This is a genomic window from Streptomyces sp. NPDC045846 (assembly GCF_056431605.1).
Window position 1 is genome coordinate 1 of record NZ_JBWKKJ010000017.1, and the last position, 112,296, is coordinate 112,296.

A 112,296-nucleotide genomic window follows, 5' to 3' on the forward strand; every position below is an offset into this window, starting at 1 on the left:
GCTAAGCCTTTCAGCGCCGATGGTACTGCAGGGGGGACCCTGTGGGAGAGTAGGACGCCGCCGAACAAATTGTGGGGAAAGCCCCGCACCAGACCTGGATGGGTCACGGTGCGGGGCTTTTCTGCGTTTAAGGTCGAGTCATGCGCTACGACCTCATCATCTTCGACAACGACGGCGTGCTCGTCGACAGCGAGCCCATCTCGAACACCATCCTGTCCGGGTATCTCACCGAACTCGGCCACCCCACCTCGTACGAGGAATCGCTGCGCGACTACATGGGGGCCGCCGTTCACCGCGTACACGATCTGATTCAGGAGCGGACCGGGCGGACGCTGCCGGTGGACTTCGACGAGACGCTGCACGCCCGGGTGTTCGCCGCGTTCGAGCAGGAATTGCAGCCCGTCGCCGGAGTCACCGACGTACTCGGCAAGCTGGTCGCGGACGGGGTGCCGTACTGCGTGGCGTCGTCCGGGACGCACGAGCGGATCAGGGTCGGGCACCGCAGGACCGGGCTCGACGAGTGGTTCGAGGAGGAGTGGGTGTTCTCCGCGGAGGACGTCGGGCGGGGCAAGCCGGCGCCGGACCTGTTCCTGCTCGCGGCCGAGCGGATGGGGTTCGCGCCCGAGCGGTGTGCCGTGATCGAGGACAGTCGGCTCGGGGTGGCCGCCGCGCGGGCCGCGGGGATGGACGTGTACGGGTTCACGGCCATGACGCCCGCGGAGCGGCTGGAGGGCGCCAACGGGTACTTCGACGACATGGGGCAGCTGCTCGGATTGCTCGGGTGATCTCTCTACCCAGGAGTAAGTAACGGCCCTAGGCTCTGCGGCCATGACTGACGCACGCCTGAGACACGGCAGGGCGTCCCTGGCGGTGAGTTTCTTCGCGCAGGGCATGGCCTTCGCCCTCCTGGTGACCCGCATACCCGCGATCCAGGACCGGTACGGCATATCCGACGGCCTGCTGCCCGTCTTCCTCGCGGCCGTGCCGATCCTCGCGGGGGCCGGCAGCGTCTGCACCGAGCAGCTGATCAAGCGGGTCCGGCCGAGCGTGGTGCTGCGGTTCGCCCAGCCGGCCGTGCTCCTGGCGCTGCTCGGGGCCGGGGCGGGCGAGCGGATGTGGCAGGCCGGGCTGGCGCTCGGCGCGTTCGGGCTCGCGGTGGGCGCGCTGGACGCCTCGATGAACATGCTCGGCGTCAGCCTCCAGCGGACGTACGGGCGCAGCATCATGCTCGGCTTCCACGCCTCGTACAGCCTCGGGGGGATCGGGGGTGCCTCGCTCGCCTGGGTGGGGGCGCACTGGCACCTGTCGCTGCTCGTGTCGTACCTGCCGGTGGTGGCCGTGCTGCTGCCGCTGTGTCTGGTGGCGAGCCGGTGGTACGTGGACGGGGACTCGGCCGCGGAGGCGGTGGCGGGTGAGGGCGCGGGGGCCAAGCCCCTGGTGTTCCGGCTGCTGTTGCCGCTGTGCCTGGTGATGAGCTTCGCGTACATCGGGGACTCGACCGTCTCCAACTGGAGCGCCAAGTACCTCCAGGACACGCTGGGCAGTTCCGAGCAGCTGTCGACGGTCCCGTACAACGTCTACATGGTCACCACGCTGCTCGGGCGGGCCGCCGGGGACTTCGGGGTGCGGCGGTTCGGGGCGGTGGCCGTGGTGCGGTTCGGGACGGTGCTCGCGGCGGCCGGGTTCGCCGTGGTGGCGGCCGCGCCCGGGCCCTGGGTGGGGATGGCCGGATTCACGCTGCTCGGGTTCGGGCTGTGCGTGATCGTGCCGCAGACCTTCGCGGCGGCCGGGCGGCTGTTTCCTGGCGCCAGCGACGCGGCGGTCGCGCGGCTCAACATCTTCAACTACGTCGGCTTCCTCGTCGGCTCGCCGCTGGTGGGGGCGATCGGCGACGCGTGGAGCTACCGCGGGGCGATGCTCGTGCCGATGGTCCTGGTGCTGCTGACGCTGGTGTACGCCCGCTCGTTCGGCGCGGAGGCCGCCCGATACGGTGGCGGGCATGAGCGGCCGCGCACTGTTGATGTGGGATGAAGCTGTCACGCGCTACGACTTCGGGTCGAGCCATCCGATGGACCCGGTGCGGCTCGCGCTGACCATGGGTCTGGTGCGGGCGTACGGGCTGGACAAGCAGGTGGACGTGGTGGCCGCGGCGCCCGCCGGGGACTCCACGCTGCGGCTCGTGCACCGCGAGGACTACGTGGACGCGGTGCGGGCGGCCTCGCTGAACCCGGCCGCAGCCGATGCCTCGTACGGGCTGGGCACGATGGACGATCCCGCGTTCCCCGGGATGCACGAGGCCTCCGCGCTGATCGCCGGGCAGTCGGTCGCCGCGGCCGAGGCGGTGTGGGCGGGGGAGGCCGCGCACGCGGTCAACTTCGCGGGCGGGCTGCACCACGCGATGCCGGGCGGGGCGTCCGGGTTCTGCGTCTACAACGATGCCGCCCTCGCGATCGCGCGGCTGCTTGAGCTGGGGGTCGAGCGGGTCGCGTACGTGGATGTGGACGTGCACCACGGGGACGGGGTGCAGGCGGCGTTCTGGGAGGACCCGCGGGTCCTGACGATCTCGCTGCACGAGCATCCCCGGCTGCTGTTCCCCGGCACCGGGTGGCCCGAGGAGACCGGGGCGGACGGGCCCGGCGAGGGCTCCGCGGTCAATCTCGCGCTGCCCGCGGGGACGGGGGACGAGGGGTGGCTGCGGGCGTTCCACGCCGTGGTGCCGGAGCTGATCGCCGATTTCCGGCCGCAGGTGCTCGTCACTCAGCACGGGGCCGACACGCACTTCGAGGATCCGCTGGCCCATCTGGCCGTGTCGCTCGACGCGCAGCGGGCCGTGCAGGCGGCCTGTCACTCGCTGGCGCACGAGTACGTCGAGGGGGCGAAGTGGGTCGCGCTCGGGGGCGGGGGGTATGCGGTGGTCGATGTCGTGCCGCGGTCCTGGACGCATCTGGTGGGGATCGCGGGGCATGCGCCGCTCGATCCCGAGTCGGTGATTCCGGCGTCCTGGCGGGACGAAGTGTATGCGCGTACGCGGCAGTTGGGGCCGGGGCGGATGACGGACGGGCGGACCGTTTCGTGGCGGTCGTGGGACGCGGGGTACGACCCTGCGGATCGGCTCGACCAGGCGGTGCTGGCTACTCGGCGGGCGGCGTTTCCGCTGCGGGGGTTGTTGGCGTAGGGGGAGTTTCCCCACCCCGCCCCTTCCCGAGACCCTCCGGGGGAACCGGCCTCCCCGGGGGCTCCGCCCCCTGCACCCCCGTTCGCGCCTGAACGGCGCTCGTCCTCAAACGCCGGACGGGCTGGGATGCCCACACGGGCACCCCGACAAGTGCAGCCCTGCCAGGGACGCGCGAGTCGCGAGCAGGCTGAAGACGCCGGTGCGGGCCGGAAGCGTGCCGCCAGGGGCGCGGGGAACTGCGCGAGAAACCACGCACGGTCGGCAGTCGAATCCCGGCCGGGTGGGCTGAGGTTGCCGTGCTTGCCGCCGTACATCCCGCCGAGGGCGCGCGAGTTGGGAGCGGGTTGAAGGTGCCGGTGCGGGCCGGAAGCGTGCCGCTAGGGGCGCGGGGAACTGCGCGATCAACCACGCACGGTCCGCAGTCGAACCCCCGCCGGTGGGCTGAAGTTGCCGTGCTGGGCGACCTGCACCCTGCCAGGGGCGCACTGCGCGCGGGCCGCAGCCCAACCCGCCGGGTGGGCCAGGGGCGCGAGAAACCGCGCACGGTCCGCGGCCGAACCCCCGCCGGGCAGGGCGCAGACCGCAGGGAAGGGGGGGGCGGCGTTACGCCAAGTGTGGGGATGGTGGGGGTTATTGGCGCGGGGCGGGGGCGTCTGCGGGAGCATCGTCGGGTGTTGAGCATCGGGGCGCTGCGGGCGCATCTTCTGGCGGCCAGGCTGGCCGGGCCGGTGGCCACCTCGCGGGAGGAGAGCCTGCGCAGCTATCGGCTGTTCGCGGCGCGGGACCCGCGCGTGACGCTGGGGCTCGATCCCGAATGGGGCTGGGGCGAGCGGGACTTGCTGCGGCTGATGGCGGACAAGTGCGGGGTGAGCGACGACCCCGGGCACGTCAGCGGGCCCGATGTCATCGACCCGGAACGGACGTTGGCGGGGCTCGACGCCTTCGCGGCGCGGCTCGGCGAGGTGGCGTCGAGGCGGGGCGCGGTGCTGCTCGGGACCGGTCATCCGCACCGTCTGCTCGGCTTCTACGCCGCCCTGGCGGACGCTTTGTCGGCGGCGGGATGCCCTGTTCTCACCCCCGCGCAGGGTAGCTCTGTCGACATAACGACCCGGTTCGGGGTACGTACGTACAACCTTGACTACGTACGGGGAGTCGCGTTGGTGCGGGAACCCGGCGCGCGGGGAGCCGGGAGCGAAACCGGCGCGCACTCCCATTCGCCGCTCCCGGTTCGGGTCGCTCTGGGGGCCTCGGCGGGGGGTTCCGGCCGGGTTCCCGATCTGGTGATCGGAGATCACGGATGGGTCTGCGGGGCAGGTCAGCTGGGTATCGAGGCGGTCGGTCTCGCCGATACGGACGACCCCGCGCTGTTCGTCGGCGAGGCCGAGGGGCGGGTGGCCGTGGCCGTTCCGCTTGATGACGCTGTGCGGTCTGATTACTACCGGCCGCTTACTCGCTATGTACTCAATCGAGCGTGTCTGTCACGGTAGGCGGCCGATGGCAGCTCCTCTTCCCCACTCGCACCACCCGCCCCTAGTCTGGGGAGTGAGCGCACAGCGACGTTGAGTCACCGGAGGGGAAGCCGGTGCGCGTTGGGTGCGGAAGGTACAGGTGGGTCATGGCTGCTGGGAGTGACAGGCCTCTCAACGAGGTCAAGTTCCTGACCGTGGCGGAAGTCGCCTCGGTGATGCGAGTGTCAAAGATGACCGTGTACCGCTTGGTGCACAGCGGTCATCTGCCGGCGATCCGGGTGGGCAGGTCCTTCCGGGTTCCGGAGCAAGCAGTTCACGAGTATCTCCGCGAGTCCTTTGTGGGGGTGGAGACGGCCTGAGGGAGCTCCCCGCTCCCCTCGGATTACGTCCCTCACTCGGCGGCAGGTAGGCTAGGCCGACGTAGGTCGTGTGGGCCCAGACGCCCCGCACCGAGTGAGAAGAAGTGAGCGAGGGTAGTCGTGGGCTCTGTTATCAAGAAGCGGCGCAAGCGGATGGCCAAGAAGAAGCACCGCAAGCTGCTCAAGCGCACGCGCGTTCAGCGTCGCAACAAGAAGTAAGCGAGCGCTGTTCGTGAGATCGCAGCCCTCCCACCGCATCGTCGGTGGGAGGGCTGTGGCGTACACGGACGCAGTTTCTCGGCCATGCGGGCGCACGTGGTCATCGCCGCGCAACATCCAGCCGCTACGGTGGCGCATAGGGCGTAGGGGCGTACCGAAGGCCGAAGGAAGGCGCTGATCTTGGGGAAGGTCGTGCTCGTCACCGGAGTGGCCCGGCAGCTGGGTGGCCGTCTCGTGCGGCGGATCCAGCGGGATCCCGAGGTCGACCAGGTGATCGGGGTCGATGTGGTCCGGCCGGGGCACCGTCTGGGTGGTGCCGTGTTCGTACAGGCGGACATCCGCCAGCCGGCGATCGCGAAGGTGCTCGCCGAGCACGCGGTGGACACCGTCGTGCACATGGATGTGACCGGCACGCCGCTGAGCTCCGGCGGTGGGCGCACCACGGTCAAGGAAACCAACGTCATCGGCACGATGCAGTTGCTCGGCGCCTGCCAGAAGTCGCCGACGGTGAAGCGGCTCGTCGTGAAGTCGAGTACGAGCGTGTACGGGTCCGCGCCGCGCGATCCGGCGGTGTTCACCGAGACGACCCCGCCGAAGTCGCTGCCCAGCGGTGGCTTCGCGAAGGACGCCGTCGAGGTCGAGGGGTATGTGCGCGGCTTCGCCCGGCGGCGGCCCGATGTCGCGGTGTGCGTGCTGCGCTTCGCGAACATCCTGGGGCCGAGCGCCGACTCGCCGCTCGCCGAGTACTTCTCGCTGCCGGTGCTGCCGACGGTGTTCGGCTACGACCCGCGGCTCCAGTTCGTCCACGAGGACGACGTGATCGACGTGCTGCGGATCGCGTCGGGCGAGCCCCGGCGCGGGACACTCAACAGCGGGACCTTCAACGTCGCGGGGGAGGGCGTGCTGCTCCTGTCGCAGTGTTCGCGGCGGCTGGGCAGGCCCACGGTGCCGTTCCTGCTGCCCGCCGTCCGCTGGGTCGGCAGCGCGCTCAGGACGGTCGGGGTGACCGACTTCTCGCCGGAGCAGATTCGTTTGCTCACGCACGGCCGGGTGGTCAGCACGGCCCAGATGCGCGAGACGCTGGGCTACGAGCCCCAGTACACGACCGCCGAGGCCTTCACGGACTTCGCCCGCAGCAGGGGGCCGGGGCTGCTGCCGCCCGACACGCTGGCCAGGGCCGTGGACCGGGTGGCGGGTCTGCCGTTCGCACCCTTCCCGGGCGGGGTACCCGCCACGGTCACCACCCCTTCGAACGCGGAATGAGGAGCGCACCAACGATGGCGGACGCCAAGGTCATCCCGTTCGACGACGACCGCTCGCGCCAGAGCGCGCAGCGCACCGGCCGCAGGCGCCCCGTCCCGGGCCGCCGCAAGGCCGAGCCGGGGCCGGGGCCGCTCGCCCCCCTTGCCCCCCAGGTCAGCCCCCTGCCCCGGGCGCAGGAGCCCGTGGAGCAGCCCTCCGAGGCCCGTACGCCGGTCCCGGCCGACGCGCGGGAGCAGCGCGGCGGCTGGGACCGGCGCATCGCGGGCGGCCTGTCGTTCCTGCGGCGGCGGATCACCGGCGAGTACGACGTCGACGAGTTCGGCTACGACAAGGAGCTGACCGACCAGGTCCTGATGTCGATCCTGCGGCCGTTCTACGAGAAGTACTTCCGGGTCGAGGTGAAGGGCGTCGAGAACATCCCGGCCGAGGGCGGGGCGCTGGTCGTCGCCAACCACTCCGGGACGCTGCCGCTGGACGGGCTGATGATGCAGGTGGCCGTCCACGACCACCACCCGGCCGGGCGCCATCTGCGGCTGCTCGCGGCCGACCTGGTGTTCATGCTGCCGGTCGTCAACGAGCTCGCCCGCAAGGCCGGGCACACCCTGGCCTGCTCGGAGGACGCCCAGGCGCTCCTGGAGCGCGGTGAGGTCGTGGGGGTGATGCCCGAGGGGTTCAAGGGCATCGGCAAGCCGTTCGGCGAGCGGTACAAGTTGCAGCGCTTCGGACGGGGCGGTTTCGTGTCGACCGCGCTGAAGGCCGGCACGCCCATCGTGCCGTGCTCGATCGTGGGCGCCGAGGAGATCTACCCGATGATCGGGAACGCCAAGACGCTGGCCCGGCTGCTCGGGTTCCCGTACTTCCCGATCACGCCGACGTTCCCCTGGCTGGGGCCCGCGGGCCTGGTGCCGCTGCCGACGAAGTGGACGATCCAGTTCGGCGAGCCGATCCCGACCGACGGCTATCCGCCGGAGGCGGCCGAGGACCCGATGCTGATGTTCAACCTGACGGACCAGGTGCGGGAGCAGATCCAGCACACGCTGTACAAGCTGCTCGTGCAGCGGCGGTCCGTGTTCTTCTGAGTTCTTCTGAAGTCTCCGGGTTTGTCCGCCGCGCGTTCTTCCGGGTTCCTGTGAGGTTCCCGTGCACGACGACTGGAGGGGCCGGGAAATCCCGGCCCCTCCAGTGCGTTGGTAGGCGAACCCCTACTCCGCCTTGTCGGCGTCGATGCCCAGGCCCGGCAGGAGGCCCGGCAGGAGCGGGGGCAGGGTGACGTTCGGGACCGGGGGCTTGTTCGGGGACTTGCCGGTGGGGGCGGGGGCGGTGCCGCCCTTGCCCGGCTCGAACAGGCCGCCGGTGTTGCCGCCGAGCAGGCCCTCGCCGGACGGGGAGCCCGAGGGCTGCGGCTTTCCGCCGGTGCTCGGGGCGGTGTGGCCCGAGGACGTGGACGAGGACGGTGTGGAGGGGTGGGTGGCGCCCGAGGAGCCGCCGGGGTGCGAGGGGCTCTGCCTGCTGTGCGTGGTGGACGACGCCTTCGGCAGCAGTGACTGCAGCGGCTCGACCTCTTGGTCTATGGCGGCGAAGACCGAGCTCACCTTGTCGCCGACGTCGGTCAGCTGGGCGGGGAGCTTGCCGCGGAGCTTGCTCCAGCTCGCGCGGTGCGCCTGGGCGAAGGAGTTCAGGGCGGCGATGGGGCCGAGCGAGCCGTCCCTGGCGTAGGCCTGGTGCAGCAGACGGTGGCCTTCGGAGGCGTCGTGCTCCATGCCGTTGAGGGCGCGCCGGACCTCGCCGAGCTGTTCGTGGTCGAGGTCGCCCGCGCGGCCCCGCTCCATGAGGCGTCTCGCCTCGGAGAGCCGGGTCGAGGCCTGGTCGAGGTAGAGCTCGCCCCGGCTCGCGTCGTCGTCGGCCATGCCGAGCTTGAGGTCCTCCATGCCGCGTTTCAGCCCGTACAGGGAATCACCGGGAAGGGCGTCGGAACTGGCAGCGGCCACGCCGCTGAACGCGCCCGCGGCCACACCGATGCTGAGTCCGCCCGCCGCAATGCCCTTGGACCAGCGGGAGCGGGGTCGCAATTTCCGGAGCGAGGTCGCCCGGTGGGCGCCGCGGCCGGTCCGCTGCTCGGGCACCTGAGGGTCGACGGCACCGCCGCCGGCGAACATCCGCTCCATCTCGGCCATGAGCAGCGCCCGCTGCTCGACCTTGACCTGCGGATCCATCTCCGGCTTCGGCAGTTCGCCGAGCCCACCCGCCAGAGTCAACAGCCCGCCGGTTTCGGCCGGTTCGGCCGGGCCGGTCTCGGGTGTCTCCTGGTCGGCCGCCGAGGCTTCTTCCAGGGCCTGGGCGAAGGCGTTCGCCCGCCGGTGCGCCGATACGTTCGCGATCACTGGCGGCACCTCCTCTCGTCATCACGGTCGACTCCCCAAGGGGCCTGGAAGGTTGCACGCCTTGAGCACATCCACACGATCGAGTGAGCGGCCGTGGACATGGCGTGACCACAGGGAGCCTTCATCCCGCACAACGACGGACTCGGCACTTGGGTTACGGACGAAGGATGATCGGACCACAGCGTCATCGGGGGCTCACGGATGGTGAGTTGGACCCGCTCTCGGCGGGTCGGCGGGGGCCGTCCGGAGGGGCCGGGCGGTCAGCGGGCGTCGTCCGGGAGGAGCCGGGCGAGGGTGCGTACGGCGCGGTACTGGAGGGTCTTGATCGCGCCCTCGTTCTTGCCCATGACACGGGCGGTCTCGGCGACCGAGAGGCCCTGGAGGAAGCGCAGGGTGACGCACTCCTGCTGCTGCGGGTTGAGCTTGCGCACGGCTTCGAGCAGGGCGGCGTTGGAGAGCGACTCCAGGACGGAGTCCTCGGGGGAGCGCTCGACCTCGTTGGCGTCGAGCATTTCGCCGGTGGTCACTTCGAGCCGGAATCGGCTCGACTTGAAGTGGTCGGCGACCAGGTTGCGCGCGATCGTGACCAGCCAGGCGCCGAAGTCGCGGCCCTGCCAGGTGAAGGTGGAGATCCGGCGCAGGGCGCGCAGGAACGTCTCGCTGGTGAGGTCCTCGGCCGTCGCCTTGCCGCCGACGCGGTAGTAGATGTAGCGGTAGACGGTGTCGCTGTACTGGTCGTAGAGCCGGCCGAAGGCGTCGGCCTCGCCGGCCTGGGCGCGCTCGACGAGGTCCATCATGCGGGCGCTGTCGCTGTCGGCGGTGGGCCGGCGGGCGGTGGGCGTCGCGGACGTGCCCGTGCTGCGGCCGCCGCTCCGTCTACCGACTGCGGCACCGCCGTCGGCCAGGGCATAGCAGGGCCCGACAGGTGTTGCGGTGGCGAAGGCAGGGGCGCCGGCGTACGCGGTGGGGACGAAGACGCGCAGGCGGTCGACGACCGCCCCGCGCAGCGTAGCCAGGCCCGAGGCGTCAACCCCGACGTGTGGGTACACGGGACTCCCAGAGGCAGAGCTTCCATCACGTGCAGTGCGGAACCGTTCACCCATCGTGGCGATGTACGGGTTCCGGATTGCGTCTGAGGAGAATAACGCTTCGTGCAGGGAGCGCTACACCCAGTTGCTCAAATCGTCGATTCCGTCGCTTCTGTTACGTCTCCGGAGCGGTTCAAGTCGCACAACGTGAGCAAAACTTGATCGATTTGCTTCCGGATCTGTCCGCGCCGGGGATCTGTTGTGCCCGGGTGTGGGCAACGGGGCTGGCGGGCCAAGGGGGATGGGGCGAAACCCCCACAATCGAATATTCCGGCGGCCGGCGACCGGTGCTGACGGCCCGTGGCTGCGGAGGGTGGCGTCCGGGGTCGCCGAGCGCGCGGTCGGCCACCTGGCCGACCGCGGCTGAGGAAGGGGAGCGGTTACCGGCGGCGACGGTGCAGCGCGACCGCGGCGGCCGTGCCGCCCGCCAGCGCGCCGACGCCGGCCGCGGCCGGGATGCCGACCTTCGCGGCCTTGCGCCCCGTGCGGTAGTCGCGCAGCCGCCATTCGCGCTCGCGGGCGTGCTTGCGGAGCTTGGCGTCGGGGTTGATCGCGTAGGGGTGGCCGACGAGCGAGAGCATCGGGATGTCGTTGTGCGAATCGCTGTACGCGGCGCAGCGGGTCAGGTCGAGCCCCTCGGCCGCGGCCAGCGCCCGGACGGCCTCGGCCTTGGCGGGCCCGTGCAGGGGCTCGCCCACCAGGCGTCCCGTGTAGACGCCGTCCACGGACTCGGCGACCGTGCCGAGCGCGCCGGTCAGGCCGAGGCGGCGGGCGATGATCGTGGCGGTCTCGACCGGTGCGGCCGTCACCAGCCAGACCTTCTGGCCCGCGTCGAGGTGGGCCTGGGCGAGCGCGCGGGTGCCGGGCCAGATGCGGTCGGCCATGTACTCGTCGTAGATCTCCTCGCCGATGGACATCAGCTCGGAGACGCGGTGGCCCTTGACGATGGACAGCGCGCTGTCGCGGGCGTCCTGCATGTGCTCGGGGTCCTCGACCCCGGCGAGCCGGAACCAGGCCTGCTGCCAGGCGAACCGCGCGAGCTCGCGGCGCTGGAAGAACTTCCGCTTGTACAGGCCCCGGCCGAAGTGGAAGAGGGCGGCGCCCTGCATCACGGTGTTGTCGAGGTCGAAGAAGGCGGCGGCGAGATCGTCCCCGACGACGGGGAACTCGGGCTCCGACGGAGTCTCGTCGGTCATGGCCTGCGCCAGTTCCGCCAGCGCTGCCAGTTCCTGCGAGGACTTGCGGGCTGCCTCGGCTGCGGCCTCGCCGGCCAGCACGCTGCGTGCTGTCGCCGAGCGCCTACGAGGGGTGAGCCATCCCAGTGCGGCCATGTCGTGAGCATAGCCAGTCTGTTCGGAACTTCCCGACTCGCCGGGATGCGATGGCGTGAACTCTCCGAGACCGCCGCGTTAAACGGACGATCCGGGCGTATGGGTCCGCCCGGTGCGCCGGGGGTTGGAGAATGGAAGGCATGAGTCCCTTGCTGCGACGTACGAGGAAGCCGGGCGGGAACCCTGCCGACCGGGTGGTCACGCTGATCGGGAAGCCCGGTTGTCATCTGTGCGACGACGCCCAGGAGGTGATCGAGGCCGTGTGTGCCGAGACGGGTGCGTCCTGGGAGAAGAAGGACATCACCCAGGACGAGGCCCTGTACAAGGAGTACTGGGAGCAGATTCCGGTCGTGCTCGTCGACGGCGAGCAGCACACCTTCTGGCGCGTGGACCCCGTACGCCTCAGAGGCGCGCTGGTCGGCTGATCCCGGGCACGTCCGAGCCGTGGGCGGTTGAACAGCCGAATGAGGGCGATCGCGATAGTTGCGGTTACCATCATGGTCGTTTTGCTGTGGTCGGGGGTATCGCTGTGAGGAGTGTGTGCGGCTTTGCCCCCTTCGGGTCCTGAACGGACTGAACCCGTTCGTGGTTCCGCGATCCGCTCCTCGGGTCGCGTGAGCCCGGTCACTTTGCTCGGACAAAGCGGACACCATCTTTGTGCACGCGTTCACAAAGACATAGCCTGCATCCGACGGGGCGGCCCTGGGACATGTGGCCGCCTGCAGCCCCGCTCATCCCGCAGGAGCACCGTGGCAACTGGCCGAACTCACCGACCGGCGACCCGAAGCCGAGGAATCCCCGAGGCCACCGTCGCCAGGCTTCCGCTGTATCTGCGTGCGCTCACCGGACTCTCGGAGCGCTCCGTGCCGACGGTCTCCTCGGAGGAACTCGCGGCCGCCGCGGGGGTCAACTCCGCGAAGCTGCGCAAGGACTTCTCGTACCTGGGCTCGTACGGCACCCGCGGTGTGGGGTACGACGTCGAGTATCTCGTCTACCAGATCTCCCGGGAACTGGGCCTGACCCAGGACTGGCCGGTTGTCATCGTCGGTATCGGCAACCTCGGCGCCGCGCTCGCCAACTACGGCGGCTTCGCCTCCCGCGGCTTCCGGGTCGCGGCCCTGATAGACGCCGACCCCGCGATGGCCGGGAAGCCGGTGGCCGGGATGCCGGTGCAGCACACCGACGACCTGGAGAAGATCATCAGCGAGAACGGGGTCTCGATCGGGGTCATCGCGACCCCGGCGGGCGCCGCTCAGCAGGTCTGCGACCGCCTCGTCGCGGCCGGGGTGACCTCCATTCTCAACTTCGCGCCGACGGTCCTTTCGGTGCCCGACGGCGTCGACGTGCGCAAGGTCGACCTCTCCATCGAGCTCCAGATCCTCGCCTTCCACGAGCAGCGCAAGGCCGGCGAGGAAGCAGCCGTCGCCGAGGCCGCCGCGGCCGTCGTGCCGCCGGTGCGGGGCGCCGTGACCAATGGCCGGAAGGGACCGGACGGGGACATGCCCGCCGTGATGCCGGCATGAGTCTCCTGGTCGTCGGCCTGAGCCACCGCAGTGCCCCCGTCAGCGTCCTGGAGCGGGCCTCCCTCTCCGCGGACGCGCAGGTCAAGCTGCTCCACGACACCCTCGCCGCCGAGCCCGCCGCCGAGGCCGCGGTGCTCGCCACCTGCAACCGCATCGAGCTGTACGCGGACGTGGACAAGTTCCACGCGGGTGTCGCCGAGCTCTCCACGCTGCTCGCCCAGCACAGCGGCGTCGGCCTCGAGGAGCTCACCCCCTATCTGTACGTGCACTACGAGGACCGGGCCGTCCACCACCTCTTCTCGGTGGCCTGCGGGCTCGACTCGATGGTGGTGGGCGAGGGCCAGATCCTCGGGCAGATCAAGGACACCCTCGCGCTCGGGCAGGAACTGCACACCGCCGGGCGGCTGCTGAACGACCTGTTCCAGCAGGCGCTGCGGGTCGGCAAGCGCGCCCACAGCGAGACCGGCATCGACCGGGCCGGGCAGTCGCTCGTCACCTTCGGGCTGGAACAGCTCGCCGCCGGGGTCGAGGTCGAGAGCTGGGCCAAGGGCAAGCGGGCGCTGGTCATCGGCGCGGGCTCCATGTCCTCGCTCGCGGCCGCGACGCTGGCGCGGACCGGCGTCGACGAGATCGTGGTGGCCAACCGCACGCACGCCCGCGCCGAGCGGCTCGTCGAGATCCTCGGTGAGACCGGCACGGCCGCGCGCGCCGTCGCGATGGCCGATGTCGCACGGGAACTGACACGAGTCGACATCGCGGTGTCCTGCACCGGCGCGACGGGCCTGGTGCTGACCGGCGAGGCCGTGGCCGCCGCGGTCGGCGAGGAGCTGAAGGCGGCCGAGCCCGCCGCGTCGTCCTCCGCCGCGTCCGCCGCGGGCTGTCCCGTCGACTTCTCCGGTACGGCGGCCGCGGGTGCCGCGGTGGCGGGGTTCGGGGTGGTGGACGAGGCGCTCAGGGCCGACGGCGCGGCCGCCGCGACCCCGGGTGCCGACGCCGACTCCCTTGAGCTGCACGGCAGTTGGGCCGAGAACACCCAGCGGCGCATCTCCCGTGCCCGCCGCGACATTCCCGTACCGGCCGGGCCCGTGAAGCTGGCGCTGCTCGACCTCGCCATGCCGCGGGACATCGACGCCGCCGTGCACCGCGTCCCCGGGGTGCGGCTCGTCGACATCGAGTCGCTCGCCGAGGCGTCCGCCGACGCGCCCATGGCCGCCGATGTGGACCAGGTGCGCTCGATCGTCTCCGACGAGGTGGCCGCGTTCGGCGCCGCCCAGCGGGCCGCACACATCACGCCCACCGTGGTCGCGCTGCGCGCCATGGCCGCCGAGGTCGTGGCCGGCGAGATCGCCCGCCTGGAGGGCCGGCTTCCGGGGCTGGACGACAAGCAGCGCTCCGAGGTCACCCAGACCGTGCGCCGCGTCGTCGACAAGCTTCTGCACGCGCCGACCGTGCGGATCAAGCAGCTCGCCGCCGAACCCGGCGGCGCCGGGTACGCCGACGCGCTGCGGACTCTCTTCGACCTCGACCCGGAGACGGTGGCCGCCGTCTCCCGGGCCGATCTGAACGACGCCGATGTCAAGAACCGAGGGCGGTCATGACCGAGAAAGCACTGAGACTCGGGACCAGGCGCAGCAAGCTCGCCATGGCCCAGTCCGGCCATGTGGCCGACGCCGTACGGCAGTTGACCGGGCGCCCCGTCGAACTGGTGGAGATCACCACGTACGGCGACACCTCCCGCGAGCACCTCGCCCAGATCGGCGGCACCGGTGTGTTCGTCGTCGCGCTGCGCGACGCGCTGCTGCGCGGCGAGGTCGACTTCGCGGTGCACTCCCTCAAGGACCTGCCCACCGCCCAGCACCCCGACCTGGTGCTCGCCGCGGTGCCGGTGCGCGAGGACCCGCGCGACGTGCTGGTCGCGCGCGACGGGCTGACCTTCGCCGAACTCCCGGACGGCGCCCGGGTGGGCACCGGTTCGCCGCGGCGGATGGCGCAGCTCAACGCGTACGCCCGCAGCCACGGCCGCACCATCGAGACCGTGCCGATCCGCGGCAACATCGACACGCGGGTCGGATACGTCGCGAAGGGCGAGCTCGACGCGGTGGTCCTGGCCGCCGCCGGGCTCAACCGCATCGGACGCAGCGACGTCGTGACCGACTTCCTGTCGGTCGACACCGTTTTGCCCGCCCCCGGCCAGGGGGCCCTGGCGATCGAGTGCACGGCGGCCGACGCCGACCTCGCCGCCGCGCTCGCCGAGCTCGACGACCCGTTCACCCGGGCCGCCGTGACCGCCGAGCGGTCCCTGCTCGCCGCCCTGGAGGCCGGCTGCAGCGCACCTGTGGGTGCGCTGGCCGACCTGCTGGCCGACGGGCAGGTTGTTCATGAGATGCGCCTGCGCGGAGTTGTCGGTACCACCGACGGTTCCTCGCTGGTGCAGCTGTCCACCACCGGTCCCGTACCCACGTCGCACGACGAAGCGATGGCCCTCGGACGCGAACTCGCGGACGAGATGCTCGCCAAGGGTGCGGCCGGTCTTATGGGGGAGCGAGCACTTTGAGCCCCACCACCCACCCCACCGCAGCCGGAAACGTCACCTTCCTCGGTGCCGGACCGGGTGACCCCGGACTGCTGACGCTGCGCGCCGTGGAGGCGCTGGCGTCGGCGGACGTCCTGATCGCCGAGCCCGCAGTGCTCGACGTTGTTCGCGCGCACGCGCGGGCAGGTGTGGACACACCTCAGCTGACGGTCATTGACGAGGCGTCAACAACCGCCGGGATCCCTGTGTTGCGGGATGCCGCCAATCTTGTCATGGAGGCCGCGCGCTCCGGCAGGCGGGTCGTCCGTGCCGTCTCCGGCGACCCGGGCCTCGACGGCGACGCCACCGGCGAGATGCTGGCCTGCGCCTCCGAGGGCATCCCCTTCGAGGTGGTGCCGGGCGTGGCCGCCGCGGTCGGCGTGCCCGCTTACGCCGGTGTCCCGCTGAGCGGGTCCAGCGGCGCGGACGTCCGCTTCGTCGACGCCCGCACCGCCTCCGACCGGTGCTGGGCGGAGGTCGGCGCGAGCGACGGGACGGTGGTCGTCTCCACCACCCTGGAGACGGTGGCGGCCGCGGCCGGCGAGCTCGTCACCGCGGGCCGCAAGCCCGACACCCCGATGTCCGTGACGATCGCGGGCACCACCACGCGCCAGCGGACCTGGTCCGCGACGCTCGGCTCGGTCGCCCAGGTGCTCAAGCAGGCGAAGGTGCTGCCCTCGCCGGACGGGCACCAGGCCGTCATAGCCGTGGTCGGCGAGCGCAGTGCCCCTGCTCAGCGCGACCAGCTCTCGTGGTTCGAGTCCAAGCCGCTGTTCGGCTGGCGCGTGCTCGTACCGCGCACCAAGGAGCAGGCCGCCTCGCTCTCCGACCAGCTCAGGTCGTACGGAGCCGTGCCGCACGAGGTGCCGACGATCGCCGTCGAACCGCCGCGCACGCCCCAGCAGATGGAGCGCGCGGTCAAGGGCCTGGTGACGGGCCGCTACGAGTGGATCGCGTTCACCTCGGTCAACGCGGTGAAGGCGGTGCGCGAGAAGTTCGAGGAGTACGGGCTCGACGCGCGGGCCTTCGCCGGTATCAAGGTCGCCGCGGTCGGCGAGCAGACGGCCGCCTCGCTGGTCGAGTTCGGCGTCAAGCCGGACCTGGTGCCCAGCGGCGAGCAGTCCGCCGCCGGTCTCCTGGAGGACTGGCCGCCCTACGACCCGGTCTTCGACCCGATCGACCGCGTCTTCCTGCCGCGTGCCGACATCGCCACCGAGACGCTGGTGGCGGGCCTGATCGAGCTCGGCTGGGAGGTCGACGACGTCACGGCCTACCGGACCGTGCGGGCCTCGCCGCCGCCGGCCGACACCCGCGAGGCGATCAAGGGCGGCGGCTTCGACGCGGTCCTGTTCACCTCCTCCTCCACGGTGCGGAACCTGGTCGGCATCGCGGGCAAGCCGCACAACGTGACCGTGATCGCGTGTATCGGCCCCGCCACGGCCAAGACGGCGGAGGAGCACGGGCTGCGGGTGGACGTCATGGCTCCGGAGCCGTCCGTCCACAAGCTCGCGCAGGCGCTGGCGGACTTCGGGGCGGCTCGTCGTGACGCGGCGGTGTCCGCGGGCGAGCACGTGACCCGGCCGAGCGAGCGCCGCCCCGGCGCGCGGCGCCGCCGCACGACGTAACCCGGGGTGCCCCCGGGGGCCCTGGGCTCCGCCCAGACCCCGGGGGGTCGCCCGTCCTTCGGCCCACGGGCCGTGCCCGCTTCTCGCGCAGTTCCCCGCGCCCCTGAACCCGCTTTCGGCCTGCGGGCCGTGCTCGCTTCTCGCGCAGTTCCCCGCGCCCCTGAACCCGCTTTCGGTCTGCGGGCCGTGCTCGCTTCTCGCGCAGTTCCCCGCGCCCCTAACAGCACTGGTGCTGGCCCGCATGGGCATCTTTAGCCCGTCATGGGGGTCCCCCCTGGCCCTTAAGGCCTTGGGGGAGATTGAGGACGAGCGCCGTTCAGGCGCGAACGGGGGGGCTGGGGGCGGAGCCCCCCAGGGTGCTTCAACCCCAGGGGTGGGGGAGAGTCCCCGCAAAGCGGGCGTAGCGTGTACCGCATGACTGTGTACGGATCCTTCCCCGGGGCCCGGCCCCGTCGGCTGCGCACCACCCCCGCCATGCGCCGCATGGTCGCGGAGACCCAGCTGCACCCCGCCGACCTCGTCCTCCCCGCCTTCGTCAGGGAAGGGATCGCCGAGCCCGTCCCGATCCAGGCCATGCCCGGCGTCGTGCAGCACAGCCTCGACACCCTGCGCAAGGCCGCCGTCGAGGCCGTCGGCGCGGGGGTCGCCGGGATCATGCTGTTCGGCGTGCCGGAGGACGAGAAGAAGGACGCCGCGGGGACGGCCGGGACCGACCCCGACGGGATCCTCCAGGTCGCCATCCGCGCCGTGAAGGAAGAGGTCGGCGACGACCTCGTCATCATGTCCGACCTCTGCCTCGACGAGTACACCGATCACGGGCACTGTGGCGTGCTCGACGAGCACGGGCGCGTCGACAACGACGCCACCCTTGAGCGCTACGCAGAGATGGCCCAGGTCCAGGCCGACGCGGGCGTCCACGTCGTGGGGCCCTCCGGGATGATGGACGGCCAAGTGGGCGTCATCCGGGACGCGTTGGACCAGACGGGCCACGAGGACGTCTCGATCCTGGCCTACACCGCCAAGTACTCCTCCGCCTTCTACGGCCCCTTCCGCGAGGCCGTCGGCTCCTCCCTGCGCGGCGACCGCAAGACCTACCAGCAGGACCCCGCCAACACCCGTGAATCCCTGCGGGAGTTGGCGCTGGACCTCGAAGAGGGCGCGGACATGGTGATGGTCAAGCCCGCCGGTCCCTACCTCGACATCCTGGCCAAGGTCGCCGAGTCGGTGGACGTGCCGGTCGCCGCGTACCAGATCAGCGGCGAGTACGCGATGATCGAGGCCGCCGCCGAGAAGGGCTGGATCGACCGCGACCGGGCCATCCTGGAAACCCTGACCGGCATCAAGCGAGCCGGGGCCCACATGATCCTGACGTACTGGGCGACCGAGGTGGCCAAGGGGCTGTAGGGCTCAGATCCCTGGGTGATGGCGGCGACGTACCCCATGCGTCGCCGCCCTCCAGGGCGCCCGCCCCTTCAGTCCCACCCGAACGTCCAACTCCCGCTGCCCACCAGCGACTCCGCGTAGTCCCGCAGCGTGGTCCCTATCGTGTCCGGGCAGAACGCGAAGTGTTCCGCCGCCAGCACCAATGCCTCTTCCGGGTCGGTCGGCGGGGCTGCCACCGAGACCGTGAGCCGGTTGAAGGACAGGCCCACCACCCTGATCCCGAACCTGTCCTCCCACGAGCGCAGTACCGCGCACAGCCTCGCCGTGTCGTTCTCGTGGTTCAGCGGGCCGCGCCAGCCCATCGCCGCCGGTATGTCCGCGCTGCGGCGGGCCGGGACCAGTGCCGCGCGGGCGCCCTTCAGGTGGCCCTCGCCCATCGCCGCCCTCGCGACCTCGGCCGCCCTGCCGTCGGGGTCCCGCTGGAGCGCGGGGGCCTCCGCCAGGCCCGGCCACTCGTCGGGGTCATGGCCCAGCACCTCGGCGTACGTCTCCCAGAACCCCGCCAGCACGTCCTCGGCGTCGTGGTCGCCCGCGTACGACATCTCCTCCGGGGCCAGCTCCCACTCGGCCAACTCCTTCGTGCCGCCCAGCAGTACGGGATGCAGGCCCAACGCCCTGCGAGCCGGGGCGAGGCGCGCCAAGTCCTCCGGGGCGGCCGGTTCGTCCGCGTACCAGAGCAGCGGCTCGGCCTCCGGGCCGATCACCCTGCCCGGCGGCAGCGCGAGGCCCAGCGCCGTACCGGTCGGATCGTTCGTCAACTGCGGGAGTGGATTCGGAAGCATCGCCATACCCCGAATGTAGGTCCCGCCACTGACAACGCCCTCAGAGCGAGCCCACGAACCCCTGCCACGCGCTCGGGTTCAGCGTGAGGGTGGGTCCCTCCGGGTCCTTCGAGTCCCGGATGTGGATCGCCGAGGGGTGGGTTGCGACCTCCACGCACGCGCCGCCCTCGTCACTGCTGTAGCTCGACTTCTGCCAGGCGCAGGCCATTTCGAGGCACTGGCCGCCATCGCTCCCGCTGTAGCTGGACTTGAACCACTTCGGTGCGCCGATGCTCATTACTCTCCTAGCAAACGGTCCAACAGGCCTTTGGATTCCTCGGTGTTGAGGGCCTGTGTCCGCAGCATCGCATACCTCTGCGCCAAGATGCTCACCTCGTCGGGGTCGGAAATGAGCTGGCTTCCGCGCTGTGTCTCGGTGTATCCGAGATGCTGGTGGTCCTGGGTCTCCAGCACGGTGAACGGGCCGTCCAGGGCGGCATGTTGTTTCACGCCGATCGGCATGATCTGGAGGGACAGACCTGGGAGGTCTGCGCACTGGCGGAGGTGGCGCAGAACTTCCCGGCGTACTTGTTCGCCGCCGAGCTGGTCCATCAGGACGCTCTGCGCGATGACGAAGCTGATCGTCGGCGGAACCTGTCGATGCAGTATCTCCTGCCGCTCCAACCGCGCCGCGACCTGCGCGTTGATCTCGTCCTCGCTGATCGCGGGCACCTTGCTGCGGAACACCGCACGTGCGTAGTTCTCCGTCTGGAGCAGGCCGGGCAGCACCTGGTTCTCGAACCAGGAGAGCGCGATGGCCTCGCGCTCCAGGTCCATGTACTCCTCCGCCCACACCGGGATCAGGTCGATCTCCGGCATGTTGGCGACCACCGCCTCCAACGCTCCCTTGGTGTCGAGGAGGGCGTCCAGGGCGCGGGCCAGGTCTGGTTTCAGGGGGCGGCGGCCCTGCTCGATCGAGGCGATCATCTCCTCGTGCAGCAGCACGAGGCGGCCGAGTTCGCGTTGGGTCAGGCCCGCGGCCACTCGGAAGGTCGCCACGAGGGCGCCGACCATCCTCATCGCCGACGTGTTCTTCCGGGGTCGCTTGCTGGGGCACATGCCTGCCAACTCCCCATACCTGCCCGTACGTTACGCATCGCGGGCCCGTACAGAATTTGTGTACGGGTCGGGCCACTGCGGCCCCAGACCCACCGTCCGAAACCCTCTCCCCATGACCACGGCCCTCACCCAGAACGAATTCCGCGAGCGTTTCTACCCGAGGCGGCGCCAATCCGTGCCCGCGGCAAGGGAGTTCGCAGAAGTGGCCCTCTCCGACTGGGGGTTCGCGCACCGGCGCGACGACGTGCTGCTCTGTGTCAGCGAGCTCGCCACCAACGCGTTGGTGCACGGGGTGCCGCCCGGGCGGGGGTTCCTGCTGCGGGTGGAGTTGTGCGAGGGGGCCGTGCTGCGGGTCGAGGTGCAGGACAGCGGGGGCGGGGTGCCCCGGGTCGCGGACGTGGCGGACGACGGCGGGCGGGGGCTGCTGCTCGTGGGTGCGATGGCCGACCGGTGGGGGGTGGGGGAACGCGACCCGGGGAAGGTGGTCTGGTGCGAGTTCGTCTGCCCGGACGGCGGCTCGTACCCCGAATCCGATCGCGGCCCGTACCCCGACCCGGATCGCTGGGGCCCCCGCCCGCACGCGGGACCGGATCGTGGAATGGCCTGATCATGGTGGTGGGGCGCTGCGTAGGGTGCCGGGTGGTTGAACATCCGAGCAACTGACAGGAGCCGCACCATGACCGCCCCTTCACCGGCCGCCGCAGCGGTGCCCTCGCTCGCCGCACGGGCCGCGTCCGTGGGAGCCTCCCCGGTACGGGAGATCCTCGCGCTGACCGCGCGGCCCGAGGTGATCTCGTTCGCGGGCGGTCTTCCCGCGCCCGAGCTGTTCGACGCCGAGGGCATGGCCGATGCGTTCCGGGCGGTTTTGGCGGAGCAGGCGCGGACGGCTCTGCAGTACTCCACGACCGAGGGGAGCCCGGCGCTGCGGGCGGCAACCGCCGTGCGGCTCGCCCAGCGGGGGCTCGCCACGGAGGCCGACGACCTGCTGATAACCACCGGTTCGCAGCAGGGCCTCACCCTGCTGGCCGCCGCGCTCCTCGAACCCGGTGACGTGGTCCTCGTCGAAGGCCCCTGCTATCTGGCCGCGTTGCAGGTCTTCGGCTTCGCCGGGGCCCGGATCGTGGCCGTGCCGTGCGACGAGGACGGGCCCGACCCGGTCGCCTTCGACGAACTCGTGGCCCGTGAGCGGCCCAAGCTCTTCTACTGCGTGCCGACCTTCCAGAACCCCACCGGCCGCACCATGAGCGCCGAGCGGCGCCGCGCGGTCGCCGACGTGGCGGTGCGGCGCGGGCTGTGGATCGTGGAGGACGACCCGTACGGCGAGCTGCGCTACGAGGGCGCCCACGTGCCCTGGCTCTCCTCGTACGAGGACGCCGCCGACCGCACCGTGCTGCTCGGCAGCTACTCGAAGATCATGGCGCCCGGTCTGCGCATCGGCTGGATGCGGGCGCCCCGGGCGCTGCTGCGGGCCTGCGTGATCGCCAAGCAGGCCTCCGATCTGCACACCGCGACCGTCAACCAGCTCGTCGCCGCCCGCTATCTGGTCGACCGCGACCTGGACGCGCACGTCGCCAAGGTCCGGGCCGCCTACGGCGAGCGCCGGGACGCCATGCTCGCGGGGCTCCCCGAGGCGCTGCCCGACGGCTCCACCTGGAACCGTCCCGAGGGCGGCATGTTCCTGTGGGTCCGGCTGCCGGAGGGGAGTGACGCAACTGCCCTGCTGCCGAAGGTGGTCGAGCACGACGTCGCCTACGTTCCCGGCGCGCCCTTCTTCGCCGGTGCGCCCGACCCGGCCGCGCTGCGGCTCTGCTTCGTGACCTCGGCCCCGGACGAGATCAGGGAGGGGCTCGGCCGCCTCGGTCGGGCGCTCAGGGGCTGAACTGCCCGCTCGGCAAGCCCAGTTAGAGTCAGCCCTTCGGTTTCGCGCGGACGTGCATGCGCTCGCCCTGGCGGCCGAAGAGGCTGAGCACCTCCACGGGGCGGCCGTCCGCGCTGCTGAACCAGTGGGGCACCTTCGTGTCCCACTCGGCGACCTCGCCGGGGCCGAGCACCAGGTCGTGCTCTGCGAGGACCAGCCGCAGCCTGCCGTCCAGGACGTACAGCCACTCGTAGCCCTCGTGCGAGCGGAGGTCCGGTTCGGTGCCCCGGTCGGGGATGAGGAGTTTGTACGCCTGGAGGGGGCCCGGCGCCCGGGTCAGCGGGATGAAGGTGCCGCCGTTCGGCGACGGGCGGGGGCTCAACCGGACGCGGGGGTCGCCCACTTCGGGCGCCCCGACCAGATCGTCCAGGGGCACTCCGTACGCGCTCGTGAGCGGGAGCAGGAGCTCCAGGCTCGGGCGGCGCTGTCCTGATTCGAGGCGGGACAGGGTGCTCTTCGAGATCCCCGTCGTCTCGGCGAGCGCGGCCAGGGTGAGGCCGCGCCGGGCGCGCAGCCGTTTGAGGCGCGGGCCGACTTCGTCCAGGACCGCCTGGTGGGGCGATGGTCCGGCCGGAGGTGGACTGTCCATGGGGGCATTCCATCCCGCCGTCCCGGAAGGGGCAACCGTGGTCGCCGTGCGGGACGCGGGGGCTACCAGGAGTCGATCGCGGCCAGGTCGGACTGCCAGTACGTGACCATGGCCTGGCTGTCCACGACGGCCACGCTCTGGGGGAGCGAGGCGCGGGCCGCGGGGCCGGTCGACTCCAGGCCGGCCCTGCCCTGGAAGTACACCGTGACCTTGCTGGTCTTGTACGACTCGCTGCCGTCGTCCTCGCCGAGCGTGCGGACCATCGCGTACGCCGAGGCGCCCGGGGTCAGCGAGACCACCGCCTGCGGGATGGTCTCCTTGTTGACCGGGATCGGGGCCTGCTGGGAGCTGGAGAAGGAGACGACGGGGGCGTTGTAGGCGTTGCACATCGTCTTGCCGGTGTTGGTGACGGTCAGCAGGATGTGGTTGACCGGGCGCTTCACCGGGGTCGCGGTCAGCTTCACGTCGGCGCCGGTGCAGGGCGCGTCGCTGATGCCGCCGCCCCCGCCCCCGGAGGGCTTCTTCGTGGACTTGCCGCCGGGCTTGGCGGAGCCGCCGGTGTGCTTGCCGGAGCCCGCGTCCGACCCCGAGCCCTTGCCGGTGCCCGCCGCGTCGCCCGCCGCCGGGGCCGGGTTGGCGGTCGAGGGGGCGGCCGAGGCGGTCGGCTGACCCCCCGCCACTGCGTCGTCCGAGCCGCCTCCGCAGGCGGTCAGGGCGAGGGCGGCGACGAGGGTGGTGGTCGCGGCGGCGGCGATGCGGAAGGTGGTGCGCATGGTGATCGGTGCTCCCCGTGTGAGTGCGCCTGCCCGACGGTGGACCGTCAGCGGCGGTAGTGGTGGATCAGCGTGATGAGAGTGGCGATGGACGCGGCCAGGACGACGACGGCCATCGAGTCCGCGAGGTTGAACCGGATGCGGAATCGCATGGACTGCTCCCGGAACGAGCTGTTCGGTTGCTTGTTGCAGCTACCTTGCGGGCCGGTCCGGCGGCCTTGCAACGAGCAGGGGACAATGGGGGAAGCTGGAACGCTGGAACACCCTTTGACCTGGGGAAACGACCTGTCCCTGGAATGCGTTCCTGGGATGGATGGGGAGGGAACCGGGGCATGGCGACGACCGAGTCCGAGCAGTTCGCGGCGCTGCTGAGGGAGTTGAAGGACCGCTCGGGGCGCAGCTACGGAGTGCTCGCGGGCCGGCTCCACATGAGCACGTCCACGCTGCACCGGTACTGCAACGGCGACGCGGTCCCGAACGAGTACGCGCCCGTCGAGCGGCTCGCCCGGCTGTGCGGGGCGACTCCCGAGGAGTCCGTCGAGCTGCACCGGCGCTGGATCCTGGCGGACGAGGCGCGACGGCGCGCGCGGGGCACGCACCCGGCACCGGCGGCCCCCGAGACGCCCGCCGAGCCCGAGTCGACGCCCGACCCCGCCCCTCCCGTCACCCGGGGCGATCCGGGCGAGCCGATCGCGGCCCCCGCACCGGCGGCCACGGACGCGCCCGAGCCCGCTAAGGGGCCGGCCGAACAGGCGCCCGCCGAACTGCCCGACGTCGGCCCCACCGTCCCGCACACCCCGGCGCGCACGGGCGGGCTGAGCAGCCGGAAGGTGCGGCTCGCGCTGATCGGGGCCGCCGTCGTCGCCCTCGCCGTCCCGGCGGTCGCCGTCGCGAGCCTGTCCGGCGACGACGACAAGAGCTCCACGGTCGCGGACGCCAAGGAGAGCACTCCCGCGCCCGCGACCCCCTCCGGGCACGCCCCGAGCGGCTCGCCCAGCGCCGCCCCGAGCCCGTCCGCCGCGTCGCCGAGCCCGTCGGGCTCCTCCGGCCGCTCGAAGCCCTCGCCGAAGGCGGGAGCCTCCACCGGCGCCCCCGTGAGCGTGGGCATCAGCTCGTACGACTGGGAAGAGCCGTGCGGCAAGTTCTATCTGCTCGACCAGAAGCCCGGATCGGTGCCGCCGCCCCCGACGAACCTCCAGGACCGGCGCTCCTGGGCGCGGGCGCTCAACGGGGTCGACGGCGAGGCGCTGAAACTGGAGCTGACCGTCACCGGCAAGAGCCCGGAACCGGTGGTGATCACCGGGGTCAACGTGCGGGTGGTGGGACGTCAGGCGCCGCTCAACTGGACGGCGTACTCGATGGGTTCGGGCTGCGGCAGCGGAATCGTCCCGCAGAGCTTCGACATCAACCTGGACTCGGCGCAGCCGGTCAGCAAGCCGGTCGCCGGGCAGCAGGCCGACGCGGCGATCCCGGCGCGCGACTTCCCCTTCAAGGTGTCCGCGAAGGACCCCGAGGTCTTCGACCTGAACGTGCACACCCAGGCGCACGACGTCACCTGGTACCTGGAGGTCTCCTGGACCAGCGGCGACCGCTCGGACAAGATCGTCGTGAACGACAACGGCAAGCCGTTCCGCACCAGCGCGGTCAAGGGCCGGCCCGCGTACGAGTACCGCCTGGACACCAACGTGTGGGACCACCTGGACGCGGGCTGAACCAGCCGGTCCCACACGGGGGTTGGCGCGGGAGCTAGAGGCGCTCGGGCGTCCGGATGCCGAGCAGCGCCATGCCCTGGTGGAGCGTCCGGGCGGTCAGGTCGCAGAGGAACAGCCGGTTCTCGACCTGGGCCTCGGTGTCGGCCTTGATCACCGGGCACTGGTCGTAGAACGTCGTGTACAGCGACGCCAGCTGGTAGAGGTACGCGGCCAGCTTGTGCGGGGCGTACTCGGCGGAGGCCTCGTAGACGAGGTCGCCGAACGCGTCCAGGTGCAGGCCCAACGCCCGCTCCGCCGGGGCGAGTTCGAGCTCGGGGTGGGCGGCCGGGGTCGCGTCGTCCGCCTTGCGCAGGATCGACTTGATCCGGGCGTAGGCGTACTGGAGGTAGACGGACGTGTCGCCGTTCAGCGACACCATCTGGTCCAGGTCGAACTTGTAGTCCCGGTTCGCCGACGTCGACAGGTCCGCGTACTTCACGGCGCCGATGCCGACGTACCGCCCGTTCTCGACGATCTCCTCCTCGGTCAGGCCCACCTTCTCGGCCTTCTCGCGGACGACGGCGGTGGCCCGCTCGGCGGCCTCGTCGAGGAGGTCCTCCAGCTTGACCGTCTCGCCCTCACGGGTCTTGAACGGCTTGCCGTCGGCGCCGAGCACCGTGCCGTAGCCCATGTTGTGCGCGGTGACGTCGTCGCCGAGCCAGCCCGCCCGGCGGGCCGTCTCGAAGACCATCTTGAAGTGCAGCGACTGGCGGACGTCCACGACGTAGATCAGCGAGGTCGCGTTCAGGTCGGTGACCCGGTTCCGGATCGCCGAGAGGTCGGAGGCCGCGTAGCCGAAGCCGCCGTCGGCCTTCTGCACGATGAGCGGGACCGGCTGGTCGTCCTTGCCCCGGATCTCGTCGAAGAAGACCACGAGCGCGCCCTCGGAGCGCACGGCGACGCCGGACTCCTCCAGGAGCCGCGCCGTCTCCGGCATCAGGTCGTTGTACGCCGACTCGCCGACGATCTCCTCGTCCCGGACCTCCATGTCCAGCTTCTCGAAGACCGAGTAGAAGTAGACCTTCGACTCGTCCACGAACTGCTGCCACAGCTCAAGCGTCTCCTGGTCGCCCGACTGGAGGGCGACGACTCGCTTGCGGGCCCGCTCCTTGAACTCCTCGTCGGCGTCGAAGACCGCGCGGGAGGCCTTGTAGACCCGGTTCAGGTTGCTCATGGCCTGCTCGCCGTCGACGTCGTCGGCCGGGGCCAGCTCGCCGGGGTTCTCGATCAGGTACTGGATGAGCATGCCGAACTGGGTGCCCCAGTCGCCGATGTGGTGGCGGCCGATGGTCTTCTCGCCGGTGAAGTCGAGCATGCCGCGCAGCGCGTCGCCGATGACGGCCGAGCGCAGGTGGCCGACGTGCATCTCCTTGGCCACGTTGGGCTGGGCGTAGTCGATGACCGTGACGCCCGGGTTCTCCTTCAGCGGCACGCCGAGCCGGTCGTCGGCCGCGCGGGCCGCGAGCGTCTCGATGATCGCGCGGTCGGCGAGCGTGATGTTCAGGAAGCCGGGTCCGGAGACCTCGATCTCCTTGATCGCGTCACCCTTGACCTCGTCCACGACCTTCGTGGCGAGCTCGCGCGGGTTGCCCTTGAGCTTCTTCGCGAGCGCCAGGATGCCGTTGGCCTGGAAGTCGGCCCGGTCGCTTCGTCGCAGCAGCGGGTCGGTGGAGCCGGCCTCCGGCAGGGCAGCCGAGAGGGCGTCCGCCAGGCGCTGCTGGACAGTGGAAGCGAGGGAATGGACCGAGGCCATGAGGTGCCGTTCCTGTCGGGAGTGAGGACGATTGCCCCCCGATTCTCCCACGCGCCCCCCTTCCCTTTCTCCCGAGATACGGGCAACCCCCGGGGAGCTCGTTCCGTCTGGGAGAATGGGCGTGCCAGCCTCTCCCAGGCATACGAGAAAGAAGGACGTGCCGACCGTGGCTCAGAGCAGCACCGAGACCGACTGGGTCTCCCGTTTCGCGGACGATGTCATCGCCGAGTCGGAGCGACGTGCGCCTGGCAAACCGGTCGTCGTCGCGTCCGGTCTTTCGCCCTCCGGCCCCATCCACCTGGGCAACCTGCGCGAGGTCATGACCCCGCACCTGGTCGCGGACGAGATCCGCCGCCGCGGGTACGAGGTCCGCCATCTGATCTCCTGGGACGACTACGACCGCTACCGCAAGGTGCCGCAGGGCATCCCGGGGGTGGACGAGTCGTGGAACGAGCACATCGGCCGCCCGCTGACCTCGGTCCCGGCGCCGGTCGGCTCGGCGTACCCGAACTGGGCCGAGCACTTCAAGGCCGCCATGACCGCGGCCCTCGCGGAGCTGGGTGTCGAGTACGACGGCATCAGCCAGACCGAGCAGTACACGAGCGGTGTCTACCGCGACCAGGTGCTGCACGCGATGAAGCACCGCGGCGACATCGACGCGATCCTGGAGCAGTACCGGACCAAGAAGGCGCCGGGCAAGAAGTCGCAGAAGCCTCTCGACGAGGCCGAGCTGGAGGCCGCCGAGGGCTCCGGCGCGGCGGCCGAGGACGACGGCACCGGCTCGACGGGCTACTTCCCGTACAAGCCGTACTGCGGCGGCTGCGGCAAGGACCTCACGGTCGTGACGGCCTACGACGACGACACCACGGAGCTGACCTACACCTGCTCCGCGTGCGCGTTCTCGGAGACCGTGCGGCTCAGCGAGTTCAACCGCGGCAAGCTGGTCTGGAAGGTCGACTGGCCGATGCGCTGGGCGTACGAGGGCGTGATCTTCGAGCCCTCGGGCGTGGACCACTCCTCGCCCGGTTCGTCGTTCCAGGTCGGCGGCCAGATCGTGTCGATCTTCGACGGCGACCAGCCGATCGGCCCGATGTACGCCTTCGTCGGCATCAGCGGCATGGCCAAGATGTCCTCGTCGAAGGGCGGGGTCCCGACCCCGGCCGACGCGCTGGAGATCATGGAGCCGCAGCTGCTCCGCTGGCTGTACGCGCGCCGCCGCCCCAACCAGTCGTTCAAGATCGCCTTCGACCAGGAGATCCAGCGGCTGTACGACGAGTGGGACAAGCTGGAGGCGAAGGTCGCCGACGGCTCAGTGCTGCCCGCCGACGCGGCCGCCCACGCCCGGGCCGCCCGCACGGCCGCCGGTGAGCTGCCGCGCACCGCGCGCCCGCTGCCCTACCGCACCCTGGCCTCGGTCGTGGACATCACCGCCGGCCACGAGGACCAGACGCTGCGCATCCTCAGCGAGCTGGACCCGGACAACCCGGTGTCCTCGCTCGACGAGGTGCGCCCGCGCCTGGACCGCGCCGAGAACTGGATCTCCACCCAGGTCCCGGCCGACCAGCGCACCCTGGTCCGCGAGGAGCCGGACGCCGAGCTGCTCGGCTCGCTCGACGACGAGGGGCGCGAGTCGCTGCGCCTGCTGGTCGAGGGCCTCGACTCGCACTGGTCGCTCGACGGGCTCACCACGCTCGTCTACGGCGTGCCGAAGGTGATGGCGGGCCTGGAGCCGGACGCCAAGCCGACGCCCGAGCTGAAGGTCGCCCAGCGGTCCTTCTTCGCGCTGCTCTACAAGCTCCTGGTGAGCCGGGAGACGGGGCCGCGGCTGCCCACGCTGCTGCTCGCCGTGGGCGCCGACCGGGTGCGCAAGCTGCTCGCCGTCTGACCCGACCGCCAGTCGAAGGGCCGCCACCGATTCCGGGTGGCGGCCCTTCGCCGTGCCGCGGCCCGGGCGGGCGGCCAAGGAGGCCCGGTGGAACGGGTCATGACGTACCGTCAGGCGATGTGGTCCTCGGTGAGCTCGGCCTCGAAGCGCTGCTTGAACTCCGGGTACAGCTTGCGCAGCACGGCCGAGCTGCCGGGGTAGCTCACGCCGTGGACGTCCGTGAGGTTTATGTCGAGCGCCTCGACGGTCGGGTAGTCGCTGTGCTGGTTCACGTACCGGCGGAAGGCGTCGTAGGCGACGCCCGCGAACTCGGCGAACTCGGCGTCCGTCGGCACGGGTTCCGCGTACGCCTCCTGCTCCTGCTCGGTCCGCGGTCCGGCCGCGCGCGGGTCCGGGACGCCGAGCCGGCGTTCGCGGCCGGGGCCCGCCGGGACCATCACGGGCTCCTGGTCGGGTCCGTGTGCGGGCTGGGGCTGCTCGGGCGTGAACGCCGGGTCGTACGTGCCCTCGTACACCTCGGGCGAGACGTGCTGGGCGGCGAACCAGGGGCTCTCGTGCGTGGTGGGCTGCTCCGGCTCGGCGTAGGCCTGCTCCTGCGGGGCGGCGGGGGCCGGGGCCTGGAGCGGGGGCTCCTCGGGCGCGGAGTGGGCGTGCGCCGGGGGCAGTTCCGGCTGCGGCTCGACGCGGACGGACGCGGGCGGGGGCGGCAGGAGGACCGGGTCCATGCCGGCGGCGGCGAGGCCGGCGGGGGCGGTCTCGGCGAGCGGCACGCCGAACTTGGCCAGGCGCAGGGGCATGAGGGATTCGACGGGTGCTTTGCGGCGCCAGGCGCGGCCGTAGACGGCCTGGAGGCGGGCGCGGTAGACGAGGCGGTCCTGTTCGAGCTTGATGACCTGTTCGTAGGAGCGCAGTTCCCACAGCTTCATGCGGCGCCAGAGGCGGAAGGTGGGGACGGGGGAGAGCAGCCAGCGGGTGAGGCGGACGCCTTCCATGTGTTTGTCGGCGGTGATGTCGGCGATGCGGCCGACGGCGTGGCGGGCCGCTTCGACGGAGACGACGAACAGGACCGGGATGACGGCGTGCATGCCGACGCCGAGCGGGTCGGGCCAGGCGGCGGCGCCGTTGAAGGCGATCGTGGCGGCCGTGAGCAGCCAGGCGGTCTGGCGCAGGAGCGGGAAGGGGATGCGCATCCAGGTCAGCAGCAGGTCGAGGGCGAGCAGCACACAGATGCCCGCGTCCACGCCGATCGGGAAGACGTAGGAGAAGTTCCCGAAGCCCTTGTGCAGCGCGAGTTCGCGGACCGCGGCGTACGAACCCGCGAAACCGATCCCGGCGATCACCACGGCACCCGCGACCACCACCCCGATCAGGATGCGGTGGGTCCGAGTCAGCTGAGTCGCGGCCACCCGCGTCCCCTCCCCTTGTCAAGCAACTGGCGGGCACAGCCTGGCACATGCGTACGGAGTCCGGCCCACAGGGGAGGGCCGGACTCCGTACGGTGGTGTGAGCGCTACTTGTTGTTCGCGGTGGCCACCGCCGCGACCGCCTCCTTGGCGGTGACGGTGGCGCCGTCCTGGACCTCGTTGGTCTGCGGGGCGTCGGCGCCCTGGTAGCCGGTGCCGTTGTAGTCGACGGTGACCACGGCGTTGGCGGTGCGCACCACCACGACGCCGTACTTGAAGTCCGCGTCGGTCTTCTTCAGGTCGAACGTGATCGCGGTCGCCTGGTCGCCGACGCCGGAGAGCGGCGTGGCCTTCACGTTCTTCGCGTCGGCGGTCGCCTTGGCCGCCGAGACCGCCCGGTCGTACTGCTTCTGGGCCAGCGCGTCGCCGGTGCCGAGGCCCTGCGCGGAGTCGTAGCGCTTGAAGTCGACGTCGAGCCAGCGGTAGAGCGAGCCCTGCACGCCCTTGTCGTCGAGGCCGTTCCAGGTGCAGCTCGCCTGGGCCTGCGGGTCGGAGGTCTTGCCGACCTCGCCCGCCTTCGTCTTCGCCTTGGGGACGTACTTGTCGATCGACGCCGGGGTGACCGACTGGCACGCCTCGGGAAGCTTCTTGAACTTCGCCGGGGCGAGGGAGGGCGACGCGGAGGCCTGCGAGCCGCTGGACGCCGTCGCGCTCGCCGTGTCCTTCTTCTTGTCGCCGCCCGAGTCGGAGGAACAGCCCGCTGCGACGAGCATCACAGGGACGGCGGCACAGGCGAGGACACGGGCGAGCCGGATGCGCGGGGCCGGGGCGTGGGCCTTTTCGGGGGTGGCCGGGGCTGATCGGTGCATGATTCCTTCGCTCTTCGTTCTTCGCGCTGGCGCGCTATTCGCTGAACTGCTCGACGAGCTTGCCGGCCAGGGCCTGGGCCTGCTCCTGCAGCTCCTTGCTGTCGGGGACCGCGGCGGATGCCACGGCCTGGGCGGTGTACTCGATGGTCACGATCACATTGGACGTACGGAAGACCACAGTGACGGTACGTTGTCCGGTCGCCGATCCGCCGTCGGTGCCGGACGGGGACGATACGTCGTTGAGGAACGCGGCGTCGCCGAGCCCGCTGAGCCGGCGCGGCTGGAGGCCGTCCGCGCCGCCGCTGCCCGAGGGGCTGGGCGAGGCCGGGGCGGAGGGGGTGCCGGAGGCGGGCGAGGCCGGGGCACCCGGGGTCGTGGAGGCGGACGGCGCGGGGGCGGACGGCGCGGGGGCGGAGCTCTTGGGGGCGGGCAGGTTCGCCGCCGTCTCCTTCTTCCCGTACAGCTCCTTGGTCTGGTCGTCGTCGCTCACGGTCGGGTCGTAGGAGACGACCCGCTCGAAGTCGACCGTGAGCCTGCGCACGCCGTCGGGCGTCTCGTCCTTCCAGCGGCAGCCGACCCGGCGGTCGGTGTCGTAGGTGAGGTCGGCGGTGCCCGCGTACTCCTTGGTGGCGTCGGCCTCCGCGAGGGCGGCCGCGCCGGGCAGCATGTCCTTGAGCGCGCCCTTGTTCACGGCCCGGCAGGGCTCGGGGAGGGTGCGGTACTTGCCGGGCTGCGCGACCGCCGACTTGGGCACGCCCGCCTTGGAGTCGGCGGTGGCGCCGTCGCCGCCGGAGCCCGAAGAGCACCCGGAGGCGAGCGCCACCAGGAGTGCGAGACCAGGCACGTACGCCTTTCGCTGCACGGTTTCCAGGCTCCTTTCAGCGGGACGACGAAGGGAAAAGCAGTTGCCGCCCGTGGGCGGCGGCCGGACACAATGTGTATCGCACGCGCACCTGTGAACGCCGGTCCACTTTCCTGGTTGTGGGCCTTGGCACCAGTTTTTGCCATTCGTGCGGTTCTGGGCGTTGTTTGCCGTTTTCTGCTCTCGGGGGATCAAGGAATTATGTCGTACACGGAGATGCCGGGCGCACGGGTGCCCATCAGGATGTGGACCGACCCGGCGTCCATCGACGCGGGCGCGCTCCAGCAGCTGCGCAACGTGGCCACGCTGCCGTGGATCAAGGGCCTCGCCGTGATGCCGGACGTCCACTACGGCAAGGGCGCCACGGTGGGCTCGGTCATCGCGATGGCGGGCGCGGTGTGCCCGGCCGCGGTGGGTGTCGACATCGGCTGCGGCATGTCCGCGGTGAAGACCTCCCTGACCGCCAACGACCTCCCTGGCGACCTCTCCCGGCTCCGCTCGAAGATCGAGCAGGCCATTCCGGTGGGCCGCGGGATGCACGGCGACCCGGTGGACCCGGGCCGGCTGCACGGGTTCCCGACCTCGGGGTGGGACGGGTTCTGGGAGCGGTTCGGCGGCATCGCGGAGGCGGTCAGGTTCCGCGAGGAGCGGGCCGCGAAGCAGATGGGGACGCTCGGGTCCGGCAACCACTTCATCGAGTTCTGTCTCGACGAGTCGGGTGCGGTCTGGCTGATGCTGCACTCCGGGTCCCGCAACATCGGCAAGGAGCTCGCCGACTTCCACATCGGCGAGGCCCAGAAGCTGCCCCACAACCAGGGCCTGGTGGACCGCGACCTCGCCGTCTTCGTCGCGGACACCCCCCAGATGGCGGCGTACCGCAACGACCTGTTCTGGGCGCAGGAGTACGCGAAGTACAACCGCGCGATCATGATGGCGCTCTTCCAGGACGTGGTCCGCAAGGAGTTCAAGAAGGCCAAGGTGACCTTCGAACCGGTCATTTCCTGTCACCACAACTATGTGGCGGAGGAGCGGTACGAGGGCGTGGACCTGCTCGTCACCCGCAAGGGGGCGATCCGCGCGGGCTCCGGCGACTTCGGGATCATCCCGGGCTCGATGGGGACGGGCTCCTACATCGTGAAGGGGCTCGGCAACGCGGCGTCCTTCAACTCCGCCTCGCACGGCGCGGGCCGCAAGATGAGCCGGAGCGCGGCCAAGCGGGCGTTCTCGACGCGGGACCTGGCCGAGCAGACGCGGGGCGTGGAGTGCCGCAAGGACGCCGGTGTCGTGGACGAGATCCCGGGCGCCTACAAGCCGATCGAGAAGGTGATGGACCAGCAGCGCGACCTGGTGGAGGTCGTGGCGAAGCTGAAGCAGGTGGTGTGCGTCAAGGGCTGAGCGACCGGCTCCGACCTGCTGGGACAGCGGTTCTGCCCTGCTCGGGTGGGGAGTTGGCTCCGGTCCGCCGGGTGAGTGGGGCCCTGGCCCGCTGAGAGCCGGGGGAGCGCGGCCGGGCCGGGGGCGTGAGCCCCCGGCCGCCGCCTCTTCCCGGCCCGCATGCCGGGAAAGCGCCGGAAGGGGCGCGCGGCTGTGCCTTCGGCGAGCCGAAGGCCTGCCGGGCACTGCCCGTATCACGAGGACGTACCGGGGAGGGGTCCGGTTTTGTCCGGGCGGCAGTGGCAGAAGCCGCCCGGTGTCCGCGGGACGCCCGGCAGGGCATCGTCTGCCCATGCCCTGCACTGCCGGTTCTGGCGTACGCGGACAACGTCCTCGTGACAGCGGACGTCAGGCGATCCGGCCTCGACCCTCCCGGGGCGTGCCATTGATCGTCCTCATTCAGCATGCAGGAAGCGGCGTTGGTTTTCCGCTGAAGATTTATCCGCTGAAAAGCGGGGTGGGAAAAGATCCGGCCCGGTGGGCGGGATATCTGTGGCACCCAGTGGCTGAGGGCCGCTGGTGCCGTGGTGGTGCGGTGACGCGTCAGGCCGTGGCCTGGCCGTGGTGCGGCGGGCGGTCGTCGATGAGGCGCTCGTCGGACAGGGCCCACTGATAGGTGAGTTCCTGAAGCGTGGACGCTCCGAACAACTGGCGCAAGGTATGTACCTCCTTGGAAAGGCTGCGCAGCCCGATGCCGAGGCGCTGAGCGGTGAGCCGTTGCTCGATGCCGCGCGCCATGTCGCGCAGGATCTCGCGCTGGAGCAGCGTCGTGCGCGTCCCCGGCCGCCCTTCCGAGCGGGGCGCGCCGCTGTGCGGATCGCCGTTCCAGGGGTCGGCGCGACGCCAGCACTCCTCGAAGACCTCGGCGATGAACGCCACCACGGCCCGGTCCCTCACGTGCCAGGAGGCGTGGCCGGGCGCGGAGTTGACGATGTGGTCCGAGATGAACGCCTGCCGCCGGTCGATCACGACACAGCGCTGGAACTGGGTGACCTGCGTACGGAACTGGGCCCCCCGGCCCGTCATCGCGGTCACGTAGGCGCGGGTCTCCGCGTCCTCGCGGCCGGTGTCGAGGTAGAGGCTGCGGATGTGGACCCCGCGGGCGAGCGCCGCGCAGTCCCGCTCCTCGACGGCCTCCCGCTGGGCGGGGGTGCGCGGGCCGCTGGGCTGTGCGGTGAGCAGTTCTGCGCGGGCCTGGCCGACGGCCTGCTCGATCCGGGCGTGGACGAGCTCGGGCTCGCCGAGGAACTCCGAGCCCCGGCCCGAGCGCCACTTGGCGCGCTCGAAGTGCAGGCTCAGCTCGTCGGTGACCAGCGGGATGCGGGCCGCGAGCGCGGCCTTGGCGGCCATCTGCCGCAGCTCGTCGTCCAGCCGGCGGCGACCGGCCTCCAAGGGGTCGAGCGCGATGGGCAGGTGCGGCAGATGCGGATCGGTGGTGACCAGGCCCCACTCGGCGAGCTCCGCGAGCGCGGGGGCGTCCCGCTCCGGATCGACGTGCTCATGGCGGGTGACTCGGGCGTAGACCTCGACGGCGGCGGGTGACAACGCTCCGGCCCCGGCCGCCCGGCTGTCCGGTTCGCCCATGTCTGCCCCCGTTGCGCCGCTGCGTGTGTGCGCCCTGCGTACGTGCGCACCCCGCTACCGCTTGATCCATGCATACCCCATCGGTCAGCGTACCTGTGGGGTCTCTCCTGGCGGGTGCCTCGGCGGCCACCCCGAAGGGGGCGGGCGCCAGAGCTGTGCCCGGAGGGGGCCGACCGTACCCGACCCGTCCACGAAAGGGCACACCTCGCCAATCACCTCCCGGCCCGCGCTCCGGCCGTGATGGCCGTGGCCGTCCTCGTCCCGCCCGCGGTGACCGCGGTGCTCCCTGCCCCGGGCGACATCGTCCCCGTCCGGGGCCGTCGTGCTGTCGGCGGGCCGTGCCCCCGTCGGTCCGCACCGGCTGGACGGTGCTCCTCGGCCACCCCGGGCACCCGGGGAATCGATCCGCTCCGACAATGGGACGTACGACGCCGACAATGGACCGTACGCCGACCGCGGGACGTGCACCGGCTCGCCCCGGTGCACACCGAGCACCCGGCCCGGAGCCGATGGCGGAGTCGGGACCGAAAGCCGGGAGCGGCTGTTCCAACCGCGCGGCCAGCGGCGAAGTCGTTGGCCGCCCGTTACCGGGGGAGAACCACAGATGGACAAGCCCGCTCTGCGCTCCCTGCTGCGCGAGCGCCGCGCACTGATCAAGCCCGAGAGCCACGGGCTGAGCAGACCCACCCGGCAGGGACGGCGGGCGCCCGGCCTGTCGCAGGCCCAGATCGACCAGATCCTGCACCGCGCCCCCGACACCTACGGCCGGCTGGAGTCCGGCCGCTACCCCAACCCGCCCGCGGACCTGCTGCAGGACGTGGCGCGCCTGCTCGGCATGAACGAGCAGGAGTGGATAGCCCTGTGGCGGTACTGCCTGGGCCAGGATCCGCCCTTCCCCCTGCACTCGCAGTCCGGGGAGGAGATCCCCGGCGTGTGGCAGGAAGCGGTCGACGGCATCGGACACATGGCGTACGTCAATGACCGGTCGTGGAACCTGCTCGCCCACAACGAGCGCTGGTGCGAGATGTTCCCCGGCGGCCGGGTGCCCCAGAACACCATGCGCTGGATGGCGCTCGACCCCGCCGCGCGGGAGACCCTGACCGACTGGGAGCACTCCTGGGCGCCGCTCGTGCTGCCCCAGCTGCGGGCCGCGCTGGCCGCCGACCCCACCGACCAGACGCTGGCCCAGATCGAGAAGGAGGTCTTGGCCGACCCGCTCGCCGCCGAGATCTACAACCGGGCCAGCGCCTATCTGCACCTCGACGGTGACGAACGCCCCCTGAACCACGCGGCTCACGGCCCCGGCTGGGTGACGATGTGCGCCGCCCAGCCGATGGCCGCGCCGGGCGCCCGCATGATCATCCTGGTCTTCCACGCGGGCGAGAAGCGCCGCCACACGAGGACGCCGATGCTTCGCGCGAAGGTGCAGTAGGGGCTGGAGCGGTGGGGGCGCTTTTGGCTGGGCTCGGGTCGGGACGGCCGTGGTGGCTGGGGGCGGGGTGAGCCGGGCGGCTCCTCCTGTCGCCCGCAGTGGGTGACCGGTCCCGCCGGGTCGGTGTGGCTGATGTGACCCGGGGTGCGGGGCGAGGGGCCCGAGGTGCGGGGCCAGTGTGGGCCCCCCGGATGCCGGGCCCGGGTGGGCCGTTGTGGGATCCGGGGGCGAGACCGGGCTCGGGGTGCGGGGCCGGTCTCGCCCCGGGGCGCTGCGTCGGGCCGGGGTTGCGGGGCCCGGCCCTGTGATCGGCTACGGCTCCCGGTGGATCTTGGTGTTGGAGGCCTGGGCGCGGGGTCGGACCACGAGCAGGTCGATGTTGACGTGGCTGGGCCGGGTGACCGCCCAGGTGATGGTGTCGGCGACGTCGTCGGCGGTGAGCGGCTCGGCCACTCCCGCGTACACCTTGGCGGCCTTCTCGGTGTCGCCGCGGAAGCGCGTGGTGGCGAACTCGTCCGTCTTCACCATGCCGGGCGCGATCTCGATGACCCGCACCGGCCGCCCCACGATCTCCAGTCGGAGCGTCTCGGCGAGCACCCGGGCGCCGTTCTTCGCGGCCACGTAACCGCCGCCCCCCTCGTAGGTGGCGTGGCCCGCCGTGGAGGACAGGATGACGATCGTGCCGTCGCCCGAGGCTTCGAGCGCGGGCAGCAGGGCCTGGGTGAGGTTGAGCGTGCCGATGACGTTCGTCTCGTACATCTGCCGCCAGTCGGCCGGGTCGCCGGTGGCGACGGGGTCCGCGCCCAGCGCGCCGCCCGCGTTGTTGACGAGCACCCCGATGGTGCGGAACGCGGTCGCGAACTCGTCCACGGCGGCGCGGTCCGTCACGTCCAGCGCGTACGCCGTCGCCTGGTGGCCCGCCTCGTTGATCTCGGCGGCCAGCGCCTCGATCCGGTCCTTGCGGCGGGCCGTGAGCACCACGCGGTAGCCGGCGGCGGCCAGTTGGCGGGCGGTGGCGGCACCGATCCCGCTGCTCGCTCCGGTGACGACGGCGATCGGGGTCCCGGCGGCAGTCATGTCGTGCTCCTCGCGCGTGTGGTGACCGGCGCTGCGGTCGTGGCTGGGGTGGTCGGGCGGGGCGGGTTGTACGGAACGCCGCGACCGATGGGGCCGGGCGGTGAGGCTCGGCGGTGGGGAGTGGGGTGCGGTCGGCGGCTGGACGGTGGTGATCGAAGGGTGATCGAAACCGATACGCGGCCAGGATAGGCGGGCCGGGGCTCGCCCGGGCGGGGCGGGGCGATCGTCAACGGCCCCGCGGGGCGTACATGATCACGGCCATCCCGGCCAGGCAGATCAGGGCACCGGTGACGTCCCAGCGGTCGGGGCGGTAACCGTCCGCGACCATGCCCCAGGCGATCGACCCCGCCACGAAGACACCGCCGTACGCCGCGAGGATCCTGCCGAACTCCGCGTCCGGCTGGAGCGTCGCCACGAAGCCGTAGATGCCCAGCGCCACGACCCCCGCGCCGATCCACACCCAGCCCCGGTGCTCCCGCACGCCCTGCCAGACGAGCCAGGCCCCGCCGATCTCGAACAGGGCGGCCAGGATGAACAGGAGAACTGAACGAGCGACGAGCATGGGATCAGGGTGGCATGGGGCTGGCCGGTGTTCGGGACCACGTTCGGGGTGGCGTTCCTGTGAAATATGGGGTGAAAGGTACCTTTCGCTCATGGTGGTTCGTGTGATGAGCAGTTCGAGCAGAGCTCGCTGGTCGAGCGCGTTCGGCAGGGCCCGCGAGGCGGCCAAGTTCGGCAGGACCGGCGGGGGCCTCGGGTCGGGCGGATTCCGTGGAATGGTCAGGTCGGGTGGATTCGGAAGGGTCGGCAGGGCCCGCGAGGCGGGCACGTTCGGCGGGACCGGCAGGGGCCTCGGTTCGGGCGGATTCGGCGCCATGGTCAGGCGGGGTGGATTCGGCGGGACCGGTGGAACGGGCGGCGGAGCTGGTGCGACCGTTGGGGCGTCTCGTAGGTCGGGCGGATCCGATGGGAGCGGCAGCCCCGGTGTGACCAGGGCTGTCGGTGGCCGGGCGGCTCGGCGCCCGCCCGCAGTGCGCGGGACGTTGGCGACGGTCGCCGTCGCCGTACTGGTGGCGGCGACACTGATCGCCACCGGCACGTCGAGCGGGGCAACCGATGCCGGACGCGGAGGCGGACCCGGCGCCGCGGCCGGTCCCGTGCTGCCGGCCGTGACCGCTCCCGATCCGGCCGCGGCAGACGGGGCCCGGGGCGAGGCGGACGTCTCGTATCACGGTCATGTCTCCCTCTGGAACGGCCGCGTCGGTGTCTGGCTCGCCACGGCGAACCACGGCCCTTCGCCGGTCTCCGGCGCCACCGTGCGACTCCGGTTCTCCCTTGCCTTCGATCCCGGTGCCACCCTGCCCCCGAGCTGTCTGCGCACCGGCCCCTCGACGGTGCAGTGCGGCACCGGCCCGATGCGGGCCGCGGGCAACGGCGTCCAACTCGCCCTCGACCTCGCGACCCTGGGCACCCCCACCGAGGTGGGCCTCGACATCGACACCGTCTGGAACGGTGGCATGGCCGACCACAACCCGGCGAACAACACCCACCACGTCCTGGCTCCGTCCACCGGCGACCCGTACACCTTCTGACGGCGGCGCCCCCGGGTCTCTCGGGGTGCGCCAGCCCGGCGGCCCCGCCAACTCCGTTGCCAGGCAAGGTTGGTAGAGCGCGGGGTCGGGCGCCTCGGGTCTGAGCCGCGCTGCCGCGTACCGATGCCAGGGCTTCGGGTGCCAGGGCTTCGGGTCGGGTGGCCAGGGCCTCAACTCCATTGCCGGGTACGGATACCAGGGGTTGGGAGCAGGCACCTCGGGCCTCCGCTCCGTTGCCGCGTCCGGATGCCAGGGGTTCGGATCGTGCGTTTCGGGCCGGAGCCGCGGTGCCGGGTTCGGAGAGCAGGATCTGGGGCCGCGTGGCCGGGGCCTCGGCCACGCTGTCGGGCGACCGCCCGCGCCTACGCCCGACCCGTCCAGCGAGTGAGAGCCGCGTGCAGCCCCGGCGCGTCCGGGCGGTCGCTCGCCCAGGCCACGTATCCGTCGGGGCGGACAAGCAGCGTGCTGCCGCGCCCGCTCCTCCAGTGGGCGCATATCGCTCCCTCCGGCGTCGGCACCCTGCCGTCCCGGGGTGTCACGAGGACGAACTCGCCGCGCCGCAGCACCTCGTAGAGCCGCCCTTCCGCGAGCTCCACATCGGGGGCGCGCTTTCCGGTGAGCGGGTGCGATCCGCGTTCCGCCGCGTACGAGATGCCGAGGCCGCTGATCATTCCCATCGCCTTGTCGGAGGCCGGCCTCACGGCGTTGAGGAACCGGGTGAGCAGGGAACGGGTCGCCCGCTGGAGGGGGTTGTGGGCCATGGCGAGCCGCACGATCGAGCCGCTGCTGCGCAGCACCATCGCCCCGACGGGGTGGCGCTCCGCCTGGTAGCTGTCGAGGAGCGCCTCGGCGTCGGCGGTGCGGCCGCGCAGTGCCGCGACCAGCTTCCAGGAGAGGTTCGCCGCGTCCTGGAGGCCGGTGTTCATGCCCTGGCCGCCCGCGGGGGAGTGGACGTGCGCGGCATCCCCGGCGAGGAAGACGCGGCCGACCCGATAGGCCGGCGCCTGGCGTTCGTCGCTGTGGAAGCGGGAGATCCAACGGGCGTCGTGCATCCCGTAGTCGGAGCCGAGGGCTTCGCGGGCGATCGTGCGGACCTCGTCGAGGTCGACGGGGGCGGTGTCCGGCACCTGGCGCTTCCGGTTCCACCCCATGATCCGGTAGTAGCCGTCGCCGAACGGTGCGACGACGGCGAACGAGTCGCCCGAGCCGTTGAGGGTGAGCATGTTCTCCGGCTCCTCGGCGAGCCGCACATCCGCCAGCACGATCGAGCGGATCACCGACACCCCGGGGAAGGGCAGCCCGAGAGCCTCGCGGACCCCGCTGTGCACCCCGTCGGCGCCGACCAGATAGCGGGCCCGCAGGGTGACGGGCCGCTCGGAGTCGCTGTCGCGCAGCTCGGCGGTCACCCCGGTGTCGTCCTGCTGGAGGCCCAACAGCTCGGCCCCGTAACGGAATTCGACACCGGCCGACAGCGCGCGCCGTTCCAGCAGCTGCTCCACCTCGTACTGCGGAGTTATCAGCAGGTAGGGGAAGCGCGAGCGCAGCCGGGTCGGGTCGAGGGCCAGGCGGCCGAACAACCGCAGGCGTTCGATGGTCCTGCCCCGCTTGATCAGCTCGTCCGCCAGGCCGCGGGCGTCGAGCATCTCCAGCGTGCGCGCGTGGACGCCGAAGGCGCGCGTCATGTTGCTGATCCCGTGGGCCCGGCGCTCGACCACGGTGACGCTCAGCCCCGCCGCGGCCAGGTCGCCCGCGAGGAGCAGTCCGGTCGGGCCGGAGCCGACCACGAGCACGTCACCGGCGGATGGGGTCTCGGGCCGGATCGAGGCAGAGGCGGCGCCGGTGGAACGCGCGGGTGCGGACGAACTCGCCGCGCCCGATGGGCTGATGGGGCCGGTGGAGCGGGCGGAGCCGGACGAGTCGGTGGTGTCGCGCATGGCTTCCTCCTCAGTGCCAACAGTTGTTGGTCAACGCTTGTTGGCAAATGTAGAACCGGCATGGCTGGCGTGTCAACACTTGTTGGCCTACATTTGTTGGCATGACGACCCAAGCCCCTTCCGGAGGCCCTCGCCGCACCTCCGGCGCCACCAAGACCGCCATCCTGGAGGCCGCCCGCGAGCGCTTCGCGACCGACGGCTACGAGCGCGCGACCATCCGGTCCATCGCCCGGGACGCGGGGATCGACCCGTCGATGGTGATGCGCTACTACGGGAACAAGGAGGGCCTGTTCGCCGCCGCCTCCGAGATCGACCTGCGCGTGCCGGAGCTGGGCGGCCTGCCCGGCAAGCACATCGGGGCGGCGCTCGTCGCGCACTTCCTCGACCGCTGGGAGGCCGACGACGTGCTCACCGCCCTGCTACGGGTCGGCGTCACCAACGCGGCCGGCGCCGAGCGGGTGCAGACGATATTCGCCGAGCAGCTGATCCCGGTAGCCACCGGGGTCTGCCCCGATCCCGACGACGCCCCGCGCCGCGCCGTCCTGGTCGCCTCGCAGATACTCGGCATGGCGATGGCCCGCTATGTGCTGCGCATCCCGCCCGCCGTGGCGATGTCGCGTGAGGAAGTGGTCGGCTGGCTGGCCCCCACCGTGCAGCGCTATCTGACGGCCGAGCAGCCGTAGGCCCCAGTGCTCAAAAGCCCTTCCTCGCCGGCACGTGGCATTCCCCTGCGCCGTACACTTTCTGCATGGCACAGAAGAAGAGTTCCCAGGCGCGGACCGAGCCCGACCGGGACGGGCTCCTGCGCGACCTGGGCGCGGTCTCGCGTCGCTACATGGCCTCGTACGCGCTCTTCAACCAGGCGCTCGCCGACCATCTGGGGCTGCACCCGACGGACCTCCAGTGCCTCAACCTGCTGGGTCTCGAACCCGGGCCCGTCACCACGGGGCGGATCGCCGGGCTCACCGGGCTCACCACGGGATCCGCGACCCGGCTCGTCGACCGCCTCGAAAAGGCCGGGTATGTGACGCGCCGCCGGGACACCGAGGACCGCAGAAAGGTGCTCGTCGAGGTGGTGCCCGAGCGGATGGCGGAGCTCGGCAAGGTCTGGGGCAGGCTCAACGGAGCCTGGTGGGAGATGTTCGACGCGTACGGAGACGATGAGATCGCCTTCATCGCCGCCCATATGCGCCGGACGGTCGACCTCAGCGCGAGCCAGGTCGAACGCCTCAGGAACGGCCGGCTCTGACGGGCCCCGCCGCGCGGCCCCGCCTCCCTTATCCGGCCTGGTCCGCCGGGCAGGACCCGGCGGTGCCGAACTCGCGGACGGCGTCGTCGACGATCGCCTCAAGGCTCGCGTGGTGGGCCCCTCGCCAGTAGACGCGCTCGCAGGAACCGCACTCGGCGAAGACGTCGTACGTGCTGCGCGTGCCGTGTTCCAGGCGCGCGCCCACCGATTCCTTGTCGGCCTCTCGAAGCGGGGCGTTGCACGCGGTGCAGCGTGTCCAAGGCGCCAGGACCGGAGTGAACCTGCTGAGTACGTCCCGGAGTTGTTCGTCGGTGCGGTGGCTGTAGACGAAGGCCCCGGCCCAGAGCTCGCGCCGGTGCAGCAGCCCCCGGTCCCGGGAGAGCATGACGCGCTGCTCCCGGGCGGAGAGCGCGGCGAGTGCGGGGTCGCCGATGTCCTCGCTCTCGTACGCCGCGTCGACACCGAGCAGCCTCAACCGGCGGGCCAGTGTGCCGAGGTGGACGTCGAGGAGGAAACGCAGGGGGGCGCCCGGCACCTGCTGCGGGCGCTCGACGGCACGCACCTCGATGACTTCGCCCGCCGCCGGAATGTGGGAGACCGGGACCTCGCGGCCGTCGGCGAGCAGCCGACCGGCCTCGGTGAGCGGAACGCCCAGGGATTCGACGACGTGGCCGAGGGTGGACACGCCGTCGGTCACTACGGCGCTGCGCCCCTGACGGCGCTTCGTCGGGACGAAAAGGTGCAGCTCGGGGGCGAAGTCGATCTGGATCTCCGGTCCATTCACGCCGCCAGGATCGCATTCCCGCAGGGGTGCGGGCCAGGCATTTCAGGGCGCGCCCCGGTGTCTGCGCCGGGGCACCGGGGGCGCACCCTGGTGCGCGGACCCGCTAGGGGCGGAAGGCGTCCGCGTTTTCGCGGGCCCAGTCCTCGAAGGTGCGGGCCGGGTGACCGGTCAGCTCTTCGACGACCGTCGTGACGGAGTCGGGCCGACCGTCGCTCGAGGCGAAGTAGCTGAGCAGCGCGTCGGCGATGGCCGGGGGCATGAACTCGGCCGTCGACTCCTTCCAGGCCTGACCGCTCACGGCGTTCACGGTCAGGGGCCGGCCGGTCACCCCGGCGAGTATCGCGACCTGCTCGGCGGCGCTGAGGGAGGCGGGCCCGGTGAGGTGGTAGGCCCGGCCCCGCAGTTCGGGCCGGGTGAGCACGGCGAGCGCGGCTTCCGCGATGTCCGCCTCGTGGATCGGGCTGGACTGGGTCTCGGGGTAGGGAAGGTCCACGGTGCCGCTCGACTTGATCGTCCAGGCCCAGCCCAGGGCGTTGCCCGCGAAACCGCCGGGCTGGAGGAAGGTCGACTGGATGCCGGAGCTCTCCAGGCCCCGTTCGACCGCGCGGTGCATGGCCGCGATGGCGTTGGTGTCGGCGTCGGGCGCGAGGACCGAGCTGGAGGACAGCAGCACGATGTGCTGGACCCCGGCGGCCTTCGCCTCGGAGAGGAACGCCTCGATGTGCTTCGGGTTGGCGTACAGGAAGACCGACTCGACACCGGCCAGCGCGGCCGGGAAGGTCGCCGGGTCGTCGAGGTCGCAGACGACGCGCTCCACCCCGTCCGGAAGGCTCAGCTTGTCCGGGCTCGCGGATGCCGCTCGCACGGCGACGCCGCGCTTGTGGAGCAGCGGAATGAGGGTGGCCGCGACTTTGCCGCGGCTGCCGGTAATCAGAACCGTCATGGTCTAAAAGCCCTTCGGATCAGGGAAGTTGAAGTGCTGACGCGGTGCTGGCCCGTAAGGAACGAGCGTACGTCGCGGGCGGCCTCCGGGGCGGTGGGGTCTCCCGGCGGGCCCGGGTGCCAGGGCCGCGCTGCCGTGGTGGAGCGGCCTGCGGGTGAAGTGATGCGCGAGGTCGTGGGGTGACGTGCGGGGGCTTCCCGGCCGCTTTCCCGTTGCCGGGCCGGTGGCTTTCAGGCCCTGGCGCAGGCCGGGAAGCCACGCCACTGTTCTGCGCTGTGCAGAATCTGCGTCACACAGATAAATATCCTGGAAGGGAGCGCCTGCGTCAAGCGCATTTCTTCGGCGGCGGGGGAGCCGAGGGGAGACGGAAGGGAGCCTGGGAAAGCGGGCCGGAGGGGCGGATGGCGCGCGGGGGCGGGCCGGGCGGTGCGGCCGGGGGTGCGGCCTCTACCCTTCCCGCATGAAGATCATTGACCTTGAGCCGGGTGACCCGCGCCTGACGGACGACCTGCTGCCGGTGCTCAGAGAACTCCGACCGCACCTCACCGAAGAGCTCTTCGCCGAGATCTACGGGGAGGGGCACGCCCAGGGGCTGCGCTTCACCGCCGTCTACGGGGACGACGGGGCCTGCGTCGGCGCCGCCGGGTGGCGGATCATCGTCAACACGGTCGCGGTCCGCAAGCTGTACGTCGACGATCTGGTCACCGCCGCCACCGCCCGCTCGACCGGTGTGGGCCACGCCCTCCTCGCACACCTTGAGGGTCACGCGAGGGCGGCGGGCTGCACCTCCCTCAACCTCGACTCCGGCACGCACCGCACCGACGCCCACCGCTTCTACTTCCGCGAGCGCATGGCGGTGACCGCCTTCAACTTCAACAAGGAGCTGGACTGAGCCGTGGGGCGGGCGGTGACCTGAAGCAGGGCACCCCCCCGCCCCGGCGCGGCAGGTCGAGGCGAGGCCTTCCGTCCATCAAAGACAGTGGCCGCCAACAGGCCCAAATCCCGGCCGAGTTGCCATCAACCGGCCTCCCCCAGGTCGATCCACCAGTCGTTGGACCGGATCAAGGTGCCCGGCGGGTACTCGAACTCGACCTCGCCGGCGCACTCGAACCCGGCCTTGCGGCAGGTGGTGTTGGAGGCGGTGTGATCGACGGACGGGTAGGCGTGCAGGCGGCGCGGGCCGCCCGCGGAACGGGCCGCCTCCACGACCGCCAGGAGTGCCGCGGCGGCCAGACCGCGGCCCTGGTACTCGGGAAGGATGCCGTAGCCCGTCTCGTACACCGCCTCGCCCCGCCATATGCGTGGCCAGTACCCGACCGATCCCACGGCTTCACCCGTGCCATCGAGGACGACTTTGAACATGCGCCCCTCGGAGGCGGGGCGGGCGCTCAAGGCCGTGTACTTGTCGTGCCGGGCCAGGACCTTCTCCTCGGGCTCCGGGCCGCCGAGGTGGTCGGTCATCTCGGGGGCGTTCTTCCTCCGCAGCAGACCGAGGTCCGCGTCGGACCAGGCCTCCAGCCGGATGCGCCGGGGAACTTCACGAGTCGTGTCGCTCATGTCCCCCACGGTAGGGGCCGGGTCTGACAACGGCCTCGGATCAGGGGGGGGGAGGCCGCCGGGCGCAGGGCCGAGGGCGGTGCGCCCAGCGTCGCCGTGAAGTCCCGTACGAGATGGGCCTGGTCGGCGTAGCCCAGTTCGGCGGCCAGCCCGGCCCAGTCGACGGCGTCGTCGGACTCGGCGTGTTCGAGGGCCTCGTGAATGCGGTAGCGCAGCACGACCCACTTCGGGCCGACGCCCACGCAGGCGGCGAAGAGACGCTGCAGGGACCGCGCGGACAGGCCCGCCTCGCGGGCGAGTGCGTCCACGCGGCGGACCGTGCGGTCGTGGCGGATGCGGTCCACCAGCTCCATCGCGAGCTCCGCCTGCGGGTCGGGCCGCGGATCGAGGCCGAGCAGGAAGGCGTCGAGAGCGGCCACGCGGTCCTCGTCCCGGTCCGGGGAGAGGACCCCGGTGGGGTCGGCCGCGGGGAAGACCGGATCCGCGGGAATCACCCGGCCCGTCCACTCGGAGACGGGGAATCCCGGTGCGAAGGGCCGGAAGCCGCCGGGGCGGAACTGGATTCCGCACACCCGCCCGCGTCCCGACAGTTTCCGGGTGTCCAGGGCGAGCCCGACCCCCGAGAGCTCCAGGAAGTCGGGACGGCCGTCGTCGTACCGCTGGAAGACCAGGTTGACGGAGGGGTGCGGCACCACGTGCGAGGCGTACGGCTGGGGGAGGTCCCAGTCGATCAGCCAGTAGTGCTCCAGATAGGGGCGCAGCGCGGGAGCCGGTTCGTGGCGGCGGAACCGCACGTGCGCGAAGAGGTCGGATGCGTCGACGATGCCACGCGTGTCGCGTCGCGGACCGGGACTCTGCGCTGACATGGCCCGATCCTATGGAGCGGTTGCCCGTGAGGAAGCGGCCACCTCTTAAAGAGGGTGCGGCCCTGTTCGGTACTGGGCACCTCTTTAAGAGGTCGTCGCCCGGGCGCCGCGGTCTCTCAGGGGGCGGCTGTTCTCCGGGTCCTTCGGGTGAGCCAGTACAGGGCTCCCGCGTACAGGGCGAGCACGAGGGCGAGCAGCGGGTAGTACGCGGGCGGCAGCGCGGCCATGCCGATGAGCGGACCGATCGGTGACAGGGGCAGCAGCAGGCCGGTCAGCGCGAGGATGCCGGCGGTGACCGGGACCTTGCCGCCGCGTCCCGTGCGCAGCAGGACCATCACCAGGGCCTGGGTCAGCAGGTTCTCGGTGAACCAGCCCGCGTGGAAGGCGGGTTCGGCGCGGGTGTGGCTGACCGCCCAGACGAGCACGGCGAAGGTCGCGAGGTCGGCGGCGGCGTTGAGGACGCCGAAGCCGGTGACGGTGGCGAGGACTTCGCGCGGCCGCAGCTTGAGCGGGCGCCGCAGCGCTCCGGCCTGCGGGCGGTCGTAGGCGAAGGCCAGCTGCGCGGCGTCGAAGCACAGGTTCTGGACCAGGACCTGGGACGGCAGCATGGGCAGGAACGGCAGCAGCAGACCGGCGGTCAGCATGGCGATGACGTTGCCGAGGTTTGAGGAGAGTGTGATCCGCAAATAGCCCGCGATGGTCGCGCCGCAGCCGCGGCCCGCCACGATGGCGTGGTCGAGGGAGGTCAGGTCCTTGGCGGCGAGTACGACGTCGGCCGTCTCGCGGGCCACGTCCACGGCCTCGGGCGGGCAGATGCCGACGTCGGAGGCGCGCAGCGCGGGCAGGTCGTTGACGCCGTCGCCGAGGAACCCGGTGACGTGCCCGCGTTCCCGCAGGACCCGCACGACCCGGGCCTTCTGCTCGGGGGAGCAGCGGGCGAAGACGGTGCTGCGGTCGGCGAGTTCGCCCAGCTCGGCGTCGCCGAGGCTGTCGAAGGAGGCGGCGGTGACGACCTCGCCGGGTTCCAGGCCGAGTTCGCGGCAGGCGCGGGCGGCCGTGCCGGGGTGGTCGCCGGTCAGGACCTTGACGGCGATGCCCCGGTGGAGGAGCGCCGAGAGGGCGTCGGCCGCGGTCTCCGCCGTGGCGTCCCGCAGCCCGACCAGGCCCTGGAGGGTCAGCCCGCGCTCGTCCTTGGTGGTGTACGGGCGGGTGGCGGCGGGCCGCTCCGCGAGCGCCACCGCGAGGACGCGGAGCCCGTCCGCGGCGAGGCGGTCGGCGAGCGCGGCGACCCGCTCGCGTTCGTCGCCGCTGAGCGCGCACCGCTCCAGGACGTCCTCGACGCCGCCCTTGACCACCAGGGTGTGGCGGCCGAACCGGTGCGGCGTTCTGACCACGGCGGTGGACAGGCGGCGTATCGGATCGAAGGGCAGGACGGTGACCGCGTCGTACTCAAGGGCGTCCAGGCCCTCGGGGAAACGTTCCTCGGCGGCGTCGAGGAGGGCCTCGTCGAGTGCGTCGGCGCTGGGCAGTTCGGCGAGCTGCACGGTCCACAGGCTGTTGACGGCGGCCCAGTGCAGTACGGAGTCGTCGGGCGTGCCGGACGCGTCGAGCGCGCAGTCCAGGACCGGCCGGTCCTGGGTCAGGGTGCCCGTCTTGTCGAGGCAGACGACGTCGACGGCGCCCAGGTCGTGCAGCGCGGGCAGCCGCTTGACGATCACCTGGTGCGTGCGGGCCAGCGCGGACGCGCCGCGCGCGAGGGTGGTCGTCACGATGACCGGCAGCATTTCGGGCGTGAGCCCGACCGCCACCGCCACCGCGAACGGCAGCGTCTCCAGGCCGCGCCCGCGCAGTGCGGCGTTGGCCATCAGGACCAGCGGCGGCGTGAGCAGCATGAAGCGGATCAGGATCCAGGAGATTCCGTACACCGACCGGTCGAAAGCGGTCGTGCGCCGGTCGTTCCCGGGCAGTTTGTCGGCCCTCGCGAACCGGGTGTCGCCGCCGGTCGCGATCACCACACCGGTGCCGCCGCCGGAGGCCACACTGCTGCCCTGGAAGCAGACCTCGGGCCGGTCGAAGTCCTGCGCGTCGCACGCGGGAGGCTGCGCCTCTGCCGACGACAGCTGCCCCGACGGCTCGTCCACCGGGTACTTGGGAACCGGCGCGGATTCCCCGGTCAGCGCGGCCTGATGCATCGTCAGGCCGGTGGCCCGCAGCAGACGCAGATCCGCCGGTACGAGGTCGCCGGGCGCGAGGCGCACCACGTCGCCCGGGACCACCTGGTCCACGGGCACCTCGCGGGGGACCGCCGCCGCCTCTTCGTCCGATCTGCGCAGCACGGTCGCGGTGCTCGCCACCAGCTCCCGCAGGCCCGCCGCCGAGCGGTCGGCGCGGTGCTCCCCGGCCGCCCGCAGCGCACAACTCACCACCACGAGCACCGCGATGACCGCGGCCGTGGCCCAGGCCGCCACCGCCGCCGAGACCAGGGCCAGGCTGGCGAGCACGGCCGTGAACGGGTCGCGCAGACTGCGCAGGAAAATGATCGGGAGGGAGGGAACTCGGCGCGCGGGGAGGACGTTTTCCCCATACCGCAGGAGTCGTTTCTCGGCCTCGGACTCCACCAGCCCCCGGGGGCCCGAGCCGAGGGAACGCAGCAGCTGCAGAGGAGTGCTCCTTGACAACTGCAGAGAAGAGATCCGCTCAGGCGCCCAGGTCACGGACGAGTCCCGACGGTCCCGGCAGCTTCACGCCCTCGCCCAGCCGGGCGACCAGCCAGCGCACCATCTGAGCCACATCGGGGTCGTCGACGAGATAGACGACCCGGCGTCCCTCCCGCCGGGACCGCACGAGCCCGGCGAGCTTCAGCTTCGCCAGATGCTGACTGACGGCCGGCAGCGCACCGCCGACCCTCTCGGCCAGACCCGACACATCGGACTCGCCGTGGCTCAGCGTCCACATGATGTGAAGCCGCGCGGGCGAGGCAAGGAGTCCGAAGACCCCCGCTGCCTCGCCGAGCACCTCGGCCGACGGGTCGGTGCCGCTCGTCGTGGTCACCGTCGTCTCCCGTCTCCTGGATGTGGTGGCTGTTCCTGTCGCCCCCTGGGCAGCCAGTCTAGAGGCGTCGGCTCACAGGGACACGAGGGTCACCTCGGTTGCCTTCACGCTCGACCACACGGCCGCGCCCTCCGCCAGCCCCAGCTCGGCGGCCGCCTCCGGGGTGATCTCCGCGATCAGGTCGGGCGACTCGGCGGACCCGATGAGCACCCGCAGCCTGCTCCCGCTCGCGGTGATCTCCCGTACCGTGCCGGGCCAGACGTTGCGGGGGCTGCCGTCGGGACGCTTGCGGTGCACGGACACCGACTCCGGCGCGATGATCGCCAACGCCCGGCTGCCCTCGCGCAGTTGCTCGGCCGCGACGATCCGCCCGCCGCCGGTCAGCGTGAGCCCGTCGCCTTTCGCCTCACCGGCCCAGGCGTTGCGGCCCAGCATCCGGGCCACCCAGGGGGAGCGGGGATTGCGGGTGACCTCGGAGGGCGGCGCGTCCTGGAGCGCACGCCCGGCATCGAGTACGAGCACCCGGTCCGCCAGGGAGACGGCCTCGACCGGGTCGTGGGTCACCATCAGGCAGACACCGGCGAAGCCCGCCAGGTGGGTGCGCAGGGTGTGGCGCACGTGGGCCCGGGTGGTCTGGTCGAGGGCCGCGAGCGGCTCGTCCAGGAGCAGCAGCCGGGGGCGCGCGGCGAGCGCCCGCGCCAGGGCCACGCGCTGGGCCTGGCCCCCGGAGAGCTGGGCGGGTTTGCGGTGGGCGAGGTGCCCGACACCGAGCCGGTCCAGCCAGTTCTGGGCGGCGGCGCGCGCCTCTCGCCGTGAGGCGCCCTGGGCGCGCAGCCCGTACGCCGTGTTGGCGAGCGCGGTCAGATGCGGGAACAGCGCGCCGTCCTGCGGCACCCAGGCGACCCCGCGCCTGTGCGGCGGCAGAGCGGTGACGTCGAGCGCGCCGAGACGCAGATCGGCGTGCGCGCGGGGGGTGAGGCCGAGCAGGGCCCGCAGGAGGGTGGTCTTGCCGGCGCCGTTCTCGCCGACGACCGCGATGGTGGTCCCGGGGTCCGCCTCCAGGGTCAGCTGATTGAAACCGGTCACCTCGGCGTGCAGCGCCCAACTCGCTCCACCAGCGGCTGAGTTGAGGATGTCCGCGGACTGGGGTGCGTTCGGCTGGGCGGAGTCCTCCGGGCCGTGGGGAGAGGCGGTCGTCCCCAAGGCGGGGCCTGCGAAGCCGGAGCCGGCCGGGCTTGTGCGTGCCGGGTCGGCGTCCGGCGGCGGGGTGTCCGCGAGTGCTGGGGCGGCGGCTGAGCCGCCGCGTACCGAGGCGGAGCCGGTCCAGCGGCCGCGCAGGGCCACGAGCACCGCCATGGCGATGGCGAGCAGCAGCAGGGAGACGGAGGTCGCGGCCTCGGGGGAGTCCTGGAGCAGGAGGTAGACCTGGAGCGGCAGGGTCTGGGTGGTGCCGGGGAGGTTGCCGGCGAAGGTGATCGTCGCGCCGAACTCGCCGAGCGCCCGGGCCCAGGTGAGCGCGGCGCCAGCGGCGAGGCCCGGCGCGACCATGGGCAGGGTCACCGTGAGGAAGACCCGCACGGGCGAGGCGCCGAGTGAGGCGGCGGTCTCCTCGTAGCGGGGCCGCAGCCCGCCGAGCGCGCCCTCCAGGCTGATGACGAGGAACGGCATCGCGACGAAGGTGGCGGCGACCACGGCGCCGGAGGTGTGGAAGGGGAGGGTGATGCCGAAGGTGCCTTCGAGCCAGGGGCCGAGCAGGCCGCGCCGTCCGAAGCCGAGCAGCAGGGCGACACCGCCGACCGTGGGCGGCAGCACCATGGGCAGCAGGACGAGCGAGCGCACCAGGGCCTTGCCCGGGAAGTCGACCCGGGCCAGCAGCCAGGCCAGGGGCACGCCGAGGAGAAGGGAGAGGCCGAGTGCCCAGAACGAGACGACCAGCGAGAGCCGCAGGGCCTCCGTGACATCGGGGCCGGTCAGGTGCGTGCCGAGATCGCTCCAGGGGGTGCGGGCCAGGATGCCGAGGAGTGGCATCAGCAGGAACGCGATGGCGAGCAGCGCAGGCAGCGCCAGTGCGACGGGCGGGCGCGGGCGGGAGCGGCTGCGAGTCATGGGAGGTCCCGGTGTCCTGATGGCGCGGGGCCTGCCCGCCCGGCTGAACGGGCAGACCCTGCACGGTGGTTGAGCGCGGGTGGGCCGGGCAGGCCGCGCGGTTACGGCTGCTGGAAGCCGGCGCCCTGGAGGATCTTCTGCGCCTCGGGAGAGGACAGCCACTTCACGAACGCGGCGGCGGCGTCCGCGTTCTTCGAGGTCTTGAGGGTGGCGGCCGGGTACTTGGCGACGGCGTTCTGGGCGTCCGGGATGTCGACCGTGTCGACCTTGCCCTTCGCCGAGGCGGCGTCGGTCTTGTAGACGATGCCGGCGTCGGCCTCGCCCAGCTCCACCTTGCTGAGCACGGCGCGCACGTTCGGCTCCTGGGAGACCGGCTTGACCGTGATCTTCTGGGCGTCCAGGACCTGCTTGCTGTAGCGGCCGACCGGCACCTCGGGCGCCGCGAGGACGACCTTCAGGTTGGTGTCGGACAGGTTCTTGAGGCCTTCGACCTTCTTCGGGTTGCCCTTGCCGGTCGCGATGACCAGACGGTTCCTGGCGATGATCGACGGGTCGTTCACGTCGGCCTTGAGGCCGTCCATGGTCTTGGTGTCGGCGGTCACCAGGGCGTCGGCGGGCGCACCCTGCTTCACCTGGGCGGCGAGCTCCTGCGATCCCGCGAAGGAGAACTTCACGTGGGTGCCCGGGTGCTCCTTCTCGTAGGCGGCGCCCGCCGCCTTGAAGACGTCGGTGAGCGAGGAGGCGGCGAGGACCGTCAGCTGCGCCGCCTTCGGCGCGCTGCCGGAACTGCCGGACGGCGAGGCGGTCTTGTCGCTCCCGCTGCTCTTGTCGCTGCCGCAGGCGGCGGCCAGCGGGATGAGCAGGGCGGCGGAGACGACGGCCGCGGCGGCGCGGCGGCGCTTGGTGCTGAGAGCCATGACAGACATGGGTGGTGCTCCTTCGGATGTTTGTCGAGCCGCGCCGGGAGGAGAGGGCTTCCCCTTGTCGGACATCCGGGCCGGATGTCCTGGGAGGAGCGGGGGAGGGGCGACGCCGCGGGGACGTTCGTGAGTGGCCTGACGCCGACCTAGGTGCGGTCGATGTGCACGCTGGTGGACTTCACCCGCGCGGTGGCCTGCATGCCCACCTCAAGGCCCAGCTCCTCGACGGCCTCCCGGGTCAGGAGGGAGACCAGCCGGTGCGGACCGGCTTGGATCTCGACCTGGGCCGCGACATCACCGAGCTTGACGGCGGTGACGATGCCGGGAAAGGCGTTGCGGGCGGAGGTGTAGGGCACCTCTTCCTCGCCGTTGGAGGACTGGCCGACCTCGATGGAGAAGGCAGCCAGATCCCGCCCGTCGATGAGTCGGCGGCCGCCTTCGTCACGGTGGGTCGTGACGCGGCCGCCGTCGGCCCAGCGGCGCACGGTGTCGGGGCTGACGCCGAGCAGACGCGCTGCTTGGCCGATGGTGTAGGACTGCATGTGCGACAAGATAGGCGGCTTCGCGCCGCATACACAAAGGATCCGTCCGAACCTACACGGCGTTTGCGAGGCCGAATGGATGAAGGTCCAAGCTGATCGTCGTACCCGGTCGGGCCTTGTGTCCCGGCGTCTTCGGCGCACGTCCGAGCCCCGCGGGACCATGGGCCCGCTCTCCCGGGAGCGGCGCGGCCGGGCGGTGCCGTGACGGTCGCCTTCTGGTCAGGCGGTCAGGGCCAGACCAGGCAGTACGGCTGGTGCCCCGCCTCGTGCAGCCGGTGCGAGAAGTCCTGCCACTCGTGCAGGAGTTGATAGACGTTGAAGGCGTCACGCGGGCCGCCGCGGTCCGGGACCGTGGACCAGATGAAGGCGGCGGCGCCGACCGATTCCTCCCCGACGCCGCGCAGCGGGTCGACGACCGTCATGGGGAGCTTGACCACCGCGTAGTCGGGGTGGAGGACGACCAGTTCCAGGGGCGGGACCTTGTGCAGCGGTATGCCCTGGATGCCGGTGAGGACCATCGCGGCCACCGTCTCCGGCTTGATCTTGGTGAACATGCCGCCCATGCCCAGCTCGTCACCGCCGAGCTCCTCGGGACGCATGGTCACGGGCACCCGGGCCGCGGTCGCGCCGTCCGGAGCGCCGAAGTACTTGTAGGTCACCCCCACCCGGCCACTTCCGTTCCCCGCCCCTGCGACGTCCCCGACCCGGTCGATCCGGTCCTGGGCGTCGCGTCGCCGGTGCCGTCCCCGACGGTGGGCGCGCTCGGGACCCCGGTCATCGGTCCCTTCGCCCAGTCCGCCACCGCGATGCATATCCTTCACCCGACTGCTTGTAGCCCGACTGCTTTGTAGATGGCGCGGCCCCCACCGCGCAACCCGATCATCCGCCGATGCAACTCGATCATCTGCGGATCATCGTGTCATTGACCTCCCCCGCGCGGGTGCGGTGAAACACCAGTCCGCAAGAACGTCCGGCCCTCTGCCACCATGGCGTGTGTGAGCTATCCGTACGAATACGACGCCCCAGTTTCGCAGAACCTCTTTGACCGCGCGTCCGCCGTGACGCCCGGCGGCGTGAACTCCCCCGTCCGTGCCTTCCGGGCCGTGGGCGGTACGCCCCGGTTCATGGTGTCCGGTACGGGTCCCTACCTGACCGACGCCGACGGCCGCGAGTACGTCGACCTGGTGTGCTCGTGGGGCCCGATGATCCTCGGGCACGCGCACCCGGAAGTCACCGCCGCCGTGCAGGAGGCCGTCGCGCGCGGCACCTCCTTCGGTACGCCCGGCGAGGGCGAGGTCGCGCTCGCCGAGGAGATCGTGGCCCGGGTCGGGCCGGTCGAGCAGGTCCGCCTGGTGTCCTCGGGCACCGAGGCGACCATGTCCGCGATCCGCCTGGCCCGTGGCTTCACCGGCCGCGCCAAGGTGATCAAGTTCGCCGGCTGCTACCACGGCCATGTGGACGCGCTGCTGGCCGCCGCCGGTTCCGGGGTCGCCACGTTCGGCCTCCCCGACACCCCCGGGGTGACCGGCGCCCAGGCCGGCGACACGATCGTGCTGCCGTACAACGACCTGGACGCGGTGCACGCGGCGTTCCACGCCCACCCGGGCGAGATCGCCTGTGTGATCACCGAGGCCTCGCCCGGCAACATGGGCGTCGTCCCGCCGGCGGACGGCTTCAACGCGGGCCTGAAGGCCGCCTGCGCGAAGAACGGCGCGCTGTACATCTCCGACGAGGTGATGACCGGCTTCCGTACGTCGAAGTCGGGCTGGTTCGGCGTCGACGGCGTGGTGCCGGACCTCATGACGTTCGGCAAGGTCATGGGCGGCGGCTTCCCGGCCGCGGCGTTCGGCGGCCGGGCCGACGTGATGGGCCACCTCGCCCCGGCGGGCCCCGTCTACCAGGCGGGCACCCTCTCGGGGAACCCGGTCGCGACCGCCGCGGGGCTCGCCCAGCTGCGGCTCCTCGACGACGCGGCGTACGACAAGGTCGACGCGGTCTCCCGGGAGATCCAGGCGCTCGTCACCGGCGCGCTCAGCAAGGAGGGCGTCGCGCACCGGTTGCAGACGGCGAGCAACATGTTCTCCGTCTTCTTCACGGCCGACGAGGTCCGCGACTACGACGACGCGAAGAAGCAGGAGGCGTTCCGCTTCAACGGGTTCTTCCACTCGATGCTGTCGCAGGGCGTCTACCTGCCACCGTCGGCCTTCGAGTCCTGGTTCGTTTCGACCGCCCACGACGAGCGCGCGATCGAGCGCGTCGCGGCCGCGCTGCCCGCCGCCGCCCGTGCCGCAGCGGAGGCCACCGCATGAGCGAGAACGCCAACGCCGGGAGCGAGCTGACCGTCGTGCACCTGATGCGCCACGGCGAAGTGCACAACCCGGACGGGGTGCTCTACGGGCGGCGCTCCGGCTACCACCTCTCCGAGCTCGGCCGGCAGATGGCCGACCGGGTCGCCGAGCACCTCTCGGGCCGTGACATCACCCATGTCGTGGCCTCCCCCCTGGAGCGCGCCCAGGAGACGGCGACGCCGATCGCCAAGGTGCTCGGCCTGGACCTGGCCACCGACCCTCGGCTGATCGAGGCGGCCAACGTCTTCGAGGGCAAGACCTTCGGGGTCGGCGACGGCGCCCTGCGCAAGCCCGCCAACTGGAAGCACCTGACGAACCCGTTCCGCCCGTCCTGGGGCGAGCCGTACGTGGAGCAGGTCGTGCGGATGATGGGCGCGCTGGACGCGGCGCGCGACGCGGCCCGGGGCCACGAGGCGGTGTGCGTCAGCCACCAGCTGCCGATCTGGATCGTGCGCAGCTTCGTCGAGAAGCGTCGGCTGTGGCACGACCCGCGCAAGCGGCAGTGCACCCTGGCCTCGCTGACCAGCTTCACCTATCAGGGCGACCGGATCGTGTCCGTGGGCTACAGCGAGCCCGCCCGCGATCTCGTACCGGCGCACCTGCTGGCCGGGGCCAAGCCGGTCAAGGGCAAGTCGAAGGCCTTCGGCGCCTGACGCACCCGGCCGGCCGGACCTCCGGCCGGCCGACCCGCGCCGCCCAGTCGCGTGGGCACCCCCCCACCCCTTCGGCCCGCACTCCCCACCTCGTACGGTTTAAGAAGATTTGTGCGAGCCGTGGGGAACCATCACTGTTTCGCCCGGCATCTCACAGATTGCCCAACTGCGGTGACGCGCTTGGGTTCGAGGACGACGAGACGACGGTGCGACGCGATGGGAACGGACGGGCTTATGCGGGAGATCGGCCGGAACTTCAGCCGAAGGGGCATGCTGGGACTGGGTCTGGGGGCCGCCGCCGCGGCCGGGCTTGCCGGTTGCGGCAGTTCGAGCGGTGGCGGAGCGGGCGGCGGGACCGGCGGCGACGCGGCCGGCAAGAAGGCCGACGCGAAACTGATAGGCGACGGTTCCACTTCGGACACCGGCAAGCAGCCGCACCAGCCCGACAAGCCCGTCCCGCTCGAGCCCGGCCAGACCCCGCCCCAGTTCGTCGTCTTCTCCTGGGACGGCGCCGGCGAGGTCGGCAACGGCCTCTTCCCGCGCTTCCTCCAGCTCGCCAAGGACCACGGCGCGGGCATGACCTTCTTCCTCTCCGGGCTCTACCTGCTGCCCGAGGCGAAGAAGCGGCTCTACCAGCCGCCGAACAACCCCGTCGGCGCCTCCGACATCGGCTACCTCTCCGATCCCCACCTCAAGGAGACGCTGAAGTACGTCCGCCAGGCCTGGACCGACGGCCACGAGATAGGCACCCACTTCAACGGCCACTTCTGCTCCGGGCGCGGCACGGTCGAGCGCTGGACCCCGGCCCAGTGGCAGAGCGAGATAGACCAGGCGATCGACTTCGTCACCAAGTGGAAGACCAACACGGGCTGGACGGACGAGGACCCGCTGCCCTTCGACTACCGCCACGAGCTCGCCGGCGGCCGCACCCCCTGTCTGCTCGGCCAGGACAACCTGCTGCCCACCGCGCAGAAGATGGGCTGGCGCTACGACGCCTCGTCGCCCGGCGGCACCCAGGTGTGGCCCGTCAAGCGACACGGCCTGTGGGACCTGCCGCTCCAGCAAATACCCTTCCCCGGGCATTCGTTCCAGGTCCTCTCGATGGACTACAACATCCTCGCCAACCAGTCGCAGAATTCGACCAAGGCGCCCCCGGCCAACTACCCGGGCTGGCGCAAGCAGGCGACCGAGGCCTATCTCGCCGGATTCAAGCGCGCCTACGAAACAAATCGCGCGCCGTTCTACATCGGCAACCACTTCGAGGAGTGGAACGGTGGCATCTACATGGACGCGGTCGAGGAAGCGTTCAAGGGCATCGCGGCGCAGCGCGACGAGAAGAAGGATGTGAGGCTCGTCTCCTTCAAGCAGTACGTCGACTGGCTCGACGTACAGGACCCGAAGGTGCTCGCCAAGCTCCGTACGCTGGGCGTGGGACAGGCCCCCACCGGTGGCTGGAACGCGTTCATGAAGTCTGTTTAGGCGTTCCTGACAAGGGGCTTTACGGGCAGCCAGGGGGGCGCGCAAGATCCCCGAAACCGCCATGCGAAACTTTTCACATGTCCGTGAGTCCTGCCTTCCGACGCCGTCGCACCCTGACGCTGGCCGCGGCTGCCGCGGCCGCCGGTGCGCTGACCCTGACGGCCTGCGGTTCCGGTGGTACGTCCGGTGGTTCCGGTGACACCAAGTTCGTCACCGGTACCGGCGGGATCGCCACCGTGGCCAAGGGCGACCGCCAGAACGCCCCGGAGCTGTCCGGCGAAACCGTCGACGGCAAGCAGCTCGACGTCGCCTCTCTCAAGGGCAAGATCGTCGTCCTGAATGTGTGGGGCTCCTGGTGCGCGCCCTGCCGGGCCGAGGCGCCGTATCTGGCCAAGGTCTCCAAGGACACGAAGGCCAAGGGCGTCGAGTTCGTCGGGATCAATACCCGGGACACCGACAAGGGCCCGGCCCAGCAGTTCGAGAAGGAATTCGGGGTCGACTACCCGAGCCTGTACGACCCGATCGGCAAGCTCATTCTGCGTTTCCCGAAGGGCAGCCTGAATCCGCAGGCCATTCCGTCGACGATCGTTCTCGACCGGAACGGAAAGATCGCCGCACGCGCCCTGATGGCACTCGACGACACGAAGCTGCACCAGATGATCGACCCGCTGATCGCGGAGAAGTGATCGCGTGATGGCACTGGCCGCCGTCGGCGGAATGAACGAGACGGTCTTCAGCGGCGCCCTTCTGGTGGCCCTGCCGGTCGCCGTACTCGGCGGCCTCGTCTCGTTCTTCTCGCCCTGTGTGCTGCCGCTGGTCCCCGGCTATCTCTCGTACGTCACCGGAGTCACCGGCACCGACCTGGCCGAGGCCCGGCGCGGCCGCATGGTGGCGGGCGCCAGCCTGTTCGTGCTCGGCTTCACCGCCGTCTTCGTCTCCGGCGGCGCCCTGTTCGGCTACTTCGGCAGGAACCTCCAGGAGTACGGGGACACGCTCTCCAAGGTCCTCGGGGTGCTGATGATCCTGATGGGCGTCTTCTTCATGGGTCTCATGCCCTGGATGACGCAGCGCGAATTCCGCTTCCACCGGCGCCCGGTGACCGGTCTCGCGGGGGCGCCGCTGCTCGGCGCGCTCTTCGGCATCGGCTGGACGCCGTGCCTGGGCCCGACGCTCACCTCGGTGAACGCGCTGGCCATGGACCAGGCGAGCGCGGGCCGCGGGGCCATACTGACGGTCGCGTACTGTCTCGGCCTCGGCCTGCCGTTCGTGCTCGCGGCGGTCGCCTTCCGCAAGGCGCTCGGCGCCTTCGGCTGGGTCAAGAAGCACTACGTATGGGTGATGCGGATCGGCGGCGGCATGATGATCGTGACCGGTGTGCTGCTGCTGACCGGGGCTTGGGCGGAGCTCGTCCAGCAGGTACAGGGCTGGTCCCAAGGCTTTCAGGTGGGTGTCTGACGCATGAGCAAGACCGAATCGACTCCGGAGCCCGACCTCGGCGAGGCCGGGGCGCAGCTCTCGACCGCCCCGACCGAGGAGCGGTCCAACGGCCCGGTCGGCATCGGGGTCCTCGGCTGGATCCGCTGGTTCTGGCGGCAGCTGACCTCGATGCGGGTCGCCCTGATCCTGCTCTTCCTGCTCTCGCTCGGCGCGATCCCCGGCTCGCTGATCCCGCAGACCAGCGTCGACGAGATGAAGGTCGCCGACTTCCAGAAGCGGCACGACACGCTCACGCCGATCTACGAGAAGCTCGGCCTCTTCCACGTCTACAGCTCGGTGTGGTTCTCCGCGATCTACATCCTGCTGTTCGTCTCGCTCATCGGCTGCATCGTGCCACGCACCTGGCAGTTCGTCGGCCAGCTGCGCGGACAGCCGCCGGCCGCGCCCGGCCGCCTGACCCGGCTGCCCGCGTACACGACGTGGCGCACCGAGGCCGAGCCCGAGCAGGTCCGCGAGGCCGCGCTCGCGATGCTCAAAAAGCGCCGCTTCCGCGCCCGCCTCAGCAGCGACGCCGTCGCCGCCGAGAAGGGCTACCTGCGCGAGGCCGGCAACCTGATCTTCCACGTCTCGCTGATCGTGATCCTGGTGGCGTTCGCCGCCGGCCAGCTCTTCAAGTCGGAGGGCGGCAAGCTCGTCGTCCAGGGCGACGGCTTCTCCAACACGCTCACGCAGTACGACGACTTCAAGTCGGGCTCGCTGTTCAACACCGAGGACCTGGCGCCGTTCAGCTTCACCCTGGACCGCTTCGACGCGTCGTACGAGCGCAGCGGGCCCGAGTTGGGCACGGCCCGCGAGTTCAAGGCGCACCTCACCTACTCCGAGGGTGCCAACGGCAAGGCGCAGCAGAAGACCGTCGAGGTCAACAAGCCGCTCGTCGTCGACGGCTCCAAGGTCTACCTGCTCTCCCACGGCTACGCGCCGTCGGTCACCGTGAAGGACGGCCGGGGCAACGTCGTCTTCCACGGCTCGGTGCCGCTGCTGCCGATGGACAACAACCTCACGTCCAGCGGCGCCATCAAGGTGCTCGACGGCTACCGCGACGCCAAGGGCAACAAGGACCAGCTCGGTTTCGCCGCCTTCTTCGTGCCGACCTTCGGCGGCAAGGGAACCGGCGCGACCCAGATGTTCTCGAAGTTCCCCGCGGCCGACTTCCCGGTCCTCAACGTCGGCGCGTACCACGGTGACCTCGGTCTCAACTCGGGGCTGCCGAAGAACGTGTACCAGCTGGACACGAGCAGCCGTTCCATCAAGCCCTTCAAGGACGCCCAGGGCAACATCCTGAAGAAACTGCTGCTGCCGGGCGAGAGCCTTGAACTGCCGGACGGCGCCGGGTCGATCACCTTCGACAAGGGGCCCATCCCGCAGTGGGCGAGCTTCCAGATCTCCCACCAGCCGGCCAACGGTCTCGCCCTGACCGGCGCGATCGGGGCCATCGCGGGCCTCGCCGGTTCGCTGTTCATCCAGCGGCGCCGGGTCTGGGTCCGCGCCGTCAAGGGCGACGACGGGGTGACCGTCGTCGAGATGGCCGGGCTCGGCCGCAGCGAGTCCACGAAGCTTCCCGAGGAGCTGGCCGATCTCGCGGTCACGCTCATCCCGCAGGCGCCGACCGCGCCGGATCCCGAACCCGAACCCTCAGTTGTTCCTGCCGAAGGGGCTGAGAAGTGAATCTCGCCGCCACCACCAATGAGAGCCTGGCGCACACCAGCAACTACCTGATCTACTCGTCGATGGCCGTGTATCTGCTGGCCTTCTTCGCCAACATGGCCGAGTGGCTCTTCGGCAGCCGCAGCAAGGTCGCCCGCACGGCGGCCGCGCTGACCGGCGCCGGGCAGAACGCCAAGGACGCGGGCACCGTCAAGGTCGAGGTCGCCACCAAGAACGGCGGCACCGCCGTCCTGGAGCGCCCGAAGGTCGTGACGCGGTCCGCCAGCGGTTCGCGCGATGTCCCGGACGGCCCCGGCGCCTCCGGCGGGGACGAGAAGGGCGACCTCTACGGCCGCATCGCCATCTCTCTGACGGTCCTCGCCTTCCTCATCGAGTTCGCCGGTGTGCTGGCCCGCGCGCTGTCCGTGCAGCGGGCGCCGTGGGGCAACATGTACGAGTTCAACCTGACGTTCTCCACGGTCGCGGTCGGCGTGTACCTCGGCCTGCTCGCCCTGAAGAAGAACGTCCGCTGGCTCGGCCTTCCGCTGGTCACCACGGTCCTGCTCGACCTCGGCCTCGCGGTCACCGTGCTCTACACCGCCAGCGACCAGCTGGTCCCGGCCCTGCACTCGTACTGGCTGTGGATCCACGTCTCCACCGCGATCTTCTGCGGCGCCGTCTTCTACGTGGGCGCGGTCGCCACGATCCTCTACCTCTTCCGCGACCGGTACGAGGCCAAGCTCGCCGAGGGCGGCAAGCCGGGCAGCTTCGCGACCTCCGTCATGGAGCGGCTGCCCGCGGCCGCCTCGCTCGACAAGTTCGCCTACCGCGTGAACGCGGCCGTCTTCCCGCTGTGGACGTTCACGATCATCGCGGGCGCGATCTGGGCGGGTGACGCCTGGGGCCGCTACTGGGGCTGGGACCCCAAGGAGACCTGGTCGTTCATCACTTGGGTCGCGTACGCCTGCTACCTGCACGCCCGGGCCACCGCCGGCTGGAAGGGCCGCAAGGCCGCGACGCTCGCGCTGATCGCGTTCGGGTGCTGGCTGTTCAACTACTACGGCGTGAACATCTTCGTGAACGGAAAGCACAGTTACGCGGGGGTTTGAGTCGGTACCCAGTACTGGGGTGGAGGCCCTCTGGGGCTCCGCCCCAGACCCCGTTCGCGCCTGAACGGCGCTCGTCCTCACATTCCCCCAAGGCCTTAAGGGCCAGGGGGGACCCCCATGACGGGCAGGGTTACTCCTCGCCCCGTTCGCGCCGCTTGAGTTCTTCCTCGCGGCGGCGCAGGTCCGCCTCCCAGTCCTTGAGGAGCGCCTCGTCCTTCTTGTTCTCCTCCTTGAGGGAGGCCAGGAAGGCCGGGTTGTCATCGGGGGCCGTCCAGCGTCCGGCGGGGTTCCCGCCCCGGACCTTGCCCGCGGCCAGCCAGGCGACCGGTCCGATCAGGACCTCGCCGAAGAGCAGGATGATGATGATCCACACCACTTTGGGGAGGCCTTTGACCTCTTCCTCCGGGGTGTTGATGCAGTCGATGAACGCGTAGATCCACAGCGCCAGGACCAGCAGGAACGGCAGATACCTGAGCATGGTTGGAGGGTCCCCCCGGGAACGGTTGCGGGCCGTGCCTCGGCCCCGGTGACCGGCCCAGGGTAGCGGGTGCCCGATACTTGACCCCATGGCTTACGACGATCTCCGATCGCTGCTCAGGGCGCTGGAGCGCGAGGGCGACCTCAAGCGCATCAAGGCCGAGGTCGACCCGTATCTCGAAGTCGGCGAGATCGTCGACCGGGTCAACAAGGCCGGGGGCCCGGCCCTCCTCTTCGAGAACGTCAAGGGCGCTTCGATGCCCCTGGCCATGAACGTGTACGGCACCGACCGCCGCCTGCTGAAGGCGCTGGGGCTCACGTCGTACGAGGAGATCAGCGACAAGATCGGCGGGCTGCTGAAGCCGGAGCTTCCGCAGGGCTTCGTCGGCATCCGCGAGGCCTTCGGCAAGCTCGGCTCGATGGTGCACGTGCCGCCGAAGAAGGTGAAGCAGGAGGCCGCCCCCGTCCAGGAGGTCGTCCTCAAGGGCGACGACGTCGACCTGGACCAGCTGCCCGCGCTCTTCACCTGGCCCGAGGACGGCGGCTCGTTCTTCAACCTGGGGCTCACCCACACCAAGCACCCCGAGACGGGCGTGCGCAACCTCGGGCTCTACCGGCTCCAGCGCCACGACAAGCGCACCATCGGCATGCACTGGCAGATCCACAAGGACAGCCGCAACCACTACGCGGTCGCCGCCAAGCGCGGGGAGCGGCTGCCGGTGGCCATCGCCTTCGGCTGCCCGCCGGCCGTCACGTACGCCTCGACCGCGCCGCTGCCCGGGGACATCGACGAGTACCTCTTCGCCGGGTTCATCCAGGGCAAGCGGATCGAGATGGTCGACTGCAAGACGGTGCCGTTGCAGGTCCCGGCCAACGCCGAGGTCGTCATCGAGGGCTGGCTGGAGCCGGGCGAGATGCTGCCCGAGGGTCCGTTCGGCGACCACACCGGGTTCTACACCCCGCAGGAGCCGTTCCCCGCGCTGACCATCGACTGCGTGACGATGCGCAGGCGCCCGCTGCTCCAGTCGATCGTGGTCGGCCGTCCGCCCACCGAGGACGGGCCGCTGGGCCGGGCCACCGAGCGGTTCTTCCTGCCGCTCCTCAAGATCATCGTGCCGGACATCGTGGACTACCACCTGCCGGAGTCGGGCGGCTTCCACAACTGCGCGATCGTCTCGATCGACAAGAAGTACCCCAAGCACGCCCAGAAGGTCATGCACGCGATCTGGGGCGCGCACATGATGTCGCTGACCAAGCTGATCGTGATCGTGGACGCCGACTGCGACGTCCACAACCTGCACGAGGTGTCCTGGCGGGCCTTCGGGAACACCGACTACGCCCGCGACCTGACCGTCGTCGAAGGCCCGGTCGATCACCTCGACCACGCCTCGTACCAGCAGTTCTGGGGCGGAAAGGCGGGCATCGACGCGACCGCGAAGTGGCCCGAGGAGGGGTACACGCGCGATGGCGGGTGGCCCGCCATGGTCGAGTCGGACGCGGCGACGGCCGAGCGCGTGACAAGGCGTTGGAAGGAATACGGACTGTGAGGTGCTGGCAGATGACGGACAACGGCAGCGCGGAGCGCGGGTTCGCCCGCCGCCGCGGAGATGAACCAGGACTCTCGTGAGCGCCTCAGCAGCAGCGGTCCCGCAGCCGGGCCGCACCAAGGCGTTCCTGCGCCTGGTCATGATCGAGCACTCGGTCTTCGCCCTGCCCTTCGCCTACATCGCCGCGCTGACCGCGATGTTCCAGCTCGACCGGAACATCCACTGGGGGCGGCTGCTCCTGGTCACCGTCGCCATGGTGGGGCTGCGTACGTTCGCGATGGCCTGCAACCGGATCATCGACCGCGAGATCGACGCCCGTAACCCGCGCACCGCGGGCCGCGAGCTGGTCACCGGCGCGGTGTCGGTGCGCTCCGCCTGGACGGGCGCGCTCATCGCCCTCGTCGTCTTCCTCGGCGCGGCCGCCGCGCTCAACCCGCTGTGCCTGGCGCTCGCGCCGGTCGCGGTGATCCCGATGGTGGTCTATCCGTACGGGAAGCGGTTCACCAACTTCCCGCAGGCCATCCTCGGCATCGCGCAGGCGATGGGCCCGGTCGGCGCCTGGATCGCGATCACCGGTTCCTGGTCGTGGGACGCGGTGATCCTGGGTCTCGCCATCGGCATCTGGATCGGCGGCTTCGACCTGATCTACGCCTGCCAGGACGTCGAGGCCGACCGCGGCCACGGTGTGAAGTCGGTGCCGGCGCGCTTCGGCATCCCGGCCGCGATCTACGGTGCGCGCGGCTGCCACACGGTGACGATGGCCCTGCTCGTCTGGTACGCCCTCGCCACCGGCGCCGGGTTCTTCTTCTGGCTGGGACTGCTCGTCGTGCTCGGGGCCTTCCTCTACGAGCACACCCTGGTCAAGCCGCATGACCTCTCGCGCCTGAACCGGGCGTTCTTCCAGGTCAACGGCTTCATCGGGATCGCCCTCTTCGTCTGCGCGCTCATCGACCTGCTGGTGCGGGGCCTGACGCTCTGACCACCTGACCCGGGCCCGGGCGCGGGCCGCCGGATAGGCTCGGACACGTGGAGCACGTGAACGTACACAGTCAGCAGCGCAAGCCGTGGGTGGTCGGGATCTCGGGTGCGTCCGGGACGCCGTACGCGGCGGCGGTGCTGCGCGCGCTGCTGGCCGCCGGGGAGAGCGTGGACCTGGTGGTCTCGCGGGCCTCGCGCCTGACGCTGCTCGACGAGACGGGCATCGCGTTCCGCGACGCGCACTGGCAGGACGATCTGCGGGCCTGGCTGGCGCGGGGCGCCGACGGCAAGCCGGACACCTTCGGCGCGCTGGACGTCTCGGACGTACGGCACTGGGCGGCCGGGGATCTGGCGGCGGGGCCCTCGTCGGGCTCGTATCCGGTGAAGGGGATGCTGATCGTGCCGGCGTCGACGGCCTGTGTGGCCGGGGTCGCGCTCGGGCTTTCGAAGGACCTGTTGCAGCGGGCCGCGAGCGTGACGCTCAAGGAGCGGCGGAGGCTGGTGGTGGCGGTGCGCGAGACGCCGCTGAACGGGCAGACGCTCAAGCACCTGGTGACACTGGACGAGGCGGGCGCGGTGGTGCTGCCCGCCTCTCCGGCGTTCTACGCGGGGGCGACGCACATCCAGGATCTGGTGGACTTCGTCGCGGGGCGCGTACTGGATGCGGCTGGGGTGCCGCACGGCCTGTACCGCCGTTGGGAGGGAGAGCTGGGGTCGGGATCCGCTCGGGGCGAGCGGGGCCGGGACCTGGGAGGTGGCTCTCGCGAGAACTAGCGCTTCTTGGCGGCGCGCTTGGGGGCGCGGGGCTTCGTCGCGGACGGCTGGTGGGCACGGGACCGGTTGGCCAGGTCCTGAAGCTCGCGCATCCGGGCGTAGGCCATCTCGATCGTGTACACGGTGACAACTCCTGAAAGATCGTCTTTGATCTGCTGGAAATTTATGCAAGCAGCTGAATGATTCGCAGGGTGTTGGCCCTGCATGCCTTAGATTCTACACTTAAAATCGCGGTATCGCTGAACAATGGAAGGCTTCAGGCATATGGACGCCGTCGATAGGCAGCTCATCCAGGCACTGCGGGAGAACGGCAGGGCCTCGTACGCGGAACTGGGCCGACTCGTCGGGCTCTCCGGCCCCAGCGTCACCGACCGCATCAACCGGCTGGAGGCCGCCGGTGTCATCACCGGATACCGCGCCACCGTGGACGCGGCCTCGCTCGGCCTCGGCGTCACCGCGCTGATCGGCATCTCCCTCTCGGACGCCGCCGACCACGAGGACGTGGCCCGGCGCCTGCGCGACCTCGCCGAGATCGAGGACTGCTGGTTCATCGCCGGCGACGACTCGTACATGCTCAAGATCCGGGCCGGGGACGTCGACGGCCTGGAGAAGACGATCCGCAGGCTCGGCTCGACCAAGGGCGTCTCGCGCACCCGTACCACGATCGTGCTCTCCACCAAGTGGGAGAACCGGGTCGGGGAACTTCCCGAGTAGGACGGGGCGTACCTTTGGTGGAGCCTGAAAGACACACGTATGGGAGGCGGCCTTGATGGACGCGGGACTCAAGCGCGAGCTGGAGCAGAAGGTCCGGGCCGGCGAGCGGCTCAGCCGCGAGGACGGCATCGCGCTCTACGCGTCGGACGATCTGGCCTGGCTCGGCGGGCTCGCCCACGAGGTGCGCACCCGCAAGAACGGTGACGTCGTCCACTTCAACGTGAACCGCCACCTCAACATGACCAACGTGTGCACGGCCTCGTGCGCGTACTGCTCGTTCCAGCGCAAGCCGGGCGAGAAGGACGCGTACACGATGCGCATCGAGGAGGCCGTCCGCCTCGCCAAGGCGATGGAGAACGACAACCTCACCGAGCTGCACATCGTCAACGGGCTCCACCCGACGCTCCCTTGGCGCTACTACCCGCGTTCGCTCAAGGCCCTCAAGGAGGCGCTGCCGAACGTCGGCCTGAAGGCGTTCACGGCGACCGAGATCCACCACTTCGAGACGATCTCCGGGCTGAGCGCGAGCGAGATCCTGGACGAGCTCATCGACGCGGGGCTCGAATCGCTGACCGGCGGCGGCGCCGAGATCTTCGACTGGGAGGTCCGCCAGCACATCGTGGACCACCGCACGCACTGGGAAGACTGGTCGCGCATCCACCGCCTCGCCCACGAGAAGGGCCTCAAGACGCCCGCGACCATGCTGTACGGGCACATCGAGGAGCCGCGTCACCGCGTCGACCACGTGCTGCGGCTGCGCGAGCTCCAGGACGAGACCGGCGGCTTCCAGGTCTTCATCCCGCTGCGCTACCAGCACGACTTCGTGGACATGCAGGACGGCAAGGTCCGCAACAAGCTCCAGGCGCGCACCACGATGGCGACGGGCGCCGAGTCGCTGAAGACCTTCGCGGTCTCCCGCCTCCTGTTCGACAACGTGCCGCACGTGAAGTGCTTCTGGGTCATGCACGGCCTCCAGACCACGCAGCTCGCGCTCCAGCACGGCGCCGACGACATGGACGGCTCGGTCGTCGAGTACAAGATCACGCACGACGCCGACAACTACGGCACGCCGAACAAGCTCACCCGCGACGACCTGCTCGACCTCATCCGCGAGGCCGGCTTCCGCCCCGTGGAGCGCAACACGCGGTACGAGATCATCCGCGAGTACCCCGGTCCGGACGCGGAGCTGCGCGAGGCGCCGCAGCCGATGCGCTTCTGAACGAGAGCTCCATGACACTGACCTTCCAGCTCGACCCGGCGGTCACCCCGGCCCTGCGGGACGACATCCTCGGCCTGTGGACCGAGGTGTCCAACGCGGGCGGGGCCGTCGGGTTCGTGCCGCCGGTCTCCGTCGAGGACGTACGGCCCGAACTGGTCAAGCACCTCGCGGCCATGGCCGACGGGCGGATGCGGCTGGTCGTCGGCTTCGACGAGGACGGGCGCGCCGCCGCCACGGCGTTCATCGCGTACAACACGCACCGCCTGATGGCGCACTGGGTGTGGCTGTACACCGTCATGGTGCACCCCGCGCACCAGGGCAAGGGGTACGGCCGCGACCTGATGCGGGCCACGGCCGACGCGGTGCGCGGCCTCGGCGGCATCGACGCGATCCGGCTCACCTGCCGGGGCGGCACCGGCGCCGACCGGTTCTACGACTCGTGCGGCTACAAGGAGGTCGGACGGGTGCCCGGCGCGATCCGGGTGGCCGACGGTGACGACCGCGACGACATCATCATGCTGCTCCCCCTGAACTGATCCAATTGTGGGCGTGCTTCACTAGTCGGGCAGGGGCCACCGTAGAGAGAAGGTCAGTCGTGAACGCCGCCAAGCCGAGCGCCACCATCTGGTACACCATGCTGCGCGTGGGGATCTTCATCGGCAGCCTGGTCTTCGTCGGCCTGCTGGTCCAGTTCGGCGTGCTGCCCAAGGGGCTCGGCCACTCCAACTTCATCTGGGTGATCCTGCTCGCCCTGGTCATCTCCGCGCCGCTCAGCTTCGTGCTGCTGCGCAAGCAGCGCGACGCGATGTCCGCGCAGCTCGTCACCAAGGTGGAGAGCGCGAAGGCGAAGCTGGAGGCGAGCCGGTCCCAGGAGGACGGCCTCGCCCAGTAGGCGTCCGCGCAGGACACCTCACCCCTCTAGTACGGCCCGGTCCCGGAGCTCACCGCTCCGGGACCGGGCCGCCGCTGTTTCCGGCCGGGCGAGAGGGGCTTGTGGTCATCCCGGGGTAAAAGAACTGCTTTGAGGTTCTCAAAGTTCAAGTGTTAACGTGTTCGACATGACGACAGCAGCAGTGCACCAGCACCCCACCGGCGGAGCCGTTCCGCTCGTGGCGCGTCTGCACGTCGATCTCTGCCGCTGCATGTCCGCGGTCTGTTGCCGCGACGTCTGACCCCGGCATCATGCGGCGGCGTCTTCCGCGTTACGTGACCGGTCCACGCTGACCAGTCCCCTGTGAACGGGCGCCGCGCTCATCCCCGAACGTCGATCAGTCCCCGTCTCCGCTCACCCGGGAGTATGTCCGTGTCCTCCGCGACCGCCCAGGAGAAGCCCAAGCGCGGCTTCTCCATATCCTCGAAGTTCCCCTTCTGGGCCCAGATCATCGCCGGTCTCGTCCTCGGCGGCCTGCTCGGCTGGCTCGCCCGCAGCCAGGACGTCGGCTGGCTCAAGGACACCCTGGAGCAGATCGGCAGCACCTTCGTCCAGCTCCTGAAGCTGGCCGTGGCGCCGCTCGTCTTCTTCGCGATCCTGGTGTCGATCACCAACCTCCGCAAGGTCAACAACGCCGCCCGGCTCGCCTCGCGCACCCTGCTCTGGTTCATGATCACGTCGCTGATCGCGGTGGCCATCGGCCTCGCCATCGGGCTGCTCACCAACCCCGGCTCGGGCACGGGGCTGACCCCGAAGGACGGCAAGCTCCCCAAGCACACGGGCTCCTGGCTGGACTTCCTGACCGGCATCATCCCGACGGACGTGGTGACGCCGTTCACCGAACTCAACGTCCTGCAGATCGTGTTCATGGCCGCAGTCGCGGGCATCGCGCTGCTCCAGCTCGGCGAGAAGGCGAAGCCGATCCTGACGCTCAGCGAGGCCGTCCTCGAACTCCTCCAGAAGGCCCTGTGGTGGGTCATCCGCCTGGCCCCGCTCGGCACGCTCGGCCTCATCGGCTTCGCCATCGCCGACTACGGCTGGGACCTCATCGGCAAGTACGCCACCTTCACCGCGGACGTCTACATCGGCTGCGCGCTGGTGATGTTCGGGGTCTACCCGCTGCTGCTCGCCACCGTCGCCAAGGTCAACCCGCTCCAGTTCTTCAAGGGTGCCTGGCCCGCGATCCAGCTCGCCTTCGTCTCCCGCTCCTCGGTGGGCACGATGCCGCTCACCCAGAAGGTCACCGAGCGGCTCGGTGTGCCCAAGGAGTACGCGTCCTTCGCCGTGCCGTTCGGCTCCACCACCAAGATGGACGGCTGCGCGGCGATCTACCCGGCGCTCGCGGCGATCTTCATCGCCCAGATCTTCGACGTGCACCTCGGTGTCGGCGACTACGTCCTGATCGCGTTCGTCTCGGTCATCGGCTCGGCGGCGACGGCGGGTCTGACGGGCGCCACGGTCATGCTGACCCTGACCCTCTCCACGCTGGGCCTGCCCCTGGAGGGCGTCGGCCTGCTCATGGCGATCGACCCGGTCCTGGACATGATGCGCACGGCCACGAACGTGGCGGGGCAGGCGCTGGTGCCGGTCATCGTGTCGGCGCGGGAGAAGATCCTGGACCTGGACGCGTTCAACCGGGCGTCCGGGTCGCCCGCAGAGGAGCCCTCCGACTCCCCGGTGCCGGTCGCGGCGTAGCCCCTCCGGGGGTGCGGCCGTCTGTGACCCGGGGTTGTGCGACCCTGCCGCCGGGGGTGCGGCCGCTTGTGAACCGGGGTTGTGCGACCCTGCCGCCTGGGGTGCGGCTGCTTGTGACCCGGTGTCGGTGGGCCGGGCCCGCTGGGGTGCGGCTGCTTGTGACCCGGTGTCGGTGGGCCGGGCCCGCTGGGGTGCGGCTGCTTGTGACCCGGGGTCGGGGCGGGCCTCCTGGGGCTGCGCCCCAGACCCCGGGGGTTTGCCCACCCGCCCGCCCGTTGCGCAGGGTTGGATGGCTTGAGCCCTGGGGGTGCGCCCCAGACCCCGGGGGTTTGCCCACCCGCCCGCCCGTTGCGCAGGGTTGGATGGCTTGAGCTCTGGGGCTGCGCCCCAGACCCCGGGGGTTTGCCCACCCGCCCGCCCGTTGCGCAGGGTTGGATCGCTTGAGCTCTGGGGCTGCGCCCCAGACCCCGGGGGTTTGCCCACCCGCCCGCCCGTTGCGCAGAGTTGGATGGCCTGAGCTCTGGGGCTGCGCCCCAGACCCCCGGCGGGGACTTCGTCCCCTGCACCCCTGGGGGTTTGTCCGCCCGCCCGCCCGTGCAGGGGGGGGCTGCCCTGGGGCTGCGCCCCAGACCCCCGGCGGGGACTTCGTCCCCTGCACCCCTGGGGCTGCGCGCCCCGGGGCCCGGCGGGGACTTCGTCCCCTGCGCCCCCGGGGGGCATGGGGCGCGGGCCCTGGGGGTTTGCTTGGCTGTCGGAACGCGGGGCTCGCTTCAACCCGCTCAGGGGCGCGGGGAACTGCGCGATCAGCCACGTACGGTCCGCGGGTGGACGAGGCGGCGGGACGCCCAGCCCTCCCCGCCCTCCAAGTCCTCCACGCCCTCCCGGCCCCGCCCAGCCACCGTCTCCCACCGGAGGTTTTCGGGAAGGGGCGGGGTGGGGGAGATCACCAGGGTCTCCGCTCCCCGCCGTACCCCCCGCACCAGCCCCCGGCTGCACGCCCACACCGCCGCCCTCGCCCGGACCGGCGACCGCCCCACGCGCTGGGCCAGGACCGCGCCCAGGACCAGGCGCCGGGCCCCGCCCACATCGGCGTACGCCGCCCACAGGACGTTCCCGCCCGCCGGCGTACTCGTCCCCGTCTTCAGGCCGACCACCCCGTACCGCCCCAGCAGCCGGTTCGTGGTGTGGGCCTCGCCGTGGCCCCCGGGGAGCCGGACGGAGGGGGTCGAGACGATCGTCCGGAACACCTCGTTCCGCATCACCGCCCCCGCCAGCGTGAGCAGGTCGCGCGCCGTGCTGACATTCCCCGTGTCCATGCCGCAGGAGCCGGTGAACCGGGAGCGGGTCAGGCCCAGTTCGGCCGCGGCCTCGTTCATCCGGCGTACGAAGGCCGCCTCGGAACCGGCGGTCCGGCGCGCGAGCAGCCGGGCGATGTTGTTGCCCGACGGGATCAGCATGAATTCCAGCAGGTGTCGCAGCGGGTACTCCTGCCCCTCCTCGACGGGTACGACCGACTCGATCGTCGAGGCGGACTCCTCGGCGGCGGCGCGGTCGACACGGATCACGGGACCCGCATCCCGGGGTCCCAGCGGAAACGCCCGCAGCACCACGTACGCCGTCATCACCTTGGTGATGCTCGCGATCGGCACCGGCGTCTGCTCGCCGACCGTGCCCAGGCTGCCCACCCCGACGACCTCCACGCTCGCCTGCCCCTCCCGGGGCCAGGGCAGCGCGCTCCTCGACCCGAGGCGGTGCACCCCGGCGAGAGTGGCATCGCCGAACCGGCAGGCCGTGAGCCAGGCGCGCGCGGGGAGTTCGGCAGCCCCGCGCAGGAGCGCGCTCACCGGAGCCCCGACTTCGTCCCCAGGCTCCGGCCGAGCACGCCGACGCTCACCATCGTCGCGCCGAGGCACAGCCCGACCGCGCCGAGCGTGCCGGCGGGCTGCCACGATTCGCCCGCCGCCGAGTCCGTCAGGAAGGCGCCGGTGATCAGCGCGAGGGACCCGATGAGCAGTGCCGCTCCGACGGCTCCCGTCGTCATCGTCCAGAGCGTGGTGAACCTGCGGGGCCGGGCCGCGGCCGTGGCGTCGGAGGGGATGTGTGCGGGGGTCTTCATGGCCTGCTCCTGTTGCTTCGGGAGTGACTGCTGTGGCGGCTCCGTCTCGGGGGCGGAGGGTCACTTCGAAGCCTGCACGGGCGACGTATCAGGGCCCGGACGGTTGTGTATCGGCCTCCGCGCCGCTGTGTACCAACAGCCACCACCCCCGCTGCCCGGCAGCGGCCCTGCCCGCGCCGCACACCCTCGCCGCGGGCCGCGCGGCGTCGACCTCGCCACGTACAAAGGGCCCGCGATGGACGACGTCATTTCAGCAGTACGCGGCGCGGCGCGCGGCTCGCTCGGTGGCTGGCGGTGCAGCAGTTGGACGCGTGGGGCATCCCGTACGGGAGCCCGCGTTCCGACGCCGCCGCGCTGGTCGTCGCCGAGTTCGCCGCCAACGCCGTGACCCACGGTCACGTGGCCGGGCGGGACTTCGAGGTGCGGCTCGCGCTCGGGGAGCTGCTGCGGATCGAGGTCGGTGACGCGCGGGGCGAGCGGGAGCCAGCCGCGGCGCCGGTGGCGGAGGACGCCGAGTGCGGGCGCGGGCTGCTGCTCGTGGCGGCCGTCGCCGTGGCGTGGGGCGTGACGGCGCGGCCCGGCGTCGGAAAGGTCGTCTGGGCGGAGCTCCACCCCAGGGACTGACGGGGGTCCGTGTAAAGGGAAAGTCAAGGCCGACGTAGCATGCGAGGGACTAATGATGAGTTTCTGGGTAACCGGGGGAATGGCATGAAGTTCACGCGCATATCAACAATCGTCGCATCCGCAGCCATCGCGCCGGCCGTTCTGCTGGCCTCTCCGGCGTACGCCGCCGAGGCCAAGGCGCCTGCCGTTTCGGCGCCCGACGCGGGTACGAAGACGGCCAAGCAGCAGGAGGACGACGACCGGGTCGAGCTCCTTCGCCTGATGGCGGCCAAGGATGCGGGACCGGAGTTCAAGGAGCGTGCGAGCAAGGCGCTCGACCAGGGTGCGGCCGCCGTGCGGAAGTTCCTTGAGGTCGGCCAGTACGAGGCCCGTTTCCAGGACGACCGGGTGCGCGTCGCCCAGATCATCAGCGTGGGCGGGCGTGCGGTGCGGGAGGCCGGGGCCAAGGCGCTGAACGAGGACACCCGAGAGTCCATCAAGGAGTTCCTGGAGGTCGGCCAGTTCAAGGCGCGCAACCTCGACAACCGCGTGCTCGTCAGCCAGATCATCAACGCCGGTGGGCCGGGTGTGAAGGAGGCCGGGACCAAGGCGCTCCGGGGCACCCCCGAGGACGTCCAGGCGTTCATCGACAAGGGGCAGTACGAGGCCCGCATCGTCGACAACCGGGTCCTGGCCTCGCAGATCATGAGTGTCGGCGAACCCGCGGTGAAGGCGGCGGGCAAGAAGGCGCTCCTCGGCACCCCCGAGGACGTCCAGGCCTTCCTCGACAAGGGGCAGTACGAGGCCCGCAAGAAGGACGAGGCCGACGCCGCTGCCGCGAAGGAGAAGGAGAAGGACAAGGGGAAGAAGGACGGCGGGAAGAAGGACGAGGGCACGTCCAAGCCTGACGGTTCCAAGGGGGCGGGGCAGGGCACCGGCACCGGGGTCGCCGCCGACAAGGGCGGCAAGTCCGTGACCGCCGCTGCCGAGAACGACCCGGCACCCGCCCTTGGTGGCACCTCCCTCGCCTCCACCGGCGCCGGTTCCGCGCTGCCGTGGGCCGCGGGCGGCACCGCCGTTGCGCTCGCCGGAGGCGCGGGCATCCTGGTGGCCACGCGCCGCCGCCGTTCCGCGGAGTAGGTCTTCTGCCGGGCGCGCGGGGGCTTCGACTGCGGACCGTCGGGGGCCGTTCACGCAGTTCCCCGCGCCCCTACCGCCGCTTACGGCCGCGGGGCCCGGGTGGCTGGTCGCGCAGTTCCCCGCGCCCCCAACCCGGCTTTCGACTGCGGGCCGTGCCTGGTTGCTCGCGCCGTTCCCCGCGCCCCCCATACCCGGGTTCGTCCGTCCGCCGTGCGTGGTTGTTCGCGCTGTTCCCCGCGCCCCCGAACCCGGGTTTGTCCGTCCGCCGTGCGTGGTTGTTCGCGCAGTTCCCCGCGCCCCCGAACCCGGGTTTGTCCGCCCGCCGTGCCTGGTTGCTCGCGCAGTTCCTCGCGCCCCTGCGAGGCAACCAGTACCCCTTGACCGGGCGGCTCTTAGGAGGCGGCCGATTCAGAGGTTGCCGACGCCGCCCCCTGAGGGGCCTTCCGCCGGCCCAGGCGCTCCGCCGCGGTGCGGCCGCGGGCTTCCAGGGGGATCACGCCCGTCGCCGCGGCGAGGCCGAACGGGGGCATGTCCGCGTAGATCGACTCGTACGAGCCCTGGGGCGAGATGTACGTCTCGTGCCACAGCCCCACGTGCCCGCGCAGCTTGCCCTTGCGCTCCTTGCGGTTGAGGATCGCCCACGCCCGGTGGTGGAACATCTCCGGCGAGTGCGCGTAGGCGTACAGCTTCTCCTTGGACTCCCAGTACTGGACCACGTAGTACGTGCGGGGTGAAGCGGTGAGCAGGACGTGGCCGAGCAGGCCGCGGCTCTTGTCCCTGCCCAGCTCGCCGAGCATGCGGAACATGGCGAGGCCCACCGGGACCCACTGGTGCACCGCCCAGAAGTGGTTGACGCGCATTCCGATCAGCAGCACCACCACGTCGCCCTCGGCGGCGGCCGTCGTGCGGGTCGGGCTCTGCTTGGCGAACATCGTGCCTCCAGCGTTCCTCGGTGGACGGCTTCCCCGGCGGGCAACTCCCGTGTTGGATAGCGGAGTTACCCCAGGGCTACATCTTGGATAATGGCGTTATCCGAGGAAGGGCGCAAGGGATGCGGCTTGCAGAGTTGAGCGAGCGGAGCGGGGTCTCCACCGCGATGATCAAGTACTACCTGCGGCAGGGGATGCTCGCGCCGGGGCGCAAAGTGGGGGCCACCACGGCCGAGTACGACGAGAGCCATCTGCGCCGGCTCCGCCTCGTGCGGGCCCTGATCGAGGTCGGGCGGCTTCCCGTGGCCACCGCCAAGGAGGTCATCGGGTTCGTCGACGACGACTCCCTCGACCGCACCATGCGGCTGGGCGCCGCCCTGTGGGCCCTGCCCCACGGGCCCGACCCGGACGACGGTGACGAGAGCGTGGCCGCCGCCCGGGCCGAGGTGGACCGGCTGCTGGAGATGCTGGGCTGGTCCACCGCGCAGGACATCGGTGAACTCTCCCCGGACCACCGGGCGTTGATCGTCGCCGTGGCCACGCTCATCCGGCTCGGCTACCCCTGGAACGCCGAGCTGATGGCCCCGTACGCCGAGCTCATGCACCGGGCGGCCGTCCGCGACCTGGACTTCGTGGAGACCCACCCCTCCGAGGAGGAGAAGGTGGAGACGGCCGTCGCCGCGACCCTTCTGTTCGAGCCGGTCCTGCGCGCCCTCCACCGCATCGCCCAGCAGGAGGAGTCGGCCCGCCGGTACGGGTTGTAGCCCGCCCCCCTCGTGATGGGGGAGCGGGCTCAACTCATGTGCCGGGCCTAGCAGTTGGGCTGGCTGGGCCTGCCTGCGAAGCGGTCCGCCAGCCAGTTCGCGGCCGGGACGCCGCCCACCGTGACCCCGCCGATGTGGCCGAGCAGCGGGAGCGCGTGCCACTCCACGTCCGCGCCCCGGGCGCACCAGTCCGAGCGCAGCTGTTGGCCCACCGCGTACGGGATCAGCTCGTCCACCGTGCCGTGGTAGAGGTAGACCGGCGCGTCCGGGCGGTGTGTGCCGAGCTTCGACTCGGCCAGCCTGGCCTGCCAGTCGGGCTGTTCGAGCGGGTTCTTTACGGTCATGTCGGTGATGTGCTTGAACGAGCCCACCGTGGTGTCGACGGCCACGCAGTTGTTCCTGAAGTAGTCGACCAGCGCCTTGCCCGCCGGGTTCAGGTACGAGTCCAGCTTCAGCTCCGGGAAGGCCGCGTTCTGGCCGGCCGCCGCCATGAAGATCAGGCCGGAGCCGAGCCCGCCGTCGTTGGAGGCCGCGACCTTCATGAGGTCGGCCGGGACGCCGCCGGTCGCGGTGCCCTTCACCTTCAGTTCGGGGGCGTAGGAGTCGTGCAGCTCGGCCGCCCAGCTGCTGGCCTGGCCGCCCTGCGAGTAACCCATGATCCCCACGGGCGAGTTGGCGTCGACGCCCGGGATGCCGAGGCGCTCGGCCGCGCGGGCCGCGTCCAGGACGGCGGTGCCCTCGGCGCGGCCGACCGTGTAGGTGTGGTCGCCGGGTGTGCCCAGGCCCTCGTAGTCGGTGACCGCGACCGCCCAGCCCTTCTGCACGACCTGGTTGATCAGGGTGGCCTCGACGGCCGTGCCGTACGGGAAGTTGGCACTCGGCGCGCACGAGTCGGCGAGCCCGACCGTGCCGACCGCATACGTCACGACGGGGCGCGGGCCGGTGCGGCCGTCGTTGGGCACGATGACCGTCCCGGAGACGACGTTGGGTCCGCCCTTGGCGGTGGTGGAGCGGTAGGTGACGTGCCAGGCCTTGGTGTTCGTCCACTGGCCGGGCAGCGGGTGGAACTCGGTGGGGGACTGGGTGACGATGTCACCCGGCGAGGCGGTCGCCGTGTCGTCGGCGAACGCGGTGGGGGTGGCTGCCGACAGGAGCAGTGCGGCGGTGAGGGCACCGGCCACTCTGGTACGGACGTGCATGCGGCTCTCCCAACGGTCCTATGGGGCGCGGGCAGTTGAGGAGAAGGTAGTGACTGACCGGTAGGTACGGAGCTGACCGATCCGCTCAGCTTCACTGACCCCGTCGACGGACGGGTCCCTACCGCTCACCGGCCCCTGCCGGCTCTCAGTGGTCCAGGCGGTACGCGCCGGGCGTCGTCCCCGTCCAGCGGCGGAACGCGCGGTGGAAGCTCGTGTCCTCCGAGAAGCCGAGGCGTGCCGCGATCTCGGCGATCGGTTCGCGGCCCTCGGCCAGGCCCGCGATCGCAGCGTCGCGCCGTACCGCGTCCTTGAGCCGCTGGAACGAGGTGCCCTCCTGGGCGAGGCGGCGGCGCAGGGTCGCGGGGGACATGGCGAGGCGGGCGGCCGTCTCGTCGAGGGTGGGCAGCCGGGGCGAGGCGCGCAGGGCGCCCGCCAGCGCCCGGCCCACCTGCTCGCCCACCGTCGTCCCGTACGCGCGTCGGCTGAGGAGCTCGAAGGGGGAGCGGCGCAGCATCTGCCCGAGGGCGGCCTCGTCGCGCACGAGCGGCGCGGTCAGCCAGTGGGCGTCGAACACCGCCTCGGTACGGGAGTCCCCGAACCGGACCGGGCAGCCGAACAGCGACGCGTACTCGTCCTTGTGCGGGGGCGGCGGATAGCCGAAGGACGCGCGGGTGAGCGGGATGCGGCGGCCCACCAGCCAGCTGCACAGGCGGTGCCAGATGATCACGAGGCACTCGGTCAGGAAGCGGTCCTCGTCCTGGCCCGCCAGATCGCCGCGCACGGTGAACACCGCGGTGGGGCCGGTGACGTCGAGAGCGAGGTCGGGGCCGTGCGGGAACAGGCCGTAGAAGGTGGTGCCGCGCCGCATCGCGCCGCCGAGGTCGCGGCAGCCGAGCGCGGCGTGGCACATCATCGCGAAGGTGCCGGGGCGGCTGGGGGCGGCGCCCAGCCCCAGGAACTCGTCTCCGGTCGCCCGGTACAGGGCGCGGAAGAGCTGGGCGAACTGGGCCGGGGTGACCCGCGCGCGGTCGTCCCCGAGCAGTAGCGGGGGGATGCCGGACGCCTGGAGCAGCGGCACGGTGTCGATGCCGTGCCGCTCGGCGCCGCGCAGCACGGCCCGCACGTGGTGCACGGTGATCGTCGGCTTCGCCATGGTCAACGACGGTAGCGGGGTTGAGCGTTGAGGTCAGCCGGGGTGACGTTTCCCGTCATCCCGCCTGGCCCGACGTCGTACCTACCGTCGGGTCATGACCCCCCAGAGCCCGCACCAGCGCCCCCGTCCCGAGACGCTCGCCGTGTTCGCCGAATGGGCCGCCGGACGCCACCCGGACCAGCCGGCCCTCAGGTTCCGCGATGCGGGCGGGGGCTGGGTCTCGGTCACCTACGCCGAACTGCGCGAGACCGTGCGCCGCACCGCGCGCGGCCTGCTCTCGCTCGGCATCGAGACGGGCGACCGGGTGGCGATCCTCGCGGAGACCCGGCCCGAGTGGACGTACGCGCACCTCGCCTGCCTGACGGTGGGCGCGGTGGTGGTGCCGGTGTATCCGACGGCGGGTGACGAGGAGGCCACCTGGGTCCTCGCCGACTCCGCCGCGAAGGCGGTCGTCTGCGAGGGGCCCGGGGAGGCGGCCCGGGTGGAGGGGCTGCGCGGGAAGCTGCCCGCGCTCGCTCACGTACTCCTGATGACCGGAGCGCCCCAGGGGAGCGCGGTGCCGCTCGCTGCTCTGGCGGCCGAGGCCGTGCCGCCCGCGGACCTGGCGGCCCGGTCCGCGTCCGTGCGGCCGCAGGACGACGCCGAGCTCGTCTACACCTCCGGGACCACCGGCCTGCCCAAGGGGTGCCGCCTCACGCACGGGAACATGGGCGCCGTCCAGGACGCGACGCTGCACCTCATCGAGGGCGGGCCCGGCGACCGCACGTACCTCTACCTGCCGCTCGCGCACCTGCTCGCCCAGCTGATCCAGTTCTCCACCCTCCTGTACGGCGGCGAGCTCTGCTATTTCGGCGGCCGGATCGAGGACGTGGTCGGCGAGCTCGCCGAGGCGCAGCCGACCCATCTGCCGTCCGTGCCCAGGCTGTTCGAGAAGGTCTACTCGGTGGTGCGCTCGCTCGCCGAGGCGAAGGAGGGCGGCGGGGAGCGGTTCGACGCGGCGGTCGCGGTCGGCGTGCTCGCGGCGGACGGGGCGCTTCCGCCCGAACGGCGGGCCGAGTACGAGGCCGCGGACGAGTCGCTCTTCAGCCTGGTCAGAGCGGCCTTCGGCGGCCGCCTCCGCTGGGCCCTGACCGGCGGAGCCCCGATCGACACGGCGGTCCTGGACTTCCTGCGGGCCTGCGGGATCCAGGTCTTCGAGGGGTACGGGATGACCGAGTCGGCGGGCGTGATCTCGCTCAACCACCCCGGGGCGGTGCGGTACGGCACGGTGGGGCTGCCGGTCTCGGGGTGCGAGGTGAGGATCGCGCCCGACGGGGAGGTGCTGGCCCGGGGGCCGATGGTCTTCCCCGGCTACCACGCGAACGAACGGGGTACCGCGGACGCCTTGGACGCGGACGGCTGGCTGCACACGGGGGATCTCGGGGCACTGGACGCGGACGGCTACCTGACGATCACCGGCCGCAAGAAGGACCTGATCATCACCTCCGCCGGGAAGAACCTGACCCCCTCGCACGTGGAGCTGGCCATCGAGCGGTCCCGGATCGTCTCGCACGCGGTGCTGGCGGGCGACCGGCGGCCGTACCCGGTCGCGCTGATCACGGTGGACGCGGGGGAGGCGGCGGGGCTGAGCGAGGCGGAGGTCCACGCGCTGGTCCAGGAGGCGGTCACGGCGGCCAACGCGCAGGTTTCCCGTCCGGCGAGGGTCCGGGGGTTCGCGGTTCTCCCGCGGGAGCTCTCGGTGGAGCGCGGCGAGCTGACCCCGACCCTCAAGGTGCGGCGGGGGGTGGTGCTGGAGCGGTACGCGGCGGAGGTGGATCGCCTGTACGCCTGAGCCCCACCGGGCGGACGGCTCTGGGCGGTGCCCAGCCCCCGAGGGTGGAGTGTTCGGCTGCGGACCGCTGCTTGCTGCCGCAGTTCCCCGCGCCCCTGTAGGGCGCCCGGGGCAAAAGGCAGGAGCCCCGGTCCGTGAGGACGGGGCTCCTTGGGTACTGCTAAGTCAGCGATCGCCAACCCGGGCAAGTTAGGCCGGGGTGACGTTCTCCGCCTGCGGGCCCTTCGGGCCCTGGGTGACGTCGAAGTTCACGACCTGGTTCTCCTCCAGGGAGCGGAAACCAGACGCGTTGATCGCGGAGTAGTGGACGAAGACATCCGGGCCGCCGCCGTCCTGGGCGATGAAGCCGAAGCCCTTTTCAGCGTTGAACCACTTCACGGTTCCGGTAGCCATAAGCCCTCCTTGGGCCAAAGGGTTGCCCTGCTCCAGAACCTGCAAACAAGTCTGAAAACTACAAAAGCCTGCGGGTTACATGCTCCGCAGGCTCTGTACTGCAAGGGAAACCAAACTGCAACTTGCGCTGAGCGTAGCACGCAGCTCAGGTGCTGCGGTAGAGGGAAAGATCACTCCCCCCGGACGTTTGACCGGCGGCTGAGCAGGTGATCAAGAGGCCCCTCGGGGTGCTCCGAGAGGCGCCCCTGGACGCACCCCGCGAGGCTCCGCGCAGACACCCCTGGACGCCCCCGGCAGGGCCCGGCGCCGTCCACGGAGCGGGACGGGTCTAGCCTCGCCATGTGGACAATTCAACCAGCCCCCAGCACCAAGGCGGCCGGCCGCGCGTCGGTCACATCCAGTTCCTCAACTGCCTGCCCCTGTACTGGGGCCTGGCCCGGACGGGAACGCTGCTCGACCTGGAGCTGACCAAGGACAGCCCGGAGAAGCTCAGCGAGCAGCTGGTGGACGGCGACCTGGACATCGCACCGATCACCCTCGTGGAGTTCCTGCGCAACGCCGACGACCTGGTCGCCTTCCCCGACATCGCGGTGGGCTGCGACGGACCCGTCATGTCCTGCGTGATCGTCTCCCAGCGTCCCCTGGAGGACCTGGACCGGGCCCGGGTCGCGCTCGGCTCCACCTCGCGGACCTCCGTACGCCTGGCGCAGCTGCTGCTCGCCGAGCGGTACCGGGTGACCCCGGACTACTACACGTGCCCGCCCGACCTCGGCCTGATGATGCGCGAGGCGGACGCCGCCGTGCTGATCGGGGACGCCGCGCTGCGGGCCTCGCTGCACGACGCCCCGCGGCTCGGGCTCCAGGTCCACGACCTGGGCGCGATGTGGAAGGAGTGGACGGGGCTCCCGTTCGTCTTCGCCGTGTGGGCCGCCCGCAAGGACTACCTGGCCCGCGAGCCCGAGGTCGTCCAGCAGGTGCACGAGGCGTTCCTCGCCTCGCGGGACCTGTCCCTTGAGGAGGTCGGCAAGGTCGCCGAGCAGGCCGCCCGCTGGGAGGTCTTCGACGCCGACCTCCTGGAGCGCTACTTCACGACGCTGGACTTCCGCTTCGGGGCCCAACAGCTCGAAGGGGTGCGGGAGTTCGCCCGGCGGACCGGGCCGACCACCGGCTTCCCCGCGGACGTGAACGTGGAGCTGCTCGCCCCGTAGGGCCCGCGGTTCAGGAGGAGGGGACCGGGGCGAGCATCTGCTTGCTGATCCACTCCATGGTCCCCTCGCCCATGCCCTTCACATAGGTGTGGGCGTTGTGGGTGCCGCCCTCGATCAGCTGGAGACGGGTCTTGACCGGGCCCTTGCCGTACGTGTCGATGAACTTCCGCACGCTCGGCACGACGGTGCCCTCCTTGGTGCCCACCTGGAAGGCGAGGGCGACCTCGGGTCCCTTCTGGTCGATGAGGTCCTGGGCCAGCTTCTCCGGGTTGTTCGCCTGCTTCTCGGCCTCGTGGCCGGCCCACAGCGGGGAGTCCGGCACGATGTCCGGCCCCGAGGCGATCGCGGCCTTGAACAGGTCGGGCCGCTTGAGCACCGACTTCAGGCCGACGAAGCCGCCGGACGAGGAGCCCATGAAGGCCCAGCCGTCGCGGGACTTGAACGTACGGAAGTTGGCCCTCACCAGGTCCGGCACGTCCTCGGTCATCCAGGTGCCCATCTTCGGCTGGCCGGGGATGTCACTGCCGTCGTAGTAGTGCTTGGCGTCCGGGTTGAGGACCGGCATGGCGACGATGAACGGCAGGCTCTTGCCGGTCTTCGACCACTCGCTGATGCTGCTCTGGAGTTTGAGGTCGGTGCCCATCCAGTAGTTCTTGGGGTAACCGTTTCCTCCCGGCAGCGCGATGAGCACCGGGAAGCCGCTGTCCTTGTACTTCTCGTCGAAGTACTGCTTCGGCGCCCACACCCACACCTTGCCGGTGAACCCGGACTTGGCGCCCTTGAGCGTGGTCACGCCGATCTTGGTGCCGTCACCGAGGCTGCTCTGCGTGGTGAACTCGGCCTTCGGGCCGGTGGGCAGCAGCGTCTGCGCCGCCGCGCCGTTCTTCGCGGAGGCGTCGTCGTCCTTCTTCCCGCCCTGCGGCGAGGCGTTGGCCGGCGGGCTGCTCGGACCCGAGTCGAAGCTCACCGGCTTGCCCTCGTCGGAACAGCCGCCGACCAGCACGACCGCGCCGATGACGGCGGCTGCTATCAGAGCGGCGGGGCGGCGACGGTTCATTTCGGGGCTCCGTGATCGTGGGGTCCGGCGGCGGGCTCGGGCGGATCCCGCGGGGCGCCTCGGGCGGTGATTCGGGTGATTACGCACGAACCACGCCAGTCAAGAGGGCGGAACCCGCCATTCGGTTCGCTCGTACAGGCATCGGATCGGTCTCGGTCGAGGTGATCCCGGGCACGTACGGCTCTACGCTGCTCTCGGACCGGCTTGACCAGGTGGGCGTTGGGGGAGCACCGCGATGCAGTCGTTGCAGCCGTTGGAAGCGGGCGAACCACGGACCATCGGTGCCTACCGGCTGCTGGGCCGGCTCGGGGCTGGCGGTATGGGCCGGGTCTACCTGGGCCGCAGTGCGGGCGGCCGCACGGTCGCCGTCAAGGTGGTGCACCCGCACTTCGCCCTCGACGAACAGTTCCGGGCGCGCTTCCGGCACGAGGTCGAGGCGGCCCGGCGGGTGGGCGGCGACTGGACCGCTCCGGTGCTCGACGCGGACCCGGAGGCGCCGGTTCCGTGGGTGGCCACCGGCTATGTCGCGGGACCCTCGCTGACCCAGGCCGTCGCCGACCGCGGCCCGCTTCCCGACCACTCGGTACGCGTCCTCGGCGCGGGCCTCGCGGAGGCGCTGGCCGCCGTGCACGCGCTGGGCCTGGTCCACCGCGACGTGAAGCCGTCGAACGTGCTGCTCACCCTCGACGGCCCCCGCCTCATCGACTTCGGCATCGCCCGCGCCACCGACGGAACCGCCTCGCTCACCGCGACCGGCGTCTCCATCGGGTCGCCCGGCTACATGTCGCCCGAGCAGATCCTCGGCCGGGGCGTCACCGGCGCCGCCGACGTGTTCTCGCTCGGCGCGGTCCTCGCCTACGCGGCGACCGGCGAGCCGCCCTTCCCCGGCGACTCGTCGGCCGCCCTCCTCTACAAGGTGGTCCACGAGTCGCCCGAGCTGGGCACGGCCCTCACCGGCGCCCTGCGCGAGGTGGTCGCGGACTGCCTCGCCAAGGACCCGGCGGACCGTCCGGCCCCCGCCTCCCTCGCGGCCCGGCTCGCCCCGGCCGGGGCGGCGGCGCTGGTGCGCGGCGGCTGGCTGCCCGGCCCGCTCGTGGAGGAGGTCAGCCGGTCTGCGGTGCGCCTGCTCGACCTGGAGCCCGAGCAGGCGGTGAGCGGCTCGGGCCCGATCCCGTTCAGCAGCCCGGCGATCGGCGGCAGCCGGGCGGACGGCGCGAGCCCCGCCGCGGGTGCGTTCGGCCCGCCGGACGCCTCGTACGGCAGGGACCTCCCCGGCCCCCGCACACCCCCGCCGCCCACCGCCCCGCCGCACCCCGCCGACCGGGGCCCGCACGTCGCCCTCTCCGTCTCGACCGCCGCCGAACCGGGCGAACGCGGCCGCAGCCGCAGGGTCAGCTGCACGGTGGCCCTCGCCGTGGCGGGCGCGCTCGCCGCCGTCACGGTGGGTGCGGCCTTCCTCTTCGACCTGCTGCCGGGCGGCGGCGCGAGCCACAGCGGCGCCAAGCCGCCCGCCGCCAGCTCGTCGACCGGCTCGGCCCACTCGCCCGAGCCGGGGGCGGGCGAGCCGACCGGGGACGGGACGCCGTCACCGTCGCCCTCCGGGTCCCAACTGGCCGCTCTTCCCCAGGAGTTCATCGGCACCTGGCAGGGGCCGACCACGGAACGGAGCACCGGGCAGCCGCACGGCACGCTCACCGCCGCCTTCACGGCGGGCAGCACGGGCAGTGACGTGGTCCGTACGACCTCGACGATCGACCTGCTCGGCACGAAGGTGGAGTGCCACGGCCTGGGCAAGCTGCTCTCGGCCACCGCGAGCGAGGTGCGCATCGAGGAGCGCACCGACCCGGCGAACCCCGGCACCGCGGGCCTGTGCACCTCCGGCACCGCCGAACTGGTCTTCACCCTCGGCGCCGAGGGCAAGGTCACGTACCAGTCCGAGGAGGCGGCCGCCGGAAAGCCGTCCGGCATCCTGACGAAGCAGTGAACGGGCTCCTCGTCGCCGGTGCCGCGCTCTGGGGCGCGGCCGCCGGCGCCCAGCTGCCCCGTCCGGCGCACCGCCTCAGTGTCGAGCCGGACCAGCCGTGGCGCTCCGCCGACCCCGAGGGGCGGCCCTTCACCGGGCCCGCCCGGGGCTGGCTCGGCGCCGCTCGCGGACACGGCCCCTCCACTTCCGCGGCCGCCCTCCTGACCGCGCTGGTCTGTGCGGCGCTCGCCGCCACCACCGGCGCCCGCCCGGAGCTCGGGGTGTGGCTGCTGCTCGCGCCGGTGGCCGTGCTGCTCGGGCTCGTCGACCGGCGCGTGCACCGGCTGCCCGACGTGCTCACGCTGCCGCTCGCCGTAGCGGCCCCGGTGCTGCTCGGCCTCGCCGCGCTCCTGCCCGGGCACGCGGGTTCCTGGACCGGCGCGCTGGTCGGTGAACTCGCCCTGGGCGGCGGCTACTTGGTCCTTGTCCTCATCAACCCGGCGGGCATGGGCCTCGGCGACGCCAAGCTCGCCCTCGGACTCGGCGCCGCTCTCGGCTGGTACGGCCCGCCGGTCCTCCTCGCGGGCGCCCTGCTCGGGCTCGGGCTCGGCGCGCTCTACGGGCTCGGGCTGCTCGTGCTGCGCGGGACGGGCCGCGCCACCGCCATCCCGTTCGGGCCCTTCCTGCTGGCCGGAGCGTTCGGCGGGCTGCTCGTCGGCGGGCTCGGCGGGTGAGGCGCCCGGCGGCCCCCGCTCAGCGGGGCAGGGCCGCTGGCGTACGCTGGATCGGTCCGCCCACCCGTCTCCCACCACCACCCCGAACGCAGCGCTCCGCGCCGCACCCCAGACATCCAACCCCTCCGAAAGGGACACCCCCGGTGACTGAGAAGGCCGATCTTCAGTCCGTTCTCGACCGTGCCGCCGAGGGCGGGCGGATCACCCCGGAGGAAGCGCTGGACCTCTACCGGTCCGCGCCGCTGCACGCGCTCGGCGCCGCCGCCGACGCGGTGCGCCGCCGCCGGTACGCCGGTACCGAGCACATCGCGACGTACATCATCGAGCGGAACATCAACTACACGAACGTCTGTGTGACGGCGTGCAAGTTCTGCGCGTTCTACGCCGCGCCCAAGGACACCGCCAAGGGCTGGACCCGCGACCTCGACGACATCCTGCGCCGCTGCGCGGAGACCGTCGAGCTGGGCGGCACCCAGATCATGTTCCAGGGCGGCCACCACCCCGACTTCGGCGTCGAGTACTACGAAGAGCACTTCGCCGCGATCAAGAAGGCCTACCCGCAGCTGGTCATCCACTCCCTCGGCGCGTCCGAGGTCGAGCACATGGCCCGCATCTCCAAGGTGAGCGTGGAAGAGGCGATCAGCCGCATCCACGCCGCCGGACTCGACTCCTTCGCGGGCGCCGGTGCCGAGCTGCTGCCCGAGCGGCCGCGCAAGGCGATCGCCCCGCTCAAGGAGTCCGGCGAGCGCTGGCTGGAGATCATGGAGACCGCGCACGGCCTGGGCGTCGAGTCCACCTCCACCATGCTCATGGGCACGGGCGAGACCAACGCCGAGCGCATCGAGCACCTGCGCATGATCCGCGACGTGCAGGACCGCACGGGCGGCTTCCGCGCGTTCATCCCGTACACGTACCAGCCGGAGAACAACCACCTCAAGGGCCGCACCCAGGCGACGCTCTTCGAGTACCTGCGCATGATCGCCATCGCGCGGCTGTTCTTCGACAACATCGCCCACATCCAGGGCTCCTGGCTCACCACCGGCAAGGAGGTCGGCCAGCTGTCGCTGCACTACGGCGCCGACGACCTCGGCTCGGTCATGCTGGAGGAGAACGTCGTCTCGTCGGCCGGTGCCAAGCACCGCTCCAACCTCATCGAGATGATCGACATGATCCGCAAGGCGGACCGGGTGCCCGCCCAGCGCGCCACCACCTACGAGCACCTCGTCGTGCACGACGACCCGGCGAACGACCCGGTCGACACGCGCGTCCAGTCGCACATCTCCTCGACCGCGATCGAGGGCGGCACCGCCCACCCGGAGCTGAAGCTCCTCGCCTCCAACTGAGGCGTGTTCCCGACGTGCTGACGATCCACGCAGCCGAGCTGGTGCTGCCCGGGGACTCCACCGAGATCCCGGGCGGCGCGGTTCTGGTCGACGGCGACCGGATCGCGGCGATCGGCCCGTACGACGACGTCGTGGCCGCGCACCCCGCCGCCCGCGTCCGCCGCTGGCCCGGGCTGCTCACGCCCGGCCTGGTCAACCGGCACGGCACGGCCCTGCTCGAAGGCACCTACTTCCCGGACGACCCCTTCGAGGCCGACGAGCTCGGCACCGAACCGCTCACCGGCACCGCGCTCGCGGACCTCGCGCCGAGCGAGTCCCGCCGGGGCAACAGTGCGCGGCGCTGCACCCAGAAGCTGCTGGCCCGCGGCGTGGTCGCGGTGGCGGCCCGGCTCACCACCCCCGCGGTGCGAACCGCCGTGCACCGCGCGGGGCTTGAGGTGCTGCCGGGCGGCGCGGACGAGGGTCCGGCCGTGCTCGACCCGCTGGCCGGCGCCGCGCCCGCCGACGCCTTCCGGGCCCCGCTCACGGTGGGCGCCCCGGCCCGGTTCGCGGTGTTCGCGGTGCCGGACGAGGCCGCCCTGCTCGCCCAGGGGGCCGGGACCTGTGTCGCCACCGTCATCGGCGGACGGCTGCTGCACCGCCGCCGCTAGCCCCTCAGCTCCCCGACAGCGCCTTCGCGAACGCGCCCGGAGCCTGATCGACACCGCTGCAACTGGCCTGCGCCACAGCCGGGTTGACGCCGTCGGCGCACTTCTGGTCGCGGTAGGTCACCCACAGGGACACCCGGCCGACGCCCTTGTCCTGGGCGAACCTCCGTACCTTCGCCGCGTCGTCGAGCGTGAACGTCTCGCCCTTGACGTCGTTGACGCCGATCATCGACGTGACCCCGAGCCCCTGCCAGGCCGCCTGGTCGGACAGGCCCAGGGCCCGCTGGACCTGGCCGTGCGCGGCGGTCGCGGCCCGCACCGCGTAGTCGCCCATGTTCCCGCCGAACGACGTGCCGTAGTTCATCGTCATCACGTTGACGGTGGAGACCTTCACCCCGTGGTCCTTGGCCGACTTCAGCAGGGCCACGCCCTCGGGCGTGAGCCCGGTCGGCATCACCGCGAGCGTGAACGTCACCTTGAGGCCCCGCTGCTTCTGGAGCAGGGCTATCGCCTCGGCCCGCCGGGTGAGCGCAGCGGGGTCGGCCAGCGCCGCGCCCTCGATGTCGAAGTCGGCCTCGGCGGCCCCGGCCGCGTCCAGCGCCGAGCCGTAGGCGGCGGCCAGCTCGGCCGGGGTCCCGCAGGTCAGCGCCAGCTCCTTGCCTGCCTGCCCGCCGAAGGACACCCGCACCGCGGCACCCGACTTGCGCAGCGCGGCCGCCCGGTCCTTGACGTCCTGGTCCACGATGGCGGTGTCGTCGTCCCACACCGCCCGGCAGGTGTTGCCGTGGGCGATGGCGAACGCCAGGTTGTAGACGGCCGGGAAGCCCACCGCGTCGGTCGGCGTGGCCGTGGTGGCGCTGACGTAGGGGGAGTACGTGCTGTTCAGGGCCGCGGGAGGGGCGGGCTTGGCCGGGACGTCCGGGACCGCGGCCGGGGTCGCGGAGCACCCCGCGCACATCAGCGCGGCCACGGCGCCGACCCCGGCCGCCGGCACCCTCAGGAAACTCCGCATGTCGTGCGCACCCGCTCTCGTGACTCCGCGCCCCCGTGGCACGGAAGGGAGAATGTACGTGCCCCGGCTGTGCGGGCGAGGGCCGGGCACCCGGGCGCGGGCCGCGTACTGCTTGAATGGAAGCGTGACCCGCGCATCCCTGGACAAGCAGCCGCACGAAGTCGCCTCGATGTTCGACGACGTCGCGGCACACTACGACCTCACCAACGACGTGCTCTCTCTCGGCCAGGCCCGGCTGTGGCGCAAGGAGGTCGCGAAGGCGGTCGACGCGCGGCCCGCGCAGAAGGTGCTCGACCTCGCGGCGGGCACGGCCACCTCCTCGCGGCCCTTCGCCGCGGCGGGCGCGTACACCGTGCCCTGCGACTTCTCGCTCGGGATGCTGCGCGTCGGCAAGGAGCGCCAGCCCCACATGCCGTTCACGGCGGGCGACGCGACGAAGCTGCCGTTCCGCGACGACACCTTCGACGCGGTGACCATCTCCTTCGGGCTGCGCAACGTCCAGGACACGGACGCCGCGCTGCGCGAGATGTACCGGGTCACCAAGCCGGGCGGCCGGGTCGTGATCTGCGAGTTCTCGCAGCCCACGTGGAAGCCGTTCCGGACGGTCTACACCGAGTACCTGATGCGGGCGCTGCCCCCGGTGGCCACGGCCGTCTCCTCCAACCCGGAGGCGTACGTCTACCTCGCCGAGTCGATCCGTGCCTGGCCGGACCAGAGCGCCCTCGCGCGCAGGCTCCAGGAGGCCGGCTGGGCCAAGGTGGCCTGGCGCAACCTCACCGGCGGAGTCGTGGCGCTGCACCGCGGTTTCAAGGCCTGAGCGGAGCGGTGGGGGGGCGCGCCCCCCGCACCCCCGCGCTCAACCCGCCAGTTCCAGGCGGAAACAGAGCGCGTCCACCCCGAGCTTTCGGGACGGATACGTTCTGGACAGCGTCATCCCGAGCCGTTCCGCGACCGCCACCGAGCGGGCGTTGTCCGGATGGATCATCGCCACCACGTGGGGGATCCCCGCGGCGCGCACCCGGTCCAGGGTCGCCCGCGCCGCCGCCGTCGCGTATCCGCGTCCCCAGCGCTCGCGGCCCAGGCGCCAGCCGATCTCGATCTCGCCGACCGGGCCCCAGTCGCCGAGGGGCCACGGCTGGGCACCGGTGAAGCCGATCACCTCGCCGTCCTCGTCCAGCATCGTCCACAGGCAGAAGCCGTGTTCGGCGTCGTGCTTGCGCTGGCGGGCGGTCAGTTCCTCGTAGACGGAGACCTCCGCGGAGGCGCCGCCGTGGAACTCCATCACGTCGGGGTCGTCGAAAACCCGGTGCCAGGCGTACGCGTCCTCCTCGGTGGGCACGCGCAGCCGTACGGCGGGCAGGGACTTCTCCGGCACGGGGGACACAGAGCTCATGGCGTGGGCAACCCTTCGCGATGTCGATCAACAGCCACCCATAGACTGCACATGTCCTGTGCTTCTCGGCACGCAAATTCGAGTCTTCGGGAGATCCCGCTGTGACCGAGCCGCTCTCCGAACACACCGCGGACGTGATCGTCGTCGGCGCCGGCCCGGCCGGTTCGACGACCGCGTACTACCTGGCCAAGGCCGGACTCGACGTGCTGCTCCTGGAGAAGACCGCCTTCCCGCGCGAGAAGGTGTGCGGCGACGGGCTGACCCCGCGCGCCACCAAGCAGCTGGTCTCGATGGGGATCGACATCTCCGAAGAGGCGGGCTGGCTGCGGAACAAGGGCCTGCGGATCATCGGCGGCGGCGTCCGGCTCCAGCTCGACTGGCCCGACCTCGCCTCGTACCCGGACTACGGACTCGTGCGCAAGCGCGACGACTTCGACGAGCAACTGGCCCGGCAGGCGCAGAAGGCCGGGGCGCGGCTGTACGAGCGCTGCAACGTGGGCGCCCCGATCATCGACGAGCGCAACGGCCGCATCACCGGCGTCAACGCCAAGCTCGGCGAGGAGAAGACCCCGGTCACCTTCCACGCCCCGCTCGTGGTCGCCGCCGACGGCAACTCGACGCGGCTCTCGCTCGCCATGGGACTGCACCGCCGCGAGGACCGCCCGATGGGCGTCGCCGTGCGGACGTACTTCACCTCGCCCCGCCACGACGACGACTACCTGGAGTCCTGGCTGGAGTTGTGGGACCGGCGCGGCCCGCAGGACCGGCTGCTCCCGGGCTACGGCTGGATCTTCGGCATGGGCGACGGCACGTCCAACGTCGGCCTGGGCATCCTCAACTCCTCCTCCGCGTTCCGGGAGCTGGACTGGCGCGAGATCCTCAAGGCGTGGTGCGCGTCCATGCCCGAGGACTGGGGCTACACCCCCGAGAACATGACGGGCCCGATCCGCGGCGCCGCCCTGCCCATGGCCTTCAACCGCCAGCCGCACTACACCAAGGGCCTGCTGCTCGTGGGTGACGCGGGCGGTCTGGTCAACCCGTTCAACGGCGAAGGCATCGCCTACGCGATGGAGTCGGGGCAGATCGCGGCGGACGTCATCGTGCAGGCGCACGCCCGCGCGACGCCCTCGCAGCGCGAACTGGCGCTGCACGCCTACCCGAAGATCCTCAAGGACACCTACGGCGGCTACTACACGCTGGGCCGCGCCTTCGTGAAGCTCATCGGCAACCCGAAGGTCATGAAGATCGCCACCCAGCGCGGGCTCACCCACCCGATGCTGATGAAGTTCACGCTGAAGATGCTGGCCAACCTCACCGACCCGACGGGCGGCGACGCGATGGACCGCATCATCAACGGGCTCTCCAAGGTGGCCCCCAAGGCCTGAACCGGGGCCGCCGCTAGCTGCGGCGCTCCACCGTGTCCGTCCAGCGGACGGGGACCTCTCCGGCGAACCGGGACAGACCGGTGCGCAGTTCATCGGCGGGGAGGTCCCCGCCCTGGCGGCGCGCTATGTACTCGTGCCGCTTGCCGCTGTGCAGCGTCACCCACACCGCGCGGTGGTGCTCGTAGCCGCCCGCGGTGCTCTCGTCCCCGTGCTCCCAGATGGCCACGGTGCCGACCTCGATCTCCCGCACCTCGGACCAGGGTGCGTCGAAGCGCATGGCGAGATGTATCCCGGTCGCGTCCGCGCGGATGACCGGTCGCACCGCGCCGTAGACGCACGCGAGGACGAGGAACGTGCCGGCGCCCAGGACGAACAGGGCGAAACCCCATCCGAAGGCGAGCTTGGACCAGTCGACCGGGCCGTGCCAGGGGCGGATGCCGGTGAGCATCCACAGGCCAAACACCACGAACACGATCCCGATGGCGGCGAACATGCCGAGCCCGTCGGCGTAGACCTCGTACGGCTGCGGTTCCGAGTCCCGCACCTGCTCGTCCATGTGCCCACCCCCTGATAGGTGAACTCTGCCCGCCAACGGGCAGAGTTCAACACATTCCGGGCATGCCGAAGGGCCGTGGCTCCCGAGCGGGGGAGCAACGGCCCTTGCAGGCGGTGCGGATGCGGCTCAGAAGGCCGCTGGGCGCCTCAGAGAATGCGGACGGCGCCGGTGGGCTGGTCCCAGTCCATGCTGCGCTCGACGACGCCGGTGGAGGAGTTCTGCGCGCCGACGAACTTGCCGCCGCCCACGTAGATCGCCACGTGGTACGCGGAGCCGGAGCTGCCCCAGTACAGGACGTCGCCCGGCTGGAGGTTGGACAGCGAGACCTGGGTGCCGGTGGCCGACTGGTCCTGCGAGACGCGCGGCAGGTCGACGCCGGCCTGACGGTAGGCGGCCTGCACGAGACCGGAGCAGTCGTACGCGCTGGGGCCGGTGGCGCCGGAGACGTACGCCTTGCCGACCTGGGCCAGCGCGAAGTCCACGATGGCGGCGGCGGAGCCGGTCGCGGTCGAGGACTTGAAGGACGCGCTGCCCGAGGTGGTGCCGGCGGAGGCGCTGAGCGTGGTGCGCTCGGAGGAACGGGAGGCGCGCGCGGCGGCGTCGGCCTTGGCCTTCGCCTCGGCGTCGGCCTTCGCCTTGGCCTCGGCGGCCTTCTGGTCGGCGTCGTCCTTGGCCTTCTTGGCGTCCTTGGCGGCGCTGGACGCGGCGGCGTCCTGGGCGGCCTGGAGCTGGAGGTCGGCGGCGACCGTCTTGGTGGCCTGCGCCGTGGCGGCCGCAGTGGTCGCGAGGTCGCCCGTCAGCGTCGGCATCTCGATGGTCTCGGTGACCGGCTGAGCGGCGATGGCCGGAGCGGCCGCACCTGCCAGCGCGATGGTGCTGAGTACGCCACCGGCAACTCCGGCCCGGAGCGAGACCTTCGAGGCGCTGCGGCGGGGCTTCCGGTGGCTGGGTATGTGAGCGGTGTGGGACATGGGTACAACCGCTATCAGGGGTACAGGGTTCCCTTCAAGAAACGTGTGCTGCGCCACAGTTGATGCCGGAAGAGCCGAATCCGCTTCTTGCCAGCACTTATTGACGCCGTAACGGACAAACCTGGCACGCGCGATCAGGGCTGTGATCATGTGTTTTCCATGAAACGCCCGAATTGCCCGGCGCTTACCATCCCCTCACGTCGATGGCCAAGCCCCGTTGATTCGGCGACCGTTGACGTGTGACGCAGGTCACAGCCTGGAGAGATCCAGTCGGCCGGGGGGTGGAGGCGGCTCTTGTGAAGGTGTGCACGCGTCCACCTTTCGGCGCCGAAGTCGTCCTCGCGGGTGACGAGCGGCCGCTTATCACCCGAGCACCGTCCATCGCCAATTTGCCTGTAGCGCACATCTCTTGATAAAGCCAGACGGTCGGCGACCAGCGGTAACACCATCGAATGTCACGTCTCGTGATCACTCAGGCGCTTCGCGTATGAAGATCACCGCTCATCCGACTTCATGATCCTTCGTCAGGTGGTGGAGATCACAAAGGCGTTGACGTACCCCGTGTCGCAGATCACAGACCGGCGGGCATAGGATGCGGGGCAGTCGGGCTTGTGAACTGCCTCACATGTACGCGATCTTCTCGCAAAAACGGGAGGCGGAGAGGCGTTCGCGAGGCCCGTGTGCGGTCCAACGGTCAAGGACGACTGGAAGGAGCGAGGAGCGTGAATGCCTACGCGCCCATCCTCGTGCTCGGCGCCCTCGGGGCAGGGTTTGCGATCTTTTCCGTGGTCATGGCCACGCTAATCGGTCCAAAAAGGTACAACCGGGCGAAACTTGAGGCGTACGAGTGCGGCATCGAACCCACTCCCACGCCGGCCGGCGGCGGCCGTTTCCCCATCAAGTACTACCTGACGGCGATGCTCTTCATCGTCTTCGACATCGAGATCGTCTTCCTCTACCCCTGGGCCGTCACCTTCGACGCCCTGGGGATTTTCGGGCTCGTGGAGATGCTGCTCTTCGTGCTCACCGTCTTCGTCGCCTACGCGTATGTGTGGCGGCGCGGCGGCCTGGAATGGGACTGAGGGGCTGAGGGGCACCTATGGGACTCGAAGAGAATCTGCCTAGCGGCTTTCTGCTGACCACCGTTGAACAGGCCGCGGGCTGGGTGCGCAAGGCGTCCGTCTTCCCCGCCACCTTCGGCCTCGCCTGCTGTGCCATCGAGATGATGACGACGGGCGCGGGCCGCTACGACCTGGCCCGTTTCGGCATGGAGGTCTTCCGCGGCTCCCCGCGCCAGGCCGACCTGATGATCGTGGCCGGCCGGGTCAGTCAGAAGATGGCGCCGGTGCTGCGGCAGGTCTACGACCAGATGCCCAACCCCAAGTGGGTCATTTCCATGGGGGTTTGCGCCTCGTCGGGCGGAATGTTCAACAATTACGCCATTGTTCAGGGTGTTGACCACATTGTCCCGGTTGATATCTACCTGCCCGGCTGCCCACCCCGGCCCGAGATGCTCCTGGACGCGATCCTCAAGCTCCACCAGAAGATCCAGGGCTCCAAGCTCGGGGTCAACCAGGAGGAAGCGGCCCGCGAGGCGGAGGAGGCGGCCCTCAAGGCGCTCCCCACCATTGAGATGAAGGGGCTGCTGCGGTGAGCTCTCCCGACACTCCGGAACAGAACGGCGTGCCCGCCCAGCGCGACGACACCGGCGAGGTCATCGGCGTGCGCAGGGGCATGTTCGGGGCCGAGGACGGCGGCGACACCAGCGGCTACGGCGGCCTCGTGCGCACCGTCACGCTGCCCGGCGCCACCTCGCGCCCCTACGGCGGCTACTTCGACGAGGTGGCCGACGAACTCGAAGGCGCCCTGGAGGAGCAGGACCTGCTGCCCGAGAACGCCATCGAGAAGACGGTGGTCGACCGCGGCGAGCTGACCTTCCACATCGCGCGCGAGCACCTCGTACGCGTCGCCCGCACCCTGCGCGACGACCCGGCCCTGCGCTTCGAGCTCTGTACGGGCGTGAGCGGCGTCCACTTCCCCGGGGACACGGGGCGCGAGCTGCACGCGGTCTACCACCTGCGGTCGCTGACGCACGGCCGGCTCGTCCGGCTCGAAGTGAGCGCCCCCGACAGCGATCCGCACATCCCCTCGCTCGTCGAGGTCTACCCGACCAACGACTGGCACGAGCGCGAGACGTACGACTTCTTCGGCATCGTCTTCGACGGCCACCCCGCCCTCACCCGGATCATGATGCCGGACGACTGGCAGGGCTTCCCGCAGCGCAAGGACTACCCCCTCGGCGGCATCGCGGTCGAGTACAAGGGCGCCCAGATCCCGGCTCCGGACCAGCGGAGGTCGTACAGCTGATGTCCACATCGAACGGAACGTCGCAGGCCGCGGCCTCGCATGCGTCCGCCCGCGAGACCACCGAGGGGACCGTCTACACGGTCACCGGCGGCGACTGGGACGAGGTCGTCCAGTCCGCGGCGAAGGCCGACGACGAGCGCATCGTCGTCAACATGGGTCCCCAGCACCCCTCCACGCACGGCGTGCTCCGGCTGATCCTGGAGATCGAGGGCGAGACCGTCACCGAGGCCCGCTGCGGAATCGGTTATCTGCACACCGGCATCGAGAAGAACCTCGAATTCCGCACCTGGACGCAGGGCACCACCTTCGTCACGCGCATGGACTACCTGACGCCGTTCTTCAACGAGACGGCGTACTGCCTCGGCGTCGAGAAGCTCCTCGGCATCACCGACCGGATCCCCGACCGGGCCTCGGTCATCCGCGTCCTGCTCATGGAGCTCAACCGGCTCTCCTCGCACCTGGTCTGCATCGCGACCGGCGGCATGGAGCTGGGCGCGACCACGATCATGATCTACGGATTCCGGGATCGTGAACTCATTCTCGACCTCTACGAGTTGATCACCGGCCTGCGGATGAACCACGCGTTCATCCGCCCCGGCGGCCTCGCCCAGGACCTGCCCCCGGGCGCGATGGACCAGCTCCGCGAGTTCGTGAAGACCATGAAGAAGAACCTGCCGGAGTACGACAAGCTCGCCACCGGCAACCCCATCTTCAAGGCCCGCATGCAGGACGTCGGCTACCTCGACCTGACCGGCTGCATGGCGCTCGGCGCCACCGGGCCCATCCTGCGCTCGGCCGGTCTTCCGCACGACCTGCGCAAGACCGACCCGTACTGCGGCTACGAGACCTACGAGTTCGACGTCCCGACCACCGACACCTGCGACTCCTACGGCCGCTTCCTGGTCCGCCTGGAGGAGATGCGCCAGTCGCTCAGGATCGTCGAGCAGTGCCTGGACCGGCTCCAGCCGGGACCGGTCATGGTCGAGGACAAGAAGATCGCCTGGCCCGCGCAGCTCGCGCTCGGCCCGGACGGACTCGGCAACTCCCTCGACCACATCAAGAAGATCATGGGCACCTCGATGGAGTCCCTGATCCACCACTTCAAGCTGGTGACCGAGGGCTTCCGGGTCCCGGCCGGGCAGGCCTACACCGCTGTCGAGTCGCCCAAGGGCGAACTCGGCGTGCACGTCGTCTCCGACGGCGGCACCCGCCCCTACCGGGTCCACTTCCGCGACCCGTCCTTCACCAACCTGCAGGCCATGGCGGCCATGTGCGAGGGCGGCCAGGTCGCCGACGTCATCGTCGCCGTCGCGTCCATCGACCCCGTGATGGGAGGCGTCGACCGGTGACAGACATCCAACTGGGCATGCCTCAACTGCCCGCGCCCGACTATCCGGCCGACGTGCGCGCCCGGCTCGAGGCGGACGGCAGGGAGATCGTCGCCCGCTACCCCGACAGCCGCTCCGCGCTGCTGCCGCTGCTCCACCTCGTCCAGGCGGAGGAGGGCCACGTCACGCGCACCGGCATGGCCTTCTGCGCGGACCTCCTGAAGCTGACGACGGCCGAGGTCACCGCCGTCGCCACCTTCTACTCCATGTACCGCCGCAAGCCGTCCGGCGACTACCAGGTCGGGGTGTGCACCAACACCCTGTGCGCGGTCATGGGCGGCGACGCCATCTTCGACGAGCTGAAGCGGCACCTGGGCGTCGGCAACAACGAGACCACCGACGACGGCAAGGTGACGCTCGAACACATCGAGTGCAACGCCGCCTGCGACTTCGCGCCCGTCGTGATGGTCAACTGGGAGTTCTTCGACAACCAGACCCCCGAGAGCGCCAAGCGCCTCGTCGACGACCTGCGCGCGGGCCGCCAGGTCGAACCCACCCGCGGCGCCCCGCTGTGCACGTACAAGGAGACCGCGCGCATCCTGGCCGGCTTCCCCGACGAGCGCCCCGGCGCCGTCGCCGCGACCGGCGGCGCGGGCCCGGCCTCGCTGGTCGGCCTGCGGTTGGCCAGGGGCGAGACGCCCGGAGCCCGCGTGGTGCACCCGCGCGGCGAGGAACCGCACGACGAACCCCAGCCGGGCGCCCAGCACCTGAGCTCCCACGACGCACCGCAGCAGACCTCGGCGTCCGACCCCGAGCACCCGGCGGGCCCGGTCAACGAGGAGGGGGAGTGATGACCTTGGCAACCGAGATCGAGGGAAACGGGAACGGGAGCAGCCCCGAGAAGCTCCTGGCACCCGTCCTCTCCGCCTTCTGGGACCAGCCCGAATCCTGGACCCTGGAGACCTACCGGCGCCACGACGGCTACGAGGGCCTGCGCAAGGCGCTCGCGATGACGCCGGACGACCTCATCGCGTACGTCAAGGACTCCGGTCTGCGCGGCCGCGGCGGCGCGGGCTTCCCCACCGGGATGAAGTGGCAGTTCATCCCGCAGGGCGACGGCAAGCCGCACTACCTGGTGGTCAACGCCGACGAGTCGGAGCCCGGGACCTGCAAGGACATCCCGCTCCTGTTCGCCAACCCGCACTCCCTCATCGAGGGCATCGTGATCGCCTGCTACGCGATCCGCTCCTCGCACGCCTTCATCTATCTGCGCGGCGAAGTCGTCCCCGTACTGCGGCGGCTGCACGAGGCGGTGCGGGAGGCGTACGCGGCGGGCTTCCTCGGCAAGGACGTCCTGGGCAGCGGTCTGGACCTCGAACTCACCGTGCACGCGGGCGCGGGCGCGTACATCTGCGGCGAGGAGACCGCACTCCTGGACTCGCTCGAAGGCCGGCGCGGCCAGCCCCGGCTGCGCCCCCCCTTCCCCGCGGTCGCCGGTCTGTACGCGTGCCCCACTGTCGTGAACAACGTCGAATCCATCGCCTCGGTTCCCGCGATCCTGCACCGGGGCAAGGACTGGTTCAAATCCATGGGCAGCGAGAAGTCCCCGGGCTTCACGCTGTACTCGCTGAGCGGGCACGTCGCGAGCCCCGGCCAGTACGAGGCGCCGCTCGGCATCACCCTGCGCCAGCTGCTCGACATGAGCGGCGGGATGCGGCCCGGCCACCGGCTCAAGTTCTGGACGCCGGGCGGCTCCTCGACCCCGATGTTCACCGACGAGCACCTCGACGTGCCACTGGACTACGAGGGCGTGGGCGCGGCCGGGTCGATGCTCGGCACCAAGGCGCTCCAGTGCTTCGACGAGACGACCTGCGTGGTGCGGGCGGTCACCCGCTGGACCGAGTTCTACGCCCACGAGTCCTGCGGCAAGTGCACCCCGTGCCGTGAAGGGACGTACTGGCTGGTCCAGTTGCTCCGCGACATCGAGGCCGGCAAGGGCTCGATGGACGACCTCGACAAGCTGAACGACATCGCCGACAACATCAACGGCAAGTCGTTCTGCGCGCTCGGCGACGGCGCCGCCTCGCCGATCTTCTCCTCGCTCAAGTACTTCCGCGCCGAGTACGAGCAGCACATCACGGGCAAGGGCTGCCCCTTCGACCCCGCCAGGTCCACGGCCTGGGCGGACGACAGCACGGAGGTGAACGCATGACTGTGACGACGAGTAGCGCTTCCTCCGGGGGCGGCGAGGCGGCCGTGCCGCCGGAGGATCTCGTCTCGCTGACCATCGACGGCATCGACATCAGCGTCCCCAAGGGCACCCTGGTGATCCGCGCCGCCGAACAGCTCGGCATCGAGATCCCGCGGTTCTGCGACCACCCCCTGCTCGACCCGGCCGGCGCCTGCCGCCAGTGCATCGTCGAGGTCGAGGGCCAGCGCAAGCCGATGGCGTCCTGCACCATCACCTGCACCGACGGCATGGTGGTCAAGTCCCAGCTCTCCTCGCCGGTGGCCGAGAAGGCCCAGCGCGGAGTGATGGAACTCCTCCTGATCAACCACCCGTTGGACTGCCCGGTCTGCGACAAGGGCGGCGAGTGCCCGCTCCAGAACCAGGCGATGCAGGTCGGCGACACGGACTCGCGTTTCGAGGGCCGCAAGCGCACCTACGAGAAGCCGGTGCCGATCTCCACCCAGGTGCTCCTGGACCGCGAGCGCTGTGTGCTGTGCGCCCGCTGCACCCGGTTCTCCAACCAGATCGCCGGCGACCCGATGATCGAGCTGATCGAGCGGGGCGCGCTCCAGCAGGTCGGCACGGGGGAGGGCGACCCCTTCGAGTCGTACTTCTCCGGGAACACCATCCAGATCTGCCCGGTCGGCGCCCTGACCTCGGCGGCGTACCGCTTCCGCTCCCGGCCCTTCGACCTCGTGTCGTCGCCGTCGGTGTGCGAGCACTGCGCGGGCGGCTGCGCGACCCGCACCGACCACCGGCGCGGCAAGGTCATGCGGCGCCTGGCCGCCGAGGACCCGGAGGTCAATGAGGAGTGGCTCTGCGACAAGGGCCGGTTCGCCTTCCGGTACGCGCAGCAGCCGGACCGGCTGACCACGCCGCTGGTACGCGACGCCGGGACGGGTGAGCTCGTACCGGCGAGCTGGCCCGAGGCGCTGGAGGCGGCCGCCGCCGGGCTGTCCGCCGCGCGCGGCCGGGCCGGGGTGCTCGCGGGCGGCCGCCTGACCGTCGAGGACGCCTACGCCTACGCCAAGTTCGCGCGGATCGCCCTCGACACCAACGACGTCGACTTCCGGGCCCGGGTGCACTCGGCCGAGGAGGCGGACTTCCTGGCGGCGCGGGTCGCCGGACGGGGCCGCGACCTCGACGGGCGGGGCGTCACCCACACCTCCCTGGAGAAGGCCCCGGCCGTGCTCCTGGTCGGCTTCGAGTCCGAGGAGGAGGCACCCGGCGTCTTCCTCAGGCTGCGCAAGGCCTGGCGCAAGCACGGCCAGCGCACCTTCTCGCTCGCCACCCACCTGACCCGCGGCCTGGAGAAGGCGGGCGGCACCCTGCTGCCCGCCGCGCCCGGCACCGAGACCGAGTGGCTGGACGCGCTCGCGGGCGGCGTCGGCCTGGACGAGGACGGCGCGCGGGCGGCCGAGGCCCTGCGCGCCCCGGGCGCCGTCCTCGTCGTCGGCGAGCGGCTCGCGGGCGTGCCCGGCGCGCTGACCGCCGCCGTGCGCGCCGCCACGGCGACCGGCGCCGAACTGGTGTGGATCCCGCGCCGGGCCGGCGAGCGCGGCGCGGTGGAGGCGGGCGCGATCCCGTCGCTGCTGCCCGGCGGCCGCCCGGCCACCGACCCGCGCGCCCGCGAGGAGGTCGCCGCGGCCTGGGGCGTACGCGAACTCCCGCACCGCTACGGCCGCGACACCGGCCAGATCGTCGAGGCCGCGGCCAGCGGCGAACTGGGCGCGCTGCTCGTCGCGGGCGTCGACCCGGCGGACCTGCCGGACCCGGCGCGGGCCCGCGAGGCCCTCGCGGAGACGTTCGTGGTCAGCCTGGAGCTGCGGCCCACCGAGGTCACCGCCCACGCGGACGTGGTCCTCCCGGTCGCCGCCGTCGTCGAGAAGTCCGGCACCTTCCTCAACTGGGAAGGCAGGGCGCGCCTGTTCGAGGCGGCGCTGAAGCCGGAGCAGATGACGCGCGCCCTGGCCCCGACCGACGCGCGGGTGCTGCACATGCTGGCCGATGTCCTGGCCCTCGCCGGAGGCGCTGGGGAACACGGTCACTTCGCCCTGCCCGATGTCCGGGCCGTACGCCGTGAGATGACGCGGCTCGGCACCTGGGACGGGCCGCGCGCGAGCGAGCCCCTGGAGTCGGCGCAGTCGCTGCCCCGGCCCGCCGCGGGCGAGGCGGTGCTCGCCGGGCACCGGCTGCTGCTCGACCAGGGCTCGCTCCAGGAGGGCGACGAGGCGCTGGCGGGCACCCGGCACGCCGCCGTGGCCCGGCTCTCCGCGGCGACCGCGGCCGAGTCCGGAGTCAAGGACGGCGACCTGCTCGACGTCGCCGGTCCGGCCGGCCACGTCCAACTCCCGCTCCGGGTGAGCGAGATGCCCGACCGGGTGGTGTGGCTGCCGCTGAACTCCGTCGGCGACGGCGTCACCGCGGACACCGGCGCCGTCCCCGGACAGGTCGTGCGGATCGGCCCGGCCGTTACGCAAGCCCCCTCGGAGGTGGTGGAGGCGTGATCACGCTCGCTGCGGAGGACCTCTCCCTGTTCGGCCGCGACCCCTGGTGGCTCGTCGTCGTCAAGGCGGTCTTCTGCTTCGCCTTCCTGATGGTGACCGTGCTGTTCTCCATCGTGTGGGAGCGCAAGGTCGTCGCCTGGATGCAGCTGCGCATCGGCCCCAACCGGCACGGCCCCTGGGGCATGCTCCAGTCGCTCGCCGACGGCATCAAGCTGATGCTGAAGGAAGACGTCATCGTCAAGCGCGCGGACAAGGTCGTCTACGTGCTGGCCCCGATCATCGCCGCGATCCCGGCGTTCATGGCGATCGCCGTGATCCCGTTCGGGCCCGCCGGCAACGAGGTCTCGATCTTCGGCCACCGCACCACGATGCAGCTCACCGACCTGCCGATCGCCATGCTGTACGTCCTGGCGGTGGCCTCGGTCGGCATCTACGGCATCGTGCTCGCGGGCTGGTCGTCCGGCTCGACGTACCCGCTGCTCGGCGGTCTCCGCTCGTGCGCGCAGATGATCTCGTACGAGATCGCCATGGGCGCGGCGTTCGCCTCGGTGTTCCTCTACTCGGGGTCGATGTCGACCTCGAAGATCGTCGAGGCGCAGGGCGACCGCTGGTACATCGTGCTGCTGCCGGTCTCCTTCATCATCTACATCATCACGATGGTCGGCGAGACCAACCGGGCGCCGTTCGACATGCCGGAGTCCGAGGGCGACCTGGTCGGCGGCTTCAACACCGAGTACTCGTCCATCAAGTTCGCGATGTTCATGCTCGCCGAGTACGTCAACATGGTCACCGTCTCGGCCGTCTCGGTCACCCTCTTCCTCGGCGGCTGGCGGGCCCCCTGGCCCATCAGCACCTTCTGGGCGGGCGCGAACCACGGCTGGTGGCCGATGCTCTGGTTCGTCATCAAGGTCCAGCTGCTGCTCTTCTTCTTCATCTGGCTGCGCGGCACCCTGCCCCGGGTCCGCTACGACCAGCTGATGAAGCTGGGGTGGAAGGTCCTCATCCCGGTCTCGGTGCTCTGGCTGATGCTGGTCGCGACCGTCCGGGCGCTGCGCAACGACGGCTACGACTTCTCGAAGATCGTGCTGTACGTGGGCGGCGCGGTGGTCGCCGTGCTGCTGCTCTCCTTCGTCGCGGACGTCTTCCGCGGCAAGAAGGAGGACGCGCAGGCGCAGACGCCGCCCGCCGCCTTCGACCCGATGGCCGGAGGGTTCCCGGTGCCGCCGCTGCCCGGACAGACCCTTCCGCCCGTACCCCGCCGACGGCCGCGCCACGAGCGCGAGTTGATTGTCAGTGGTGGCGTCGATACTGAGAGTGACCGAGAGGGAAGGGAGGGCGACGGTGTCTGAGTCATCGACCGGGAAGTCGGAGAAGTCCGCGAAGCCCGGGGAGTCGGGGAAGCCCGGAGAGTCGGGGGAGAAGTTCCTCAACCCGGTGGCCGGCTTCGGCGTGACCTTCAAGGCCATGTTCAAGAAGCGGCTGACCGAGCAGTATCCGGAGCAGCAGAAGGTCACCGCGCCGCGCTTCCACGGCCGCCACCAGCTCAACCGGCATCCGGACGGCCTGGAGAAGTGCGTCGGCTGCGAGCTGTGCGCCTGGGCCTGTCCGGCCGACGCCATCTATGTGGAGGGCGCGGACAACACGGACGAGGAGCGCTACTCGCCGGGCGAGCGCTACGGCCGCGTCTACCAGATCAACTACGCCCGCTGCATCCTGTGCGGCCTGTGCATCGAGGCCTGCCCCACCCGGGCGCTGACGATGACCAACGAGTTCGAGCTGGCCGACTCCTCCCGCGAGAACCTGATCTACACCAAGGAGCAGCTGCTCGCCGGGCTCGACGACACCATGGTCGACACCCCGCACGCGATCTACCCGGGCATGGACGAGCAGGACTACTACCGGGGCCTGGTCACCGAGGCCGCGCCCGGCACCGTCCGGCAGGTGGCGCTCAGCAAGGGGGAGCGGCCCCAGGAGGGCGCCTCCACCTTCGGTGAGGACGAGCCCGCGTCCCGGAAGGTGGTGGGCGCATGAGCGCGGTGCTGGCCGCGGCGGCCACCTCGCACACCTCCACGGGCGAGGCCTTCCAGTTCTGGGTGCTCGGCACGGTCGCCGTGATCGGCGCGCTGTGCACCATCCTCATGAAGAAGGCCGTGCACAGCGCGCTGTGCCTGGCCGGGACCATGATCATCCTCGCGGTCTTCTACCTCGCCAACGGGGCGTACTTCCTGGGCGTCGTCCAGATCGTCGTCTACACCGGCGCGATCATGATGCTGTTCCTCTTCGTCGTCATGCTGGTGGGCGTCACGGCCGCCGACTCGCTGAAGGAGACCATCAAGGGCCAGCGCTGGTGGGCCGCGGCCTGCGGGCTCGGCTTCGGGGTGCTCCTCGTCGCGGGCATCGGCAACGCCTCGCTGAAGACCTTCACCGGCCTCGGCCAGGCCAACGCCAACGGCAACGTCGAGGGTCTCGCCACCCTCATCTTCACCAAGTACGTCTTCGCCTTCGAGATCACCGGCGCCCTGCTGATCACCTCGGCGGTCGGCGCGATGGTGCTCACCCACCGGGAGCGCACCGAGCGCGCCAAGACCCAGCGGGAGATGTCCGAGGAGCGCGTACGCGGCAAGCACCTGCCCCCGCTGCCCGCCCCCGGCGTCTACGCCCGGCACAACGCGGTGGACATCGCGGGCCTGCTCCCCGACGGCACCCCCTCGGAGCTCACCGTCAACCAGACGCTCCGCGGCCGCGGCCAGATCCGTGACGTGTCCGACGAGGCGCTCGCCGACCTCAAGGCCCTGGAGCAGCGCTCCGAGGAGCGGCTCGGCCGGGACGAGGAGGCGGTCAAGTGAATCCGGTCAACTACCTCTATCTGTCGGCCCTGTTGTTCACCATCGGCGCCGCCGGAGTGCTCATCAGGCGGAACGCGATCGTGGTCTTCATGTGCGTCGAGCTGATGCTCAACGCCTGCAACCTCGCGTTCGTCTGCTTCTCCCGGCTGCACGGCAATCTCGACGGCCAGATCATCGCGTTCTTCACGATGGTCGTCGCCGCCGCGGAGGTCGTGGTCGGGCTCGCGATCATCGTGTCGCTCTTCCGTTCCCGCCACTCGGCCTCGGTCGACGACGCCAGCCTGATGAAGCTGTAAGGGGTCGCTAGAACCGTGGGAAACACAGACAACCTCATCGCCCTGCTCATCGCGGCGCCCCTGCTCGGAGCGGCCGTACTGCTGTGCGGCGGACGGAGACTGGACGGGATCGGCCACTGGCTGGGCACGCTGCTCGCGGCCGCGTCCTTCGTCCTGGGCGCGGTGCTCTTCGTCGACATGCTGGGCCGCTCGGCCGACGGCCGCACGGTGACCCAGCACCTGTTCAGCTGGGTTCCGGTCGCCGGCTTCCAGGCCGACGTCGGCTTCCACCTCGACCAGCTGTCGATGACCTTCGTCCTGCTGATCACCGGTGTGGGCACGCTGATCCACATCTACTCGATCGGCTACATGGAGCACGACGAGAACCGCCGCCGCTTCTTCGCCTACCTGAACCTGTTCCTCGCGGCGATGCTGCTCCTGGTCCTCGCCGACAACTACCTTCTGCTGTACGTCGGTTGGGAAGGCGTGGGCCTCGCGTCCTACCTGCTCATCGGCTTCTGGCAGCACAAGCCCAGCGCGGCGACCGCCGCCAAGAAGGCCTTCCTGGTCAACCGGGTCGGCGACATGGGCCTGTCGATCGCCATCATGGTGATGTTCACGACCTTCGGCTCGTTCGCCTTCTCCACCGTGCTCGGCGAGGCGGGCGGGGCGAGCTCGGGCCGCGACACCGCCATCGGCCTGATGCTGCTGCTCGCCGCGTGCGGCAAGTCGGCACAGGTGCCGCTGCAGTCCTGGCTCGGCGATGCGATGGAGGGCCCGACCCCGGTCTCGGCCCTGATCCACGCGGCGACCATGGTGACCGCGGGCGTCTACCTGATCACCCGCTCCGGCGCGATCTTCAACGCGGTGCCGGACGTGCAGACGGCGGTGGTCGTCGTGGGCGCGGTCACGCTCCTGTTCGGTGCGATCGTCGGTTGCGCGAAGGACGACATCAAGAAGGCGCTGGCCGGCTCGACGATGTCGCAGATCGGCTACATGATCCTGGCCACCGGCCTCGGCCCGATCGGCTACGCCTTCGCGATCATGCACCTGGTGACGCACGGCTTCTTCAAGGCCGGGCTGTTCCTCGGCGCGGGCTCGGTCATGCACGGCATGAACGACGAGGTCGACATGCGGAAGTACGGCGGCCTGCGCACGTACATGCCGGTCACCTTCGTCACCTTCGGCCTCGGCTACCTCGCGATCATCGGCTTCCCCGGACTGTCCGGCTTCTTCTCCAAGGACAAGATCATCGAGGCGGCGTTCGCGAAGGGCGGCGCCGAGGGCTGGATCCTTGGCGCGGTCACCCTGCTCGGCGCCGCGATCACCGCGTTCTACATGACGCGCGTGATGATCCTGACCTTCTTCGGCGAGGAGCGCTGGAAGCACGCGAAGACCCCTTCGCCGGACCGGCCGGGCGTGGAGCCCGCCGCCGAGACCCGGGGCGCCCACGACGAGCCGCACCCGCACGAGTCCCCGAAGTCCATGACGATCCCCATGATCGTCCTCGCCTTCGGCTCGGTCTTCGCGGGCGGCGTCTTCGGCATCGGCGACCGGTTCGTGAAGTGGCTCGAACCCATCACCTCGTTCGACCACGGCGATTCGCCGGTCGGCCAGTGGACGGTCACCGCCGCCACCATCGTCTGCCTGCTGATCGGCGTGGGCCTCGCGGTCGCCCAGTACGGCCGCAAGCCCGTCCCGGTGGTCGCCCCGCGCGGCTCCCTGCTCACCCGGGCCGCCCGCCGCGACCTGCTCCAGGACGACTTCAACCACGTGGTCCTGGTCCGCGGCGGCGAGCACCTGACCCGCTCGCTCGTCTACCTCGACCACAGCCTGGTCGACGGAGTCGTCAATGGAACCGCCGCCTCGGTCGGCGGGCTCTCCGGCCGGCTGCGCAAGCTGCAGAACGGCTTCGCCCGCAGCTACGCGGTCTCGATGTTCGGAGGTGCTGTGGTGATCATCGCCGCGACTCTGCTGATGAGGGCGGTGTAACGCGATGTCCTTCCCCCTCCTCACCGCTACGGCCGCCCTCCCGGCGCTCGGCGCCGTCGCGACCGCGGCCGTCCCGGCGGCCCGGCGCACCGCCGCCAAGTGGCTGGCCCTGCTGGTCTCGGTGGGCACCCTGGTGCTCGCCGCGATCCAGCTCGTACGGTTCGAACCGGGCGGCTCCCGCTACCAGTTGACCGAGTCGCACGCCTGGATCAAGGACTTCGGCGTCCGCTACGAACTGGGCGTGGACGGCATCGGGGTGGCCCTCATCGGGCTCACCGCGCTGCTCATCCCCTTCATCATCGCGGCGGGCTGGCACGACGCCGACCCCCTGGAGACCCACAGCAGCCGCTGGCGGCCGACGCAGGGCTTCTTCGCCCTGATCCTCGCCGTCGAGGCGATGGTGGTGCTCTCCTTCGAGGCCACCGACGTCTTCCTCTTCTACATCCTGTTCGAAGCCATGCTCATCCCGATGTACTTCCTCATCGGCGGCTTCGGCGACCGTGCGCACGCACAGGGCGACGAGGCGGCGGCCACCCAACGCTCGTACGCGGCCGTCAAGTTCCTCCTCTACAACCTGGTCGGCGGCCTCATCATGCTGGCCGCCGTCATCGGTCTCTACGTGGTGGCGGGCTCGTTCTCGCTGAACGAGATCGCCGCGGCCCGCGCGAGCGGCTCGCTCCACATGGCGACCAACACCGAGCGGCTGCTGTTCCTCGGCTTCTTCTTCGCCTTCGCGGTGAAGGCCCCGCTGTGGCCGCTGCACACCTGGCTGCCCAACGCGATGGGCGAGGCGACCGCGCCGGTCGCCGTGCTCATCACCGCGGTCGTCGACAAGGTCGGCACCTTCGCGATGCTGCGCTTCTGCCTCCAGCTCTTCCCGGAGGCCAGCAAGTGGGCCACACCGGTGATCGTGGTGCTCGCCGTGATCAGCATCATCTACGGGGCGCTGCTCGCGGTCGGCCAGCGCGATATCAAACGCCTGGTGGCGTACGCGTCGATCTCGCACTTCGGCTTCATCATCATGGGCATCTTCGCGATGACCACCCAGGGCCAGTCCGGCGCGACGCTCTACATGGTCAACCACGGCATCTCGACCGCCGCGCTCATGCTGGTCGCCGGCTTCCTGATCTCGCGCCGCGGCTCCCGGCTCATCTCGGACTACGGCGGGGTGCAGAAGGTCGCCCCCGTGCTGGCCGGCACGTTCCTGATCGGCGGCCTCGCCACCCTCTCGCTGCCGGGGCTCGCGCCCTTCGTCAGTGAATTCCTGGTCCTGGTCGGCACGTTCAGCCGCTACCCGGCGGCGGGCGTGGTCGCGACCCTCGGCATCGTCCTGGCCGCGCTCTACGTCCTCGTCCTCTACCAGCGGACGATGACCGGACCGGTCAAGGCCGAGATCCAGGGCATGCCCGACCTCAAGGTCCGCGAACTGCTCGTGGTGGCCCCGCTGATCGCCCTGCTGATCTTCCTCGGGGTCTACCCGAAGCCGCTGACGAACATCGTCAACCCGGCGGTGGGCCACACCATGTCGGACGTACAGAAGAAGGACCCCAACCCGGTGGTGGAGGCGGCCAAGTGAGCCCATCAGCTGTCCACAGCCTGTGGACCACGGCGGCGGAGGGGAAGCTCGACAAGATCCCCGCGCCGCACATCGAGTACGCGCAGCTCGCGCCCACCCTGATCGTCGTGGGCGCGGCGCTCCTCGGCGTCCTCGTCGAAGCCTTCGTCCCGCGCCGCAGCCGCTACTACGTGCAGGTGTTCCTGTCGGTGGTCGCGCTCGGCGCCGCCTTCGCCGCGGTGGTCGGCCTCGCGGCCGGCGGCTACGGCACGACCAAGGCGCACATCGCCGCCATGGGCGCCGTCGCGGTCGACGGCCCCGCGCTCTTCCTCCAGGGCACCATTCTGCTGGCCTCCATCGTGGCGGTCTTCACCTTCGCCGAGCGCCGCCTGGACCCGGTGGCGCACGGCAACAAGGTGGACTCCTTCGCCGCGCAGGCCGCCTCGGTGCCGGGCAGCGACAGCGAGAAGGCCGCGGTCAAGGCCGGGTTCACCACGACCGAGGTCTTCCCGCTGGCCCTGTTCGCGGTCTCCGGCATGCTGGTCTTCCCGGCGGCGAACGACCTGCTGACCCTGTTCGTGGCGCTTGAGGTCTTCTCCCTCCCGCTCTACCTGCTGTGCGCCCTGGCCCGCCGCAAGCGGCTCATGTCACAGGAAGCGGCGGTCAAGTACTTCCTGCTCGGCGCGTTCTCCTCGGCCTTCCTGCTCTTCGGCATCGCGCTCCTGTACGGCTACGCGGGCTCCGTCTCGTACGCCACGATCGCCGACGTGGTCAGCGGCTCGGTCCAGAACGTGGACCCCGCGCTCGCCGGGACCATGGGCAACGACGCGCTGCTGCTCATCGGCGGCGCGATGCTCCTGATGGGCCTGCTGTTCAAGGTCGGCGCGGTGCCGTTCCACATGTGGACGCCGGACGTCTACCAGGGCGCGCCCACCCCGGTGACCGGCTTCATGGCTGCGGCCACCAAGGTCGCGGCCTTCGGGGCGCTGCTCCGCCTGCTGTACGTGGTGCTGCCCGGCATGAGCTGGGACTGGCGGCCGGTCATGTGGGGCGTCGCGATCATCACGATGCTGGGCGGCGCGGTCGTCGCCATCACCCAGACCGACATCAAGCGCCTGCTGGCGTACTCCTCGATCGCGCACGCCGGGTTCATCCTGGCCGGTGTCATCGCCACCAACGCGGACGGCATCTCGTCGGTGCTGTTCTACCTGGCGGCGTACTCCTTCGTGACGATCGGCGCGTTCGCCGTGGTCACGCTGGTGCGGGACGCGGGCGGCGAGGCGACGCACCTGTCCAAGTGGGCCGGGCTCGGCCGCCGTTCGCCGCTGGTCGCGGCGGTCTTCGCGGTCTTCCTGCTCGCCTTCGCGGGCATCCCGCTGACGTCCGGTTTCTCCGGGAAGTTCGCCGTGTTCAAGGCGGCGGCGGAGGGGGGCGCGGGGGCGCTGGTCGTGGTCGGTGTCGTGTCCTCGGCGGTCGCCGCGTTCTTCTACATCCGGGTGATCGTGCTGATGTTCTTCAGCGAGCCGAAGGCGGACGGGCCGACGGTCGCGGTGCCTTCGCCGCTGACGATGGCCACGATCGGGGTGGGTGTCGCGGTGACGCTCGTGCTGGGTGTCGCGCCGCAGTACTTCCTTGACCTGGCGCACAGTGCGGGTGTGTTTGTTCGGTAGGGGGTGGGCGGGGCTCCCCACCCCGCCCCTCTCCGGGGGTGGAAGGACCCTGGGGGCTCCGCCCCCAGACCCCCATTCGCGCCTGAACGGCGCTCGTCCTCAATCGCCGGACGGGCTGAAGATGCCAGCCTGGGCCAGCACCGTACCGCCAAGGGGCGCGGGGAACTGCGCGAGAAGCGAGCACGGTCCGCAGCCGTAAGCGGGTTGAGGGGCGCGGGGAACTGCGCGAGAAGCGGGCACGGTCCGCAGCCGTAAGCGGGTTCAGGGGCGCGGGGAACTGCGCACTTCGGGGGCAGGCGTGGGGGCCCAGCCCCCCCCGCTAGGGCAGGGTGGTGAGGAGGGCCAGGACCTCCTCGCCCCAGGTGGCCAGCTTCTTCTCACCCACCCCACCGATCGCCCCGAGCTCCCCCATCGACCCCGGCCGAACCGTCGCGATCTCCCGCAGCGTCGCATCGTGGAAGATCACGTACGCCGGGACCCCCGCCTCCTTCGCCTGGGCCGCGCGCCACGTCCGCAGCGCCTCGAAGACCGGGAGCACCTCAGCGGGCAGGTCGGCCGCCACGGTGGACTTCTTCGACGCGCCGCGCGCCGCCCGCACCGGCTTCTCCGGCTCCGTCCGCATCCGGACCTCGCGCCCGCCGCCCAGCACCTCCGCGCTCGGTCCGGTCAGGACCAGCGTGCCGTACTCACCCTCCACCGCGAGCAGTCCCTGCGCGAGCAACTGCCGCACCACGCCCCGCCATTGGGCCTCCGACAGCTCTTCCCCGATGCCGAAGACGGACAGCGCGTCATGGTCGAACTGGATGACCTTCGCGGTCCTGCGGCCGAGCAGGATGTCGATGATCTGGCCCGCGCCGAACTTCTGGCCCCGCTCGCGCTGGAGGCGTACGACGGTGGACAGCACCTTCTGCGCGGCCACCGTGCCGTCCCACGTCTGCGGCGGGGTCAGGCAGGTGTCGCAGTTCCCGCAGGTCGCGGCCTCGGCCTCCTGGCCGAAGTAGCCCAGAAGCTGGGCCCGGCGGCACGAGGCGGTCTCGCAGAGCGCCAGCATCGCGTCCAGATGCGCGGCCGCGCGGCGCCGGAACGCCTCGTCGCCCTCGCCGCTCTGGATCAACTTGCGCTGCTGGACGACGTCTTGGAGCCCGTACGCCATCCAGGCCGTCGACGCCAGCCCGTCGCGCCCCGCGCGGCCGGTCTCCTGGTAGTAGCCCTCGACCGACTTCGGCAGGTCGAGGTGGGCCACGAACCGCACGTCCGGCTTGTCGATGCCCATGCCGAAGGCGATGGTCGCCACCACGACCAGGCCGTCCTCCCGCAGGAAGCGCGACTGGTTGAGCGCGCGCGTCCCCGCGTCGAGCCCGGCGTGGTACGGGACGGCCTGCACCCCGTGGTCGCTCAGGTACTGGGCGGTCTTCTCCACCGAGGCCCGCGAGAGGCAGTAGACGATGCCCGCGTCCCCCTCGTGCTCCTCCTTCAGGAACGTCAGGAGCTGCTTCTTCGGGTCGCTCTTCGGCACGATCCGGTACTGGATGTTCGGCCGGTCGAAGCTCGCCACGAAGTGCCGGGCCTCCGGCATCCCGAGGCGCTGGGTGATCTCGCGGTGCGTGGCGTCCGTGGCCGTCGCGGTGAGCGCGATGCGCGGCACGTCGGGCCAGCGCTCGCCGAGCAGGGACAGGGCGAGGTAGTCCGGGCGGAAGTCGTGGCCCCACTGGGCGACGCAGTGCGCCTCGTCGATGGCGAAGACGGAGATCTTGGCGCGGGAGAGCAGGTCGAGCGTGGCCTCCACGCGCAGGCGCTCGGGGGCCAGGTACAGCAGGTCGAGCTCGCCGGCGAGCAGCTCCGCCTCGACGGTGCGGCGCTCGTCGAAGTCCTGCGTGGAGTTGATGAACCCGGCGCGCACGCCGAGCGCGCGCAGCGCGTCCACCTGGTCCTGCATCAGGGCGATGAGGGGGGAGACCACGACGCCGGTACCGGGCCTGACCAGGGCGGGGATCTGGTAGCAGAGCGACTTTCCGCCGCCGGTCGGCATGAGGACCACCGCGTCGCCACCGGACACGACGTGCTCGATGACCTCGCCCTGGGCGCCGCGGAAGGATTCGTATCCGAAGACCCGGTGCAGTGTCTGGAGGGCCTCGGTGTCGGGCTCCGCGGTCACCGTCCGCGTTCCGTCCGTCGCGCTCATCGCTCTGTCCCCCGTGCTGGTCCGTCGACTGCCTCACCGTTCACCCTCGCAACGATAGGCGTCCCCGCCGACACCCCGGGAGTTATCCACAACCCGGGGCCGATTCCCGCCCCCGGCCCGACCGCCCCGCCCCCGCGAGGCCCCGCGGCGGAGCCGCGGGGTGTCCAAGCCGGGCGGGGCGGGGCAAGGGGGATCAGGTCGACGGGGTGATCCGGCCCCGTACCTCGCCCAGGCCCACCCGCACCCCGTGCGCCCCCGGCGCCCAGGCGGTGAGGACGACCTCGTCGCCGTCTTCGAGGAAGGTGCGCTTGCCGGTGGGGAGCTCCAGCGGCTCCGTACCGTTCCACGTGAGTTCGAGGAGCGAGCCCCGCTGTCCGCGCTCGGGGCCGCTGACCGTGCCCGAGCCGTACACGTCCCCGGTCCGCAGCGACGCGCCGTTGACCGTCATGTGGGCCAGCTGCTGCGCGGCCGTCCAGTACATCGAGGCGAACGGCGGCTCGGCCACCACCGTGCCGTTGATCGACACCGTGATGCGCAGGTCGAAGCCGCCCGGGACCTCCTCGGCGGAGTCGTCCAGGTAGGGCAGGAGGGGGAAGTCGCGGGCCGGGGGAGCGACCCGGGCCGCCGCGAGGGCCTCCAGCGGGGTGACCCACGCCGAGACCGAGGTCGCGAAGGACTTG

At 71.1% G+C, this 112,296-nt stretch carries 105 protein-coding genes and 1 rRNA gene (1 of these 106 only partly in view); 65 read left to right on the top strand and 41 right to left on the bottom strand.

Features of this window, described 5'->3' with window-relative positions:
- From rrf to AC07F3_RS35180, 9 genes are all read left to right on the top strand, one after another.
- Positions 1 to 66, top strand: a 5S ribosomal RNA gene (gene rrf, locus AC07F3_RS35140); the annotation flags it as partial.
- Positions 67 to 140: 74 nt separating this feature from the next.
- The gene (locus AC07F3_RS35145; RefSeq protein WP_479118727.1) at positions 141 to 785 is read left to right on the top strand and encodes an HAD family hydrolase; all 645 of its coding nucleotides are present in this window, start codon (positions 141 to 143) and stop codon (positions 783 to 785) included.
- Between the two features lie 43 nt (positions 786 to 828).
- Positions 829 to 2,031, top strand: coding sequence for an MFS transporter (locus tag AC07F3_RS35150; protein ID WP_479118729.1), 1,203 nt, complete (start codon positions 829 to 831; stop codon positions 2,029 to 2,031).
- A complete protein-coding gene (locus AC07F3_RS35155) occupies positions 2,000 to 3,175 on the top strand; it encodes an acetoin utilization protein AcuC (RefSeq protein ID WP_479118731.1) in 1,176 nt (391 codons plus the stop codon). Before AC07F3_RS35150 ends, AC07F3_RS35155 begins: the two co-directional genes overlap by 32 nt.
- Before the next feature lie 671 nt (positions 3,176 to 3,846).
- Positions 3,847 to 4,662: a phosphatase gene (locus AC07F3_RS35160; RefSeq protein ID WP_479118732.1), complete on the top strand. Its 816-nt coding sequence runs from the start codon at positions 3,847 to 3,849 to the stop codon at positions 4,660 to 4,662.
- 128 nt (positions 4,663 to 4,790) lie between these two features.
- Positions 4,791 to 5,003, top strand: coding sequence for a helix-turn-helix domain-containing protein (locus tag AC07F3_RS35165; RefSeq protein ID WP_159030439.1), 213 nt, complete (start codon positions 4,791 to 4,793; stop codon positions 5,001 to 5,003).
- A gap of 120 nt (positions 5,004 to 5,123) precedes the next feature.
- Entirely contained in the window at positions 5,124 to 5,222 is a 99-nt protein-coding gene (locus AC07F3_RS35170; protein ID WP_003948845.1) for a 30S ribosomal protein bS22, read from the top strand.
- Positions 5,223 to 5,402: 180 nt separating this feature from the next.
- Positions 5,403 to 6,485: an NAD-dependent epimerase/dehydratase family protein gene (locus tag AC07F3_RS35175; protein WP_479118733.1), complete on the top strand. Its 1,083-nt coding sequence runs from the start codon at positions 5,403 to 5,405 to the stop codon at positions 6,483 to 6,485.
- A gap of 14 nt (positions 6,486 to 6,499) precedes the next feature.
- Complete coding sequence (locus AC07F3_RS35180) at positions 6,500 to 7,564, top strand: lysophospholipid acyltransferase family protein (RefSeq protein ID WP_479118734.1); 1,065 nt, start codon at positions 6,500 to 6,502, stop codon at positions 7,562 to 7,564.
- Positions 7,565 to 7,687: 123 nt separating this feature from the next.
- Here the strand turns inward: AC07F3_RS35180 and AC07F3_RS35185 are convergent, their stop codons facing one another.
- From AC07F3_RS35185 to AC07F3_RS35195, 3 genes are all read right to left on the bottom strand, one after another.
- The gene (locus tag AC07F3_RS35185) at positions 7,688 to 8,866 is read right to left on the bottom strand and encodes a DUF5667 domain-containing protein (protein WP_479118735.1); all 1,179 of its coding nucleotides are present in this window, start codon (positions 8,864 to 8,866) and stop codon (positions 7,688 to 7,690) included.
- A 260-nt stretch (positions 8,867 to 9,126) separates the two neighbouring features.
- Entirely contained in the window at positions 9,127 to 9,915 is a 789-nt protein-coding gene (locus tag AC07F3_RS35190; RefSeq protein ID WP_053724590.1) for an ECF subfamily RNA polymerase sigma factor, BldN family, read from the bottom strand.
- 419 nt (positions 9,916 to 10,334) lie between these two features.
- On the bottom strand, positions 10,335 to 11,285 hold the full coding sequence (locus tag AC07F3_RS35195; RefSeq protein WP_479118737.1) for an HAD family hydrolase: 951 nt from the start codon (positions 11,283 to 11,285) through the stop codon (positions 10,335 to 10,337).
- A gap of 140 nt (positions 11,286 to 11,425) precedes the next feature.
- On the opposite strand from AC07F3_RS35195, the gene AC07F3_RS35200 reads away from it, so the two are divergent.
- From AC07F3_RS35200 to hemB, 6 genes are all read left to right on the top strand, one after another.
- Positions 11,426 to 11,710: a glutaredoxin family protein gene (locus AC07F3_RS35200; RefSeq protein ID WP_479118739.1), complete on the top strand. Its 285-nt coding sequence runs from the start codon at positions 11,426 to 11,428 to the stop codon at positions 11,708 to 11,710.
- A gap of 324 nt (positions 11,711 to 12,034) precedes the next feature.
- A complete protein-coding gene (locus AC07F3_RS35205) occupies positions 12,035 to 12,808 on the top strand; it encodes a redox-sensing transcriptional repressor Rex (protein ID WP_479118740.1) in 774 nt (257 codons plus the stop codon).
- The gene (locus AC07F3_RS35210) at positions 12,805 to 14,406 is read left to right on the top strand and encodes a glutamyl-tRNA reductase (protein WP_479118742.1); all 1,602 of its coding nucleotides are present in this window, start codon (positions 12,805 to 12,807) and stop codon (positions 14,404 to 14,406) included. Before AC07F3_RS35205 ends, AC07F3_RS35210 begins: the two co-directional genes overlap by 4 nt.
- A complete protein-coding gene (gene hemC / locus AC07F3_RS35215; protein ID WP_479118743.1) occupies positions 14,403 to 15,362 on the top strand; it encodes a hydroxymethylbilane synthase in 960 nt (319 codons plus the stop codon). The genes AC07F3_RS35210 and hemC overlap by 4 nt, the downstream gene beginning before the upstream one ends.
- Entirely contained in the window at positions 15,359 to 17,005 is a 1,647-nt protein-coding gene (locus AC07F3_RS35220) for a bifunctional uroporphyrinogen-III C-methyltransferase/uroporphyrinogen-III synthase (protein ID WP_479118744.1), read from the top strand. Before hemC ends, AC07F3_RS35220 begins: the two co-directional genes overlap by 4 nt.
- A 414-nt stretch (positions 17,006 to 17,419) precedes the next feature.
- Positions 17,420 to 18,409, top strand: a complete 990-nt coding sequence (hemB, locus tag AC07F3_RS35225; RefSeq protein WP_479118745.1) for a porphobilinogen synthase — start codon at positions 17,420 to 17,422, stop codon at positions 18,407 to 18,409.
- Positions 18,410 to 18,477: 68 nt separating this feature from the next.
- Here hemB and AC07F3_RS35230 read toward each other — a convergent pair whose 3' ends face one another.
- The 3 genes from AC07F3_RS35230 to AC07F3_RS35240 are packed head-to-tail and all read right to left on the bottom strand — an operon-like array spanning position 18,478 to position 20,328.
- Complete coding sequence (locus tag AC07F3_RS35230; RefSeq protein ID WP_479118746.1) at positions 18,478 to 19,236, bottom strand: DUF4253 domain-containing protein; 759 nt, start codon at positions 19,234 to 19,236, stop codon at positions 18,478 to 18,480.
- Between the two features lie 34 nt (positions 19,237 to 19,270).
- The gene (locus AC07F3_RS35235; protein WP_479118748.1) at positions 19,271 to 19,507 is read right to left on the bottom strand and encodes a DUF397 domain-containing protein; all 237 of its coding nucleotides are present in this window, start codon (positions 19,505 to 19,507) and stop codon (positions 19,271 to 19,273) included.
- Complete coding sequence (locus tag AC07F3_RS35240) at positions 19,507 to 20,328, bottom strand: helix-turn-helix domain-containing protein (protein ID WP_479118749.1); 822 nt, start codon at positions 20,326 to 20,328, stop codon at positions 19,507 to 19,509. The genes AC07F3_RS35235 and AC07F3_RS35240 overlap by 1 nt, the downstream gene beginning before the upstream one ends.
- 112 nt (positions 20,329 to 20,440) lie before the next feature.
- Between AC07F3_RS35240 and AC07F3_RS35245 the strand changes: the two genes are divergently transcribed.
- Positions 20,441 to 20,935 carry an ATP-binding protein gene (locus tag AC07F3_RS35245; RefSeq protein ID WP_479118750.1) on the top strand — a complete coding sequence of 165 codons (495 nt, stop codon included), beginning with the start codon at positions 20,441 to 20,443 and terminating at the stop codon, positions 20,933 to 20,935.
- A gap of 69 nt (positions 20,936 to 21,004) precedes the next feature.
- Complete coding sequence (locus AC07F3_RS35250) at positions 21,005 to 22,207, top strand: aminotransferase-like domain-containing protein (protein ID WP_479118751.1); 1,203 nt, start codon at positions 21,005 to 21,007, stop codon at positions 22,205 to 22,207.
- A 28-nt stretch (positions 22,208 to 22,235) separates the two neighbouring features.
- Here AC07F3_RS35250 and AC07F3_RS35255 read toward each other — a convergent pair whose 3' ends face one another.
- On the bottom strand, positions 22,236 to 22,835 hold the full coding sequence (locus AC07F3_RS35255; RefSeq protein ID WP_479118752.1) for a helix-turn-helix domain-containing protein: 600 nt from the start codon (positions 22,833 to 22,835) through the stop codon (positions 22,236 to 22,238).
- Between the two features lie 62 nt (positions 22,836 to 22,897).
- A complete protein-coding gene (locus AC07F3_RS35260) occupies positions 22,898 to 23,608 on the bottom strand; it encodes a DUF4232 domain-containing protein (RefSeq protein WP_479118754.1) in 711 nt (236 codons plus the stop codon).
- A gap of 332 nt (positions 23,609 to 23,940) precedes the next feature.
- Here AC07F3_RS35260 and AC07F3_RS35265 point away from each other — a divergent pair, with 332 nt between their 5' ends.
- Positions 23,941 to 25,320, top strand: a complete 1,380-nt coding sequence (locus AC07F3_RS35265; RefSeq protein WP_479118755.1) for a helix-turn-helix domain-containing protein — start codon at positions 23,941 to 23,943, stop codon at positions 25,318 to 25,320.
- A gap of 34 nt (positions 25,321 to 25,354) precedes the next feature.
- On the opposite strand, the gene argS is transcribed toward AC07F3_RS35265, so the two are convergent.
- The gene (gene argS, locus AC07F3_RS35270) at positions 25,355 to 27,112 is read right to left on the bottom strand and encodes an arginine--tRNA ligase (RefSeq protein WP_479118756.1); all 1,758 of its coding nucleotides are present in this window, start codon (positions 27,110 to 27,112) and stop codon (positions 25,355 to 25,357) included.
- Positions 27,113 to 27,269: 157 nt separating this feature from the next.
- Here argS and lysS point away from each other — a divergent pair, with 157 nt between their 5' ends.
- Entirely contained in the window at positions 27,270 to 28,997 is a 1,728-nt protein-coding gene (gene lysS / locus AC07F3_RS35275; protein ID WP_479118757.1) for a lysine--tRNA ligase, read from the top strand.
- A gap of 110 nt (positions 28,998 to 29,107) precedes the next feature.
- Here lysS and AC07F3_RS35280 read toward each other — a convergent pair whose 3' ends face one another.
- The 3 genes from AC07F3_RS35280 to AC07F3_RS35290 all read right to left on the bottom strand — a co-directional run bounded on the left by AC07F3_RS35280 (position 29,108) and on the right by AC07F3_RS35290 (position 32,131).
- The gene (locus tag AC07F3_RS35280) at positions 29,108 to 30,403 is read right to left on the bottom strand and encodes a DUF2637 domain-containing protein (protein WP_479118759.1); all 1,296 of its coding nucleotides are present in this window, start codon (positions 30,401 to 30,403) and stop codon (positions 29,108 to 29,110) included.
- Between the two features lie 104 nt (positions 30,404 to 30,507).
- Positions 30,508 to 31,269 (bottom strand): DUF3558 domain-containing protein, encoded by a 762-nt coding sequence (locus tag AC07F3_RS35285; RefSeq protein WP_479118761.1) that lies wholly within the window; start codon positions 31,267 to 31,269, stop codon positions 30,508 to 30,510.
- Between the two features lie 34 nt (positions 31,270 to 31,303).
- Positions 31,304 to 32,131 (bottom strand): DUF3558 domain-containing protein, encoded by an 828-nt coding sequence (locus tag AC07F3_RS35290; RefSeq protein ID WP_479118762.1) that lies wholly within the window; start codon positions 32,129 to 32,131, stop codon positions 31,304 to 31,306.
- Positions 32,132 to 32,332: 201 nt separating this feature from the next.
- On the opposite strand from AC07F3_RS35290, the gene AC07F3_RS35295 reads away from it, so the two are divergent.
- On the top strand, positions 32,333 to 33,526 hold the full coding sequence (locus AC07F3_RS35295; protein ID WP_479118764.1) for an RtcB family protein: 1,194 nt from the start codon (positions 32,333 to 32,335) through the stop codon (positions 33,524 to 33,526).
- A 582-nt stretch (positions 33,527 to 34,108) separates the two neighbouring features.
- On the opposite strand, the gene AC07F3_RS35300 is transcribed toward AC07F3_RS35295, so the two are convergent.
- Positions 34,109 to 35,149 carry a phospholipase D-like domain-containing protein gene (locus AC07F3_RS35300; RefSeq protein ID WP_479118766.1) on the bottom strand — a complete coding sequence of 347 codons (1,041 nt, stop codon included), beginning with the start codon at positions 35,147 to 35,149 and terminating at the stop codon, positions 34,109 to 34,111.
- 604 nt (positions 35,150 to 35,753) lie between these two features.
- Here AC07F3_RS35300 and AC07F3_RS35305 point away from each other — a divergent pair.
- Positions 35,754 to 36,581, top strand: a complete 828-nt coding sequence (locus tag AC07F3_RS35305; protein ID WP_479118768.1) for an MmyB family transcriptional regulator — start codon at positions 35,754 to 35,756, stop codon at positions 36,579 to 36,581.
- Positions 36,582 to 36,893: 312 nt separating this feature from the next.
- On the opposite strand, the gene AC07F3_RS35310 is transcribed toward AC07F3_RS35305, so the two are convergent.
- Positions 36,894 to 37,658 (bottom strand): SDR family NAD(P)-dependent oxidoreductase, encoded by a 765-nt coding sequence (locus AC07F3_RS35310; protein WP_114040293.1) that lies wholly within the window; start codon positions 37,656 to 37,658, stop codon positions 36,894 to 36,896.
- Between the two features lie 226 nt (positions 37,659 to 37,884).
- Positions 37,885 to 38,220 carry a YnfA family protein gene (locus tag AC07F3_RS35315; protein WP_479118770.1) on the bottom strand — a complete coding sequence of 112 codons (336 nt, stop codon included), beginning with the start codon at positions 38,218 to 38,220 and terminating at the stop codon, positions 37,885 to 37,887.
- Positions 38,221 to 38,644: 424 nt separating this feature from the next.
- Between AC07F3_RS35315 and AC07F3_RS35320 the strand changes: the two genes are divergently transcribed.
- Positions 38,645 to 39,250, top strand: coding sequence for a hypothetical protein (locus AC07F3_RS35320; protein ID WP_479118772.1), 606 nt, complete (start codon positions 38,645 to 38,647; stop codon positions 39,248 to 39,250).
- Positions 39,251 to 39,612: 362 nt separating this feature from the next.
- Here AC07F3_RS35320 and AC07F3_RS35325 read toward each other — a convergent pair whose 3' ends face one another.
- Complete coding sequence (locus AC07F3_RS35325; protein ID WP_479118774.1) at positions 39,613 to 41,184, bottom strand: FAD-dependent monooxygenase; 1,572 nt, start codon at positions 41,182 to 41,184, stop codon at positions 39,613 to 39,615.
- Positions 41,185 to 41,285: 101 nt separating this feature from the next.
- On the opposite strand from AC07F3_RS35325, the gene AC07F3_RS35330 reads away from it, so the two are divergent.
- Both AC07F3_RS35330 and AC07F3_RS35335 read left to right on the top strand, forming a co-directional pair.
- Positions 41,286 to 41,867 (top strand): TetR/AcrR family transcriptional regulator, encoded by a 582-nt coding sequence (locus tag AC07F3_RS35330; protein WP_479118776.1) that lies wholly within the window; start codon positions 41,286 to 41,288, stop codon positions 41,865 to 41,867.
- Between the two features lie 65 nt (positions 41,868 to 41,932).
- On the top strand, positions 41,933 to 42,433 hold the full coding sequence (locus AC07F3_RS35335) for a MarR family winged helix-turn-helix transcriptional regulator (protein WP_479118777.1): 501 nt from the start codon (positions 41,933 to 41,935) through the stop codon (positions 42,431 to 42,433).
- 28 nt (positions 42,434 to 42,461) lie between these two features.
- Here AC07F3_RS35335 and AC07F3_RS35340 read toward each other — a convergent pair whose 3' ends face one another.
- Entirely contained in the window at positions 42,462 to 43,217 is a 756-nt protein-coding gene (locus AC07F3_RS35340) for a Mut7-C RNAse domain-containing protein (RefSeq protein WP_479118779.1), read from the bottom strand.
- Between the two features lie 103 nt (positions 43,218 to 43,320).
- Positions 43,321 to 44,160, bottom strand: a complete 840-nt coding sequence (locus AC07F3_RS35345) for an NAD(P)H-binding protein (RefSeq protein ID WP_479118781.1) — start codon at positions 44,158 to 44,160, stop codon at positions 43,321 to 43,323.
- A 460-nt stretch (positions 44,161 to 44,620) separates the two neighbouring features.
- Here AC07F3_RS35345 and AC07F3_RS35350 point away from each other — a divergent pair, with 460 nt between their 5' ends.
- Positions 44,621 to 45,052, top strand: coding sequence for a GNAT family N-acetyltransferase (locus tag AC07F3_RS35350; RefSeq protein WP_479118782.1), 432 nt, complete (start codon positions 44,621 to 44,623; stop codon positions 45,050 to 45,052).
- A gap of 125 nt (positions 45,053 to 45,177) precedes the next feature.
- On the opposite strand, the gene AC07F3_RS35355 is transcribed toward AC07F3_RS35350, so the two are convergent.
- The 8 genes from AC07F3_RS35355 to AC07F3_RS35390 all read right to left on the bottom strand — a co-directional run bounded on the left by AC07F3_RS35355 (position 45,178) and on the right by AC07F3_RS35390 (position 54,014).
- Entirely contained in the window at positions 45,178 to 45,717 is a 540-nt protein-coding gene (locus AC07F3_RS35355) for a GNAT family N-acetyltransferase (protein ID WP_479118783.1), read from the bottom strand.
- Positions 45,714 to 46,583 carry a DUF6597 domain-containing transcriptional factor gene (locus tag AC07F3_RS35360; RefSeq protein WP_479118784.1) on the bottom strand — a complete coding sequence of 290 codons (870 nt, stop codon included), beginning with the start codon at positions 46,581 to 46,583 and terminating at the stop codon, positions 45,714 to 45,716. Before AC07F3_RS35360 ends, AC07F3_RS35355 begins: the two co-directional genes overlap by 4 nt.
- 116 nt (positions 46,584 to 46,699) lie before the next feature.
- Positions 46,700 to 49,297 carry a magnesium-translocating P-type ATPase gene (gene mgtA / locus AC07F3_RS35365; RefSeq protein WP_479118785.1) on the bottom strand — a complete coding sequence of 866 codons (2,598 nt, stop codon included), beginning with the start codon at positions 49,295 to 49,297 and terminating at the stop codon, positions 46,700 to 46,702.
- On the bottom strand, positions 49,281 to 49,634 hold the full coding sequence (locus AC07F3_RS35370) for an ArsR/SmtB family transcription factor (RefSeq protein WP_114040305.1): 354 nt from the start codon (positions 49,632 to 49,634) through the stop codon (positions 49,281 to 49,283). The genes mgtA and AC07F3_RS35370 overlap by 17 nt, the downstream gene beginning before the upstream one ends.
- A gap of 72 nt (positions 49,635 to 49,706) precedes the next feature.
- On the bottom strand, positions 49,707 to 51,740 hold the full coding sequence (locus tag AC07F3_RS35375) for an ABC transporter permease (RefSeq protein ID WP_479118787.1): 2,034 nt from the start codon (positions 51,738 to 51,740) through the stop codon (positions 49,707 to 49,709).
- A gap of 101 nt (positions 51,741 to 51,841) precedes the next feature.
- Positions 51,842 to 52,657 carry a molybdate ABC transporter substrate-binding protein gene (gene modA, locus AC07F3_RS35380; RefSeq protein ID WP_479118879.1) on the bottom strand — a complete coding sequence of 272 codons (816 nt, stop codon included), beginning with the start codon at positions 52,655 to 52,657 and terminating at the stop codon, positions 51,842 to 51,844.
- Positions 52,658 to 52,806: 149 nt separating this feature from the next.
- A complete protein-coding gene (locus AC07F3_RS35385; RefSeq protein ID WP_114040375.1) occupies positions 52,807 to 53,202 on the bottom strand; it encodes a TOBE domain-containing protein in 396 nt (131 codons plus the stop codon).
- Positions 53,203 to 53,429: 227 nt separating this feature from the next.
- Entirely contained in the window at positions 53,430 to 54,014 is a 585-nt protein-coding gene (locus AC07F3_RS35390) for a hypothetical protein (RefSeq protein ID WP_479118881.1), read from the bottom strand.
- 174 nt (positions 54,015 to 54,188) lie between these two features.
- On the opposite strand from AC07F3_RS35390, the gene hemL reads away from it, so the two are divergent.
- The 7 genes from hemL (at position 54,189) to ccsB (ending at position 61,932) form a co-directional block, all read left to right on the top strand.
- Positions 54,189 to 55,511: a glutamate-1-semialdehyde 2,1-aminomutase gene (gene hemL, locus AC07F3_RS35395; protein ID WP_479118788.1), complete on the top strand. Its 1,323-nt coding sequence runs from the start codon at positions 54,189 to 54,191 to the stop codon at positions 55,509 to 55,511.
- The gene (locus AC07F3_RS35400) at positions 55,508 to 56,203 is read left to right on the top strand and encodes a histidine phosphatase family protein (protein ID WP_479118789.1); all 696 of its coding nucleotides are present in this window, start codon (positions 55,508 to 55,510) and stop codon (positions 56,201 to 56,203) included. The genes hemL and AC07F3_RS35400 overlap by 4 nt, the downstream gene beginning before the upstream one ends.
- Positions 56,204 to 56,473: 270 nt before the next feature.
- Positions 56,474 to 57,682 carry a polysaccharide deacetylase family protein gene (locus tag AC07F3_RS35405; RefSeq protein WP_479118791.1) on the top strand — a complete coding sequence of 403 codons (1,209 nt, stop codon included), beginning with the start codon at positions 56,474 to 56,476 and terminating at the stop codon, positions 57,680 to 57,682.
- A 77-nt stretch (positions 57,683 to 57,759) separates the two neighbouring features.
- A complete protein-coding gene (locus AC07F3_RS35410; protein ID WP_479118793.1) occupies positions 57,760 to 58,368 on the top strand; it encodes a TlpA family protein disulfide reductase in 609 nt (202 codons plus the stop codon).
- Positions 58,369 to 58,375: 7 nt separating this feature from the next.
- On the top strand, positions 58,376 to 59,137 hold the full coding sequence (locus AC07F3_RS35415; protein ID WP_411292755.1) for a cytochrome c biogenesis CcdA family protein: 762 nt from the start codon (positions 58,376 to 58,378) through the stop codon (positions 59,135 to 59,137).
- 3 nt (positions 59,138 to 59,140) lie between these two features.
- Entirely contained in the window at positions 59,141 to 60,844 is a 1,704-nt protein-coding gene (gene resB / locus AC07F3_RS35420; protein WP_479118794.1) for a cytochrome c biogenesis protein ResB, read from the top strand.
- Positions 60,841 to 61,932, top strand: coding sequence for a c-type cytochrome biogenesis protein CcsB (ccsB, locus tag AC07F3_RS35425; RefSeq protein WP_479118796.1), 1,092 nt, complete (start codon positions 60,841 to 60,843; stop codon positions 61,930 to 61,932). Before resB ends, ccsB begins: the two co-directional genes overlap by 4 nt.
- Before the next feature lie 130 nt (positions 61,933 to 62,062).
- On the opposite strand, the gene AC07F3_RS35430 is transcribed toward ccsB, so the two are convergent.
- Entirely contained in the window at positions 62,063 to 62,410 is a 348-nt protein-coding gene (locus tag AC07F3_RS35430) for a PLD nuclease N-terminal domain-containing protein (RefSeq protein WP_479118798.1), read from the bottom strand.
- An 88-nt stretch (positions 62,411 to 62,498) separates the two neighbouring features.
- Between AC07F3_RS35430 and AC07F3_RS35435 the strand changes: the two genes are divergently transcribed.
- From AC07F3_RS35435 to AC07F3_RS35445, 3 genes are all read left to right on the top strand, one after another.
- Complete coding sequence (locus AC07F3_RS35435) at positions 62,499 to 63,956, top strand: menaquinone biosynthesis decarboxylase (RefSeq protein ID WP_479118800.1); 1,458 nt, start codon at positions 62,499 to 62,501, stop codon at positions 63,954 to 63,956.
- Between the two features lie 76 nt (positions 63,957 to 64,032).
- A complete protein-coding gene (mqnP, locus tag AC07F3_RS35440) occupies positions 64,033 to 64,935 on the top strand; it encodes a menaquinone biosynthesis prenyltransferase MqnP (protein ID WP_114040316.1) in 903 nt (300 codons plus the stop codon).
- Between the two features lie 47 nt (positions 64,936 to 64,982).
- Positions 64,983 to 65,708: a UbiX family flavin prenyltransferase gene (locus AC07F3_RS35445; protein ID WP_479118801.1), complete on the top strand. Its 726-nt coding sequence runs from the start codon at positions 64,983 to 64,985 to the stop codon at positions 65,706 to 65,708.
- Here the strand turns inward: AC07F3_RS35445 and AC07F3_RS35450 are convergent.
- On the bottom strand, positions 65,705 to 65,830 hold the full coding sequence (locus AC07F3_RS35450) for a hypothetical protein (RefSeq protein WP_262985355.1): 126 nt from the start codon (positions 65,828 to 65,830) through the stop codon (positions 65,705 to 65,707). The genes AC07F3_RS35445 and AC07F3_RS35450 overlap by 4 nt on opposite strands.
- 142 nt (positions 65,831 to 65,972) lie before the next feature.
- Between AC07F3_RS35450 and AC07F3_RS35455 the strand changes: the two genes are divergently transcribed.
- The 5 genes from AC07F3_RS35455 (at position 65,973) to AC07F3_RS35475 (ending at position 70,267) form a co-directional block, all read left to right on the top strand.
- Complete coding sequence (locus AC07F3_RS35455; protein ID WP_053728817.1) at positions 65,973 to 66,422, top strand: Lrp/AsnC family transcriptional regulator; 450 nt, start codon at positions 65,973 to 65,975, stop codon at positions 66,420 to 66,422.
- A 55-nt stretch (positions 66,423 to 66,477) separates the two neighbouring features.
- On the top strand, positions 66,478 to 67,641 hold the full coding sequence (mqnE, locus tag AC07F3_RS35460; RefSeq protein ID WP_469842253.1) for an aminofutalosine synthase MqnE: 1,164 nt from the start codon (positions 66,478 to 66,480) through the stop codon (positions 67,639 to 67,641).
- 11 nt (positions 67,642 to 67,652) lie between these two features.
- Entirely contained in the window at positions 67,653 to 68,177 is a 525-nt protein-coding gene (locus AC07F3_RS35465) for an N-acetyltransferase family protein (protein WP_479118803.1), read from the top strand.
- Positions 68,178 to 68,236: 59 nt separating this feature from the next.
- Complete coding sequence (locus AC07F3_RS35470) at positions 68,237 to 68,533, top strand: DUF4229 domain-containing protein (protein ID WP_479118805.1); 297 nt, start codon at positions 68,237 to 68,239, stop codon at positions 68,531 to 68,533.
- A gap of 405 nt (positions 68,534 to 68,938) precedes the next feature.
- A complete protein-coding gene (locus AC07F3_RS35475) occupies positions 68,939 to 70,267 on the top strand; it encodes a dicarboxylate/amino acid:cation symporter (RefSeq protein ID WP_479118807.1) in 1,329 nt (442 codons plus the stop codon).
- Between the two features lie 803 nt (positions 70,268 to 71,070).
- Here AC07F3_RS35475 and AC07F3_RS35480 read toward each other — a convergent pair.
- Together AC07F3_RS35480 and AC07F3_RS35485 are read right to left on the bottom strand one after the other, a co-directional pair.
- A complete protein-coding gene (locus tag AC07F3_RS35480; RefSeq protein WP_479118809.1) occupies positions 71,071 to 72,111 on the bottom strand; it encodes a D-alanyl-D-alanine carboxypeptidase family protein in 1,041 nt (346 codons plus the stop codon).
- A complete protein-coding gene (locus tag AC07F3_RS35485) occupies positions 72,108 to 72,383 on the bottom strand; it encodes a hypothetical protein (RefSeq protein ID WP_479118811.1) in 276 nt (91 codons plus the stop codon). The genes AC07F3_RS35480 and AC07F3_RS35485 overlap by 4 nt, the downstream gene beginning before the upstream one ends.
- A 288-nt stretch (positions 72,384 to 72,671) precedes the next feature.
- Here AC07F3_RS35485 and AC07F3_RS35490 point away from each other — a divergent pair, with 288 nt between their 5' ends.
- Positions 72,672 to 73,007 (top strand): ATP-binding protein, encoded by a 336-nt coding sequence (locus AC07F3_RS35490; RefSeq protein ID WP_479118882.1) that lies wholly within the window; start codon positions 72,672 to 72,674, stop codon positions 73,005 to 73,007.
- Positions 73,008 to 73,091: 84 nt separating this feature from the next.
- Positions 73,092 to 74,126: a hypothetical protein gene (locus AC07F3_RS35495; protein ID WP_479118813.1), complete on the top strand. Its 1,035-nt coding sequence runs from the start codon at positions 73,092 to 73,094 to the stop codon at positions 74,124 to 74,126.
- 392 nt (positions 74,127 to 74,518) lie between these two features.
- Here the strand turns inward: AC07F3_RS35495 and AC07F3_RS35500 are convergent, their stop codons facing one another.
- Entirely contained in the window at positions 74,519 to 75,058 is a 540-nt protein-coding gene (locus AC07F3_RS35500) for a DUF4188 domain-containing protein (protein WP_479118814.1), read from the bottom strand.
- 119 nt (positions 75,059 to 75,177) lie between these two features.
- Between AC07F3_RS35500 and AC07F3_RS35505 the strand changes: the two genes are divergently transcribed.
- Positions 75,178 to 75,819 carry a MerR family transcriptional regulator gene (locus tag AC07F3_RS35505; protein ID WP_479118816.1) on the top strand — a complete coding sequence of 214 codons (642 nt, stop codon included), beginning with the start codon at positions 75,178 to 75,180 and terminating at the stop codon, positions 75,817 to 75,819.
- A gap of 47 nt (positions 75,820 to 75,866) precedes the next feature.
- Here the strand turns inward: AC07F3_RS35505 and AC07F3_RS35510 are convergent, their stop codons facing one another.
- Complete coding sequence (locus tag AC07F3_RS35510; RefSeq protein ID WP_479118818.1) at positions 75,867 to 77,018, bottom strand: lipase family protein; 1,152 nt, start codon at positions 77,016 to 77,018, stop codon at positions 75,867 to 75,869.
- A 145-nt stretch (positions 77,019 to 77,163) separates the two neighbouring features.
- A complete protein-coding gene (locus AC07F3_RS35515; protein WP_479118820.1) occupies positions 77,164 to 78,171 on the bottom strand; it encodes an AraC family transcriptional regulator in 1,008 nt (335 codons plus the stop codon).
- A gap of 94 nt (positions 78,172 to 78,265) precedes the next feature.
- Between AC07F3_RS35515 and AC07F3_RS35520 the strand changes: the two genes are divergently transcribed.
- Positions 78,266 to 80,002 carry an AMP-dependent synthetase/ligase gene (locus tag AC07F3_RS35520; RefSeq protein WP_479118822.1) on the top strand — a complete coding sequence of 579 codons (1,737 nt, stop codon included), beginning with the start codon at positions 78,266 to 78,268 and terminating at the stop codon, positions 80,000 to 80,002.
- A 189-nt stretch (positions 80,003 to 80,191) separates the two neighbouring features.
- Here AC07F3_RS35520 and AC07F3_RS35525 read toward each other — a convergent pair whose 3' ends face one another.
- On the bottom strand, positions 80,192 to 80,395 hold the full coding sequence (locus AC07F3_RS35525; protein ID WP_003967102.1) for a cold-shock protein: 204 nt from the start codon (positions 80,393 to 80,395) through the stop codon (positions 80,192 to 80,194).
- Positions 80,396 to 80,736: 341 nt separating this feature from the next.
- Here AC07F3_RS35525 and AC07F3_RS35530 point away from each other — a divergent pair, with 341 nt between their 5' ends.
- Positions 80,737 to 81,603: a menaquinone biosynthetic enzyme MqnA/MqnD family protein gene (locus AC07F3_RS35530; protein WP_479118824.1), complete on the top strand. Its 867-nt coding sequence runs from the start codon at positions 80,737 to 80,739 to the stop codon at positions 81,601 to 81,603.
- Between the two features lie 10 nt (positions 81,604 to 81,613).
- Here AC07F3_RS35530 and AC07F3_RS35535 read toward each other — a convergent pair whose 3' ends face one another.
- On the bottom strand, positions 81,614 to 82,660 hold the full coding sequence (locus AC07F3_RS35535) for an alpha/beta hydrolase (protein WP_479118826.1): 1,047 nt from the start codon (positions 82,658 to 82,660) through the stop codon (positions 81,614 to 81,616).
- A gap of 244 nt (positions 82,661 to 82,904) precedes the next feature.
- Here AC07F3_RS35535 and AC07F3_RS35540 point away from each other — a divergent pair, with 244 nt between their 5' ends.
- The 4 genes from AC07F3_RS35540 to AC07F3_RS35555 all read left to right on the top strand — a co-directional run bounded on the left by AC07F3_RS35540 (position 82,905) and on the right by AC07F3_RS35555 (position 87,350).
- A complete protein-coding gene (locus tag AC07F3_RS35540; RefSeq protein WP_479118884.1) occupies positions 82,905 to 84,644 on the top strand; it encodes a serine/threonine-protein kinase in 1,740 nt (579 codons plus the stop codon).
- Positions 84,641 to 85,357, top strand: a complete 717-nt coding sequence (locus tag AC07F3_RS35545) for a prepilin peptidase (protein WP_479118828.1) — start codon at positions 84,641 to 84,643, stop codon at positions 85,355 to 85,357. The genes AC07F3_RS35540 and AC07F3_RS35545 overlap by 4 nt, the downstream gene beginning before the upstream one ends.
- 143 nt (positions 85,358 to 85,500) lie before the next feature.
- Entirely contained in the window at positions 85,501 to 86,700 is a 1,200-nt protein-coding gene (gene mqnC / locus AC07F3_RS35550; RefSeq protein WP_114040335.1) for a cyclic dehypoxanthinyl futalosine synthase, read from the top strand.
- Between the two features lie 14 nt (positions 86,701 to 86,714).
- On the top strand, positions 86,715 to 87,350 hold the full coding sequence (locus tag AC07F3_RS35555; protein ID WP_479118830.1) for an amidohydrolase family protein: 636 nt from the start codon (positions 86,715 to 86,717) through the stop codon (positions 87,348 to 87,350).
- Positions 87,351 to 87,354: 4 nt separating this feature from the next.
- On the opposite strand, the gene AC07F3_RS35560 is transcribed toward AC07F3_RS35555, so the two are convergent.
- Positions 87,355 to 88,359, bottom strand: coding sequence for a chitinase (locus tag AC07F3_RS35560; RefSeq protein WP_479118831.1), 1,005 nt, complete (start codon positions 88,357 to 88,359; stop codon positions 87,355 to 87,357).
- Between the two features lie 124 nt (positions 88,360 to 88,483).
- On the opposite strand from AC07F3_RS35560, the gene AC07F3_RS35565 reads away from it, so the two are divergent.
- Positions 88,484 to 89,176, top strand: a complete 693-nt coding sequence (locus AC07F3_RS35565; RefSeq protein WP_479118832.1) for a demethylmenaquinone methyltransferase — start codon at positions 88,484 to 88,486, stop codon at positions 89,174 to 89,176.
- Between the two features lie 39 nt (positions 89,177 to 89,215).
- Here the strand turns inward: AC07F3_RS35565 and AC07F3_RS35570 are convergent, their stop codons facing one another.
- On the bottom strand, positions 89,216 to 89,752 hold the full coding sequence (locus tag AC07F3_RS35570) for a GNAT family N-acetyltransferase (RefSeq protein ID WP_479118834.1): 537 nt from the start codon (positions 89,750 to 89,752) through the stop codon (positions 89,216 to 89,218).
- A gap of 101 nt (positions 89,753 to 89,853) precedes the next feature.
- Between AC07F3_RS35570 and AC07F3_RS35575 the strand changes: the two genes are divergently transcribed.
- Complete coding sequence (locus AC07F3_RS35575; RefSeq protein ID WP_114040340.1) at positions 89,854 to 91,137, top strand: geranylgeranyl reductase family protein; 1,284 nt, start codon at positions 89,854 to 89,856, stop codon at positions 91,135 to 91,137.
- A 13-nt stretch (positions 91,138 to 91,150) separates the two neighbouring features.
- On the opposite strand, the gene AC07F3_RS35580 is transcribed toward AC07F3_RS35575, so the two are convergent.
- Positions 91,151 to 91,693, bottom strand: a complete 543-nt coding sequence (locus tag AC07F3_RS35580; protein ID WP_479118836.1) for a hypothetical protein — start codon at positions 91,691 to 91,693, stop codon at positions 91,151 to 91,153.
- 146 nt (positions 91,694 to 91,839) lie between these two features.
- On the bottom strand, positions 91,840 to 92,664 hold the full coding sequence (locus tag AC07F3_RS35585; protein WP_479118838.1) for a C40 family peptidase: 825 nt from the start codon (positions 92,662 to 92,664) through the stop codon (positions 91,840 to 91,842).
- A gap of 722 nt (positions 92,665 to 93,386) precedes the next feature.
- Between AC07F3_RS35585 and AC07F3_RS35590 the strand changes: the two genes are divergently transcribed.
- The 14 genes from AC07F3_RS35590 to nuoN are packed head-to-tail and all read left to right on the top strand — an operon-like array spanning position 93,387 to position 109,434.
- Positions 93,387 to 93,746 carry an NADH-quinone oxidoreductase subunit A gene (locus tag AC07F3_RS35590; RefSeq protein ID WP_003992243.1) on the top strand — a complete coding sequence of 120 codons (360 nt, stop codon included), beginning with the start codon at positions 93,387 to 93,389 and terminating at the stop codon, positions 93,744 to 93,746.
- 17 nt (positions 93,747 to 93,763) lie between these two features.
- Positions 93,764 to 94,318, top strand: a complete 555-nt coding sequence (locus AC07F3_RS35595) for a NuoB/complex I 20 kDa subunit family protein (RefSeq protein WP_479118840.1) — start codon at positions 93,764 to 93,766, stop codon at positions 94,316 to 94,318.
- Complete coding sequence (locus AC07F3_RS35600; RefSeq protein WP_479118842.1) at positions 94,315 to 95,031, top strand: NADH-quinone oxidoreductase subunit C; 717 nt, start codon at positions 94,315 to 94,317, stop codon at positions 95,029 to 95,031. The genes AC07F3_RS35595 and AC07F3_RS35600 overlap by 4 nt, the downstream gene beginning before the upstream one ends.
- Positions 95,031 to 96,380 (top strand): NADH-quinone oxidoreductase subunit D, encoded by a 1,350-nt coding sequence (locus tag AC07F3_RS35605; protein ID WP_479118843.1) that lies wholly within the window; start codon positions 95,031 to 95,033, stop codon positions 96,378 to 96,380. Before AC07F3_RS35600 ends, AC07F3_RS35605 begins: the two co-directional genes overlap by 1 nt.
- A 17-nt stretch (positions 96,381 to 96,397) precedes the next feature.
- The gene (gene nuoE / locus AC07F3_RS35610; protein ID WP_479118886.1) at positions 96,398 to 97,210 is read left to right on the top strand and encodes an NADH-quinone oxidoreductase subunit NuoE; all 813 of its coding nucleotides are present in this window, start codon (positions 96,398 to 96,400) and stop codon (positions 97,208 to 97,210) included.
- A complete protein-coding gene (gene nuoF, locus AC07F3_RS35615; RefSeq protein ID WP_479118844.1) occupies positions 97,210 to 98,571 on the top strand; it encodes an NADH-quinone oxidoreductase subunit NuoF in 1,362 nt (453 codons plus the stop codon). Before nuoE ends, nuoF begins: the two co-directional genes overlap by 1 nt.
- Positions 98,568 to 101,096 (top strand): NADH-quinone oxidoreductase subunit G, encoded by a 2,529-nt coding sequence (locus AC07F3_RS35620; protein ID WP_479118845.1) that lies wholly within the window; start codon positions 98,568 to 98,570, stop codon positions 101,094 to 101,096. The genes nuoF and AC07F3_RS35620 overlap by 4 nt, the downstream gene beginning before the upstream one ends.
- Complete coding sequence (gene nuoH / locus AC07F3_RS35625) at positions 101,093 to 102,445, top strand: NADH-quinone oxidoreductase subunit NuoH (RefSeq protein ID WP_388982486.1); 1,353 nt, start codon at positions 101,093 to 101,095, stop codon at positions 102,443 to 102,445. The genes AC07F3_RS35620 and nuoH overlap by 4 nt, the downstream gene beginning before the upstream one ends.
- Positions 102,438 to 103,127 (top strand): NADH-quinone oxidoreductase subunit NuoI, encoded by a 690-nt coding sequence (gene nuoI, locus AC07F3_RS35630; protein ID WP_479118847.1) that lies wholly within the window; start codon positions 102,438 to 102,440, stop codon positions 103,125 to 103,127. Before nuoH ends, nuoI begins: the two co-directional genes overlap by 8 nt.
- A complete protein-coding gene (locus AC07F3_RS35635) occupies positions 103,124 to 103,942 on the top strand; it encodes an NADH-quinone oxidoreductase subunit J (RefSeq protein ID WP_479118849.1) in 819 nt (272 codons plus the stop codon). The genes nuoI and AC07F3_RS35635 overlap by 4 nt, the downstream gene beginning before the upstream one ends.
- The gene (nuoK, locus tag AC07F3_RS35640) at positions 103,939 to 104,238 is read left to right on the top strand and encodes an NADH-quinone oxidoreductase subunit NuoK (protein WP_114040351.1); all 300 of its coding nucleotides are present in this window, start codon (positions 103,939 to 103,941) and stop codon (positions 104,236 to 104,238) included. Before AC07F3_RS35635 ends, nuoK begins: the two co-directional genes overlap by 4 nt.
- Positions 104,239 to 104,253: 15 nt before the next feature.
- Complete coding sequence (gene nuoL / locus AC07F3_RS35645) at positions 104,254 to 106,209, top strand: NADH-quinone oxidoreductase subunit L (protein ID WP_479118850.1); 1,956 nt, start codon at positions 104,254 to 104,256, stop codon at positions 106,207 to 106,209.
- A gap of 4 nt (positions 106,210 to 106,213) precedes the next feature.
- Positions 106,214 to 107,785 carry an NADH-quinone oxidoreductase subunit M gene (locus AC07F3_RS35650; RefSeq protein ID WP_479118851.1) on the top strand — a complete coding sequence of 524 codons (1,572 nt, stop codon included), beginning with the start codon at positions 106,214 to 106,216 and terminating at the stop codon, positions 107,783 to 107,785.
- Positions 107,782 to 109,434, top strand: coding sequence for an NADH-quinone oxidoreductase subunit NuoN (nuoN, locus tag AC07F3_RS35655; RefSeq protein ID WP_479118852.1), 1,653 nt, complete (start codon positions 107,782 to 107,784; stop codon positions 109,432 to 109,434). Before AC07F3_RS35650 ends, nuoN begins: the two co-directional genes overlap by 4 nt.
- 319 nt (positions 109,435 to 109,753) lie before the next feature.
- Here the strand turns inward: nuoN and recQ are convergent, their stop codons facing one another.
- Together recQ and fahA are read right to left on the bottom strand one after the other, a co-directional pair.
- Entirely contained in the window at positions 109,754 to 111,616 is a 1,863-nt protein-coding gene (gene recQ, locus AC07F3_RS35660) for a DNA helicase RecQ (RefSeq protein WP_479118854.1), read from the bottom strand.
- A 193-nt stretch (positions 111,617 to 111,809) separates the two neighbouring features.
- On the bottom strand, positions 111,810 to 112,296 hold the final stretch of the coding sequence (gene fahA / locus AC07F3_RS35665; RefSeq protein ID WP_479118855.1) for a fumarylacetoacetase. The gene runs 740 nt beyond the window's last position; the window shows 487 of its 1,227 coding nt (coding positions 741-1,227); its start codon lies beyond the right edge, outside the window — the gene reads right to left on this strand; the stop codon is at positions 111,810 to 111,812.

Excerpts from the sequence above, each read along its gene's own strand:
- AC07F3_RS35145 (WP_479118727.1), top strand. The coding sequence starts at position 141 with ATGCGCTACGACCTCATCATCTTCGACAACGACGGCGTGCTCGTCGAC.
- AC07F3_RS35150 (WP_479118729.1), top strand. The coding sequence starts at position 829 with ATGACTGACGCACGCCTGAGACACGGCAGGGCGTCCCTGGCGGTGAGT.
- AC07F3_RS35155 (WP_479118731.1), top strand. The coding sequence starts at position 2,000 with ATGAGCGGCCGCGCACTGTTGATGTGGGATGAAGCTGTCACGCGCTAC.
- AC07F3_RS35165 (WP_159030439.1), top strand. The coding sequence starts at position 4,791 with ATGGCTGCTGGGAGTGACAGGCCTCTCAACGAGGTCAAGTTCCTGACC.
- AC07F3_RS35180 (WP_479118734.1), top strand. The coding sequence starts at position 6,500 with ATGGCGGACGCCAAGGTCATCCCGTTCGACGACGACCGCTCGCGCCAG.
- AC07F3_RS35195 (WP_479118737.1), bottom strand. The coding sequence starts at position 11,285 with ATGGCCGCACTGGGATGGCTCACCCCTCGTAGGCGCTCGGCGACAGCA.
- AC07F3_RS35200 (WP_479118739.1), top strand. The coding sequence starts at position 11,426 with ATGAGTCCCTTGCTGCGACGTACGAGGAAGCCGGGCGGGAACCCTGCC.
- AC07F3_RS35210 (WP_479118742.1), top strand. The coding sequence starts at position 12,805 with ATGAGTCTCCTGGTCGTCGGCCTGAGCCACCGCAGTGCCCCCGTCAGC.
- hemC (WP_479118743.1), top strand. The coding sequence starts at position 14,403 with ATGACCGAGAAAGCACTGAGACTCGGGACCAGGCGCAGCAAGCTCGCC.
- hemB (WP_479118745.1), top strand. The coding sequence starts at position 17,420 with ATGACTGTGTACGGATCCTTCCCCGGGGCCCGGCCCCGTCGGCTGCGC.
- AC07F3_RS35230 (WP_479118746.1), bottom strand. The coding sequence starts at position 19,236 with ATGGCGATGCTTCCGAATCCACTCCCGCAGTTGACGAACGATCCGACC.
- AC07F3_RS35235 (WP_479118748.1), bottom strand. The coding sequence starts at position 19,507 with ATGAGCATCGGCGCACCGAAGTGGTTCAAGTCCAGCTACAGCGGGAGC.
- AC07F3_RS35240 (WP_479118749.1), bottom strand. The coding sequence starts at position 20,328 with ATGTGCCCCAGCAAGCGACCCCGGAAGAACACGTCGGCGATGAGGATG.
- AC07F3_RS35245 (WP_479118750.1), top strand. The coding sequence starts at position 20,441 with ATGACCACGGCCCTCACCCAGAACGAATTCCGCGAGCGTTTCTACCCG.
- AC07F3_RS35250 (WP_479118751.1), top strand. The coding sequence starts at position 21,005 with ATGACCGCCCCTTCACCGGCCGCCGCAGCGGTGCCCTCGCTCGCCGCA.
- AC07F3_RS35255 (WP_479118752.1), bottom strand. The coding sequence starts at position 22,835 with ATGGACAGTCCACCTCCGGCCGGACCATCGCCCCACCAGGCGGTCCTG.
- AC07F3_RS35260 (WP_479118754.1), bottom strand. The coding sequence starts at position 23,608 with ATGCGCACCACCTTCCGCATCGCCGCCGCCGCGACCACCACCCTCGTC.
- AC07F3_RS35265 (WP_479118755.1), top strand. The coding sequence starts at position 23,941 with ATGGCGACGACCGAGTCCGAGCAGTTCGCGGCGCTGCTGAGGGAGTTG.
- argS (WP_479118756.1), bottom strand. The coding sequence starts at position 27,112 with ATGGCCTCGGTCCATTCCCTCGCTTCCACTGTCCAGCAGCGCCTGGCG.
- AC07F3_RS35285 (WP_479118761.1), bottom strand. The coding sequence starts at position 31,269 with ATGCACCGATCAGCCCCGGCCACCCCCGAAAAGGCCCACGCCCCGGCC.
- AC07F3_RS35295 (WP_479118764.1), top strand. The coding sequence starts at position 32,333 with ATGTCGTACACGGAGATGCCGGGCGCACGGGTGCCCATCAGGATGTGG.
- AC07F3_RS35300 (WP_479118766.1), bottom strand. The coding sequence starts at position 35,149 with ATGGGCGAACCGGACAGCCGGGCGGCCGGGGCCGGAGCGTTGTCACCC.
- AC07F3_RS35305 (WP_479118768.1), top strand. The coding sequence starts at position 35,754 with ATGGACAAGCCCGCTCTGCGCTCCCTGCTGCGCGAGCGCCGCGCACTG.
- AC07F3_RS35310 (WP_114040293.1), bottom strand. The coding sequence starts at position 37,658 with ATGACTGCCGCCGGGACCCCGATCGCCGTCGTCACCGGAGCGAGCAGC.
- AC07F3_RS35315 (WP_479118770.1), bottom strand. The coding sequence starts at position 38,220 with ATGCTCGTCGCTCGTTCAGTTCTCCTGTTCATCCTGGCCGCCCTGTTC.
- AC07F3_RS35325 (WP_479118774.1), bottom strand. The coding sequence starts at position 41,184 with ATGCGCGACACCACCGACTCGTCCGGCTCCGCCCGCTCCACCGGCCCC.
- AC07F3_RS35330 (WP_479118776.1), top strand. The coding sequence starts at position 41,286 with ATGACGACCCAAGCCCCTTCCGGAGGCCCTCGCCGCACCTCCGGCGCC.
- AC07F3_RS35335 (WP_479118777.1), top strand. The coding sequence starts at position 41,933 with ATGGCACAGAAGAAGAGTTCCCAGGCGCGGACCGAGCCCGACCGGGAC.
- AC07F3_RS35345 (WP_479118781.1), bottom strand. The coding sequence starts at position 44,160 with ATGACGGTTCTGATTACCGGCAGCCGCGGCAAAGTCGCGGCCACCCTC.
- AC07F3_RS35350 (WP_479118782.1), top strand. The coding sequence starts at position 44,621 with ATGAAGATCATTGACCTTGAGCCGGGTGACCCGCGCCTGACGGACGAC.
- AC07F3_RS35355 (WP_479118783.1), bottom strand. The coding sequence starts at position 45,717 with ATGAGCGACACGACTCGTGAAGTTCCCCGGCGCATCCGGCTGGAGGCC.
- AC07F3_RS35360 (WP_479118784.1), bottom strand. The coding sequence starts at position 46,583 with ATGTCAGCGCAGAGTCCCGGTCCGCGACGCGACACGCGTGGCATCGTC.
- AC07F3_RS35375 (WP_479118787.1), bottom strand. The coding sequence starts at position 51,740 with ATGACTCGCAGCCGCTCCCGCCCGCGCCCGCCCGTCGCACTGGCGCTG.
- modA (WP_479118879.1), bottom strand. The coding sequence starts at position 52,657 with ATGGCTCTCAGCACCAAGCGCCGCCGCGCCGCCGCGGCCGTCGTCTCC.
- AC07F3_RS35385 (WP_114040375.1), bottom strand. The coding sequence starts at position 53,202 with ATGCAGTCCTACACCATCGGCCAAGCAGCGCGTCTGCTCGGCGTCAGC.
- AC07F3_RS35390 (WP_479118881.1), bottom strand. The coding sequence starts at position 54,014 with ATGCATCGCGGTGGCGGACTGGGCGAAGGGACCGATGACCGGGGTCCC.
- hemL (WP_479118788.1), top strand. The coding sequence starts at position 54,189 with ATGGCGTGTGTGAGCTATCCGTACGAATACGACGCCCCAGTTTCGCAG.
- AC07F3_RS35400 (WP_479118789.1), top strand. The coding sequence starts at position 55,508 with ATGAGCGAGAACGCCAACGCCGGGAGCGAGCTGACCGTCGTGCACCTG.
- AC07F3_RS35405 (WP_479118791.1), top strand. The coding sequence starts at position 56,474 with ATGCTGGGACTGGGTCTGGGGGCCGCCGCCGCGGCCGGGCTTGCCGGT.
- AC07F3_RS35410 (WP_479118793.1), top strand. The coding sequence starts at position 57,760 with ATGTCCGTGAGTCCTGCCTTCCGACGCCGTCGCACCCTGACGCTGGCC.
- AC07F3_RS35415 (WP_411292755.1), top strand. The coding sequence starts at position 58,376 with ATGGCACTGGCCGCCGTCGGCGGAATGAACGAGACGGTCTTCAGCGGC.
- resB (WP_479118794.1), top strand. The coding sequence starts at position 59,141 with ATGAGCAAGACCGAATCGACTCCGGAGCCCGACCTCGGCGAGGCCGGG.
- AC07F3_RS35430 (WP_479118798.1), bottom strand. The coding sequence starts at position 62,410 with ATGCTCAGGTATCTGCCGTTCCTGCTGGTCCTGGCGCTGTGGATCTAC.
- AC07F3_RS35435 (WP_479118800.1), top strand. The coding sequence starts at position 62,499 with ATGGCTTACGACGATCTCCGATCGCTGCTCAGGGCGCTGGAGCGCGAG.
- AC07F3_RS35455 (WP_053728817.1), top strand. The coding sequence starts at position 65,973 with ATGGACGCCGTCGATAGGCAGCTCATCCAGGCACTGCGGGAGAACGGC.
- mqnE (WP_469842253.1), top strand. The coding sequence starts at position 66,478 with ATGGACGCGGGACTCAAGCGCGAGCTGGAGCAGAAGGTCCGGGCCGGC.
- AC07F3_RS35465 (WP_479118803.1), top strand. The coding sequence starts at position 67,653 with ATGACACTGACCTTCCAGCTCGACCCGGCGGTCACCCCGGCCCTGCGG.
- AC07F3_RS35475 (WP_479118807.1), top strand. The coding sequence starts at position 68,939 with ATGTCCGTGTCCTCCGCGACCGCCCAGGAGAAGCCCAAGCGCGGCTTC.
- AC07F3_RS35485 (WP_479118811.1), bottom strand. The coding sequence starts at position 72,383 with ATGAAGACCCCCGCACACATCCCCTCCGACGCCACGGCCGCGGCCCGG.
- AC07F3_RS35495 (WP_479118813.1), top strand. The coding sequence starts at position 73,092 with ATGAAGTTCACGCGCATATCAACAATCGTCGCATCCGCAGCCATCGCG.
- AC07F3_RS35500 (WP_479118814.1), bottom strand. The coding sequence starts at position 75,058 with ATGTTCGCCAAGCAGAGCCCGACCCGCACGACGGCCGCCGCCGAGGGC.
- AC07F3_RS35505 (WP_479118816.1), top strand. The coding sequence starts at position 75,178 with ATGCGGCTTGCAGAGTTGAGCGAGCGGAGCGGGGTCTCCACCGCGATG.
- AC07F3_RS35510 (WP_479118818.1), bottom strand. The coding sequence starts at position 77,018 with ATGCACGTCCGTACCAGAGTGGCCGGTGCCCTCACCGCCGCACTGCTC.
- AC07F3_RS35515 (WP_479118820.1), bottom strand. The coding sequence starts at position 78,171 with ATGGCGAAGCCGACGATCACCGTGCACCACGTGCGGGCCGTGCTGCGC.
- AC07F3_RS35520 (WP_479118822.1), top strand. The coding sequence starts at position 78,266 with ATGACCCCCCAGAGCCCGCACCAGCGCCCCCGTCCCGAGACGCTCGCC.
- AC07F3_RS35525 (WP_003967102.1), bottom strand. The coding sequence starts at position 80,395 with ATGGCTACCGGAACCGTGAAGTGGTTCAACGCTGAAAAGGGCTTCGGC.
- AC07F3_RS35535 (WP_479118826.1), bottom strand. The coding sequence starts at position 82,660 with ATGAACCGTCGCCGCCCCGCCGCTCTGATAGCAGCCGCCGTCATCGGC.
- AC07F3_RS35560 (WP_479118831.1), bottom strand. The coding sequence starts at position 88,359 with ATGCGGAGTTTCCTGAGGGTGCCGGCGGCCGGGGTCGGCGCCGTGGCC.
- AC07F3_RS35570 (WP_479118834.1), bottom strand. The coding sequence starts at position 89,752 with ATGAGCTCTGTGTCCCCCGTGCCGGAGAAGTCCCTGCCCGCCGTACGG.
- AC07F3_RS35580 (WP_479118836.1), bottom strand. The coding sequence starts at position 91,693 with ATGGACGAGCAGGTGCGGGACTCGGAACCGCAGCCGTACGAGGTCTAC.
- AC07F3_RS35585 (WP_479118838.1), bottom strand. The coding sequence starts at position 92,664 with ATGTCCCACACCGCTCACATACCCAGCCACCGGAAGCCCCGCCGCAGC.
- AC07F3_RS35595 (WP_479118840.1), top strand. The coding sequence starts at position 93,764 with ATGGGACTCGAAGAGAATCTGCCTAGCGGCTTTCTGCTGACCACCGTT.
- AC07F3_RS35605 (WP_479118843.1), top strand. The coding sequence starts at position 95,031 with ATGTCCACATCGAACGGAACGTCGCAGGCCGCGGCCTCGCATGCGTCC.
- nuoE (WP_479118886.1), top strand. The coding sequence starts at position 96,398 with ATGCCTCAACTGCCCGCGCCCGACTATCCGGCCGACGTGCGCGCCCGG.
- nuoF (WP_479118844.1), top strand. The coding sequence starts at position 97,210 with ATGACCTTGGCAACCGAGATCGAGGGAAACGGGAACGGGAGCAGCCCC.
- AC07F3_RS35620 (WP_479118845.1), top strand. The coding sequence starts at position 98,568 with ATGACTGTGACGACGAGTAGCGCTTCCTCCGGGGGCGGCGAGGCGGCC.
- AC07F3_RS35635 (WP_479118849.1), top strand. The coding sequence starts at position 103,124 with ATGAGCGCGGTGCTGGCCGCGGCGGCCACCTCGCACACCTCCACGGGC.
- AC07F3_RS35650 (WP_479118851.1), top strand. The coding sequence starts at position 106,214 with ATGTCCTTCCCCCTCCTCACCGCTACGGCCGCCCTCCCGGCGCTCGGC.
- recQ (WP_479118854.1), bottom strand. The coding sequence starts at position 111,616 with ATGAGCGCGACGGACGGAACGCGGACGGTGACCGCGGAGCCCGACACC.